Origin of the sequence: Phaeovulum sp. (assembly GCF_047638075.1) — a bacterium.
Taxonomy (GTDB): Bacteria; Pseudomonadota; Alphaproteobacteria; order Rhodobacterales; family Rhodobacteraceae; genus UBA6197.
In genome coordinates this window covers 1-95,295 of record NZ_JBLJBV010000042.1, presented here as the reverse complement: position 1 = coordinate 95,295, position 95,295 = coordinate 1, and the positions used below count along the sequence as shown (strand labels likewise).

General features: G+C 61.1%; 90 protein-coding genes and 1 riboswitch. Of the genes, 52 read left to right on the top strand and 38 right to left on the bottom strand.

The genetic code is table 11. The features are described from left to right. The first annotated feature begins 265 nt into the window (after positions 1–265). Positions 266–511 carry a hypothetical protein gene (locus ACM62R_RS06840; protein WP_415183307.1) on the top strand — a complete coding sequence of 82 codons (246 nt, stop codon included), beginning with the start codon at positions 266–268 and terminating at the stop codon, positions 509–511. Here ACM62R_RS06840 and ACM62R_RS06835 read toward each other — a convergent pair. Next, positions 508–1,266, bottom strand: a complete 759-nt coding sequence (locus ACM62R_RS06835; protein WP_415183306.1) for an endonuclease/exonuclease/phosphatase family protein — start codon at positions 1,264–1,266, stop codon at positions 508–510. The two genes, ACM62R_RS06840 and ACM62R_RS06835, sit on opposite strands and share 4 nt — an antisense overlap. A 64-nt stretch (positions 1,267–1,330) precedes the next feature. Between ACM62R_RS06835 and ACM62R_RS06830 the strand changes: the two genes are divergently transcribed. After that, positions 1,331–1,987 carry a hypothetical protein gene (locus ACM62R_RS06830; protein ID WP_415183305.1) on the top strand — a complete coding sequence of 219 codons (657 nt, stop codon included), beginning with the start codon at positions 1,331–1,333 and terminating at the stop codon, positions 1,985–1,987. Here the strand turns inward: ACM62R_RS06830 and ACM62R_RS06825 are convergent. The 5 genes from ACM62R_RS06825 to ACM62R_RS06805 all read right to left on the bottom strand — a co-directional run bounded on the left by ACM62R_RS06825 (position 1,984) and on the right by ACM62R_RS06805 (position 8,162). Continuing rightward, a complete protein-coding gene (locus ACM62R_RS06825; RefSeq protein WP_415183304.1) occupies positions 1,984–3,405 on the bottom strand; it encodes a protein adenylyltransferase SelO in 1,422 nt (473 codons plus the stop codon). The genes ACM62R_RS06830 and ACM62R_RS06825 overlap by 4 nt on opposite strands. Before the next feature lie 270 nt (positions 3,406–3,675). Beyond that, positions 3,676–4,614: a nucleoside hydrolase gene (locus ACM62R_RS06820; protein WP_415183303.1), complete on the bottom strand. Its 939-nt coding sequence runs from the start codon at positions 4,612–4,614 to the stop codon at positions 3,676–3,678. A 178-nt stretch (positions 4,615–4,792) separates the two neighbouring features. Continuing rightward, complete coding sequence (locus tag ACM62R_RS06815) at positions 4,793–5,815, bottom strand: Fe(3+) ABC transporter substrate-binding protein (protein ID WP_415183302.1); 1,023 nt, start codon at positions 5,813–5,815, stop codon at positions 4,793–4,795. Between the two features lie 153 nt (positions 5,816–5,968). Next, positions 5,969–7,816, bottom strand: coding sequence for an ABC-F family ATP-binding cassette domain-containing protein (locus tag ACM62R_RS06810; protein WP_415183301.1), 1,848 nt, complete (start codon positions 7,814–7,816; stop codon positions 5,969–5,971). A 52-nt stretch (positions 7,817–7,868) separates the two neighbouring features. Further along, positions 7,869–8,162, bottom strand: a complete 294-nt coding sequence (locus ACM62R_RS06805) for a hypothetical protein (protein WP_415183300.1) — start codon at positions 8,160–8,162, stop codon at positions 7,869–7,871. 143 nt (positions 8,163–8,305) lie between these two features. Here ACM62R_RS06805 and ndk point away from each other — a divergent pair, with 143 nt between their 5' ends. The 5 genes from ndk (at position 8,306) to ACM62R_RS06780 (ending at position 13,178) form a co-directional block, all read left to right on the top strand. Further along, on the top strand, positions 8,306–8,728 hold the full coding sequence (gene ndk / locus ACM62R_RS06800; protein WP_415183299.1) for a nucleoside-diphosphate kinase: 423 nt from the start codon (positions 8,306–8,308) through the stop codon (positions 8,726–8,728). A gap of 236 nt (positions 8,729–8,964) precedes the next feature. Further along, positions 8,965–9,927 (top strand): agmatinase, encoded by a 963-nt coding sequence (gene speB / locus ACM62R_RS06795; RefSeq protein ID WP_415183298.1) that lies wholly within the window; start codon positions 8,965–8,967, stop codon positions 9,925–9,927. Between the two features lie 215 nt (positions 9,928–10,142). Continuing rightward, a complete protein-coding gene (prfA, locus tag ACM62R_RS06790; RefSeq protein WP_415183297.1) occupies positions 10,143–11,198 on the top strand; it encodes a peptide chain release factor 1 in 1,056 nt (351 codons plus the stop codon). 28 nt (positions 11,199–11,226) lie between these two features. Beyond that, the gene (gene prmC, locus ACM62R_RS06785; RefSeq protein WP_415183296.1) at positions 11,227–12,093 is read left to right on the top strand and encodes a peptide chain release factor N(5)-glutamine methyltransferase; all 867 of its coding nucleotides are present in this window, start codon (positions 11,227–11,229) and stop codon (positions 12,091–12,093) included. Between the two features lie 272 nt (positions 12,094–12,365). Continuing rightward, complete coding sequence (locus ACM62R_RS06780; RefSeq protein WP_415183295.1) at positions 12,366–13,178, top strand: DUF4167 domain-containing protein; 813 nt, start codon at positions 12,366–12,368, stop codon at positions 13,176–13,178. A 60-nt stretch (positions 13,179–13,238) separates the two neighbouring features. Here ACM62R_RS06780 and rsmA read toward each other — a convergent pair whose 3' ends face one another. The 6 genes from rsmA to lptF form a co-directional block, all read right to left on the bottom strand. Further along, positions 13,239–14,084 (bottom strand): 16S rRNA (adenine(1518)-N(6)/adenine(1519)-N(6))-dimethyltransferase RsmA, encoded by an 846-nt coding sequence (rsmA, locus tag ACM62R_RS06775; RefSeq protein WP_415183294.1) that lies wholly within the window; start codon positions 14,082–14,084, stop codon positions 13,239–13,241. Between the two features lie 102 nt (positions 14,085–14,186). After that, the gene (pdxA, locus tag ACM62R_RS06770) at positions 14,187–15,170 is read right to left on the bottom strand and encodes a 4-hydroxythreonine-4-phosphate dehydrogenase PdxA (protein WP_415183293.1); all 984 of its coding nucleotides are present in this window, start codon (positions 15,168–15,170) and stop codon (positions 14,187–14,189) included. Next, entirely contained in the window at positions 15,167–16,411 is a 1,245-nt protein-coding gene (locus tag ACM62R_RS06765) for a peptidylprolyl isomerase (protein WP_415183292.1), read from the bottom strand. The genes pdxA and ACM62R_RS06765 overlap by 4 nt, the downstream gene beginning before the upstream one ends. A gap of 64 nt (positions 16,412–16,475) precedes the next feature. Beyond that, complete coding sequence (locus ACM62R_RS06760; RefSeq protein ID WP_415183291.1) at positions 16,476–18,632, bottom strand: LPS-assembly protein LptD; 2,157 nt, start codon at positions 18,630–18,632, stop codon at positions 16,476–16,478. A gap of 20 nt (positions 18,633–18,652) precedes the next feature. Next, a complete protein-coding gene (gene lptG / locus ACM62R_RS06755; protein WP_415183290.1) occupies positions 18,653–19,783 on the bottom strand; it encodes an LPS export ABC transporter permease LptG in 1,131 nt (376 codons plus the stop codon). Beyond that, entirely contained in the window at positions 19,780–20,940 is a 1,161-nt protein-coding gene (gene lptF / locus ACM62R_RS06750; protein WP_415183289.1) for an LPS export ABC transporter permease LptF, read from the bottom strand. The genes lptG and lptF overlap by 4 nt, the downstream gene beginning before the upstream one ends. Positions 20,941–21,123: 183 nt before the next feature. Between lptF and ACM62R_RS06745 the strand changes: the two genes are divergently transcribed. From ACM62R_RS06745 to ACM62R_RS06665, 17 genes are all read left to right on the top strand, one after another. Next, the gene (locus tag ACM62R_RS06745; protein ID WP_415183288.1) at positions 21,124–22,596 is read left to right on the top strand and encodes a leucyl aminopeptidase; all 1,473 of its coding nucleotides are present in this window, start codon (positions 21,124–21,126) and stop codon (positions 22,594–22,596) included. A 12-nt stretch (positions 22,597–22,608) separates the two neighbouring features. Further along, complete coding sequence (locus ACM62R_RS06740; protein ID WP_415183287.1) at positions 22,609–23,079, top strand: DNA polymerase III subunit chi; 471 nt, start codon at positions 22,609–22,611, stop codon at positions 23,077–23,079. A 142-nt stretch (positions 23,080–23,221) separates the two neighbouring features. After that, positions 23,222–24,256 carry a DUF475 domain-containing protein gene (locus ACM62R_RS06735; protein ID WP_415183286.1) on the top strand — a complete coding sequence of 345 codons (1,035 nt, stop codon included), beginning with the start codon at positions 23,222–23,224 and terminating at the stop codon, positions 24,254–24,256. Positions 24,257–24,309: 53 nt separating this feature from the next. Further along, positions 24,310–24,516, top strand: a riboswitch (cobalamin riboswitch). 131 nt (positions 24,517–24,647) lie between these two features. Beyond that, positions 24,648–26,462: a TonB-dependent receptor plug domain-containing protein gene (locus ACM62R_RS06730; RefSeq protein WP_415183285.1), complete on the top strand. Its 1,815-nt coding sequence runs from the start codon at positions 24,648–24,650 to the stop codon at positions 26,460–26,462. Then, positions 26,449–27,330: an ABC transporter substrate-binding protein gene (locus ACM62R_RS06725; RefSeq protein ID WP_415183284.1), complete on the top strand. Its 882-nt coding sequence runs from the start codon at positions 26,449–26,451 to the stop codon at positions 27,328–27,330. The genes ACM62R_RS06730 and ACM62R_RS06725 overlap by 14 nt, the downstream gene beginning before the upstream one ends. Positions 27,331–27,385: 55 nt before the next feature. Continuing rightward, complete coding sequence (locus tag ACM62R_RS06720; RefSeq protein ID WP_415183283.1) at positions 27,386–28,372, top strand: FecCD family ABC transporter permease; 987 nt, start codon at positions 27,386–27,388, stop codon at positions 28,370–28,372. After that, a complete protein-coding gene (locus ACM62R_RS06715; protein ID WP_415183282.1) occupies positions 28,369–29,112 on the top strand; it encodes an ABC transporter ATP-binding protein in 744 nt (247 codons plus the stop codon). Before ACM62R_RS06720 ends, ACM62R_RS06715 begins: the two co-directional genes overlap by 4 nt. After that, a complete protein-coding gene (locus tag ACM62R_RS06710; RefSeq protein ID WP_415183281.1) occupies positions 29,112–29,885 on the top strand; it encodes a cobalamin-binding protein in 774 nt (257 codons plus the stop codon). The genes ACM62R_RS06715 and ACM62R_RS06710 overlap by 1 nt, the downstream gene beginning before the upstream one ends. Positions 29,886–30,046: 161 nt before the next feature. Beyond that, positions 30,047–30,562, top strand: coding sequence for a hypothetical protein (locus ACM62R_RS06705; RefSeq protein ID WP_415183280.1), 516 nt, complete (start codon positions 30,047–30,049; stop codon positions 30,560–30,562). A 292-nt stretch (positions 30,563–30,854) separates the two neighbouring features. Beyond that, a complete protein-coding gene (locus tag ACM62R_RS06700; protein WP_415183279.1) occupies positions 30,855–32,453 on the top strand; it encodes an ABC transporter substrate-binding protein in 1,599 nt (532 codons plus the stop codon). Positions 32,454–32,521: 68 nt separating this feature from the next. Further along, entirely contained in the window at positions 32,522–33,529 is a 1,008-nt protein-coding gene (locus ACM62R_RS06695; protein ID WP_415183278.1) for an ABC transporter permease subunit, read from the top strand. Positions 33,530–33,536: 7 nt separating this feature from the next. After that, positions 33,537–34,436 (top strand): ABC transporter permease subunit, encoded by a 900-nt coding sequence (locus tag ACM62R_RS06690; RefSeq protein ID WP_415183277.1) that lies wholly within the window; start codon positions 33,537–33,539, stop codon positions 34,434–34,436. A gap of 3 nt (positions 34,437–34,439) precedes the next feature. Continuing rightward, a complete protein-coding gene (locus ACM62R_RS06685; RefSeq protein ID WP_415183276.1) occupies positions 34,440–35,312 on the top strand; it encodes an ABC transporter ATP-binding protein in 873 nt (290 codons plus the stop codon). Further along, entirely contained in the window at positions 35,309–36,163 is an 855-nt protein-coding gene (locus ACM62R_RS06680) for a dipeptide ABC transporter ATP-binding protein (RefSeq protein WP_415183275.1), read from the top strand. Before ACM62R_RS06685 ends, ACM62R_RS06680 begins: the two co-directional genes overlap by 4 nt. A 27-nt stretch (positions 36,164–36,190) precedes the next feature. After that, positions 36,191–37,294 (top strand): M24 family metallopeptidase, encoded by a 1,104-nt coding sequence (locus tag ACM62R_RS06675; protein WP_415183274.1) that lies wholly within the window; start codon positions 36,191–36,193, stop codon positions 37,292–37,294. A 213-nt stretch (positions 37,295–37,507) separates the two neighbouring features. Next, positions 37,508–38,560, top strand: coding sequence for a YeiH family protein (locus ACM62R_RS06670; RefSeq protein WP_415183273.1), 1,053 nt, complete (start codon positions 37,508–37,510; stop codon positions 38,558–38,560). After that, complete coding sequence (locus tag ACM62R_RS06665) at positions 38,557–39,456, top strand: LysR family transcriptional regulator (protein WP_415183272.1); 900 nt, start codon at positions 38,557–38,559, stop codon at positions 39,454–39,456. Before ACM62R_RS06670 ends, ACM62R_RS06665 begins: the two co-directional genes overlap by 4 nt. A 13-nt stretch (positions 39,457–39,469) precedes the next feature. Here ACM62R_RS06665 and ACM62R_RS06660 read toward each other — a convergent pair whose 3' ends face one another. Further along, positions 39,470–40,420 carry a mechanosensitive ion channel family protein gene (locus ACM62R_RS06660; RefSeq protein ID WP_415183271.1) on the bottom strand — a complete coding sequence of 317 codons (951 nt, stop codon included), beginning with the start codon at positions 40,418–40,420 and terminating at the stop codon, positions 39,470–39,472. 374 nt (positions 40,421–40,794) lie between these two features. After that, complete coding sequence (rnk, locus tag ACM62R_RS06655; RefSeq protein ID WP_415183270.1) at positions 40,795–41,232, bottom strand: nucleoside diphosphate kinase regulator; 438 nt, start codon at positions 41,230–41,232, stop codon at positions 40,795–40,797. Positions 41,233–42,167: 935 nt separating this feature from the next. Here rnk and ACM62R_RS06650 point away from each other — a divergent pair. The 3 genes from ACM62R_RS06650 to aroQ all read left to right on the top strand — a co-directional run bounded on the left by ACM62R_RS06650 (position 42,168) and on the right by aroQ (position 44,011). Then, positions 42,168–42,467 (top strand): hypothetical protein, encoded by a 300-nt coding sequence (locus ACM62R_RS06650; protein ID WP_415183269.1) that lies wholly within the window; start codon positions 42,168–42,170, stop codon positions 42,465–42,467. 6 nt (positions 42,468–42,473) lie between these two features. Then, positions 42,474–43,382 (top strand): universal stress protein, encoded by a 909-nt coding sequence (locus ACM62R_RS06645; RefSeq protein WP_415183268.1) that lies wholly within the window; start codon positions 42,474–42,476, stop codon positions 43,380–43,382. Positions 43,383–43,564: 182 nt separating this feature from the next. Further along, on the top strand, positions 43,565–44,011 hold the full coding sequence (gene aroQ, locus ACM62R_RS06640; RefSeq protein WP_415183267.1) for a type II 3-dehydroquinate dehydratase: 447 nt from the start codon (positions 43,565–43,567) through the stop codon (positions 44,009–44,011). On the opposite strand, the gene ACM62R_RS06635 is transcribed toward aroQ, so the two are convergent. From ACM62R_RS06635 to ACM62R_RS06625, 3 genes are read right to left on the bottom strand one after another with little or no spacing between them, the layout of a single operon-like run. Further along, entirely contained in the window at positions 44,003–44,956 is a 954-nt protein-coding gene (locus ACM62R_RS06635) for a biotin-dependent carboxyltransferase family protein (RefSeq protein WP_415183266.1), read from the bottom strand. The two genes, aroQ and ACM62R_RS06635, sit on opposite strands and share 9 nt — an antisense overlap. Continuing rightward, positions 44,953–45,642: a 5-oxoprolinase subunit B family protein gene (locus tag ACM62R_RS06630; protein ID WP_415183265.1), complete on the bottom strand. Its 690-nt coding sequence runs from the start codon at positions 45,640–45,642 to the stop codon at positions 44,953–44,955. The genes ACM62R_RS06635 and ACM62R_RS06630 overlap by 4 nt, the downstream gene beginning before the upstream one ends. Positions 45,643–45,644: 2 nt before the next feature. Next, positions 45,645–46,412 (bottom strand): LamB/YcsF family protein, encoded by a 768-nt coding sequence (locus tag ACM62R_RS06625; RefSeq protein ID WP_415183264.1) that lies wholly within the window; start codon positions 46,410–46,412, stop codon positions 45,645–45,647. Between the two features lie 200 nt (positions 46,413–46,612). Between ACM62R_RS06625 and ACM62R_RS06620 the strand changes: the two genes are divergently transcribed. Continuing rightward, positions 46,613–47,041 (top strand): HIT family protein, encoded by a 429-nt coding sequence (locus tag ACM62R_RS06620; protein WP_415183263.1) that lies wholly within the window; start codon positions 46,613–46,615, stop codon positions 47,039–47,041. 62 nt (positions 47,042–47,103) lie between these two features. On the opposite strand, the gene ACM62R_RS06615 is transcribed toward ACM62R_RS06620, so the two are convergent. After that, positions 47,104–47,766 carry an acyl-homoserine-lactone synthase gene (locus tag ACM62R_RS06615; protein ID WP_415183262.1) on the bottom strand — a complete coding sequence of 221 codons (663 nt, stop codon included), beginning with the start codon at positions 47,764–47,766 and terminating at the stop codon, positions 47,104–47,106. A gap of 110 nt (positions 47,767–47,876) precedes the next feature. Between ACM62R_RS06615 and ACM62R_RS06610 the strand changes: the two genes are divergently transcribed. Continuing rightward, positions 47,877–49,274, top strand: a complete 1,398-nt coding sequence (locus ACM62R_RS06610) for a tyrosine-type recombinase/integrase (RefSeq protein WP_415183261.1) — start codon at positions 47,877–47,879, stop codon at positions 49,272–49,274. 495 nt (positions 49,275–49,769) lie between these two features. Here ACM62R_RS06610 and ACM62R_RS06605 read toward each other — a convergent pair whose 3' ends face one another. The 3 genes from ACM62R_RS06605 to ACM62R_RS06595 form a co-directional block, all read right to left on the bottom strand. Then, positions 49,770–49,985, bottom strand: coding sequence for a hypothetical protein (locus ACM62R_RS06605; RefSeq protein WP_415183260.1), 216 nt, complete (start codon positions 49,983–49,985; stop codon positions 49,770–49,772). Positions 49,986–50,573: 588 nt separating this feature from the next. Further along, entirely contained in the window at positions 50,574–50,849 is a 276-nt protein-coding gene (locus ACM62R_RS06600) for a DUF4236 domain-containing protein (RefSeq protein WP_415183310.1), read from the bottom strand. Between the two features lie 355 nt (positions 50,850–51,204). Next, positions 51,205–51,813, bottom strand: a complete 609-nt coding sequence (locus ACM62R_RS06595; protein ID WP_415183259.1) for a LuxR C-terminal-related transcriptional regulator — start codon at positions 51,811–51,813, stop codon at positions 51,205–51,207. A 112-nt stretch (positions 51,814–51,925) separates the two neighbouring features. On the opposite strand from ACM62R_RS06595, the gene ACM62R_RS06590 reads away from it, so the two are divergent. Continuing rightward, entirely contained in the window at positions 51,926–52,369 is a 444-nt protein-coding gene (locus ACM62R_RS06590; RefSeq protein WP_415183258.1) for an autoinducer binding domain-containing protein, read from the top strand. 110 nt (positions 52,370–52,479) lie between these two features. After that, on the top strand, positions 52,480–54,342 hold the full coding sequence (locus tag ACM62R_RS06585; RefSeq protein ID WP_415183257.1) for an SLC13 family permease: 1,863 nt from the start codon (positions 52,480–52,482) through the stop codon (positions 54,340–54,342). 127 nt (positions 54,343–54,469) lie between these two features. Here the strand turns inward: ACM62R_RS06585 and ACM62R_RS06580 are convergent, their stop codons facing one another. From ACM62R_RS06580 to ACM62R_RS06555, 6 genes are all read right to left on the bottom strand, one after another. Continuing rightward, entirely contained in the window at positions 54,470–55,567 is a 1,098-nt protein-coding gene (locus ACM62R_RS06580) for a branched-chain amino acid ABC transporter substrate-binding protein (RefSeq protein ID WP_415183256.1), read from the bottom strand. Between the two features lie 76 nt (positions 55,568–55,643). Continuing rightward, the gene (locus ACM62R_RS06575) at positions 55,644–55,985 is read right to left on the bottom strand and encodes a DUF6867 family protein (protein WP_415183255.1); all 342 of its coding nucleotides are present in this window, start codon (positions 55,983–55,985) and stop codon (positions 55,644–55,646) included. Beyond that, on the bottom strand, positions 55,985–56,698 hold the full coding sequence (locus tag ACM62R_RS06570; protein WP_415183309.1) for an ABC transporter ATP-binding protein: 714 nt from the start codon (positions 56,696–56,698) through the stop codon (positions 55,985–55,987). The genes ACM62R_RS06575 and ACM62R_RS06570 overlap by 1 nt, the downstream gene beginning before the upstream one ends. 11 nt (positions 56,699–56,709) lie before the next feature. Beyond that, positions 56,710–57,603 carry an ABC transporter ATP-binding protein gene (locus ACM62R_RS06565; RefSeq protein ID WP_415183254.1) on the bottom strand — a complete coding sequence of 298 codons (894 nt, stop codon included), beginning with the start codon at positions 57,601–57,603 and terminating at the stop codon, positions 56,710–56,712. A 1-nt stretch (position 57,604) separates the two neighbouring features. After that, positions 57,605–58,942, bottom strand: a complete 1,338-nt coding sequence (livM, locus tag ACM62R_RS06560; RefSeq protein WP_415183253.1) for a high-affinity branched-chain amino acid ABC transporter permease LivM — start codon at positions 58,940–58,942, stop codon at positions 57,605–57,607. Further along, positions 58,942–59,877: an ABC transporter permease subunit gene (locus tag ACM62R_RS06555; protein ID WP_415183252.1), complete on the bottom strand. Its 936-nt coding sequence runs from the start codon at positions 59,875–59,877 to the stop codon at positions 58,942–58,944. Before ACM62R_RS06555 ends, livM begins: the two co-directional genes overlap by 1 nt. 302 nt (positions 59,878–60,179) lie before the next feature. Between ACM62R_RS06555 and ACM62R_RS06550 the strand changes: the two genes are divergently transcribed. Further along, positions 60,180–60,932, top strand: a complete 753-nt coding sequence (locus ACM62R_RS06550) for a sulfite exporter TauE/SafE family protein (protein WP_415183251.1) — start codon at positions 60,180–60,182, stop codon at positions 60,930–60,932. A 19-nt stretch (positions 60,933–60,951) separates the two neighbouring features. On the opposite strand, the gene ACM62R_RS06545 is transcribed toward ACM62R_RS06550, so the two are convergent. Further along, positions 60,952–61,917 carry an arsenic resistance protein gene (locus tag ACM62R_RS06545; protein WP_415183250.1) on the bottom strand — a complete coding sequence of 322 codons (966 nt, stop codon included), beginning with the start codon at positions 61,915–61,917 and terminating at the stop codon, positions 60,952–60,954. A 630-nt stretch (positions 61,918–62,547) separates the two neighbouring features. On the opposite strand from ACM62R_RS06545, the gene ACM62R_RS06540 reads away from it, so the two are divergent. Then, entirely contained in the window at positions 62,548–63,471 is a 924-nt protein-coding gene (locus tag ACM62R_RS06540; RefSeq protein ID WP_415183249.1) for a glycosyltransferase family 2 protein, read from the top strand. A 25-nt stretch (positions 63,472–63,496) separates the two neighbouring features. Next, positions 63,497–64,435 (top strand): glycosyltransferase family 2 protein, encoded by a 939-nt coding sequence (locus tag ACM62R_RS06535; protein WP_415183248.1) that lies wholly within the window; start codon positions 63,497–63,499, stop codon positions 64,433–64,435. Between the two features lie 74 nt (positions 64,436–64,509). On the opposite strand, the gene ACM62R_RS06530 is transcribed toward ACM62R_RS06535, so the two are convergent. Next, positions 64,510–65,460, bottom strand: coding sequence for a helix-turn-helix domain-containing protein (locus tag ACM62R_RS06530; RefSeq protein WP_415183247.1), 951 nt, complete (start codon positions 65,458–65,460; stop codon positions 64,510–64,512). Positions 65,461–65,804: 344 nt separating this feature from the next. On the opposite strand from ACM62R_RS06530, the gene ACM62R_RS06525 reads away from it, so the two are divergent. The 7 genes from ACM62R_RS06525 (at position 65,805) to ACM62R_RS06495 (ending at position 74,406) form a co-directional block, all read left to right on the top strand. Beyond that, the gene (locus ACM62R_RS06525) at positions 65,805–67,553 is read left to right on the top strand and encodes a hydantoinase B/oxoprolinase family protein (protein WP_415183246.1); all 1,749 of its coding nucleotides are present in this window, start codon (positions 65,805–65,807) and stop codon (positions 67,551–67,553) included. Positions 67,554–67,668: 115 nt separating this feature from the next. Next, on the top strand, positions 67,669–69,804 hold the full coding sequence (locus tag ACM62R_RS06520; RefSeq protein ID WP_415183245.1) for a hydantoinase/oxoprolinase family protein: 2,136 nt from the start codon (positions 67,669–67,671) through the stop codon (positions 69,802–69,804). A 1-nt stretch (position 69,805) separates the two neighbouring features. Continuing rightward, complete coding sequence (locus tag ACM62R_RS06515; protein WP_415183244.1) at positions 69,806–70,531, top strand: ABC transporter ATP-binding protein; 726 nt, start codon at positions 69,806–69,808, stop codon at positions 70,529–70,531. Next, the gene (locus tag ACM62R_RS06510; RefSeq protein WP_415183243.1) at positions 70,531–71,250 is read left to right on the top strand and encodes an ABC transporter ATP-binding protein; all 720 of its coding nucleotides are present in this window, start codon (positions 70,531–70,533) and stop codon (positions 71,248–71,250) included. The genes ACM62R_RS06515 and ACM62R_RS06510 overlap by 1 nt, the downstream gene beginning before the upstream one ends. Further along, positions 71,247–72,155, top strand: a complete 909-nt coding sequence (locus ACM62R_RS06505; RefSeq protein ID WP_415183242.1) for a branched-chain amino acid ABC transporter permease — start codon at positions 71,247–71,249, stop codon at positions 72,153–72,155. The genes ACM62R_RS06510 and ACM62R_RS06505 overlap by 4 nt, the downstream gene beginning before the upstream one ends. Before the next feature lie 2 nt (positions 72,156–72,157). Next, positions 72,158–73,237 (top strand): branched-chain amino acid ABC transporter permease, encoded by a 1,080-nt coding sequence (locus tag ACM62R_RS06500; RefSeq protein WP_415183241.1) that lies wholly within the window; start codon positions 72,158–72,160, stop codon positions 73,235–73,237. Continuing rightward, positions 73,234–74,406 carry an ABC transporter substrate-binding protein gene (locus ACM62R_RS06495; RefSeq protein ID WP_415183240.1) on the top strand — a complete coding sequence of 391 codons (1,173 nt, stop codon included), beginning with the start codon at positions 73,234–73,236 and terminating at the stop codon, positions 74,404–74,406. The genes ACM62R_RS06500 and ACM62R_RS06495 overlap by 4 nt, the downstream gene beginning before the upstream one ends. Before the next feature lie 30 nt (positions 74,407–74,436). Here the strand turns inward: ACM62R_RS06495 and ACM62R_RS06490 are convergent, their stop codons facing one another. Continuing rightward, positions 74,437–74,979, bottom strand: a complete 543-nt coding sequence (locus tag ACM62R_RS06490) for a cupin domain-containing protein (protein WP_415183239.1) — start codon at positions 74,977–74,979, stop codon at positions 74,437–74,439. A 181-nt stretch (positions 74,980–75,160) separates the two neighbouring features. On the opposite strand from ACM62R_RS06490, the gene gabT reads away from it, so the two are divergent. The 3 genes from gabT to ACM62R_RS06475 all read left to right on the top strand — a co-directional run bounded on the left by gabT (position 75,161) and on the right by ACM62R_RS06475 (position 78,805). Further along, entirely contained in the window at positions 75,161–76,456 is a 1,296-nt protein-coding gene (gene gabT / locus ACM62R_RS06485) for a 4-aminobutyrate--2-oxoglutarate transaminase (protein WP_415183238.1), read from the top strand. A gap of 325 nt (positions 76,457–76,781) precedes the next feature. Continuing rightward, the gene (gene buk / locus ACM62R_RS06480; protein ID WP_415183237.1) at positions 76,782–77,891 is read left to right on the top strand and encodes a butyrate kinase; all 1,110 of its coding nucleotides are present in this window, start codon (positions 76,782–76,784) and stop codon (positions 77,889–77,891) included. Further along, positions 77,885–78,805: a phosphate acyltransferase gene (locus ACM62R_RS06475; protein WP_415183236.1), complete on the top strand. Its 921-nt coding sequence runs from the start codon at positions 77,885–77,887 to the stop codon at positions 78,803–78,805. The genes buk and ACM62R_RS06475 overlap by 7 nt, the downstream gene beginning before the upstream one ends. Positions 78,806–78,914: 109 nt before the next feature. Here the strand turns inward: ACM62R_RS06475 and ACM62R_RS06470 are convergent, their stop codons facing one another. The 6 genes from ACM62R_RS06470 to ACM62R_RS06445 are packed head-to-tail and all read right to left on the bottom strand — an operon-like array spanning position 78,915 to position 84,057. Next, on the bottom strand, positions 78,915–80,096 hold the full coding sequence (locus tag ACM62R_RS06470; protein ID WP_415183235.1) for a vWA domain-containing protein: 1,182 nt from the start codon (positions 80,094–80,096) through the stop codon (positions 78,915–78,917). A 12-nt stretch (positions 80,097–80,108) separates the two neighbouring features. Next, entirely contained in the window at positions 80,109–80,273 is a 165-nt protein-coding gene (locus tag ACM62R_RS06465; protein ID WP_415183234.1) for a hypothetical protein, read from the bottom strand. A 25-nt stretch (positions 80,274–80,298) separates the two neighbouring features. Continuing rightward, on the bottom strand, positions 80,299–81,888 hold the full coding sequence (locus ACM62R_RS06460; RefSeq protein WP_415183233.1) for a DUF2927 domain-containing protein: 1,590 nt from the start codon (positions 81,886–81,888) through the stop codon (positions 80,299–80,301). Further along, positions 81,875–82,840, bottom strand: coding sequence for a methyltetrahydrofolate cobalamin methyltransferase (locus ACM62R_RS06455; protein ID WP_415183232.1), 966 nt, complete (start codon positions 82,838–82,840; stop codon positions 81,875–81,877). Before ACM62R_RS06455 ends, ACM62R_RS06460 begins: the two co-directional genes overlap by 14 nt. A 3-nt stretch (positions 82,841–82,843) precedes the next feature. Next, positions 82,844–83,740 carry a methylenetetrahydrofolate reductase gene (locus tag ACM62R_RS06450; protein ID WP_415183231.1) on the bottom strand — a complete coding sequence of 299 codons (897 nt, stop codon included), beginning with the start codon at positions 83,738–83,740 and terminating at the stop codon, positions 82,844–82,846. 11 nt (positions 83,741–83,751) lie between these two features. Continuing rightward, complete coding sequence (locus tag ACM62R_RS06445) at positions 83,752–84,057, bottom strand: virulence factor (RefSeq protein WP_415183230.1); 306 nt, start codon at positions 84,055–84,057, stop codon at positions 83,752–83,754. Between the two features lie 272 nt (positions 84,058–84,329). Here ACM62R_RS06445 and ACM62R_RS06440 point away from each other — a divergent pair, with 272 nt between their 5' ends. Both ACM62R_RS06440 and ACM62R_RS06435 read left to right on the top strand, forming a co-directional pair. After that, entirely contained in the window at positions 84,330–85,445 is a 1,116-nt protein-coding gene (locus ACM62R_RS06440) for a Ppx/GppA phosphatase family protein (RefSeq protein ID WP_415183229.1), read from the top strand. Then, positions 85,446–86,189, top strand: a complete 744-nt coding sequence (locus tag ACM62R_RS06435) for an RlmE family RNA methyltransferase (protein WP_415183228.1) — start codon at positions 85,446–85,448, stop codon at positions 86,187–86,189. 137 nt (positions 86,190–86,326) lie between these two features. On the opposite strand, the gene ACM62R_RS06430 is transcribed toward ACM62R_RS06435, so the two are convergent. Then, positions 86,327–87,208, bottom strand: a complete 882-nt coding sequence (locus ACM62R_RS06430) for an AraC family transcriptional regulator (protein WP_415183227.1) — start codon at positions 87,206–87,208, stop codon at positions 86,327–86,329. 105 nt (positions 87,209–87,313) lie between these two features. Then, positions 87,314–88,192: a tRNA (adenosine(37)-N6)-dimethylallyltransferase MiaA gene (miaA, locus tag ACM62R_RS06425; protein WP_415183226.1), complete on the bottom strand. Its 879-nt coding sequence runs from the start codon at positions 88,190–88,192 to the stop codon at positions 87,314–87,316. A 132-nt stretch (positions 88,193–88,324) separates the two neighbouring features. Between miaA and pyrH the strand changes: the two genes are divergently transcribed. The 6 genes from pyrH to rseP all read left to right on the top strand — a co-directional run bounded on the left by pyrH (position 88,325) and on the right by rseP (position 93,780). After that, positions 88,325–89,056, top strand: coding sequence for a UMP kinase (gene pyrH, locus ACM62R_RS06420; RefSeq protein WP_415183308.1), 732 nt, complete (start codon positions 88,325–88,327; stop codon positions 89,054–89,056). A gap of 64 nt (positions 89,057–89,120) precedes the next feature. Continuing rightward, positions 89,121–89,684 carry a ribosome recycling factor gene (frr, locus tag ACM62R_RS06415; RefSeq protein ID WP_415183225.1) on the top strand — a complete coding sequence of 188 codons (564 nt, stop codon included), beginning with the start codon at positions 89,121–89,123 and terminating at the stop codon, positions 89,682–89,684. A gap of 32 nt (positions 89,685–89,716) precedes the next feature. Continuing rightward, positions 89,717–90,460: a polyprenyl diphosphate synthase gene (gene uppS, locus ACM62R_RS06410; RefSeq protein ID WP_415183224.1), complete on the top strand. Its 744-nt coding sequence runs from the start codon at positions 89,717–89,719 to the stop codon at positions 90,458–90,460. Next, positions 90,457–91,242, top strand: coding sequence for a phosphatidate cytidylyltransferase (locus ACM62R_RS06405; protein WP_415183223.1), 786 nt, complete (start codon positions 90,457–90,459; stop codon positions 91,240–91,242). Before uppS ends, ACM62R_RS06405 begins: the two co-directional genes overlap by 4 nt. A 3-nt stretch (positions 91,243–91,245) precedes the next feature. Beyond that, entirely contained in the window at positions 91,246–92,424 is a 1,179-nt protein-coding gene (dxr, locus tag ACM62R_RS06400; protein ID WP_415183222.1) for a 1-deoxy-D-xylulose-5-phosphate reductoisomerase, read from the top strand. 3 nt (positions 92,425–92,427) lie between these two features. Then, a complete protein-coding gene (rseP, locus tag ACM62R_RS06395) occupies positions 92,428–93,780 on the top strand; it encodes an RIP metalloprotease RseP (protein WP_415183221.1) in 1,353 nt (450 codons plus the stop codon). Positions 93,781–95,295 lie beyond the last annotated feature (1,515 nt).

Below are 95,295 nucleotides of genomic sequence, written 5' to 3'. Positions count from 1 at the left end.
TTTCGGCCAGTGATTTCACGAACATGTCCTCGAATCCGAAACCGGCCATCGAGGCGACCATCAGCAAACTGCCGCGCAGGTTTTCCGAGCCAATATTTTGGGAAGGGGTCATCGGGGCATCCTGCTGCGGCCAGACAAAGAACAAAGCCGAGCCTTAGCCCTCGCCTTCTTCCGCGGCAAGTCCCTCCTGCGGCGAACTGACCTGCCCCTTGCGGCGGTGCGCGTTTCGCGGCAGTTTGGCACGCGCCGCGCAAAGCGGCGCTTCATGAGGGGCGAATTTATGCGGCAGGCAATCGGGATGGTGGTAGGGCTTGGCGGGGTAGTGCTGCTTGTCTATGGGCCATGGTTCTGGGTCTGGCTGAACGCCAAGGCTTGCGCGTCGGCGCAGACTGTGCCCTGCCCACCGGTGCGTTGGTCAGGTGCCGAAACGATACAGGTGGTCTGGCTTCCGGTGTTTGCCGGGCTGCTTTTGATCTGGTTGGGCTGGTCAGTATTTCGCGCCCGCCGCTAGGCCGAAGTAGGGGCCGCTACCTTGTCTGGGGTCTGATTATTTGGGGTCTGATCGGATATCGGCACAAACCCCGTAATATCGCCCCAGATCGGTAGATGGTCCGAGGCCGTCCGTGCAAGTGCCGTATCAAGAACCCCCGCCCGCGTCAGTGCCAGCCCCGGCCCCAGCACGATGCGGTCCAGCATCGCCATCGGCGCGCGCGCCGGAAAGCTGCGGCCGGGCGCATGAACGGCCAGCCCTTGCAAGGGCTCGAACCCGCGGCTGGCGGACCATTCGTTGAAATCCCCGATGATCGCGCCGCTGCCTTCGGCGGTTTCCAGTGCGTCACGCAGCCGCGCCCATTGCGCGCGCCGGTCGCTGCGCCGCAGGCCCAGATGCGCGGCAATCAGCCGGAATGAGACCCCGGCCGCACCCATCAGATCAACCGCCAGCGCGCCGCGCGGCTCCCATCCGGGCAGGGGCAACGGCGTGACCCCCTGCACCGAAAGGCCGCGCCGTACCAGCACCGTCTGCCCATGCCAGCCCAGACTGTCCGGCCCGGTTCCGGCCAGCGATACCGGCAGAAAATCCGTTTCGGCGGTGATCAGTGTGGCGGGCAGGGCGGCGGGGCGTGCGCCCATACGCAGGTCCACCTCTTGCAAGGCTATGACGTCTGCGGCCAGCGCATTGATGACCGAGACCACGCGATCAGGGTCGCGGCGGCCATCACTGCCTTTGCATTTACGCAGGTTATAACTGGCGATCCGTAGGTTCATGTTCCTAATATGGTGCATTTTTTCGCAGATTGAACCCCCGTGATGCAAGTCATATGATCGCGCCATGTGGATCAATACCCAATGGCACCGTCTTCGCCGCCAACCCCTTGTTGTGCAACTGATTTGGGCAGTGCTCGCGGTTGAGTTCGTGACCGCACTTTGGGAGGGGCAATGGCCGCTGGCCGGGGTTGCGGTGCTGACCGTGGCGCTGACGCTGGCGCCTATGATGGTTGTCGGGCGGATCGGCATCCACCTGCCCACCGGCTTTTTGGTCGGTATCACCGCGTTCATTTTTGCCACGATTTTTCTGGGTGAGGCGTTCGATTTTTACAACCGCTACTGGTGGTGGGATGTAATCATGCATGGCGGCTCCGCGATGGGCTTTGGCCTCTTGGGGTTCTTGTTCGTCTTCACCCTGTTTGAGGGGGACCGTTTTGCCGCCCCCGCCTGGGCGATGGCGCTGATTGCGTTTTCCGTGGCGGTCACCATCGGCGCACTGTGGGAGATTTTCGAATTTGCGATGGATCAGACCTTTGGCCTCAACATGCAAAAATCCGGCCTCTTGGATACGATGTATGACTTGATCGTTGACGTTGTGGGGGCGGGTATTGGCGCGTTGGCGGGGTATTTTTATTTGCGTGGCAAGGGCGGCGGTTTTTCCGGTCTGTTTGAGGATTTCATCCGCCGCAACCGCCGCTTTTTTCGTAAGTTCCGCCGCTAGGTGCCGCAAAAGGTGCGCGCGACCCGCTCATCCGGGGCGGGTGCTGTGGCCAGATCATCCCATTCGGGGCGTGTCTCGAACGGTTTGGCCAGCGCCGCGTTCAGCCGGGCAAAGGGCGCATGATCCCCGGCGACTGCCGCCGCGATCATCTGCTCGATCCGGTGGTTGCGCGGAATGCGCGCGGGGTTGGTACGGGTCATGACCGCCAGCGGGTCCGCCTCAGATTTCAGCCGCGCGCGCCAGTCTGCGGCCCATAGATCAAACGCCTCGGGGTCGGAAAATTCATCCCGGGCCGCGCCGGTTGCAAGCCCGTGAAAGGCACGGGTGAAATCGACCCCCAACACCGCCATCCGTGACAACAGCGTTTCAATCAGCGCGCTGTCGCCGGGTTTTGGCAGTGCAATGCCGATTTTCGCGCCAAAACGGGCCAGCCATTCGGCCTCGAACGTCTGGGCAAAGCCTTGGACGGCCTCGGTTGCGGCCTCGATTGCGGCCTCGCGTTCGCCCATCAGCGGCAACAGGCAGGTTGCGAACTGCGCCAGATTCCAGGCCGCAATCTGCGGCTGTGCACCGTAGGCGTAGCGGCCATTCTGGTCGATTGAGGAAAACACCTTTTGCGGATGATAGGCGTCCAGAAAGGCGCAGGGGCCATAGTCGATCGTCTCGCCGGATATGGCCATATTGTCGGTGTTCATCACCCCATGAATGAATCCCACGCTCATCCACCGGGCGATCAGCCGCGCCTGCGCCGCGACCACTTCGCGCAGCAGATCCAGCGGGCCTTTCGCCTGCGGGTAGTGGCGCGCGATCACATGGTCGGTCAGGATCTGCAACGCCTCGACGTCGCCGCGCGCGACGAAATACTGGAATGTGCCCACCCGGATATGGCTGGAGGCGATCCGCACCAGCACCGCGCCGGGCAGGGCGCGCGCCTCACGGATGACCGGATCGCCGGTGGTCACGGCGGCCAGCGCGCGGGTTGTCGGAATGCCAAGCGCGGCCATCGCCTCGCTGACCACATATTCGCGCAACACCGGCCCCAGCCAGGCGCGACCATCGCCCCGGCGCGACCATTGCGTGGGCCCCGCGCCCTTCAGTTGCAGATCGAACCGCGCACCATCGGGGGCCACAACTTCGCCCAGCAGCACCGCGCGCCCATCGCCCAAGGCGGGCACCCAGCCGCCGAACTGGTGTCCGGCGTAGGCCTGCGCAATCGGGGTGGCATCTTTTGGCAGGGTGTTTCCGGCCCAGACCGCCACCGCCTCGGGCGTGGTCAGGGCAGTTGCATCCAGCCCCAGCCGTGCGGCAAGCGCGTTGTTCACAGCGATCAGCGCGGGCGCGGGCACCGGGGTCGGGGCCTGACGGGCAAAGAACCGTTCGGGCAGGCGGGCGTAAGAATTATCAAAAGCCAGGGTCATCGGGGCACCTCTTTGGTCATGACATAGGGTGTTTTGGCGCCTAGCAAAACGCCCCGCACGATCAAAGCCGCGTCAATTCAGCGGATAATTGCCCGTGAACCGGCCCGGGATTCTTGATCGCGGGGTATCTTTTCAAGGTATCCAACCCGCGTTTGGGTGGATATTCATCTGCGCGCACGCGCCCGTCAGGGGGGAATTTCAACTGCCCGTCCGCACCAGGATGCGGGGTGTCTAGCAGCAGGTTGCCCGCGTCGGGCCTTGCGGCAACACTCAAAGCCGGGCGATGCGTTCGCTCAACAGCGCATAAAAGCCTGCCGCATCGACATCACCGATGAACATGGCATTGGCCGCGCGGTCCGTGACGCCCCACCAGTCCGCGACGGTCATGCCGCGGGTGAACCTGCCCTCGGTTTCGATTTCAACGTTGATATGGCGGCCCTTGAACAGATCGGGCCGCAACAGATAGGCGATAACGCAAGGGTCATGCAGCGGCGCGCCTTCGGTGCCGTATTTCGCCATGTCGTAACGCTCAAAAAAGTCGGTCCAGCTGGCTACCGCATGGCCGGGGCGGGTGCCAAGGGCGCGGAACGCCTCGATCCGGGCGCGGTTGGTCAGCACCTTATGCGTGGCGTCAAGCGGCAGCACGACGATGGGGGCGCCTGATTTGAACACGATATCAGCGGCTTCCGGGTCGACGTAAATGTTGAATTCAGCGGCGGGGGTGACGTTTCCAACCTCAAAATAGGCGCCGCCCATCAGCACGATCTCGGCCACGCGGGGGATGATGTCGGGGGCGCGTTGAAAGGCGGTGGCTATATTGGTCAGCGGCCCCAGGGGGCATAGCGTCACCGCGCCTTCGGGATGCTCGCGCAGGGTTTCGATGATGAAATCGACGCCGTGTTGCGGATCGAGCGACATCTGCGGATCAGGCAGTGCGATCCCGTCGAGCCCGGATTTGCCGTGCACGTTTTCCGCCGTGACCAGATCGCGCGCCAAGGGCCGATCACAGCCGGCAAACACGCGCAGATCGGTGCGGCCCACCAATTCGCAGATCATCCGCGCATTTTTGGCCGTTAGCGGTAGCGGCACATTGCCGGCAACGGCGGTGATGCCCAGCACCTCCAGTTCGGGGCTGGCCAGCGCCAGAAGTATTGCCACGGCATCATCCTGGCCGGGGTCTGTGTCGATGATGATCTTGCGCGCGGTCATTATTTACCCTCCGGTCTGCGCGCAGCGTGGGGCGGTGGGCGGAGAAAGTCCAGAATCTTGCTGGGCGGAGGCGGTAATTTTTCGGCATAGACGGCGGGCGGTGATGCGCCACACTATTGCCCGAGAAATCCGGATCTCCGGGCGGGGTCGCCCGGATATTTTATTAAATTACGGATGTTTACCCGTCGAAGTTCACCTCTTCTACCAACTTCAACGCGGCAGGACGAAGGTCTGCGACTTCTTTCAGCGTCAGCGTATCGGGGGTGAAATCGCCCCAGCTTGCGACCAGTTCCGAGCGTGCCACACCGGGCTTGATCGGGAATTCATGGTTGGTCTGGGCGTAGATTTCCTGCGCCTCATCGGAGGCCAGAAACTCCATCAGTTTCAGCGCGGCATCATGGTTCGGGGCGGCCTTTGTCATCGCCACGCCCGAGATGTTCATATGCGTGCCACCGCCCTCAAATACCGGGAACACGATGTTCACGCTTTCTGCCCAGGCCTTTTGTTCGGGGTCTGAAAGCATCTTGCCCATGTAATAGGTGTTGCCCAGCGAAATGTCGCATTGCCCGGCCCAGATTGCCTTGACCTGATCGCGGTCCCCGCCTTCGGGTTTTCTGGCAAGGTTCGCCTTGAGACCCTCAAGCCAGGTCTTGGTGGCCTCTTCGCCGTGGTGGGCAAGGTAGGCGGCGGTCAGCGCCACGTTATAGTCCGAGGTGCCCGAACGGGTGCAGATGCGGCCCTTCCACTTCGGGTCTGCAAGGTCTTCGTAGGTGGTAACGTCCGCCGGTGCGACGCGGTCCTTGGCGGCGTAGACGATGCGCGCGCGGGCGGTCAGGCTGAACCAGTGGCCATCGGGGTCACGAAAGGCGGGGGGGATTGCGGCGTTCAGCGCCGGGTCATCCACCGCTTGCGTCACGCCTGCATCCACCACCTGCGTCAGCCGGGCGATATCGACCGTCATCACCAGATCAGCGGGCGAGCGGTCGCCCTCGGCCACGAGACGTTCCACCATGCCCTTGTCGACGAAGGCCACGTTGACGGCGATGCCGGTTTCCTTGGTGAAGGCGTCAAACAGCGGCTGGACCAATTCGGGCTGGCGGTGGGAATAGACGTTGACCTCTTCGGCCAGGGCGGGGGCGGCCAGGGCGGGAATGGTCAGCGAAAGGCAGGTGCCGGTCAAAAGGGCAAGACGCAGGTTCATGGCAATTCCTTGAGGGTTGTTTCAACTGTGCCTTGTAAACCCGAGTAAATTACTTTGGTCAATGGTTGAGTGAAATAATGCGGTATTATCTCACACGATCAGCGCGCCGGTGGCGCGGTTGGATTTGAGTATTTTTGCCAAAAAAAAGCCGGGTCAGGCTGCGTTTGCCGCATCAAGAGCGTTTTGGGCTGTCAGCCAGAGTTCCTCGGCGCGGCTCATCGCGGTTTCGGCCTCAAGGCGTTTGGCGGTCCATTTTTTCAGCTCGCCGGCCATATGCGGGGCATAAAGGGAAGGGTCGGCCAGTTTTGCATCCAGCTTTTCGAGCATCTCGGTCAGCTTGCTGATCCGGTCTTCGCATTTGCGCAGATCCGAGCGCAGGCCTGCCATTACATCCTTGCCGGGGCGGGAGGGTTTTTTCGTCTTGGCGTCGGGTTCTGAGGGATCGCCGGCCAGAAGTTCGCGCCGGTAGCTTTCCAGATCGCCCTCATAGGGGGCGACGCCGCCGTCCTTGACCAGCCATAGCCGGTCTGCGACCAGCCCCAAAAGGTGCATATCGTGGCTGACGAGAACCACCGCGCCGGGATAATCGGTCAGGGCTTCGACCAGCGCTTCGCGCGATTCGATGTCGAGGTGGTTGGTGGGCTCGTCCAGAATCAGCAGATGCGGCGCGTCGATCGTGGCCAGCAGAAGCGAAAGGCGCGCCTTTTGGCCGCCCGACAGTTTGCCGACCAGCGTTTCAGCCTGATCTGCGCCAAGGCCGAAGCCTGCCAGACGCGCGCGCAGGCGGGGTTGACCCTCGGCCGGGCGCATCCGCTGGATGTGTTGCAGGGGCGTTTCGTCCAGATGCAGTTCATCAACCTGGTGCTGGGCGAAGTAGCCGATACGGAGTTTTGATGAGCGGGTGATTTTGCCGCCTGACGTGTCAAGTTTGCCTGCGAGCAGTTTTGAGAGCGTCGATTTGCCTTCGCCGTTGCGGCCCAGCAGCGCGATCCGGTCGTCCTGGTCGATCCGCAGGCTGAGGCGCCGCAGGATCGCCGGGCCGCCGTAGCCGACCGAGGCCTCTTCGAGGTTGATGATCGGCGGCGAGAGTTCTTCGGGGGCGGGGAAGGTGAAAACGTGTTTGGCGGCTTCTTCGGGGGCGGTGATCGGGGTCATCTTTTCCAGCATCTTGACCCGGCTTTGCGCCTGTTTCGCCTTTGATGCCTTGGCCTTGAAGCGGTCCACGAAGCTTTGCAGATGGGCGCGGCGGGCGTCTTGCTTGCGGGCTTCGGCGGCCTGAACGGCCAATGACGCGGCGCGGTTGCGGGCAAATTGGTCATAGCCGCCTGCCCATAGTGTCAGCTTGCGGTTTTCCAGATGCAGGATCGCGCCGACGGCCCGGTTCAAAAGCCCGCGGTCATGGCTGATGATAATGACGGTGTGGGGGTATTTCGCCAGATATTGTTCCAGCCAAAGCGCGCCTTCAAGGTCGAGGTAGTTGGTCGGCTCGTCCAGCAGCAAAACGTCAGGCTGCGCGAAGAGCACACCTGCCAGCGCGACGCGCATCCGCCAACCGCCCGAAAAATCCGAACAGGGGCGCAGTTGCGCTGCCGCGTCAAAGCCAAGACCTTTGAGAATGGCACTGGCCCGGCCTTCGGCGGACCAGGCGTCGATATCGGCCAGACGGTGCTGAATATCCGCGATGCGCATCGGGTCGTGCGCGGTTTCCGCCTCGGCCATCAGCGCGGCGCGTTCGGTGTCAGCGGCCAGGACCGTGTCGATCAGGCTGGTGGCGGATGAGGGAACCTCTTGCGCGACGCCGCCGATGCGGGCGCGTGAGGGCAGGCTGATTGCGCCACCTTCGAGCGCCAGCTCCCCCCGGATCAATCGAAACAGCGTGGTTTTACCCGCGCCGTTACGGCCGACAAGGCCAACCTTGTGGCCATCGGGGATGGAGGCCGAGGCGCCCTCGAACAGTGGGCGGCCCGCAACGGAATAGGTGATGTCAGCGATTTTCAACATGGGGCGGGGGATGGCCCAGCCGCGCCCGCATGTCAATATGAAGCGGGCAGCCTTAGTCGAGAAGCCCCGCGAAGAGATCGGCTGACCAGCTTTGGAATGCGACCATCGGGCTATCCCCTTCGGTCGTGAACACAAAGACATTGATCTGATCGTTGGCCACGGTCAGCCGGCAAAAGCGGTCTGGCCCGTCCAGTGGCTCGGGGCACAGTGCCATATCAATGTGCGGAACGCCGGCCTCAAACATCGCGTAGGTCATCGGCAGGGGGCTGTCGCCTTCGGCTGTGGCGGTGCTGGCAAGGGCAAGAAGCGGCAGGGCGAGGGCCAGCGGGCGAAGGGGCAGGGGCATGATTGATCTTTCCTGAGTTATTGTTGAGTGAAACTATCAACATGAAACACTCACGTCAAACGCGATGCGATAGGCCCTTTTGCCGCATTCCACTGCGTGCTAAGGCCCCCGCCAGAACCATAGCTAATTCAGGAGTAGGCCCCATGGCGACCGAACGCACCCTTTCAATCATCAAACCCGATGCGACAAAGCGTAATCTGACCGGCAAGATCAATGCCAAGTTTGAAGATGCCGATCTGCGCATTGTTGCGCAAAAGCGGATCAAGTTGACCATGGACCAGGCTGGCCAGTTCTATGCCGAGCATAAAGAGCGCGGTTTTTACGGCGAGCTGTGTGAATTCATGGCCTCCGAGCCGGTCGTGGTGCAGGTGCTGGAAGGCGAGGGCGCCATTCTGAAGAACCGCGATGTGATGGGGGCCACCAACCCCGCCAATGCCGCAGAGGGCACCATCCGCAAGGAATTTGCGCTTTCGATGGGTGAAAACTCGGTCCACGGGTCCGATTCCGAAACCTCGGCCGCGCGTGAAATCGCCTTCTTCTTTTCAGGTCTTGAACTGGTCGGCTGATTTGGCTGTGCCGGATACGGATCAGGCCGCCCCACCGGGGCGGTCTTTTCATTGATACGCGTTTCATGATCTTGATTTTATTTGCGCCATTTGTGATGGGATGATTTTGCCTCCACAAAAACCCGGTCGGTCTGTGCCGGCAAATTATGTGGGCCTTGCGGTGCTGCGGCTTGACCATCGGCGCCAATAACGTCAGCACTGGGTCTTGACCCGATCCAAGTTGAGGAGCCCTGACAATGGCGCTGGAAGATGCAAAAACCCAGGTGGACATGGCGTTTACGCGGCCTGACCCGCGTGGCCTCGCGTTTGAGAATGCCTTTGGCGGTGCCACCAGCTTTTTGCGCCGCCGCTATACCAAGGATCTGGCTGGGGTCGATCTGGCAATTACCGGCGTGCCCTTTGATCAGGCCGTCACCCATCGCCCCGGCACCCGTTTTGGCCCGCGCGCGATCCGCGAAGCCAGCACCCTTCAGGCGTTTGATGCGCCTTATGGCTGGGGCTATGATCCGCTATCGGAAATGAACGTGATTGATTATGGCGATGTGGCGTTCGATTATGCCCATACGCCCAGCTTTCCCGGTAAGGTGCAGGCGCATATCGCGGGTATTCTGGCTGCTGGGGCCGGGACGGTGACATTGGGCGGTGATCACTTTGTCACGCTGCCGATCTTGCGCGCTTATGCAGAGCGTTTCGGCCCGGTCGCGGTGATCCAGTTTGACGCCCATTCCGACACCTGGGTTGATGATGACATGGACCGGATCGACCATGGCACCTTTCTTTACAAGGCGATCAAGACCGGCGTGGTTGATGCTGCCACCTCGGTGGCGGTGGGGATCCGCACCGATAACCCCGATACCATGGGGGTCACGATACTGGACGCGCCTTTCGTGCATCAGCAGGGCGTGGCCGAAACGGTGGCGCGGATCAAACAGGTGGTTGGCGATCGGCCTTGCTATATCACCTTCGATATCGACTGCCTTGATCCGGCGTTTGCGCCCGGCACCGGCACCCCGGTGTGGGGCGGTCTGGCAAGCTGGCAAGCCGCCGCCATCTTGCGCGGTTTGGCGGGGGTCAACCTGCTGGGGGGCGACGTGGTCGAGGTTTCGCCGCCCTATGACACCACCGGCGCCACCGCCATCGCCGGGGCGCATGTCGCGATGGAGTTGGTCGCCCTTTATGGCTGGACCCGACGCCGGTAAAATCCGGGTGCCAAGCGTCGTATCTGCATCGGGCAAAGCCGATTGCCGCGCCGCCGCCAAACGGCCTGACCGCTGGTCAGGCGATTTGCGGTGCCGATCCGTTTGATCTGCCGACCCTTCCGAATTGCAATGGCGGGCCCGCGACCTTGCCACAGCCGCGCGCCAAACCCCGCAATCCCCTTGACCGCTGCGTTTTCTTTGGTCAAACCCGCGCCATGTTGCCGCAAGACACCCTTGATCAGATCACCCGCCGTTTCGAGTATCTCGAAGCGAAGCTCGCTTCGGGCGCGGTCCCGGCGGAAATTGCCGCCCTCAGCCGCGAATATTCCGACCTCAAACCCGTGGTCACCGAAATTGCGGCCTACCGCCGCGCCACCACCGATCTGGCCGAGGCCGAGGCGATGCTGGATGACCCCGAAATGCGCGCCCTGGCCGAGGAAGAGCTGCCCCAGCTGAAAGCGCGGATCCCGGAAATGGAACAGGCGCTGCGCCTTGCGCTACTGCCAAAAGACGCCGCCGACGCCCGTCCCGCAATTCTGGAAATTCGCCCCGGCACCGGTGGCGAGGAAGCCGCCCTTTTTGCCGCCGATCTGTTGCGCATGTATCAGCGCCACGCCGAACAGCAGGGCTGGCGCTTTCAGATGCTGGAACTGGCCGAGACGGAATTGGGCGGCGTCAAGGAAGCCATGGCGCGGATTGAGGGCGAGGGCGTCTTTGCCCGGCTGAAATACGAATCCGGCGTTCACCGCGTTCAGCGCGTGCCCGAAACCGAGGCGGGCGGCCGCATCCACACCTCGGCCGCAACCGTGGCCGTTCTGCCCGAGGCCGAAGAGGTCGACATCGACATCCCCGCGACCGATATCCGCATTGATACGATGCGCGCCTCGGGGGCAGGGGGGCAGCACGTCAACACCACCGATTCTGCGGTGCGGATCACCCATATCCCCACCGGAATCATCGTCACCAGTTCCGAAAAATCCCAGCACCAGAACCGCGCCAATGCCATGGCGGTGCTGCGCGCGCGGCTTTTTGATCTGGAGCGGAGCCGTGTCGATGCCACCCGGGCGGCGGACCGCAAGGCGCAAGTAGGTTCGGGCGACCGGTCGGAACGGATCCGCACCTACAATTTCCCGCAAGGCCGGATGACCGATCACCGCATCAACCTGACGCTATATGCGTTGGCGCAGATCATGGCGGGCGATCTGTCAGAGATTATCGACGCGCTGGTTGCCCATGATCAAGCCGCCAAACTGGCCGAGATGGAGGCGTGAATCGCCGCTCGTCCCACGCGGCGCGGCGATGAGCGGGCCGACCCCGACGGGCGCAGGGCAGCAGACCGCCGCCGAGGCGCTACGCACCGCCATCCCTCGGCTGCAAGCCGCCGCCATTGCGGACGCCCCGCGTGATGCGCGCCGCCTTTTGGCCCATGCGATGGGTATTGCCGCCGACCGCCTGACGCTGCACCTGGCCGATGCGCTGACCCCCGATCAGTCCTTCCGCTTTCAGTCTGCAATCGCCGCCCGTATCCGGCGCCAACCGGTCAGCCAGATCATCGGCAGCCGTAGTTTCTGGGGCCGCGATTTTCGCGTCACCCCCGATACGCTTGATCCTCGCCCCGAAACCGAAACCTTGATCGAGGCGGCCCTGGCGGTGCCCTTTGCGCGGGTGCTGGACCTTGGCACCGGCACCGGTTGTATCTTGCTGACCCTTCTGGCGGAACGCCCGGCCACAACCGGCGTTGGAACCGATGTTTCACCGGCGGCGCTTATGGTGGCAAAAGACAATGCCCATACCCTTGGCTTGACCGCACGCACGGGGTTCGTGGTTTCAGACTGGTGGTCGGCGGTGGGCGGCAATTTTGATTTGATCGTGTCAAACCCGCCCTATATCGCGGAGTCGGAAATGGCGGCGCTGTCGCCCGAGGTCCGCGATTGGGAACCCCATCTGGCCCTGACGCCCGGCGGGGATGGTCTGTTGCCCTACCGGTTGATTGCCGAAGGGGCGATGGCGCATCTGGCGCCGGGGGGCTGGCTGATGGTTGAAATCGGCCCGACGCAGGCCGAATCCGTGTTGGATTTTTTCAGCAGAGCCGGTTTTTTGCCCGGCCGCGTGCTGCAAGACCTGGATGGGCGCGACCGTGTCGTTTTGGCGCAGCGCAAATTGTGATACAGTCAAAGAAATGGGCAGAATCGTCACAAGATCGGTTTTCAGGCGGGTTATTGCCGCAAAACGTGCCTGATTATCGCTTTTTACGCAATTTGGGCTTGTCAGACGATGTTGCACATGATTAGTCAAAAGCGTGTAGGGCGGAAGTCATTCCACCGCACGCCTCAGCTTCATACTGCGGATCCGGGGTTCTGACAGGCTATTAGCCTGAACCCTATCAGAACAACGCTCGCAATGGCCAAGCCCCAAGGGGCGCAAACACACGAAAGCTCATGAGATCATCTAAATCCCGTTCGCGTTCCAAGTCGAGCCGTCAACGCACGGTCGGTAATATCATCAACCGGGTGTTCGATAGCTCGGGGCCAGAAGGTAAGGTGCGCGGTACTCCGCAGCAAATTATCGACAAATATCTGCAACTCGCGCGTGACGCGCAGTTGAGTAATGATCGCGTGGCCGAGCAGAACTTTTTGCAGCACGCTGAGCATTACACCCGGCTTTTGGGCGAGGCAGTGCGCGAACAGGCGCGCGAACAAGAGCAACGCCAACAGGCGCAGCAAAGCCAGAATGGCAACGGCAATCAAAACGGTAACGGCAATCAAAACGGTAACGGTAACCCGAACGGCAACGGCAATCAAAGCGCTGGCGCCTATCAAAACCGTGACCGTGGCGAGACGCGCAACACCAGCGGTGATCAACCCGATTTTGCCCCTCTGATGGCGATGGGTGACGAAAACGCCAGTAGCCTTGTCGAGACGCCCGAAGCCCAGACGCGACCTGCGGAACCGGCGTCCGATCAACGCCGCGAACCACGCCCCCCCCGTGCGCCCCGCGCCCCCCGCCCCCCGCGCGAAGCCGTCGCGCCGCAGACGGATGAAAAGCACAGCAAGCCCGAGCAAAGTGCAGCGCCTGCTACCGATGACAAAGCGGAAGATACGGCTGAAACCGTCGTCGCTGAAACGCCCGCACGCGAAAAAGCACCCCGTGTGCCCCGTGCCCGCACCCCACGCAAACCGCGCCCCACCGCAGAAAGCGCCCCTTCGGAGGCGCCTGTTGATCCGGTGTCGACTGTGGATAATGATAGCTGATCCGGGGGTCAGCGTGCAGGCGGTGTCAAGCTGATTATAAAGCCGCGCATCAGCGCGGCTTTATGCATTCTGCGCCAGTTCTCGGGCCAGGGCGCAAAACTGCTCAAGGCCGATTTCCTCGGCGCGTGCCGTTGGAGCGATCCCCGCTGCCTCCAGCCGGGCCTCGATATGGGGGGCTACACCCCTAAGCGAGGCGCGCAGCATCTTGCGCCGCTGGTTGAACCCCGCAGCCACAACCCGGTTCAAAATCACCGGATCGGCGGGAAAACGTGGCACCGGCAGGGCGGTCAGCCGGACCACCGCGGAATGCACCTTGGGCGCGGGGGTGAACGCCTCGGGGGGCAAGGTCATCACGATCTTTGCATCACAACGCCATTGCGCCAGCAAGGCCAGACGGCCATAGGCCTTGGATCCCGGCGTCGCCACGATCCGTTCGGCCACCTCTTTTTGAAACATCAGCACAAGGCTTTCCCATACCGGTGGCCAGGTCTTGGGGGTCAGCCAGCGAACCAAAAGCTCTGTCCCGACATTATAGGGCAGGTTGGCCACGATACGGATAGGCGGGGTCAGATAGGCCAGGGGGTCAATCACCAGCGCATCGTCATTAAGCACCTCAAGCCGGCCGGGCCAATGCGCCGCGACCTCGGCCAGCGCCGCCATACAGCGCGCATCCTTTTCAACCGCCAGCACATGGCGCGCGCCTTCGGCCAGCAGGCCGCGAGTCAGCCCGCCGGGGCCAGGGCCGACCTCCAGCACATCCACGCCGCGCAGGTCGCCCGCCGCGCGTGCAATCTTGGCCGTCAGATTTAGGTCCAGCAAAAAGTTCTGCCCCAACTGCTTTTTTGCAGCAATCCCGTGCGTTGCAATCACGTCGCGCAGAGGGGGCAGACCATCAATCGCGTTCATTAGTGCCCTCTTGTGCTGTGGTGACGGCTGAATTTCCCCGCCCGGGATCTTGCCCTGCGCGCGGCAGCCAAGCGGCGTTTGGACTGATACGAAAGCGTAAACCTATTGGTCGGCCCGGGCGGCCCCCATCCGTGCCGCCATGCGCAGGGCCGCAATCAGGCTGGCGGGATCGGCGCGGTCGTGCCCGGCTATGTCATAGGCGGTGCCGTGATCGGGCGAGGTTCGCACGAACGGCAGGCCAAGGGTCACGTTGACACCCCCGGCAAAATCCAGGGTCTTGATCGGGATCAGCGCCTGATCGTGATACATGCAGATCGCGGCATCATAGCGCGCGCGCGCGGCCGGATGGAACATGGTGTCAGCGGGCAGGGGGCCCGACAGGGCGTAGCCCTCGGCGCGCAGCTGTGCCAAAAGGGGGGCGATCCACTCCAGCTCTTCGGTGCCCATGGCCCCGCCTTCACCGGCATGGGGGTTAAGCCCGGCCACGGCAAGGCGTGGGTTGGTCAGGCCAAAATCGCGCTGAAGCCCGTCGTGGGTCAGGCGGATCACTTCGCTAAGGCCGGCCGGTGTCAGCGCGGTTGGCACGGCGCTTAGCGCGATGTGGATGGTGGCGGGCACCACCCGCAGATCGGGGCAGGCAAGCATCATCACTACCGGCACATTTCCCGCCAGATGCGCGAGGTATTCGGTGTGGCCGGGAAAGGCAAATCCGGCGCCGTCTTTCAACGCCTTCTTGTTGATTGGCGCCGTGCAAAGCGCGCTGCCGTGACCCTCCATCACCAGCTTTACGCCGCGGGCGATAACGTCGATCACAGCGCGGGCATTGGCGGGTTCCGGCGTGCCGGGGGTGGCGGCCGCCGGGAAAAGGTGGGGCAGGACCGGAAAGGCGCTGCCGGTCAGCGAGGCAGCCTCTGAGGCGTGGTTTATTTCACGATAGTGCGTGCCGCGTGGTAAATGTGCAGGGTCGCCCAGCCAAACGAAGGGCAGGCTTGCCCCAAGGGTTTTCCAGGCCTTCACTGCGACTTCCGGGCCAATGCCTGACGGGTCGCCACAGGTCAGGATTACGGGTTTGGCGCTGTCTCTCATCGCCGCAAGATCACTGCATCAGCAACCAGGTCGGCCATATAGCTTTCCGAGTAGCTGTTGAAACGGGCGTTTTGCAACTGCTTGAAAACTTCGTCCCGGTTGGGCGCGGGTTCGTCCTCGCCGTGCACACGGTCGCGCGAACATAGCATCACGAACACCAGGGCATTGCCCCGCACCAGCGCGGTTGAGCTTTCCCCCGGGTCAAGATGTGCAAGTTCCAGTGCGATATCCTGCGGGATCTGGGCCAGGGGCAGGGTTTCGCGCACCAGCTGTTCGGGCGGATAGTCCTTGGCCGCCGCAAAAAGATCAACGCAGCTATCCACCTTGCCGCGCAGTGCCGCAGCCTCGGCCAAGGCCTCCTCTGAACGGCCGCCAGAAATAAGAAGTGTCATGTAGTCAACGGTTTGCGGGATCTCCGAGACGGGTCCGGCCTCATCAATCGCGCGCAGCATGAACACAGCGACCGCGTTCGGAATGGTAACAGGGGCCGTCGCCTGCCCCGGCGCCAGACCCATTACCGTTGTGCGCAGCGCGGGCGGCAGGTTTTCAACCGGCATCCATGGCAACCGCCCTCCTTCGCCGCGCGACCCCGCAGCAGAGTTGTTCCGCGCCGCTTCGGCAAAGGCCGCCTCGCCGCGCAGGGTAGAGATTTTCTGCGCCGTGGCCATGGCGCTGGCTTCCTGCCCCGGCGGGGTGGGAATGATCACTTCTGACAACAGCACCCGCGTGCCGCGCCCACGCTGCGAGGTAAGCGACAGCGCACGGTCAACCTCGGCCGGGGTAATATTCACCCGCGAGGCGAATTTCGTGCGCACGATTTCGCGCCAGGCCGTTCCCGCCTCGACGAAATCGCGAAAGGTCTGCGGCTCTATCCCCGCTTCGGACAGCGCTTTCAACAGCTCTTCCGTGGTCAGGTTCGCGCGGCTGGCGAATTCTTCCATCCCCGCCGTGATGGCCTCTTTGGTGACTTTGATCCCGGCGCGTTTGGCCGCGTCCATCCGCAGCCGGTCTTCGATCAGTGCTTTTTCGGCCTCGGCATCCAGATCGCCCGGCGCACGCAAAATCGCCAGAAAGCGTTTTCGCTGTTCCAGCTCAAAGCCGGTGATCCCCAGGTCGTTGACCTGAATGACCGGCGCAAATAGGTTGCCGCCGCCTGCACCGCGCGTCGCGCCTTGCGCCATGCTGGCATCAGGAAGGGCGATCAGCGCCAGAAGGGCTGAGAGAATGAGGATTGCGCGCATCGTTACCGTCCGTCTGCTCTTGTTCCAATCACGGTGGTCCAGCCACCTTTTCGCGGGCCCATTGTTAGCGGGCACAAACGCGCCGGGTTCCACCCCCGCTCGCCCCAAATCCCGCAAGCTGCACCGAAAACCCGAAATCGGTTTCCGGGTCCACACTAGTCGAGGACGTGAAACGACGCGAGAGGGAAAGATCGACTGTGACACATTCATTCACATAGCTTATCCCCACCGCCGCCGTGGCCGCGCGGTCTGCGTTAAAGTCATAACGCGTCTCGAACGTACCTGACCAGCCGTTGTCCCAATTCCACCCGGTATCGAGCCGCAATTCCGAGGTATCGTCGGGGCGCGCCTCGGCGGGGGCGGCATCCATCCACAGATAACCCGCCCCGACCCGGTAGCGCCCGGTAGCGTACCCCAGCCGCAGCTCGTCGCGGCTGAACGTGAAGTCATCATCGAAAAGGGCGCGGTTAGAGAGCGTCAGCCCATCCGCGGTGCTTAGATGGGAGGCCAACAGCCAATCTGAGCGTTTTCCTGACAGGCCGGACCCCTCAGAAAACTGGCCCAGATCATCAGCCCGAAACACCCGCCCCGCCATCACCCCCAATGACCAGCCTGCCACGTCATGACGGGTCCAGCCGATACCCAGATTGGCGCGCAGGCCCCGTTCGCGGGCATCCGCACCGGGGTAGCGCGACATTGAAAACAGGTTCCCCTCGTCAAATTCCAGCAAGGTGCTGTCTTCGTTGGGAACATCTTTCAGACTGTCACGGCTCCAGATTACTTGTGCGATGGGTTCAATCACATGCGCAGCCTGGCCCGAGGTTTTGACCCAGGGCCAGCGCAGTTCAACCGCAGCCGAGGGCAGAACGCGAAAAACCGTGGGGGGATAATTGCTGTCCTGCCAGATCGAATAGAAATCAACCGCGGCTTCGGCCTGACCGGTGGCCAGTACCCCGCCCGGCAACAGCCAGTTGCGCCGCCAATCGGCCAACAATGTGGCACGCGCCATGTCACGCCCCGTCACATCATCTGATGACGATCGGCGGTGTGCGTGAAGCTGCCAGTCAAGCACCAGCTCTCCGCCTGTCGGTGCGGGGTGAAACACCTGCACCAGGTTCACATCGCCGGCCAGCGCCGGCTGGGTCGAATTTGTTTCGCCGTCGCGCAAGGTGTCGGTATTGCCGATCCGTGCCCAGACCAGTTTGTTGGTCTTGACCCGCTCCAGTGTGACCCCGCTCCATAGGCGGTCATCTTCGGACACGTCGTAATTCAGCAGGTACGAGCGGTCCGATACCAGCCGCAGATCGACCGCAAGCCGATAGTCATGGGGCAGTGTCAGGTCTACATCGGCAAACAGATAACCACGGGTATCACCGGGAATGATGTCATCACGGCTGATCGCCCCGTTCCATTCCATCGTGCCCGTGCTGAAGGCCTGCCGGTAGCGCAGTTCCAGTGTGCGGGTGCGCGAGGCGGAAAAATAGGGTGTCAACGTCAGATCGCGGCTGTCACCCAAGGGAAGGAAATAGGGCAGCTTCAACCCGGTGCCCAGGCTGGATGTGGTGCGCATCGTCGGACGTAAGAAACCGCGCATTCGTTCCACCGTCGGATCGGGCATCCGCAAATTCGGAATATAGGCCAGCGGCACCCCCATCGCCCGAAACTGCGCCCCCTCAAACAAGAGCTGCCGGGTCAGGTTGTCATGCGTGACGCGGCGGGCGCGTATTTCCCATAGCGGGGTAGGGCTTTCGGCACAGATCTGGCAAGATGAGGCCACGACCCGGTTCATGTAGGTATAGCGCCCCGCTTCGCGGCGCACGGTCGTGGCGGCCAGTTGCAATTCGCGTGCCAGCACCAGCCGTGCCCCGGTCAGGATACCATCTTGCAGATCGCGGCTAAGTTCGGCCTGATCGGCAATCAGGATCGACCCAAGTTGCCCCGGTTCTGTCAGCCGGATCGGGCCTTCGATCGCCAGCATTTCGGCTTTGGCGTCATAACGGATACGCGACGCGGTCAGCCGATTGCCTTTGTAAAGCACTTCGACCGCGCCACTGGCGATCAAGGCGTCATCGGGCGCAATCTCGACCCGGTCAGCCATAAGTGTGGCCGCTGTGCTGTCTTTGGCTGTGGTGTCAGTGGGCGCGGTCATCGTTTGGGCCTCAAGCCCCGCAGCCCCCCAAAAAACCGGGGCCAGCAGCGCCGAAGCCGAAAGCGCCATCATAGCTAACAGGCACACCCGCATCAGCCATCCTCCAGATGCAATAACAACGCAATTGACAGCATCAGCGCAATCCCCGGCGGGGCCCAGGCGGCCAGCATCACCGGAATTTGGCCATTATCGCCCAATACCTGCGCCACATTGCGTAAAAAGAACACCCCCAGCCCTGCCGCCAGCGCCAAAAGCACCATCTGCCCGGTGCGCCCGAACCGCGCATGGCGCATCGTGAACCCCGCCGCGATCAGCACCATGGCCGCCAGAACGAAGGGCAATGCCAACTCCATCTGCAACCAGACCATGTGCCTGCGCGTTGAAAAGCCTGCCCGCTGCAACCCGGCGATAAAGTCGGGCAGCGCCCAGATCGACACTGCTGAGGGCGCGCCGAAACCATCGCGAATTCGATCTGCCGTCAAATCCGATGGCAGCGTCAGGCTGGCGCTGTGCGTCGCCTCGCGCTCTGGGTTGCCCGCTGTTGCAAGCGGCCAGTCCTTGACGTCGGTCAGCACCCATTTGCCCGCACCCAGCCGTGCCTCTTTGGCAAAAATGCGCCGGATCGGCCCCTTGCCGGGGGCAAAGATCAGGAATGTCACGTCATAAAGCACGGTTGCGTCCTGATTGCCGCGTGCCGCGCGGATCACGGCTTGGGTTGCGTCATGCCCGTTGGGGGTGTCGCTCGCAGCCAGCCCGCCGCCTTGCCGCAGCCAGACCCCCTCGCGGCCGATCGAGACCGCTTGCGCCTCGCCGGCACGAAACCGGGCAGACAGCTCTTCGGCCCGTTTGTCTGTGGCGGCGACCAGCGGGTTGCCCACCGCAACCGCCAATGCTCCCAGAACCAGCGCCGTTGTCACAGGCGCAATCAGCATCGCCAGCGCCGAGCGCCCCGAGGCCCGGATCACCACCAGCTCTGAACTGCGCGCAAGGCCCAAAAACAGCGTCACCGCCGCCAAGACCATGATCAGCGGCAAAATCGTATAAAGCGCCCCGGGCATCCCCAGCGCGGCCAGCAATGCAGCGCCGCCAAGGCCCAGTTGGTCAGCGTCAAAACGGCGAATCTGCTCGACCATGTCGATCAGAAAGAGAATGCAGAAGAATATGGCCATCACCATCAGAAATGACCGCAAAAACCGCCGCGCGATATAGAACCACAGGGTCATGCGGCGCCCCCTTCGGGTGTGGGACCCCGGCCAAGGTGGGCGGTCGCGCGCGCCTTTGGCAGCCGGCGCGGCCTGGCCGCCCACCAAAGCATCGTGCCTGCGCCGATGGCCCCCAGGATCGCGGGCAGATAAATCAGCGACCACAGGTCTGGCTTGCCTTGGGTCACATCGGCCGCCGCGTTTGACATGAACTGCACGGCGATCAGCGCCACGATGGCAAACAGGATCTGCCGCCAGATGCCAAAACGGCTGAACCCCCCCAGCATCAGCGCGGCAAAGCCCAAAAGCGCCGCTACCGGCGCCATCAGGGGTTGCGCGATGCGCTCGTTTACCTCTAGCCACGCTTGGGTTGCGGTGCCACCGGTCAGGGCCAGAACCTCTGGGGTGGCGGCGATCAGCGCGGCTGTTGACAGCTCGTTCCAGTTGCGGCGCGCCCGGCCCTCGGGGCTGATCAAGCCACCGATGTCATAGGTGAAATTGGCAAACCGCGTCTGTGCCAGCCGCCCGTCAGAGTTGCGCAGGGTTTGCGCCTGGCCTTCGAACATGATCAGCTTGGGCCCGGAATCGGCCTTTACGATCAATGCCTTTTCCGCAGTATAAGTGGTTTGCGCGGCAGCCCCCCGGCTATCGGAAAGGTAGATGTCCAGCAGCTCGCCCCGGGCGGAGATTTCGCGGATGTAGACCGTCACCCCCGGTGCGGGATGCATGAAGGCGCCCTCGGTCAAAAAGCGTGCGGTGACGTTCTTGGCAACCTGCGCCTGCCGATCGGCCAGTTGCGCGCGCGAGGCGGGCACCAGAACATGCACAAGAACAGTCATCAGCAGTGCCACGATTACCCCGAACACCGCCACCGGTCGCGCCAGACGCCAGGGTGAAAACCCTGTTGCCTGCATCACCACCATTTCAGATTCCGTGGTCAGCCGGTTGACCGCATAGACCGTAGCCGCAAATGCCGCGACCGGCAGCACCACCCGGATCACATAGGGCAGCGTCAGCGCCGTGAACTCCAGCACCACAAGCGCGGTCTGGCCGTCAGAGATGAGGCGGTCAAACAGCAGCACGGCCCGGTTGACCCAATAGACCGAGACCAGCACAAGCGCGAAAAAGCCGAACAGCCCCATCAGTTGTGACAGCATATATCGGTCCAGTCTGGACAAGGCTGGGCATCCTTCCGAAGGGTTGTTCCCCTTCCTTAACGCGGCAAGGGCCGGGGGGAAAGGCTTTCGGGCGGGGTGGCTTTTCATTTTCGCATCTGCGCGCTAGGGTTCGGCGCAAAGCTGCCCGCCGCACCCGGTGCCGGGCTGGCCACGCCCGTTCAATGCCCTTTGCCGGAGACCGCCATGAGCCATCCTGTTGCTATCCAATTTCGCGAAACCGACCTTGACGCGCTGGCCAGCGCGACGGGCCGCATTGCTGTGTTCGTCGAGCCGGGGGCAAAGCTGTCGGCTGGGGCGCGGCGGCTTGACCGGTTGATGCGCGGCGCGCTGGTCCGGGCGCTCGGCTCGGACGGGGCGGCCAAGTTGAAACCGGGTGAGGCGTTAGAGCTTGGCTGGCCCACCGGATTGGCCTGCGAGGCGGTGCAACTGATCCGCCTGCCGCGCCGCGCCGATGTTGAGGCGGCGCGCAAGGCCGGCGCTGCGGTGGGGCGCAGCCTTGGGGCGGCGGGCGCGCTGGTGCTGGCCGAGGGCCATTCCCGCGCGGCTGATATTTCGCTGGGGCTGGCGCTGCGGGCCTATGATTTCGTGCCGCATAAAACCGATGCCGGGCCGCAGCCGGGTGCGGTCAACTTCATGGTGACAGACCCCGAAGCGGTGGCCGCCTCGGCCCGCCCGATGGCCGCATTGGCCGAAGGCGTGTTTTTCACCCGCGATCTGGTCAATGAGCCGGCCAATATCCTGACCACCGACGATTTCGCCGCGCGCCTTGGCGCGATGCACGAACTGGGTCTGGATGTCGAGATTCTGGAAGAGCCGGACCTGATCAAGCTGGGCATGGGCGCGCTTTTGGGGGTGGGGCAGGGGTCTGAAAGCCCCTCGAAGGTGGTGGTGATGCGCTGGCAGGGGGGCGAAGCTGACGCCGCCCCCTTTGCGCTCGTCGGCAAGGGTGTGGTGTTTGACACCGGCGGCATTTCCATCAAACCCGCGGCGGGGATGGAAGACATGACCATGGACATGGGCGGTGCGGCCGTTGTGGCCGGGGTGATGCGCACGCTGGCGCTGCGCAAGGCGCGGGCCAATGTGGTGGGCGTTGTCGGGCTGGTGGAAAACATGCCCGACGGCAAGGCACAACGCCCCGGCGACGTGGTGCGATCAATGAAGGGTGACACGATCGAGGTGATCAACACCGACGCCGAGGGGCGGCTCGTGCTGGCCGATGTGCTTTGGTATACGCAAGAGCGTTTCAAACCCGCCGCGATGATCAACCTTGCCACCCTGACCGGGGCGATCATCGTGGCCCTGGGGCATGAAAACGCCGGTGTCTTTTCCAACAACGACGCGCTGGCCAACAATTTCCTGCGCGCCGCCGAGGCCGAGGGTGAGGGCGCCTGGCGGATGCCGATGGGTGAGGCCTATGACAAGATGCTCAAATCGCGGGTGGCCGATATGCGCAACTCGGTCGGGCGCGAGGCGGGCTCGGTCACGGCGGCGCAGTTTCTGGGCCGGTTTGTCAAACCCGAAACGCCCTGGGCGCATCTGGATATCGCCGGCGTCGCCTTGTTGACCGCTGATAGCCCCTTTGCCCCGAAAGGCGCGACCGGCTGGGGCGTGCGGGCGCTGGACCGGCTGATCCGCGATCAGTTCGAAGCGGGCTGAAGGGCGGGCTGAATGGGCACCGCGCTGTTTTACCACCTGACCCGGTCGCCCGCCGACGCCGTGGTGCCGGTGCTGCTGACCCGCGCATTGGCGGCCGGTTGGCGGGTAGAGCTGCGCGGCACCTCGGCCGAGCGGATGGATTGGTTCGATCAGCGTCTGTGGCTGGGGGCCGAGGAAAGCTTTTTGCCGCATGGCCGTGCAGGCGGCCCGCAGGATGCGCGCCAGCCGGTTTTGCTGACCGTCGCAACCCCGGACGCGGCCCCCTTGAATCCGCCGGCGCAGGCGATCATGTCACTGGACGGGGCCGGGGTCAGCGCCGCTGAGGTGGCCAGTCATGAGCGTGTGTGGCTGCTGTTTGACGGCAACAACCCCGCCGCGCTTGACCACGCGCGCGGCCAATGGCGCAGCCTGACCGCCGCCGGTGCGCCCGCCGAATACTGGAGCGAGGAAAGCGGCCGCTGGGAAAAGAAGGCAGCGCGCTAGGCCACCGCACAAAACCGTGCGGGCGCGCTGAATGACGTGTTGCACCGGAACCACGACACGGGGCGGTTGCCCGTGCCTTGGCCTTGCGCCATGCATCCGGGCTACCTATCTGCCAACAGACGGCACAGACCGGAGATATCGAATGACCGCAGCATTGCACTACTTTCGCTGGGCCTTTTTCGTCACCGTGCTGGCGTTGATTTTGGCCTTCTGGCTGGGTTGGTATTTTACGGGCAACCTTGGTGGTGCGATCAGCTTTTTTCTGATTGCTTTTGTTTTGGCAATTCTGGAAATCTCGCTTTCTTTCGACAATGCCATTGTGAATGCCAACAAGCTAAAGACGATGACGCCGGTTTGGCAGCACCGCTTTCTGACCTGGGGCATTCTTATTGCGGTGTTCGGGATGCGCGTGCTGTTTCCCCTGTTGATCGTGGTTATCGCGGCTGGCATCGGCCCGCTGACAGCGATCCATCTGGCCGCTACCCAGCCCGCGGAATATGCCCAGATCATCGGTGAGGCGCATCTTTCCATCGCGGCCTTTGGCGGGGCGTTCTTGATGATGGTCGCGCTGCGTTACTTTATCGACGAGGCCAAAGAGGTGGATTGGATCGCCGCACTGGAATGCCAGCTGCGCCGCTGTGCCAGTGTTCGGGGCCTTGAAATTGCGCTGGTTCTGGCGGTGATGCTTGGCTTTACGGTCGCGCTGCCTGTGCATGAAGAGGCCGCCTTCCTTTTCGCTGCCCTTTCGGGACTGTTGACCTTTCTGGCGGTCGAGGTGCTGGGCCATATCGTTGACCGGCGCGCCGCAACGCTGGATCTGGCGGCAAAAGCCGGTCTTGGCGGCTTTCTTTACCTTGAGGTGTTGGATGCCTCATTCAGCTTTGACGGGGTGATCGGGGCCTTTGCCTTGACGCAAAACCTGTTCTTGATCGCCATCGGGCTTGGGATCGGGGCGATGTATGTGCGGTCGATGACGATCATGTTGGTGGAACGCAATACGCTGGCGCAGTTTCGCTATCTTGAACACGGGGCTTTCTGGTCGATCCTGATCTTGTCGGGGATCATGTTTGCGCAAACCCTTTGGCCGATTCCTGAAATGGTTACCGGGCTTTTGGGGGCGGGGTTCATTGGTCTTTCAATGCTGTCATCGTTACGCTTCAACCGCAGGGCACAATAGCTGCATTTATCGTGCGCGGCCCCATAGGGGCTTGACGGGCGGTCGCCCGAGTGCGATGCCGGTCGCACTTCGGTTCTTCCCCGTAAGGGGGGGATGAAAAGGGAATCCGGTGCCGCGTTGCAAGACGCCTACGCCGGGGCTGCCCCCGCAACTGTAAGCGGCGAGCAATGGCTGTGAATACCACTGGACCCAGGTCCGGGAAGGTCAGCCAAAGCGACGACCCGCAAGCCAGGAGACCTGCCGAGGTGATCACTCTTTTCCGCTGCGCGGGGTGCGCAGGGGGGCGGATTTCCGCTTGAGGTGATATGCACCGTCGGCGGAAAGGCAATCTTTCCAAAGGCATAATCATATGCGTTTCCGCACTGTGTGGAAACATCGAAGGATTGATTGAATGACCAGAGGTGTTCAGACCCTCACCCTAATGCTGCTGGCCAGCACTGCCCTCGCAACCCCGGCGCAGGCGCAAGATGTCGTGCAGTTGGATGATATTGTGGTGACCGGCGCACAAGAGCCGCGCAGCGTTGAGCGCACGGCGGCTGCCGTTTCGGTCCTGACCGCAGACGACATTGCCCGCACCGGCGAGGTCCGGATGACCGAGGTTCTGGCCCGTCTGCCGGGTGTCGGCGTGCTGTCGCGCGGCCCGATCGGTACCCAGACCGGGCTGACCATTCGCGGGGTAAGCCAGAACTATATCAAGGTTCTGGTCGATGGGATTGATGTCAGCGACCCCTCTGCCCCGCAGCTTGCCTATGATTTCGGTCGCCTCTCATCGCTTGATTTTGGCCGTGTAGAGGTGCTGCGCGGTTCGCAATCTGCGGTGCATGGCGGGCAGGCAATCGGTGGCGTCATCAGCCTTGATGCGCCGCGCCTGACCGATGAGGGAAACCATCATCAGCTGACCCTGGAGGCGGGCAGCATGAATAGCGCCGCCGGTGCCTGGACCTTTGGGCACAAGACTGCCGACACGGATATCGGCTTTACCTTGAGCCACATCCGCACTGACGGCTTTTCCGCCGCAGATGAAAACGCCGGCAACACCGAGGCTGATGGCTATGAGGCCACGCGCCTTGCCGTTCACGCTGAACGCCGGTTCGGCGCTGGCCTCGTTCTGGGCTTTTCGGGGTTTGCGCAAAACGACACGTCCGATATCGACAACGGCTTTGGTGTGCCCAGCGACAACTTTGACACCACCGACCACCGCGAACGTGGCGCGCGTATTTTTGCGCAGTTCGACACCGGGCGGATCGCCCATGAAATCGGCGTCACATATTTTACCACTTATCGCTATTATACCTCGGCCTTCGGTCCCGCTGACTATGACGGGTCGCGCCGGTCGCTGGAATGGAAGGCGAGCACCGATCTGGGGGCCGGGCGGTTGAGTTTCGGATTGGACCGCAAGATTGAGACCTATGAGGGCACCTATGTGGCCGGTCGCGTGACAAATGGCATTACGGGTGCCTTCGGGGAATACGCATTTACGCCCATGGCGGGGGTGGATCTGATCGCATCCTTGCGCCACGACGACAATTCGCGCTTTGGCGGGCAGACGACGGGCCGGGTGGCCGCAACCTGGGCGTTGCGCGACGATTTGATCCTGCGTGGCGCTTTTGGAACGGGTTTCCGCGCGCCCTCGGGGTATGAGCTTTATGATGGCTTTGCAGGCAATCCTGATCTGACCCCCGAGGAATCGCGCAACATTGATCTGGGAATCGAAAAGAAGCTGACGAATGGCGCCCTTCGGGCCACATTGTTCCGCGTCGATACGGATGATCTGATTGACTATGTGGGTGGCGGCTATACCCAGATCCCCGGCAAGACCCGTCGCCAAGGGGTGGAGCTGGAGGCCGAGGGCCGGATTACAGGCCGGATCGGATACACCGCAGCCTATACCTATACGGATGCCTCGAACCCGATCCTGAGCGCAGGCAGCAGCTGGAACGCAGGCTTTGGCCGCCATCAGCTCGCGCTGGGGCTGGATGCCGACATTACGGAAAAGCTGGTGGGAAGTGTCACGCTGCGCCATGTGGCGGACCGTCAGACGTTGCCCGACTATACGGTGCTGAACGCATCCTTTGGGTATACGATCAATGACCGGACCGAGGCCTACTTGCGGGTCGAGAACCTGACCGATGAGCAGTATCAGCTATGGCCGGGGTATGGCACGTCTGACCGGGCAGTCTATGTCGGGCTTCGTGCGGCGTTCTAAGCGCCCGCAGGGGGGGCGCCGAAATCTGCTGTGCGCCACCCTTTGCGCGGCGGCATTCTTTGCTGCCGCCCCCAGCCACGCGCGCGACATACCTGCGCGCGTGGTGTCGATGAATGTCTGCACGGATCAGTTGGCACTGCTGATCGCGGCGCCGGGGCAGGTGGTGTCGCTGTCGCATTTTGCGACCGATCCGCAGATGTCGGCGCTAGCCAGTCAGGCGCGGGGCTATGCGCTCAACCATGGCCGCGCGGAAGAGATTTATATGCTGCGGCCGGATCTGGTGCTGGCCGATGTCTGGTCCTCGCCTGCCACGGTGGGGATGTTGCGCCGCCTTGGGGTGCCGGTTGAACAGTTCCCGCCCGGCGTCTCGGTTGAGGAAATCCGGCGCCGGATCAGCCGCATGGGCGAGGTGCTGGGCCGCGAGGCGCGGGCCGCCGAGGTGCTGGCCGGGTTCGATGCCGCCTTGGCGGCAATCAAACGCCCGGCAACGGCGCCGCGGGCTGCGGTTTACGGCGCGGGCGGTTATGGCTATGGGCCGGCCACGCTGGAAGGGCAGATCCTGTCGCTGGCGGGGTTTGCGAATGTCGTCTCGGGGCCGGGGCTGGAACGGGGCGGGCGGATGTCGCTGGAGCGGTTGGTGATGGAGGCCCCCGATCTGGTAATCGCCGGGGCCGAAGTAAACGTGCCAAAAGGGGAAAGCCGCGCGCAAGAGATCTTGCACCACCCCGCGCTTGCCGCGCTGCCGCGTGTGCAGGGTTTGCGCGATGCGCGTTGGGTATGTGGCGCGCCGGCGATGCTGGAGGCGGTTGCCGATCTGGCCGCCGTGGGGCGACAGATTGAATCTGAAAAAATAAAGGGCAAACAATGAATTGCCGCGTATATTTCATGTCGCACATCAACAAGACCGCGCAAGGATGCCCGGCATGAGTTACCGCATGCTTTTGTGGGCTTTGGTCGTGTTGGTGGTGGCGCTGACGTTTGCGTCGCTGCTGATTGGCCCGGCGGGGATTGGCTGGGCCGAGGGGCTGCGCGCGCTGATCAGTGGCGAGGGTGCCGCCGGATTGGTCATGCGTGAGCTTCGGCTGCCGCGCGCGGTGCTGGGGCTGATGATCGGGGCGGCGCTGGGGCTTTCGGGGGCGGCGATGCAGGGGTTCTTGCGCAACCCTTTGGCCGAACCGGGGTTGATCGGCACTTCGGCAAGTGCGGCACTTGGGGCGGTGATCGCCATTCAAACCGGCGCTTATGCTGCCTTTGCACTGGCGCTGCCGCTGGCCGCTTTGGCGGGGGCAGGTGTGGCGGTGGCGCTGATCCTGGTGTTGGCGGGGCCGGGGGGCCGGGCGCTGACGCTTATTCTGGCGGGGATTGCGGTTTCTGCGCTGGCGGGGGCGTTGACGGCCTTGGTGCTGAACCTTGCGCCCAGCCCCTATGCGGCCGCGGAAATCGTGTTCTGGATGATGGGGTCGCTTTCTGACCGGTCGCTGACGCATGTGGCGCTGGCGGCGCCGTTTCTGGCGTTGGGGGCGGTGATCGTGCTGCGGCTGGGCCGGGGGCTCGATGCGCTGACGCTGGGTGAGGATGCGGCGGCGTCCTTGGGGATTTCGCTGCGGCGGCTGCGGCTGGGGGTCATCATCGGCAGCGCGTTTCTGGTGGGGGCTGCGACGGCGGTTGCGGGGGCGGTGGGCTTTGTCGGGCTGGTGGTGCCGCATCTGTTGCGCCGCGCGGTTGGGTCGCGGCCATCGCGGTTGCTGCCGGCCTCGGCGCTGGGGGGGGCGGCGATGCTGCTCTGCGCCGATATCGCCACGCGGCTGATCGCGCCGGAGCGTGACCTGAAGCTGGGTGTTCTGACGGCGCTGGTTGGGGCGCCGTTCTTTTTGCACCTGATCCGGCGCTTGGGAAGGAACGGCGAATGAGCCTGCTTACACTGCAAGATTTGACCGTGCGGCGGGGCCAATGCCCGGTCGTCGAGGGGGTCAGCCTGTCGATCCGCGCCGGTGAATTCATCGGGCTTTTGGGGCCGAACGGGGCGGGCAAAACCTCGCTATTGCGCGGTGCTTTGGGGCTTTTGCCGCGTGAAGGGCATTCGTCGCTGGCGGTTCTGGGGGCTGATGCGCGCGCCCGTGCCGCCGCCTGGCTGCCGCAATCGCGCGAGATTGCCTGGGGGATGCGCGTCGAGGAGGTGGTGGCGTTGGGGCGGTTGCCGCATGGCGGGCAGGGGGGCTGCGCGGTTGAGGATGCGCTGACACAGATGGGCCTGCAAAGCTACCGCAGCCGCAGCGCCACGCAGCTTTCGGGGGGGGAACAGGCGCGCGTGCTGATTGCCCGCACGCTCGCCCAAGAGGCGCCTTTGCTGCTGGCTGACGAGCCGACGGCGGGGTTGGACCCAGCCGCGCAGATTGCCACGATGCGGGTCTTTGCCGCCCATGCCGCCGCGGGGGGCGCGGTGGTGGCCAGCCTGCATGATCTGGGCCTTGCCGCGCGTCACTGCACGCGGCTTTGGGTGATGCACCGGGGGCGCCTTGTGGCGGACGGTGCGCCCGATGGGGTGCTGACGCCGGACCTGCTGGCCGAGGTGTTCCATATCCGCGCGCATTTCGCCCAGACCCCGGATGGCCCGGTATTTCAACCCCTGACGACATTGGGAGATTTCTGATGGCTTACCCGCCCGAACGTATCATCTGCCTGACCGAAGAAACCGTTGAAACGCTTTATCTTTTGGGCGAGGAAGACCGGATTGTGGGGGTTTCGGGTTATGCCGTGCGCCCGGCGCGGGTGCGGCGCGAAAAGCCGCGCGTTTCGGCCTTTACCAGTGCCGATCTGCCCAAGATCCTTGCGTTGAAGCCGGACCTTGTGTTGACGTTTTCCGATCTTCAGGCGCAGATTGTGGCCGACCTGGTGCGCGAGGGCGTGGCCGTTCACGCCTTTAATCAACGCGATATTGCCGGGATCATGGCGATGATCCGCACCCTGGGCGCGCTGGTCGGGCAGGTTGCCAAGGCCGAGGCACTGGCCGCCGGGTTTGAGGCGCGTCTGGCACAGGTGGCCGCGGTGCCGCGCCCCAATCGCCCGCGGGTCTGGTTTGAGGAATGGGACGAGCCGCTGATTTCCGGCATCCGCTGGGTGTCGGAGCTGATCAGTATCGCGGGCGGGCAGGACGTGTTTGACGGGCTAAGCCGTGAGGGCAAGGCGCAAGGCCGGATCGTGCCGCAAAGCGCGGTGATCAGCGCCGCGCCCGACATCATTCTGGGCTCATGGTGTGGCAAGAAACTGCGCCCCGAACGGATAGCCGCGCGCCCCGGTTGGGGGGCGATCCCGGCGGTCGCCAACGGGCGTATCCATGAGATAAAATCGCCGCTGATCTTGCAACCCGGCCCCGCCGCGCTGACCGATGGGCTGGACGCCATTCTTGCCGCTCTTTGGGGCTGACCCCGGTTTTTACCTGATTTTACGAAAATGCCCGCTATTAGACCGTATTGGATATGGCACCCGGTAACGCGCCTTTAAGGCTGTCCCGCCTTAAATGACAGGCGGCGCGCAGGGCGCCGATCCGCCGCCAGAAGGCAGCCACGATCCTTTCGGGTGGACTCATGATAATCTGGTGTATGCGGCTTGTGCCTTTGGCATGGGGGCTTTTTTCCGTGGTGATTACGCTGCTTGCCCCGGCGGTGGTGCAGGCGCAAGGTGGGAATTTTGGGGCGCGGGCTGCGGGTGAGAGGTCGGTTTCCTTGGCTTTGGTGGTGCGCAATGACCGCGGTGGCCTGGTTTCAGCGCGCGTGGCCGAGGTGGCTGCGCTGCGGGCATCGGGGCGCGCGGTCGAGATTAGGGGGCAGGTCTGTCTGTCATCGTGCACGCTTTATCTGGCGCTGCCAAAGACCTGCGTTGATGCGCGCACCACATTCGGCTTTCACGGGCCGACCCATTACGGGCAAAAGCTGTCGGCGCGCGATTTCGAATACTGGTCGCAGGTGATTGCGGCGCATTACCCCGCGCCGTTGGCCAAGTGGTATCTGAAAAAGGGGCGCAGCAAGGTTGGCGGCTATTACCGCATCAAAGGGGCAGAGCTGATCCGCCTGGGGCTGCGTGACTGCGCCACTGTTGGTTAGCCTGCCCGGGTTCATGTAACAAATATCAATAGCTTCGCAACTGTCTGAAAAAAAATGATAATGTCAGGGTTGAAGGCCGTTTGGCCGTTTGCTTTGACAGAACGTCGGCAAACATCATTTCGCCGGATGACACCGGCAGATTGCGCGGTTCTGGTGTCAGTTTGTGCGACGTCAGGGCAACTTGGTTGATCGGGGGCTTGCAATTATCTGGTTCAGGCTTTTTGATCTAGGGCAGTGCGTAAGCAATGACTATGCCGTGCAAACAGTCGCGGTCCCAACCGGAGGTAATTTCATGAAACTCACCCGTCTTCTGGCGGTATCGTCGCTGGCGTTGATCGCCGCAGGTGCTGCCCAATCCAAAACCCTGGTCTATTGTTCGGAAGGGTCGCCCGAAGGGTTTGATGCCGCCCCTTACACGGCTGGCACCACGCTCGATGCCTCGGGCAAGGCGCTTTACAACCGGCTGGTGGAATTCGATCTGGGGACCACCAATGTGATCCCCGCACTTGCCGAAAGCTATGAGATCTCGGCAGATGGGTTGGAATATACATTCAAGCTGCGTCCGGGGGTAAAGTTCCACACCACCGATTATTTCACCCCGACGCGTGACTTCAACGCCGATGACGTGATCTTTTCGTTCCTGCGTCAGGGTGACGAAAGCGACCCGTGGAACCAGTATATCCCAGGAATTTCCTACGAGTATTACAATGGCATGGAAATGCCCGAAGTGATCAAGGAAATCCAGAAGATCGACGATCTGACGGTGAAATTTGTCCTGACCCGCGCGGAAGCGCCGTTCCTGGCCAACGTCGCGATGAGCTTTGCCTCGATCGTTTCCAAGGAATATGCCGACCAGTTGCAAGCGGCGGGCAGGATGGAAGACCTGAACAACGCGCCTGTGGGCACCGGGCCTTTCAAATTCGTCGCCTATCAGAAAGACGCGGTGATCCGCTATCAGGCGCATGATGAATATTGGAAAGGCCGCGAAAAGATTGATGATCTGGTCTTTGCGATCACGACCGATCCGGCCGTAAGGATGCAAAAACTGCAAGCTGGCGAATGCCAGATCATGCCGTACCCGTCGCCTGCGGATCTTGACGCGCTGAAAGCCGATTCGAACCTGACCGTGATGGAACAGGCCGGGCTGAATGTGGCCTATCTGGCCTATAACACCACCGTCGCGCCGTTTGACAAGCCCGAGGTGCGCACCGCGCTGAACATGGCGATGAACAAGCAGGCGATCGTGGATGCCGTGTTCCAAGGCACCGGCCAAGTGGCCAAAAACCCGATTCCGCCAACTATGTGGGGCTATAACGACGCTGTCGTCGACACCCCCTATGACCCGGAAGCGGCCAAGAAGATGCTGGAAGATGCCGGCGTCAAGGATCTGAGCATGGAAATCTGGGCAATGCCGGTGCAGCGCCCCTATATGCCCAACGCACGCCGGACGGCCGAAATGCTGCAAGAAGATTTGGGCAAGATCGGCGTCAAGGTTGAGATCGTGTCCTATGAATGGGGCGAGTATCTGGCAAAATCAACCGATCCGGCGCGTAAAGGTGCGGTGATTCTGGGGTGGACGGGTGATAACGGCGACCCGGACAACTTCCTTGCGGTTCTTTTGGGTTGCGCGGCAACCGGTGATGGCGGGGCAAACCGTGCGCAGTGGTGCAACAAGGACTTTGACGATCTGATCCAGAAAGCCAAGATCACCGCCGACCATGAAGAGCGTGTAAAGCTTTATGAACAGGCGCAAGTCGTGTTCAAAGAGCAGAACCCTTGGGCGACGCTTGCGCACTCGACCGTGTTCATGCCAATGTCGAACAAGGTATCGGGCTATATCATGGACCCGCTGGGCACCCATAACTTTACGGGGGTTGACCTCGCTGACTAAGTGACAGAAATGACACGCGGGCGCGCCGGGGCTGGCCCACGGCGCGCCCATAATCATTCGAGGGGCAGATGTTAAAATTCCTGTTTGGCAAGATTGCCTATCTGGTGCCCACTTTTATCGGCATCACCATCGTGGCCTTTGGCTTTGTGCGCCTATTGCCCGGCGATCCGGTGCTGCTGATGGCAGGCGAGCGCGGTATTTCCGTTGAACGCCATGCTGAACTGACAGCGCAACTAGGCTATGATCGGCCGATCTGGGTGCAGTATTTCGATTTTCTGAACAATCTGTTTCACGGGGATTTCGGCCTGTCGCTGACCACCAAGAAACCGGTTCTGGCCGAGTTTCTGACCCTGTTCCCCGCGACAATCGAGCTTGGCGTTTGCGCCGTGATCCTGGCAACGATGATCGGGATTCCGCTAGGGGTTTTTGCCGCGATCAAGCGTGGCAGCGCCTTTGATCAGGTGTCGATGGGGGCTGCGCTGATCGGGTATTCAATGCCTATTTTCTGGTGGGGGCTTTTGCTGATCATCCTGTTTTCCGGCATTTTGAAATGGACCCCGGTTTCGGGCCGGATCGACCTTTTGTATTTCTTCCCCAAGGGCACCGGGTTCATGATTTATGATGCGATTGCCTCGGGGCAGAAGGGGGCGCTAAGCTCGGCGTTGCGCCATCTGATACTGCCCTCGATCGTGCTGGCGACGATCCCGATGGCGGTGATAGCGCGTCAGTCGCGATCGGCCATGTTGGAGGTGCTGAGCGAAGATTACGTTCGTACCGCCCGCGCCAAGGGCATGTCGCCGTTTCGGGTGGTGGGCATTCACGCGCTGCGCAATGCGCTGATCCCGGTGATTACCACGATCGGGCTTCAGGTCGGGGTGCTGATGGCGGGCGCGATTCTGACCGAGACAATCTTTTCCTGGCCCGGCATCGGAAAATGGATGATCGATTCCATTTCGCGGCGCGATTACCCCTCGGTGCAGGGGGGGCTTTTGTTGATGGCAGCGGTGGTGATGACCGTCAATCTGGTGGTAGATCTGCTTTATGGGTTGATCAATCCGCGCATCCGGCATTCGTGAGGGGCTCATGACCGAAACAACAAACACCTCAGCCTTGTCTGCGCGCCGCCGTGCGTTTGCCGAATTCTGGTTCTATTTCAGCGAAAACCGTGGTGCGGTCATCGGGCTTTGGGTCTTCGTCGGGCTGGTGCTGCTGGCGCTGCTGGCGCCTTATATCGCACCGCATAGCCCGACTGCGCAAAACCGGGGCGCATTTCTGGTGCCCCCGATGTGGCAAGAGGGCGGCACCAGCCAGTTCATTCTGGGAACCGATGCGGTCGGCCGCGATATGCTGTCGCGGTTGATGTATGGCGCGCAGCAATCGCTGTTCATCGGGGTGGTCGTGGTCAGCATCGCGCTGTTTGGCGGTATCATTCTGGGGCTGGTCGCAGGGTTTTTCGGCGGTTGGGTCGATGCGGTGATCATGCGGGTGATGGACGTGGTTCTGGCGTTTCCGTCGCTGCTTTTGGCGTTGGTGATGGTGGCGATACTTGGGCCGGGACTGATGAACGCGATGATCGCTATCGCCATTGTCTTGCAGCCGCATTTTGCCCGGCTGACCCGCGCCGCTGTGATGGCAGAACGGAACAAGGAATATGTCATGGCCGCGCGCGTGGCCGGGGCCGGGCGGGTGCGGCTGATGTTTCGCACGATCCTGCCCAATTGCCTTGCGCCGCTGATCGTGCAGGGCACGCTGTCATTTTCAAATGCGGTGCTGGATGCGGCGGCGCTTGGCTTTCTGGGGATGGGTGCGCAGCCGCCCACGCCCGAGTGGGGCACGATGCTGGCCGAGGCGCGCGAATTCATCTTGCGCGCGTGGTGGGTAGTCACCTTCCCCGGCCTGGCCATTCTGATCACGGTTCTGGCGATCAATCTGGTGGGCGACGGGCTGCGTGATGCGCTGGACCCGAAACTGAAGCGGAGCTAACCGATGACCCCACTCTTGGAAATCCGCAATCTTACTGTTGGGTTCGAAACCAATGCGGGCCTTTTTCAGGCGGTCAAGGGCCTCGATCTGACGGTACATGAACGCGAGGTTCTGGCGATCGTCGGAGAAAGTGGCTCTGGCAAATCGGTGTCAATGCTGGCGACGATGGGGCTGTTGCCGAAATCGGCGCATATCACCGCCGATGTGATGCGTTTTGCCGGCCACGATCTGCAAAAGATGGGCGCGAAAGAGCGTCGCAGTGTGATCGGCCGCGAAATCTCGATGATCTTTCAAGAGCCGATTGCCAGCCTGAACCCCTGTTTCACCGTCGGCTATCAGATCGAAGAGGTTTTGCGCACGCATCTGGGGCTTGGCCGCAGTGCTGCGCGCGACCGTGCGGTTGAACTTTTCGGGGCGGTCGGCATCCCCAACCCGCAAGATCGGCTAGGGTCCTATCCGCATCAGATGTCGGGCGGCCAGTGCCAGCGGGTGATGATCGCCATTGCGATTGCCTGCAAGCCAAAGCTGCTGATCGCGGACGAACCCACGACCGCGCTGGATGTGACGATCCAAAAGCAGATTCTGGACCTGCTGATGGCCCTGCAAGAGGAAACCGGCATGGGAATGATCATGATCACCCATGACATGGGCGTGGTGGCGGAAACCGCTGATCGGGTGATTGTCAAATACAAGGGCCGAAAGATGGAAGAGGCGGATGTGCTGACGCTGTTTGAAAGCCCCTCAAACCCCTATACCCGTGCGCTTTTGTCGGCACTGCCGGAAAATGCCACGGGCGATCGGCTGCCTACGGTATCGGATTTTGTCGATTTTGACGCGATGGCGGCCGAAAACAACCAGATCGGGGGGGCAAAATGACCACTCCGGTTCTGGAAGCGCGCGGCATCATTCGCGATTATGCGGTGCAGGGCGGCATGTTTCGCAAGGCGGGGGCGGTGCGCGCGTTGTCGGGCATCAGCTTTACCGTTGAAAAGGGCAAGACGCTGGCGATTGTGGGTGAAAGCGGTTGCGGCAAATCCACGCTTGCGCGGATCATCACGCTGATCGACCCGGCCACCGATGGCGAGCTGCTGTTGGACGGGGAGGCGATCAACATCGCCCATCAAAAACTGACGCCCGAATTGCGCCGCAAGGTTCAGATCGTGTTTCAAAACCCCTACGGCTCGCTTAACCCGCGTCAGAAGGTTGGCGATATGCTGATGGAGCCGTTGATCCTCAACACGGCTGACACTGCGGCAGAGCGGCGCGAAAAGGCTATGGCGATGCTGGTCAAGGTCGGGCTGATGCCCGAGCACTTCAACCGCTATCCGCATATGTTCTCGGGGGGGCAGCGCCAACGTCTGGCAATTGCGCGCGCGCTGATGGTCAACCCGCGCCTTTTGGTGCTGGATGAGCCGGTTTCAGCGCTGGATCTATCGGTTCAGGCGCAGGTGTTGAACCTTTTGGCCGATCTTCAGACCGAGTTTGACCTGACCTATGTGTTCATCAGCCATGATCTGTCGGTGGTGCGCTATATCGCAGATGAGGTGATGGTGATGTATAAGGGCGAGGTCGTCGAATACGGGTCGCGCGACGATGTATTCGGCGCGCCCCAGCACAGCTATACGCGCACGCTTTTTGCCGCTACCCCGGTGACCGATCTTGAAAGTATCCGCGCGCGCACTGCGCGCCGCCGCGCCGCTGGTATTGGCGCCCCCCTGCAACCCTGACCGCTTTGCGGTAAATTTGGTGATAACATGGCAGACTATTCCCACCGCCTGGCCGCCCTGCGCGCCCGGATGAAAACGACCGGCACCGACCTTGTGGCGCTTGGCCCGACCTCGAACATGACCTGGGCTTCGGGGTTGTCGCCGCATGGTGATGAACGCCCGGTGATGCAGATCGTGACCCAGACCTATGCGGGGTTTTTGATGCCCGCGCTGAACGCTGACAGCCAGCGCCCCAAAACCGATCTGCCCTTTGTTACCTGGGCGGATGATGTGGGTCCGAAGGCGGCGCTGAAAGGTCTTTTGACCGAGGCCGGTGCCGGGGGTGCGGTCGCTGTTGCCCTGGATGAAACGATGCGCGCCGATTTTGCGTTGCTGCTGCTGGATCATCTGAACGTCACCCGCCGCAGCTTTCTTTCTGACACGCTGGGGTATCTGCGGTCGCGCAAGGACGCCGAGGAATATGAAATCCTCAAGGAAAACGCGGTTATCAATGACGGCGCGATGAGGGCCGGCTTTGCCGCCCTGCGCGAAGGCATCACCGAGGCCGAGGTCGCCGCCGTTGTTGCGCAACACTACCGCGACAATGGTGCCGAGACCCAGTTTTTAAGCGTGTGTTTTGGCCCCAACGGGGCGTTTCCGCACCACCACACCGGCCAGACCCGGCTGACGCGTGATAGCGCCGTGTTGATTGATATTGGCGGGCGCAAGGATGGCTATCCGAGCGACATGACCCGCGTTGGTGCCTTTGGCACGCCGCCCGCCCGCTACGCTGAAATCCACACCATCGTGAACCGCGCCGTCGAGGCGGCCCTTGCCGCCGCCAAGCCCGGCGTCAAGGCCAGCGCCATTGATGCGGCCGCGCGCGGGGTCATCACCGAGGCTGGCTTTGGCCCGCGTTTCCTGCACCGCACTGGCCACGGGCTGGGCATCGACATCCACGAAGAACCCTATATCACCGCCACCGCCGATACTGTGCTTGAGGAAGGCATGGTCTTTTCGATCGAGCCGGGGATCTATCTGGAAGGCGAGTTTGGTCTGCGGCTGGAAGAGATTGTGATCATGCGCGCAGAGGGCGCAGAGGTCCTGTCAGATTTGCCGCGCGATGTGATTATGGTGCCGGTAAAGGGCTGAAAACGGTATCTTATTCTGACCGCAGGGGGCCCGCTGATGCAGCCGGGCCCCTCTTGCGTTGCCTGTCACATTGCGCAGGCACAACGCGGTGAGAATAGGGCGCCAGTTGCCTGATCATTCGATATTTACGATTGATTGGATTAAAACTATTCGTTGGATTGATGTATTTCAGACGCGTATCTTCCTGTTATCGGATAGCGAAGGAACGCGCAGATGGAACTGGCTGAAACCAATATGGCAGTAGATAGCGGTGGCAGAGGGGTGCATTTCTGGACGCGAGCTGGCGGGGTTCTGCCTGGGCTTGCGCTTGCGGCGCTGATCGCCGTGGCGGCGTTTGGGTTGCGGCTGGTGCCGGGGCTTGGTGCGATCAGCCCGCTGATCCTGGCGATTTTGCTGGGGATGGTGTTTCACAATCTTATCGGCACGCCGAAACGCGCCAAAGCGGGCGTTTCCTTTAGCCTGAAGCGTGTGCTGCGGGCGGGGATCGTGCTGTTGGGGCTGCAGTTGACGGTGCAGCAGGTTGTTGCGGTTGGTGGCACCGGGGTGGCGCTGATTGTGGCCACGCTACTGGCCACGTTCACCTTTACCACCTGGTTGGGCCGTTTGTTGCGGGTTGATCCGGGGCTGAGCCAGCTGATCGCTGCGGGCAGTTCGATCTGTGGTGCCTCTGCGGTGATCGCAACCAACACCGTGACCCGTGCGCATGATGAGGATGTGGCCTACGCGGTGGCTTGCGTTACGATCTTTGGGTCGCTTTCCATGATGCTGATGCCGCTGGCCGGGGGCTTTCTGGCGATGGGGCCGCATGCCTTTGGCCTGTGGACCGGTTCCTCGATCCACGAGGTGGCGCAAGTTGTGGCCGCAGCCTATGCGCGCGGGCAAGAAGCGGGCGAATTCGGCACGATTGCCAAGCTGACCCGTGTGATGATGCTGGCGCCGATGGTGCTGATGCTGGGTTGGACGGCTGCACGCCGACTGCGCCGCGAGGGATCGGCGGCCGCACATGCTGCCCCCCCGGTGCCATGGTTCGTGTTGGGCTTTGTCGCTATGGTCGGGTTGGCCAGCACCGGTTGGATGCCACTCGAAACCCATGCCCCCACAACTGCGCTGACCCAGTTCCTGTTGGCGACCGCACTGGCTGCGATGGGGTTGGAAACGGACGTCCGCAAACTGGCGGCCAAGGGGCTTCGTCCTGCGCTTTTGGGGGCCAGTGCGTGGGTTTTCATTTCCCTTTTCAGCCTGGGTCTGGTTTTGTTGTTGGTATGACGCTAGAACAGCTTCGCATCTTTATCGCCGTCGCTGAGCGTGAACATGTCACGCAGGCGGCGGCGGTGCTTAATCTGACGCAAAGTGCCACGAGCGCCGCGATTGCCGCGCTGGAAGATCGCCACGCCGTCCGCCTGTTTGACCGGGTCGGGCGGCGTATCGTTTTAACCGAGGCGGGGCGGCTGTTTGTGGATGAAGCGCGGGCGGTTTTGGCGCGTGCCGATCAGGCCGAACGCCTGTTGGGCGATCTGGCGGGGCTAAAGCGTGGCTCATTGCGGTTGGCGGCCAGTCAGACTGTGGCCAATTACTGGCTTCCGGCGCTGATGCAGCAGTTTCGTGCCTCATACCCCGGTTTTGCGCTGAGCCTTGATGTTGCCAATACCGAGGCGGTGGCCCGGATGGTGCATGCCGCCACTGTCGATCTGGGCTTTGTCGAAGGGCAGATTACGGATCCCACGCTATGGACGCGCGCGCTGCCGGGGGATGATCTGGTTCTGGTGGTGGCGCCGGGGCATCCTTGGGAACAGCACCCGCCACGCGGCGCAGCGGCGCTTGGCGGCAGTGTCTGGGTGACGCGCGAACCGGGGTCAGGAACACGCGCAGTGTTTGAGGAGGCGCTGGCACAGCAGGGAATTACCATTGATGCGGTTGAAATCGCGCTGGAGTTGCCCACGAATGAGGCGGTCCGCGCCGCTGTCGAGGCGGGTGCGGGGGCAACCATTCTGTCGTCGCTGGTGGTACAAGCATCGCTTGATGCGGGAAGTTTGCGCAAGATAAGCTACGATCTGCCGCCCCGGTCATTTCAGATTTTGCACCATAAGGCGCGGCATCTGTCGCTGGCTGAAAAACGCTTTTTGGACCTTGCGGTGCCGTTCGATGAAAGGCGGCCGGCGTGATGGCTGCAACCTTTCAATCGGGATGAAATGGGTGCAGCCGGGTGTCTGTGCCCGCCGTGTCTTCGGTGTGGCCATGATCGGCGGTTGGGACCGCGGCGACCAGCTCTATCCGGCGGCGCGGCGCGATCATGCCTTCGCGGCGCAGGGCGTCGTCGATCAGGCTGTAAACCTCATCGCGGCAATCCGCGTCCCTCTCAAACCGTGATAACCAGTAGCGCACGGCATAGGTGATCCCTTGCTCTTCATAGGCCAGAACGCGGACATCCGGGGCCGGGTCCTGCAAGATCAGCTTGGCCTCTTGGAGGGCGGTCAACATCACCTTGCGCGCGGCACTGATCGGCATGGCGTGGTCCAGCGTGATCGAGATTTGCGCCCGGTACTGTGGTTTGGGGGCGGAGTAGTTGGTGATACGCTGGCGCGCAATCTGGCTGTTGGGCAAGATCGCATAGGTCGCATCGCGCGTCAGTACGCGGGTGGTGCGCCAACCGATCTCAATCACGCGGCCCCGCGCGATCCCGTCAATTTCAATCCAGTCGCCAATGCGAAATGGCCCCTCGATCCCCAGCGCCACACCCGAAAGCGTGTCGGCCACCACGTTGCGGATCGCAAAGCCCAGCATCGCCAGGATAAGGCCGGAACCGGCCAAGGCCCCAACCGCGCCTTGCCCCATGAACAACGCGACCGACGCCGCAAACGCGGTCAGAAACAACACCGCTGAAATCAGGTCCTTCAGCAGCCGCGGATAGGGTCGCCGCCGCACCGCCGCCTGATCCAACACCATGGCCAGAATTCGGCTGACCAACCAGGCGGCCGCAAAATAGGCCAGCGCGGTGACGATGGGCGACAGGTCGTCCTGTTTGCCCATCAACTGGGCCAACTCATTGTGAAACAACACCAACCCAAGGCTGAGGATCATCAGTGCGGTCGGCCAGATAAGGCGCCGTGCGTTTTGTCTGGTTGTCATAGCGTCCGCCTTTCGCCTACGGGCAAGGGCGGCCGCCGGCGGGGCCGCGAACAGTCGGGGCAGGGACCGCTATGATGGGGTGGCAACGGGCGAAAACAGGTGCGGCAAAAGGCCCCCGGTACGGTGTGCGCAGCCCTGATCGGGTGGTGGCAATGCGGACAGCGGATTGCAGCGGCGCGGGGCAGGGGGGCGTGGCACCCGAGGCAGATCGCGCGCATGGGTAGACGTGACATGGGAACTGGCTCCGGATTGGTCATTTGAAACGACAGCTGAGTGTTTCCCGGAGACGGCCCCCATTTCGTTCAGATCATGGGGTTTTCATCCCCGGGCGGGGCATGTGCGGCGCAAGGGGCCGTAGTTGAGGTAACCACCTTTCAGCCTTCGTCGCCATCAGTGCGGGCTGGCGATACGCGCATGACGGTCAGGGTGCGGCGCTGGTCATCGCGGGTGTCCCAGTAGAACGCCGCACCTTCGGTAAGGCCCAGCAGCGCGACACCCATGGGCGTCATCACCGAAATGCGCTGCGCGGCGATATCGGCGTCTTCGGGGAAAACCAGCCGGACGGTCTTTTCAATGCCGGTGGCTTCGTCGCGGTAGGTCACATCATTGCCGATGGCCACAACATTGGCTGGCATCTTGCCGGGGGCAACGATCTGGGCGCGGCCCAATTCTTCCAGCAGGCGATCAGCCATGGCAGGGTTGCGCTGAAACGCGCCTTCGGCCATCGATTCCAGCCGGTCCAACGTGTCCTGACACAAGACGATCTTCGGGCGGCGCGACGTTTTGCTGGCGGGTTTGGTCTTGGTGGTCATGGCGGGCTCCATCTTGTTTTTCGTTAGGGGCGGCAGCGAATAAGCCAGGGCTAAAAGGGGCAGGTACCTGGAAAACATAAGGTAAGAATGCGGGTCGTGGAAACCTGAAGCAGAAGACGTAGGGTGGCAAAGGAAGGCAGTGCAGGCTGTGTCATCCCATGGGCAATAGTAACGCTGCTTTATGGAATGTCAGTGATCCCCGGGGGTTTGGCAGGCGCGAACGCGCCTATTCCGCCCGGGGAACAGGGCGGGTCAGCAATCGGAAACGAAAATGATCCATATGCGCCTTCATATGACAAGAGGTAGGCGCGGTTGTGACGTTCGTCAATCTCTGACGGTGATGTTGGGCGCAATGGGGGGCGTGTTGTGGCGTCAACGGCCCATCATTCGGCACTTATGCGCCAAATGGCCGCGCCCTGACGCATGACAGTTGCAACTGTAAGGTGTTTGCCCCATGATGCTGCCATGTTGATGTTTGGCAGTTGTGAAAAGTGTCTGTCATATGCGGGCTGATCTATAGCCCGCCGTTAGCCCCGACTGACGGAATGGGGGTATGCAGCAAGTGTTTTCCGGTCAATGATCGGAGGGGGCGCCTTGAACTCTTTCAAATAGGCTGCCCGTTTCCTTGTAGACGATCCTGGCCCCAGACAAGTTGGGTGCCATCGCGGTGACGTCGGCTTTTGATGCTTGGGGGATGACATGCCATATTCTTTGAAGCACCAAGACAGTGCCCATGCAGGTTTCAAGACCTGCGCAGAGGGGCGCGGTGGGGCGTTTCGTGCGTCTTTCAATGCAACTTTTTCCTGGTGTTTGTGGGCGTGATCCACAGTCGTCTGCCCGGCCACATCGTGGGCGGGGGGTGTTGCCTTAGGCCCTGGGGGGGCCAGCCCCGGTGGGGGGAAACCCACCAATCCGCGTTTGAAGGAGCTGGATCCATGATGATTTGTTCCGCAGATTTTGCTGAACTCTTGCCCGCACGGGGGAAAGTGGTCGCCCGCAAGGGCGATGTAGCCAAGCGGTTGGAGGAAACACTATCGCGGCCATGCGCCACGCGGCGCGCCCCGACAATGACACCGATGGGGGCATGGGAAACGGGGATGTTATCCTCGGGGCTTGCTATGTCCATGATGCCGGCGGTGGCTGCCTACCATGCCGCATTGGCGATGATGGAAACTTCTGCCATATTGGCAAAAGCACCCGACGTCGGGGAAAGCGAGCTTGAAGAAAAGGCATAGCAACGAATGCAAGATGAAAAAATGAGTGCAGCAACGCCGTTGAAAGGTGGCGTTCTTGCCGCCGTTGGTCAGCTTCCGCAAGATGAGGCGGTTTTGGCCCGCGCGATCGAGGTCGCCGCCGACAGTGGCGTTTCGCTTACTGTAGTGCATGTGCTGGACGTGGCTATGACAGACTGGATGGCACCCGATGTCACCACGCTGCGCCATCAGGCCGAGCTTTCCGTGCGTGATGATATTGTGGCGGCGCTGGCCCGTTTGGGCGCGGATGAAAGCGCCACGGTTCTGATCGAGGTTGGCACGCCCTCGGCGCGCCTGCTGGAGGTGTGCGAAGAACGCCGCCCCGGCCTGATCGTGATGCGCGCGCATGAAAACCCCCGCATCGTTGAAAAGCTTCTGGGCTCAACGACTGACCGGGTGATCCATCTGGCCCGCGCACCGGTTTTGGTGATCAAGCGCCCGGTTGAGCGGCCCTATCGGCGCGCGCTGGTTGCAACGGACGGGACTGATGAAGCGGCGCTGGCGATGTCGTTTGTGGCCAATGCCTTGCCCAAGGCGGTTTTGTATCTGGTGCAGGCGGTGCATATTCCGCAGCAGCTCAAAAGCGCGATGTTGCGCGCAGGGGAAGGTCAGGGTGCCATAACCGCCCATCGCGAGGCGATGGAGCAAAGGGCAGCCGATTATCTGCACGGGCTTGCCCGTGGCCTTGACCGGGCGCAGCCGGCCGTCACGACACGGGTTTTATCGGGTGATCCGGCGTTTTGCCTGGTGCGCGCTACGCGCAGCCCGAAGGTCGATGTGATGGTCGTGGGCCCCGGCCGCACCAATATAATTCGGCGCGCGTTGATTGGCAGCGTTACCCGAAAACTGATCCGCGATGCGGCCTGCGATGTGCTGGTCTACCGCGTGGACGAGTAAGACCACCGCGCCATGTCATGGCGGTCACGGCAGCGTCCGGGTTGTTTCAAAGCGCCCGGACGTGATGCGGCGGCCATGACGGGGAAAATTACCCGTAGCTGAAAGGCAACGGGCCCGATTGATGTGGATTTCTGCTTTCCTTGGCCGGTTTTGTCGTGATGATGTGCCAAACGGAGAGAGTCATGACGCCCAGCAAAACGATCTACATCCTCAACGGCCCGAACCTGAACCTTCTGGGTCAGCGCCAGCCCGAAATTTATGGCACGAACACGCTGGCTGACGTTGAACGCAACTGCGCCGCCGTGGCTACCGAAAAGGGCTTTGACGTGCGGCTGTTTCAATCCAACCACGAAGGTGTGTTGATCGACACGATCCATGAGGCCCGCCAAAAAGCCTGTGGCATCGTCATCAATGCCGGGGCGTTCACCCATACGTCGGTAGCCATTCTGGATGCGCTGAACACCTTTGAGGGGCCGGTGATGGAATGCCACATTTCCAATGTTCATAAACGCGAGGTATTTCGCCATCACTCTTACATCAGCCTGCGTGCTGACGGGGTTTTGGTCGGTCTTGGGGTCGAGGGATACGCGCTTGCCACCCGGCGGATCTGTTCGATCTTGTCAGCCTAGCGGTGCGGCTGCGAGCGTGGCAAGGTATTGGCGCAGCTTGGCGGCGTGATGACGGGCGCGATGCACGGCCTCGGGGGGGGGGATCGCAATGAAGCGCAACTGATCGCGTGCGCGCAGTTGCACCAACCCGTCCAGTTCAGAAGAGACGATGGTAGCGATTTTCGGGTAACCGCCGGTGGTCTGATGATCGGCCAGAAGAATTGTTGCCACACCATCCCCGGTAACCTGGATCGAACCCCGCAAAATCGGCTCGGACGGGATTGAAAGGGCACCAACCGGGCTTAGGGGGGGGCCACTCAGCCGCACACCCATACGGTCGTAGGCGGGCGTCATGCTGAAGGGTTCATAAAGAAGGCTTGTTTGCGCCGCTGCGTCAAAGAAGTGATCTTGCGGCCCCATGACGATCCTTATCCGGTGCAGGGGGCGGGCAAAAACGGGGCAGGGTATAGTGACCGCCTCGTGGGTGACGACCCGTGTGTTGGTCACGACCAACTCTTGACCCGGCAACAGCCTGCCCCCGCCCAGGCCCGACATGGAGTGTGTTGCGGCGTGGCCCAACCAGTTGTGCGCAACCAGCACCCCCGCAAAGGCAAGGTAGGCCCAACTGCCCCACGGTCCGCGCCGAACCGCCAGCCGTTGCCCCGCACGGACCGTATGGACTGTCCACGCCCCGGATCGGGTTTCGCCCACGTCAACGATGAAACCACCCCCGGCAACCGCTACGCTAAGCGCGCCTGAAAGGCATTCAAGCACCAAGCCGCCCAAAGAAATTTCGATCGCCGCTGCCTCGGGCGGGCAGGCCAGCGCGGTGTTGGCAATCGCGTGGGCGGTGCGGTCCATCGGCCCAGAGGCGGGCACCCCGAACCGCATATGCCCGAACCGGCCCGCATCCTGCACCGACACATGCGGCCCGGCGGAAATGACCCTGAAACGCGCCTCGGTCATGGCTGCCCCACCTTTTGCGCGCGCTCGAACGTGGCGCGGTCGATACGTTTGAAACTGACCCGGTCGCCCACGTCAAACAGGAACGGGCGGGCCGGATCATCGCAGAGTATCTGCGTGGGCGAGCGGCCGATGATCGACCAGCCGGTGGGCATCGTCAGCGTGGTTACAAGGCATTGCGGCCCCGCAATCAGCACGCTGCCCGCCGTGATCCCGCGCAGCGGTGCGGGTTTGCGCGGCACCCGGATCGCGGGCGGAACCCCGGCCAGATAGGCGTAGCCCGGCGCAAAGCCATACATGAACACGCGGTAATCCCCGGCCAGATGCGCCTTAATTACCGCCTCGTCCTCCAGCCCGGTGGCGGCGGCAACGGCGGCCAGATCGCGCGCCAGATCAGGATCATAGCACACCTCGACCACGCGTGTCGTGGCGGCGGGGGCCTTGGTCGCGGGGATGGACAAACGGCCGCGCACGGCAGCCTCGACCGTGCTGTGATCAGTCAGATCCGGGTCGAAATCGACCAGAAGGTTGACGAAGGCGGGCACCACCTCGCGCAGGCCCTTGGGCGGATCGGCTGCCAGCGCACGGTCCAGCGCGCGCACGGCGGCGTTGGCGGCATCAGATATTTCCGTGGCAAATTCGACCAAAAGCGCATGGTCGGCAACCGGGATGAAGCGCGGATCAGCCATCATCAGGGCGCGATGAACGGGGCAAGCGTCACCCCCGCTGCGGCCAGCCGGGTGCGGATCTGGCGCGCCATTTCGACGGCGCTGGCGCCATCGCCATGCACGCAGATCGACTGTGCCGCAAGGGCGATGGGCGGGCCTTCGGTCACCGGCATCCGGCCGGTTTCCAAAAACGCCAGCAACCGGGCTGCCGCCTCATCGGGGTCGTGGATCACCGCACCGGGTTGGCTGCGCGGCACCAACTGCCCGTTTGGCTGATAAGCGCGGTCGGCAAAAATCTCGGAAAAAACCTCGGCCCCGGCGGCGCGCGCGGCGGCCTCCAACTGGGTGCCGGAAATCGCCAGTATCGCCAGATCGGGGTCCAGCGCGCGCACTGCCGACACAATTGCGCCCGCGACCGAGGCATCGGCGGCGGCCAGGTTTGCCAGTGCGCCATGCGCCTTGACGTAGCGCACCTTGACCGGCACCAGTGCCGCCACGCCAATCAGCGCGCCGATTTGTGCCGCGACCATGCGGCTGATTTCGGCGGGGGTCATCGGGATCACGCGGCGGCCAAAGCCTTCGCGGTCGGCGTAACCGGGATGCGCGCCGACGCTCACCCCCCGCTCGGCGGCGAGGGACAGCGTGCGAAACATTGTTTCAGGGTCACTCGCATGGCCGCCGCAGGCGATATTGGCGCTGTTGACCAACGCCAGCATTGCCGCATCATTACCCATCGGCCAAGGGCCAAACCCTTCGCCAAGGTCGGAATTCAGATCAATGCTTCGGGTCACGGCCTGTCCTTTGCTTCGGCGTCGGCGGATCACTGCAAGGATGTGACGACAAAGACGATAAGGCAATGCCAGCTTTTGAAAAACCATGAAAATCTGCCGGAGTTTGAAGCAATCCAAAGGAAAGGCGTCTCAGATCAGCGTTGCGGTTCCCGGTGGCGGCTTTATCGTGGCTGCCAGTGCGTTTGATATTGGGGGCGAAAATGAGCGACGATTGCATATTCTGCCGGATTGTCGCGGGCAAACTGCCTGCGCATCGTCTGTACGAGGATGATCTGTGCCTTGCCTTTCTGGACCTGCATCCGATCCGGGCCGGCCACACGCTGATTATTCCCAAAAAGCACCACGTCTGGTTTGAGGACATTCCCCCCGCAACCAGCGCCCGGATCATGGCGTTGGGCCAGCAGTTCGCGCGCGCGATGAAGGGGGAATGGGGGGTAGAGCGGGTTTCATTCTTTTACACGGGCATTCATGTGCCGCATGCCCATGCGCATATCGTGCCGATGCACCACCCACATGATGTAAGTTCGGCCGCCTACCTCAAGGACGGCATTGACGGCTTTTCGCTGCCGCCAAGCCCTGACGACAGCGAATTGACAAAGGTGGCCACGCGCCTGCGCCAGCGGCTATGAACGGCGCGCGGTTTTAGGGCTGCCGTGCGCCTATGGCGCGGGCAGGGGCGTTCTGGCTACCCTCAGGCGGCGCCCTGAAGCAAAGGAAGGTTTGCCACAGACTGGATGCCCATCCTTCGCGCCGCAACCGCGGCTGGATCGGCAAGCTCGGCAGGCATGCGCAATGCGGCATAGATCCGGCCATCTTCATCGTTGCGGTAGGTGGGCCCGTAGCGGTGGACGTCGTAACCGGTCTGTCGCAGCGCCCGCATCAGCGCCAGGGATGACAGGCAGATCATTTCGCGCGCACCATTGCCACGCGCCCTTGTCACCAACCCATCCACGATAAGCCGCAAGCAGGTGGCGCGGGTTTTTTGTGCCTTGAGACTGTCCGAGATCACCAGCCGCGTACATTCCCAAACCTCGGGTGTGGCGATGTCGCGGGGCAAAATCTCTGGCGGGATATGGTCAAGTTTGCCCAGATGCGCGTCACGCAGCATATAGCTATGCGGTCCCCAAAGCGCAGTCGTCGGCATTGCCCGCGCACCGCCCACAACGCGGCCGTTGTGGATAACCACCGAATAATGCGCGACGGGGGTATCGTATTGGTCCATTTCGACCGTGCCGTTATGGGGAACATCCCAGCCAAGCTGATCGACAAAGATTTGTTTGCGCAGTGCCAGAAAATCGTAAAACGCGGCGCCGTGGAGGTGAAGATCTGAAAAGTCGAAGGTAATGTTGTGCATGATTGTCTCCTTTTGACGGAAGTGATTTCCCCACGGAAAAGGAAATATATCAATAATTTAAGTGACTTTGCGCCCCGTCTGGTACACAAACAGACACACACGAGGTACACATGGGGCTTGTTTTGAAGTATGTTCGACGGACCAAAGCGGGGCGCTGGCAGTATCGCCGTAGAGTCCCCAAAGCGGTCGCTGAGATTATCTCCAAGTTGGAGTTTAAGGGGTCGCTGGGGGACAGTGAGCGGGAGGCGCTTGCCGCATACCCGAGGTTCCATGCACAGGTTGAAAAGGAGATAGCAGACGCTATTCAGGGTGGGGCGCAGAGCGTGGCCGCTGACAGGGGCGATCTTACAGAGCGTCAAGCGTTTGAAGTGGCGCTTGCCCGTGCCGCATCATTGGCCCCTGAGGGGACCCGGTGGATAATACGGGACGCAGCGGCAGAGGCCATCGCCGTACAATATCCCCGTGATCCTGAGACGCTGGACCCCATCGGCGCAACTGCGGTGGACAGACATACAATCAATCTTCTGCGGGGTGGGCCTGCGGCACCTAGAGGGCAACCCGAATACACCCTTGAGGATGCCCGGACGCTGTACCTGAAGGAGCGGAGGGGCGTTGAACCCTCTGAGGACATGCGCCGCTTTGAGGGGCAGGTTAATCTTGTGGTCGGGATGGTACGGGCGGCGCTAGGCGGGCGGGACCCCGTGTTGATCGAGTTAACCCGCGAAGATGCCCGTAAGGTTCGGGACCACATGCTTGATCGGATCAAATCCGACGGTAAGAGGATTAGCCCCTCCTCTGTGCGGCGATACCTCAACGACCTCAGGGCGATCATCAACCACGCAGCAACCGAAAGCCTATTGCCCGGAACCTTTCAAAACCCGTTCAACAATCTTCCTGTGGGGTCTACGCGGGGCCAATCCTCGGAGAGGGAGAAACGCGACCCTCTGCCGCCGCATATCCTACAGGGCGCAAGGAAGCGTATTCTTGGGGCTGCGGGGTATCCCCTACCGTTGATCTGGCGTCTCCTAGAGGGAACAGGGTGCCGCTTGGCAGAGATTACGGGGCTGAGAGTCGAGGACGTGGACATTACAGGCGAATTGCCCAGCCTTCGGGTGACGTGGCATGAGGCTAGGAGGATCAAGACCAATGCCTCACGTCGCTATGTGCCGCTTGTCGGGGATGCCCTAGAAGCCGCCAAGGAGGCGGTGAAGCTGGCGGAGGGTCATGTGCTTCTGTTCCCCACTTATGGCCGCGCTAGGGGGTCCTCTGCGGTCTCTGTGGCGCTGATGAAGCACCTGAGGGCAGTGACAAGAGACCCCAAGCACGTTGTCCACTCCCTGCGGCATAACATGAAAGATAAGCTGGTGCTGGCGGAGGTCTCACAACTGGATCAGAACCTTATCCTTGGTCACGCGCTGGAAGGTGTCGGTGATCGGGTTTATGGCGGGGATGCAGCTAAGTTGAGGTCAACGACAAGGGCAATGAAAAGGGCGCTGGGCGTTACCTAAAGCGCCCCTTCAGCCCCTCTAAAGCTGCACCTAACCGCCCTGACCCCAATATCAGGGCACCTTACAGGGCGAGGAAAAGGAACGAAAAACCATCCCGGCAAGGTGTTGGCTAGGTGCAGCTTTAGAGGGGCTGTAGGGGCGCGTCTAAGGGGCGTAGAGGGCTATGTCGGGGTGTCGTGGGGGTAAGGGGCGAGGTGGGGAAGTTGGGCGTCCTCTGTCGAGTTCTCCCCCCTCCCTTTCTGTGCCTCCATCTGGTCGCGCTGGGCGGGCGTAACGTATCCCTTAGGGGCAACTTCCCCCCTCCCTTGCACATTGATGGGGGCCAAAGCGAATAAGCTGTAGTCGGCGCTCATGTTGCCAAGGCTCCTTTCTTGGCTTCCCTATAGGCTTTCACCCTCTGGTTTTTCTCTCTGCGGCGAACACCGGGGCGGGCCGCATCAACAAGACGCATCGGGACGAAGCTGTCATAGTTCCGGTCATGGTGCCTCATGGTCACTAGAGTATCCCCGTCACCGCCATGGACAGGGCAAAGGCCACTTCTGGGGCGTCTATCGGTTCCCCTTGGCTGATGCGTTCTGCGGCATCGTAGAGGCTGTCTGCGGCGATCCTGAGGGTCCGCATGTTGTCTCGCGTGGTGTGGGGAAGCCCGTGGGCGTGGGCGTTGCTGTCGAGTGTATCAGCGGCCCCACAGAGGTGGTCTAAAATGGTCATTGGCATGGTGAATTGCTCCTTGGGTTCGGGGTATGCGGACGCGGAATTGCGCTGCATAGCGTCACTATGTAAGAGCGGTTAACTACTTGTAAATATTCAATTTAATCCCCTTATGGGGACCTGTTCGGCGGCGTGTCGGTGTAATCCCGATGCCGGGACGAAAGGGGCGATTGGGGGTTGGGTGTTTGGTTTGAATTGGGGCCTGAATAGTGTCCTTACCTACGAAGTAGGTCCAACAGTGAACCAGTCCCCATAAGGTGCTACAGAGGGGGCCTTCAGGTGCTACAGAGTCATAGAGGGGCCTTCAGGTGCATCTGGGCACATTGTATGCCGGAAGCCCTACTTGGGCCTGTGGGAGGCTGTGCGGTGCCTCTCAGCGTCTCCTAGAGGTTCCCCCGAGCCTACCACCTACCTACGAAGTAGGTCCAACAGTGAACCAGTCCCCATAAGGTGCTACAGAGTCGTAGAGGGGCCTTAAGGCGCATCTGGGCACATTGTATGCCGGAAGCCCTAGTTGGGCCTGTGGGAGGCTGTGCCGTGCCCCCTAGAGGCTCCTACGGGTGATTGAGGGCCTCTCAGGGTGTTGGATCAAAGGAAAAGGAGCCAGACTAAAAAACCGAGTGCGGCTAGTCCCCCGGTAATCCCCCCCGCAATGGTAAAGAAGTTTCCTCCCTCCTTCTTGACCTCTGGCGGGGCAACCTTCGGAGGAGAGTTCTCACCTGCCTTGCCATCCGCTATCTTGGTGCGGGCGGATAATCCTGTTCCGGGGATGCCTGTGTTAAGGTGGGTGCCTTTCTTCCCGATGTTCACAGAAGTGCCACGCGGGCCGATTGTTGTACTGATCCCGCCCTTGCCTAAGTTGATCCGAACGCCGGGGCGACCTTAATCCGCTTGCTGAATTTCATTGCCATTGTGTGGGTTCCTCCGAAATACAATTTGAGACTATCAACCCCCGCGCGGAAATAGCTACTGCTTTGTTGACGCAGACCCTTCCTGTGTTCTACTCATGTGGTACACATAATCACCACGTCAGGTACACACGCCAGATTTAGCGACGGGACGCATTGTTGGTTAAAGTGTTGATATATAAGGGACTTCCGAGGGTCTTAGCAGGTGTGGTTTGTCCCGCACAGCCCTTTTGACGGAGGCAATCTGAACATCTTTAAGGTTGTATTAATCAAATAATATTAGCGCTTTGAGTGTGATGTAGTGCCGGGGATCAGATCAGGCGATGCGTTGTGGCGATGCTGAGCAATTGCGCGGGGTTGCGCGCACCCAGTTTGCGCCGCGCGCCGGCCAGGCGGGCCTTGACCGCGCTTTCTGAAATGCCGATCTCGGCGGCGATCTGTTTGGTACGCAGGCCGCGTGCCTGCATTCTAAGGGCGGTTATCTCGGCGGGGGTAAGGTCTGGCAGGTGGGTTGTGCGGGTGTGAAGCTGGGTCAGCATATCCAGAAATGCGGTCAGCTCACTATCGCTGAAGTCGCGATCCGCCCTGAAAAACGTGCCATAGCTGCGCGAACCGGCATCCTCGGGGCGTGAAATGGTTCCGGTTGCCCCAAAACGCAGACCCAACGATCGCGCCAAAGCAAAAACGCCGGCTGGGTCGGGTAAACGGATGGCGTCCCAGCGGGTTATACCCGTTTGGCTGTAGACCCATTTCATCACCGGATCATGCACCACCAGACCGCGCGCGGTATAGGCCTCGACCCAAGGATCGGGTAACCAGTTCAGATCTTGTTCGGGAAATGAATATCCGACCCGCAAGGCGACATAAAAGCCGGCAGGCGCTAGTTTTTTGAAGGTTTGGTTGTACTTTTGCAGGTCCATCAGGGGTCAAATTGGTTGCGATTGGCGTTGATGAAAAATACTCTGACAATTGTTGGGTTAAAGCATCAGCCGCCGGGTTGCCGCACTTTAGAGTTGAAAGACGCAAATGGAAATGAAAAATCATCCCGAGAAGGACGTGATCCTGCAACGCCTCGCGCAGATGTGTGACAGTGGCTATGCGCTGGCGCTGCACATTCGCTACACACGCCCGACGTTCATGTATAGCACCTATGCGAATGGCTGGATGGAACATTACAGCGCCCGCGGAATGATGCTTTCGGATCCTGTGGTGCGTTGGGGGTTGACCAATACTGGCTATATCCGCTGGGACAATATCGAGTTGCCCGACCCTGATCATGTGATTGCCGAGGCAGCGCGTTTCGGTATCCATAACGGGTTGACCTGTGCGGTAGGGCCGGCGCGGTCACGCTCCATCTCGGGGTTTTCGCGCAGCACATCCTCGTTTGACGCGGCCGAGGCGCAAGAGCTGTTGGCGTTGACGGAAAAGCTGCATATCCTGACCGACACAACCGAGCAGGCCACCGCCTTGCAATAACCGTGGTATGGTGGTTGGGCGGATAGCCCGGTGTCGGCCGCGTTGCCAACCCCCGCAACCGGGCTGATGGTGTGTATCAGGCGCTGACTAGGGGTTTCCGGGGGGCTTGCATGACTGTTCCGCAGCTGTCGATTTTCGTTATTCTGATTGCAACCGTCGGGCTTTTCCTGTGGGGCCGGTTTCGGCACGATGTTGTCGCGCTTGCAGCGCTTATGGCCTGCGTGCTGGCCGGTCTGGTGCCTGCCGCAGATGCCTTTTCCGGTTTCGGTCATCCGGCAGTAATTACGGTCGCCTGCGTTTTGGTGCTTAGCGCGGGGCTGCAAACCACGGGCGCGGTGGATGCCATGGCGCGCAAGGTGCTGCCGCGCAAAGCGGGCCGGCTGGCCAGTCTTTCCGCGTTGATGGGGCTGGGGGCACTGCTATCAGGCTTTATGAACAATGTGGGTGCGATGGCGCTTTTGATGCCTATCGGGGTGCAACTCTCGGGGCGATTGGGGCTGACTCAGGGGCAGGTGCTGATGCCGCTGGCGTTTGGCACCATCCTGGGGGGGATGACCACGCTGGTTGGGACCCCCCCCAACCTGATTGTGGCCAGCTTTCGCACCGGGGCGGGGATGCGCCCGTTCGGGATGTTTGATTTTGCCTGGGTGGGGCTGCCGGTAGCCGCGATCGGTGTTGCGTTCGTGGTGGTGCTGGGATGGCGGCTGGTGCCTGCGCGCAAGGCCGGCGGTGGTGTGGGCTTTGATACCGCAGCCTATATGACCGAGGCGCGTGTCCCTGAAAAAAGCAAATCCATAGGCGTCACGTTGCGCCAGTTTGAAGACTCGATCAGCGGCGCCGATGTGCAGATTCTGGCCTTGGTGCGGGATGGTCAACGCCTGAACGCGCCGCATGGCGGCTACCGGATTCGGGCAGGTGACCTTTTGGTGCTTATGACCGATGTCGAAGGATTGGCCGAGGCGCTTTCGGTTTTTGGTATCAAACTGGAAGAGCAAGTCTCGGTTACTGAAAAGAACGCGGTTGTGGCTGCGAACAACAGCGCGGCGTCAGAGGCAAAGACTGCAACCGCCCAGGCCACGGATGAGGCGGGCGGCTCTGAGGAAAGCTCTGCCGATCAGGAAATCGAGCTGCGTGAATTTGCCGTTTTGCCAATGTCGACCATCGTCGGGCGGTCGGCGCGCGATCTGCGTTTGCGCACGAGATATGGGCTGAACCTGCTGGCGGTTTCACGCGAAGGAACACGGTCGCAGGCACGGTTGCGTGCGTTACGCTTGAAGCCGGGCGATCTGTTGCTGATGCAGGGATCGGGCGAGGCGCTGGTGGATTTCGCCGCAGAAAGCGGCTGCGTGCCGCTGGGCGAGCGCAGGTTGCGAATTCCCGACAGGCGATTGGCGTTTTTGGCAACGACAATCCTGCTGGTGTCGGTCGCCAGTGTGACGCTGGGGCTATTGCCTGCGGCGGTTGCGTTCACGATGGGGGTTTTGGCCTCGATGGTGTTGGGGACGGTGCCACTGCGCAAGGTTTATAGCGTGATCGACTGGCCGGTCGTTGTTCTGTTGGCGGCGCTGATCCCGGTTGCGGGTGCAATGCAGCAGACTGGCGCTGCCGGCGTGCTCGCGCAGTTTTTGGTGGCTACGGTCGCACGAGGCAGCCCGATTGCGGCGTTGGTGGTGATTTTGCTGACAACGATGTTTCTGTCTGACGTGATGAATAACGCAGCTACCGCCGCCGTCATGAGCCCGATAGCCTTGGGCATTGCTGCGGCATTGAACGTCAACGCTGATGGGTTCTTGATGGCGGTGGCAATCGGGGCGTCTTGTGCCTTTCTGACGCCTATCGGGCATCAGAACAACACGCTGATCCTTGGCCCGGGGGGCTTTCGGTTTGGCGATTACTGGCGGCTTGGCCTGCCGCTTGAGGCGTTGGTGGTGGTGGTTAGCGTGCCGCTGATATTGATTTTCTGGTCGATATAAGGGGCTACTGGCGCGGCTGGCGCCCATCAACCGGGGACGGTGCTACAGCCTACATCTTCTTGCGACGATCATCAGCCATAGGAAATGGCTGCGCGCGATATCCGCGCGCAGCCCGGTTCAGGTGTGCTTAGCGATAGTCGTAAGTGCCGTTTTTCCAGACATACCAGACATAGCCGGGCAGGGTGACGTCGCCCTTTTCGTCAAACGAAAGATCGCCCAGAACCGTGTCGTAGTTGCCTGAATGCAGCGCTTCGCTGACTGCCTCTGTGTCGCTGGCCGTGCCCGCAGCCTTGGCGGCCTCGGCCCAGGCCTGAACGGCGGCATAGGTGTAAAGCACATAGCCTTCCGGGTCGATGCCCTGATCGGTGAACTCTTTCACGACATCTGCCGCGCCAGGGTTTTTGCGCGGATCAGGCGAAAAGCTCATGATCGTGCCTTCGCCTGCATCGCCCGTGATCGACCAGTATTCATTGGTTACCAACGCGTCACCAGAAACCAACTGCGTGTCCATTCCCTGATCACGCATCTGGCGCACGATCAGCCCGGCCTCGGTGTGGTAGCCGCCCAGATAGACAACGTCGATGTCTTCCTGTTTTAGCTTGGATACCAGCGCGGTATAGTCTTTTTCGCCGGCTGTGATGGCTTCATACATGGCAGGCTTGCCACCCAGTGCCTCATAGGCGGCCATGGTTTCGTCGGCCAGACCTTTGCCGTAGGCGGTCTTGTCATGCAGGATTGCCACCTTTTTACCCGCATATTCCGTTGCGAGGAAATCGCCCGCAAACAGGCCCTGCCGGTCGTCACGCCCGCAAACGCGGAAGATCATCGGGCCACCTTCATCGGTAAGCTTGGGGTTGGTGGACCCCGGCGAGATTTGAATGATCCCCTCTTCCTTATAGACCGAAGACGCCGGAATGGAGGAACCCGAGCAGAAGTGCCCAGCCACAAACACCACCCCTTTGGAGACGAACTGGTTGGCCACAGCCACGGCCTGTTTGGGGTCGCAGGCATCATCGCCCACGGTCAACGCCAGCATTTCACCGTTCACGCCGCCTGCTGCGTTGATGTCTTTGACAGCCTGTTCGGCACCCACTCTCATCTGCGCGCCAAAGCTGGCGTATTGACCGGTCATCGGCCCGGCGACAGCAACCTGGATATCGGCCATGGCGGCCGAAGCCCCCATCATCAGGCCCAGTGCACTGCTTGCAAGTAGTAGTTTCTTCATTGATTTTAGCTCCCGTTGTTGAACTTGTTGACCTTGGCGGATCTTTTGCCCGCCAAAGGGTGGTTAGGATCTGGCCTCACGCGCGGTTTCGCCACGATAGCGGCCCCGCCCGCTCATAAAGCCAGGAATATTGCGTTACCATCTGCGACACCCGGCGCAGCCGGTAGCCCAGCAGCGCCAGCGCGCACAATGCTACCGTATCAACCAGATAATAGTGCAGCGACAATAGTGTGCCCTCAAACAGCGCGAAGTGAAAAAACCGCATCGCCAGGCCCAGAAGGACACAATAGAACATCAAAAGCCAGAGCGGTTTCCATGTTCCTGCCAGTGCCCGCCCCGCCATGAAGGCCGCGCCACCGCCGATTACCAGGGTAACGAAGAAAAAGGTCGCGAAATTGACTTCCCACAGAATGCCCATCAATGCGCCCCCCCTTCCAGATAGGCTGCGCGAATTTCTTCGCGCGCCAAAAGCTCGGCTCCGGTGCCGCTCATGGTGATCTTGCCATTGACCATCACATATCCCCGGTGGGCCAGCTTCAACGCGTGATAGGCGTTCTGTTCGACCAGAAAAACGGTCAACCCCTGCGATTTGTTCAAATCCTTGATCGCGCCAAAGATCTGTTTGACGACCAGCGGCGCCAACCCCAAAGAGGGCTCGTCCAGCAGCAACAATTTGGGGCGCGCCATCAAGGCGCGGGCAATCGCCAGCATTTGCTGTTCGCCCCCGGACATGGTTCCGGCGCGCTGTTCGATCCGGTCTTTCAGGCGCGGAAACAGGGTAAAGGACTGTTCCATATCGGATGCAAAATGCTTTGGGTCCGTAACCGAAGCGCCGATCTGCAGGTTTTCAAGCACCGTCATGCGGCCAAAGATCCGCCGCCCCTCGGGCGATTGCGCGATGCCCATATGCATGATTTCGTGCGTCGGGGTGCGGGTGATGTCGTGGCCGCCATAGATGATGGATCCGTGACGCGCCTGCGGCGAGCCGCAGATTGTCATCATCAAGGTGGACTTGCCCGCGCCATTGGCGCCGATCAGCGTGACGATTTCGCCTTCATGAACATCAAGAGAAACGCCGCGCAGGGCCTGAATTTTACCATAGAAGGTTTCAACGTCATTCACGGCCAGGATGGTAGGAGTGCTCATGCCGGGGTTCCCCCGTGGTTGTTTTCGTTGGTGTTGGCCTTTTGCGAAATACCGATCGACTGTTCGACAGTTTCAACCTCTTCGTCTTCGACACCCAGATAGGCGGCGATAACCTTGGGGTCGCTTCGGATACCTTCGGGCGTGCTGTCCGCAATCTTCTTGCCATAGTCCAGCACGACGATGTGGTCGGAAATGCCCATCACCACGCTCATGTCGTGTTCGATCAGCAAGATGCCGACGCTGCGTTCCTGCCGGATATACAATAGCAGTTGGTTCAGTTCTTCGGATTCGCGCGGGTTAAGCCCGGCGGCGGGCTCATCCAGGCACAACAGTTTCGGGCCGGTGCACATGGCGCGCGCAATTTCCAACCGGCGCTGATCGCCGTAGGGCAGGTCGCCAGCCGCATCGTCGGCACGGGCGGTCAGCCCTGCCTTGTCCAGCCAGTATTTTGCCAGCTCTACGGCGTTGCGTTCGGCGCGCTTGAAACCGGCCAGCCCCAGGATCCCCCCAAAGGTAAAGCCAGAGGCGCGCATCAACGGATTGTGCTGCGCGACCATCAGGTTTTCCAGTGCTGTCATACCCCCGAAAAGCCGGATGTTTTGGAATGTGCGCGCAACCTTGGCCTCTCTCGGGATCTCAAAGTCGGCCAACCGTTCCAGCAGGAAGGTGTCTCCGTTTTCGTGATGCATTGTCACCCGGCCCACGGTCGGTTTGTAAAACCCGGTGATGCAGTTGAAAACCGTGGTTTTGCCCGCGCCATTGGGCCCGATCAGTGCAGTGATATCGCCGCGGTTTGCGCTGAACGACAGATTGTCTACGGCGGTCAACCCGCCAAATTGCATTGTCAGTCGTTCAACGCTTAGCAATACATCGGCATTTGTCTTGTTCATCTCAATGCCCCTCGCCCTGCGATACCAGATCGGAGGAAACCGATTTCTTTTTCTTCAGGAAGATTGATGGATCACGCCCTGAAACAAGCCCGCGTGGGCGCCAAATCATGATCAAGACCATTGCCAAGCCGAAAATAAGCATTCGGTACTGCTCCGCCTCGCGGAATACCTCGAACCCGCCGATCAATGCGATCGAGGCAATGACCACCCCCATTTGCGACCCCATCCCGCCCAGCACGACGATCGCGAGGATCAGGGCGGATTCGACGAAGGTAAAGCTTTCGGGCGAAATGAACCCCTGCCGGGTGGCAAAGAACGCCCCGGCAAAGCCCGCAAACATTGCGCCGGTGGCGAAGGCTGTCAATTTGACTGAGGTGGTGTTCAGGCCCAGCGATCGGCAGGCGATCTCGTCTTCACGCAACGCTTCCCAGGCGCGTCCGATGGGCAGGCGGCGCAAGCGCAGCGTGACGAAGTTGGTCAACAACGCCAGTGCGAGGATCAGGAAATACAGAAATATCATCCGGTGACCAGAAGAATAGGCCAGCCCGAAGGTATCGGCAAAGCCGCCTTCGCCGCGGCTGAAGGGAATCCCGAAAAAGCTGGGGCGCGGAATACCCGAAAGCCCGTCTGGCCCGCCGGTAAACCAGTACCAGTTCAGCAACACAATGCGGATGATTTCACCAAACGCCAGCGTCACGATTGCCAGATAATCACCGCGTAACCGCAGCACGGGAAAGCCCAGGATGATACCCCAGAATGCCGCCAGAATGCCCGCAAGCGGCAGGCAAATCCAGAAAGACAGCCCGAAATGCGCCGCCAGCAGCGCGTAGGAATAGGCCCCCACGGCGTAGAACGCGACATAACCCAGATCAAGCAACCCCGCGAGGCCGACCACGATGTTCAGCCCCCAACCCAGCATGATGTAGGTCAGCACCAGGATCGACAGATCCAGCAGGTAGCGGTCTGTGATCGGCAAGAATGGAAGCACCAACGCAAAGCCCAGCAACAGCGGCTTTGCAACTTTTTGAAGCTTTGGCAGCGTTGCAGACCAGCCTTTTGCCACACCTGCCGGCACAAAGCTGCGCGGCGCGGCACCGGGGGCCCGGCGCCACACCGTCAGATGCAGTACCAAACGCCCGATCACCGTTACCGCGACAATCATCAGCGCGTTGCCCCATTCGGGCACCAGCACAAGGCCACCTGGGGCGGTTTTGGTCTTCAAGCCGACCATTACCCCGAAAATGATCAGGCTTAGAACCGTCGTGATCAACAGATCCTGGGCCAGCCGCTGCACGGCCGATTTCGGGGCCGTGGGGGCGTTTACGGTAAAGGTGCTCATTAGACTTTCTCGACTTCTGGTTTGCCCAAGAGGCCCTGCGGCAGGAAGATCAGCACCAATGCCAGCATGGCAAACGCCGCGACATCCTTGTACTCGATCGAGAAATAGGCAGACCAGAAGGTCTCGATCAGCCCAATCACCATGCCGCCCAACATCGCACCGGGAAGCGATCCGATCCCGCCCAGAACGGCGGCGGTAAAGGCCTTGACCCCTGCGACGAAGCCGATGAAAAAGTCGATCACCCCGTAATAAAGAAGGAACATCAACCCCGCGACCGCCGCCAGTGCCGCCCCCATCACGAAGGTCAGCGAAATGGTCCGGTCAACGTTGATGCCTGACAGTGCGGCCATCTTGCGGTCCTGTTCACAGGCGCGTTGCGCCCGGCCCAAAGAGGTCTTGTCGATCAGCAGTTTGAACACCACCATCAGACCGAACGTCACGAGGATGATAAAGATCTGCATGTTCGAAATCTGCACCGCAAATTCGCCCTGCTCACTGGTGCGGCTCATGATGGTGTGGCTGCCGCTGATGATGGGTTGCAGTGGTTTTACCCTGGCACCCTGTGCGATCTGAACAAAGTTCTGCAGCACGATCGACATGCCGATGGCCGTGATCAGGGGGGCCAGCCGGAAAGACCCTCGAAGCGGGCGATAGGCGACCCTTTCAACCGTCCAGCCATAGACCGAAGACACGATCATCGAGATCACCAACACCAATATAAGGGCCAGAATTGTCAGCCCCAACCCGGTTGACGCGGTCAACCCCAGTGCGGTGATGATGATCAAGGCGACAAAGGCGCCAACCATGAAAATGTCACCATGGGCGAAGTTGATCATCCCCACGATACCGTAAACCAGTGTGTATCCGATGGCGATCAGGCCATAGATAGATCCCAGCGTGACGCCGTTGATCAATTGCTGAAGAAAGTATTCCATTATGTCCCCATGTTACTAGGCGGCGTGTCCTTGACGGATTCTTGCGCACCTGCCCTCCCCGGCATATGGATGCCATAAAAGCGGCAAAAGGGACTGCAACGCAACCCAATTTTAGAACTACGTCCCAAATTAGGGGGGATTGGCATGACGCTGGCCTGCGGGGCTAACAGGTTGCCCCTACGGCAATCTTCCGGGCACCAAGGGGGGTATGATGGTGTCTTGCACGGGGTGGTCATTCAGCGGCGGCTCGGCTAGGTCTGCGGCAAAACACCACGCTACCTTGCCAGTCAGGACCAGCGCAGATGACCGATTATATCTTGTTGTTCAGTGCGGCTTTTGGGGCCGGTATTTTGAACACGATTGCGGGGGGCGGCACTTTTTTGACGTTCCCGGCTTTGGTTGCGACCGGTATTCCGCCGGTGCTGGCCAATGCAACCAGTGCGGTTGCGGTATTCCCGGGCTATCTGGGCGGCGCCGTGGGCTTTCGCCGTGAATTGGCGGTGTTTGAGCGCAAACGACTGGTTCGGTTGGTTGTTTTGACGCTGCTTGGCGGTGCTATCGGGTCGGGCCTGTTGCTGGTGTCCTCGAACAAGGCCTTTTCGGTGGTGGTGCCGTTCCTGCTGTTGATTGCGACATTGGCCTTCATGTTCGGTGACAGGGTCCGGGCCTGGGCCGCCGCGCGCGCCGCCTCGGCTGCGCCGGAAGGGGCGGTGGGGCTGATCGCGGTCAGTATTTATGGCGGCTATTTCAATGGCGGCCTGGGGATCGTGTTGCTGGCGTTGTTCGCGATTTGGGGGATGACTGATCTTCACCGGATGAATGCGCTTAAAAACGCACTCAGCTTTGTATTGTCAGCAATTTCGGTGGCGATTTTTGCCGCAGCGGGGTTGGTGGCGTGGCCGCAGGCGTTGATAATGGCGCTGGCGGCGATGGCGGGGGGCTATGCGGGTGCGCCTCTGGCACGGGCGCTGCCAAGGCCCGTCGTGCGCGCGATCATTGCAATCATCGGCTTTGGGATGAGTGCGGTATTCTTTTGGCGCCTGATCGCTGGCTGATACTGCAAAGCGCGCGCCCTCAGCCCGGTTTTGGGCCAAAGAGACGATCGCCAAGTTTTACATACCATGCTGCTGACTGGACCTGGATGATATAGGCAATGGCGATCAACAGCGCAGCATCGGCGCTTGCCTCGCCAAAGACGTTCATCGCCAGCGCCAGCGCAATTGACAGGTTTCGCATGACTGTGCCGTAAACCAGGGCGATAGCATCGTCACGCGGTAGCAGCACCTTGGCAACAATGGTGCTGAAGGCGTAGTTGAAAACATAAAGCACCAATAACGGAACGATGATCGACAGCAGCATCTGGGGACGCGCCACCAGATCCGGACCTTTCAGCGCAATCGCCACAAAAACTATGCCCAAAACCCCCAGGGTGGACAGCGGCGGGAACCGTGGTGCCCAATTTTCCTGAAACCGCTTTTGCCCGTAAAGGGATAACAAAAGATAGCGGGTCGCCTGACCTGCCAGCATCGGCAAGAAAACAACCAGCACGATTTGCAGGAAAACAGCCCCGAGGTTCGCCGGAATTGTAGCCCCCATCAGCCATTGCACATAAAAAGGCGTGGCCAGCGACCCCAGGATCAACCCGATGACGGTCATCTTTATCGCGGCAGCAAGGTTGCCTCTGGCAAATCCGGTCCAGGCAATTGTCATGCCGCTGGTCGGCAATAGCGCGGCAAGCAACAGCCCCAGCGCAAAGGCCGGTTGGTCAGAAAACCACAGCCGCCCCAACGCATAGGCAACAAAAGGGACGACGGCAAAGTTGATGGTTTGAGCCAGCACCTGGGCCTTGGTATCGCCCCCCCTGAGCATTTGGCGCAGGTTGAGGTTGACCAGCATCGGATAAACCATCAGCAACGTCAGCGGCACAACCAGGGATTTCAACCAGCCAACCGGGGCGATCAGGCCATAGATCAGCCCGATCAACATGGTGACTGGAATTGCAAGGATCAGATTTCGGGTCAGCCCGGCCAGAATGCGCATGAAAAGCCCTCGGTTTCGGCACTCATATTTGAATAAACGAATGCGTGGTATTTGAAAACACCTGCTAGGGGGCCTTTTGTCGGCACCGAAAGGGGGGGGCGTGTGGTTGGAAATGCTGGCGGCATACCGTTTCCTGGGGTGTCCGCGCCTTTGACGAACTCCCGATAAGAGGTGACGATCCAGCACCGATCGCCTATCATTCAGGAAGGAAGGCGAATTTTCGGTACGGGAAACCTTGAATGAGACCTGAGGTGTCGGCGGATTTTCATAAAGCCCACAAGGCGCAAAACCCGCGTGCAGCAAGGGGGTGCGCGTATGTTCAAGGCAGGCTGACATCGCGAATTATCGGGCAGGGCGCGGCCAGAATGATGCGCAAACGCCTTGACCGTGCCGGACAGCCAAAGAAACCATCCCCTTGCCTGAAAATCGTCAAAAAGATGCCACAGGGCTTAAACCAACATCGGCAGGGATATGGCCTTTGCCCGCGGATGCTTAGGGCGATTTGTCGCAACAAACGGGCCATGATGCGGCCGACAGATTTCTTGAAAGATTATAAAAGCGCTTCCCGCTTTTCCCGACCACGGACCGGGACGCGCGATCATTTACCAAAACGGAGCTATTGACGTGAAAATGACAATTTCGCCCCCGCCTGTCAGCATCGGTGTGCCCGTTTACAACGGAGAAAACTATCTGTCCGAATGTCTTGAGTCCATTCTTGCCCAGAGCTTTGGGGATTTCAAAGTGGTGATCTCGGATAATGCGTCAACTGATGGCACCGCAGATATATGTGAAGCCTATCGACAGCGCGATAGCCGCATTCAGGTTATCCGCCACCCAATGAATATAGGTGCCGCAAAAAACTTTAATTTTCTATTCCAAACCACGACGGAAGAGTATTTCAAGTGGTGTGCGCATGACGATATCTTGGCACCTGACTATATGCAAAAAACCATGGCCCTGATGAAAGACAGGCCAGAGGCATCGCTTTGTCATAGTCAAACCGTGATATTCAACGACGCCAAAGAGGAGCTGGGGGTCTTTGCGCCCAATTTTCACATGCCCGCGAATGATCCGGTAGCCAGGTTGCGCGAAATCATCCTGCGCGGGCAGAGATGTTATGAGGTTTTTGGCATTTTTCGCCGCCGAATGCTTGAGAACACAGATCTGATTGGAAATTATCGCGGCGGAGATAATGTTTTGCTTTTCCGTCTTGCGTTGCTGGGCCCCTTCGCGATTGTCGATGAGCCGCTGTTTTATCTGCGTCGGCATGAGAAACAATCTACCATGTTGGTTCAGGACAGTCAGGCCTATCACCAGTGGTTCACCGGAGAGCGTGCGAAACTGACTTTTCCTGACTGGCGTTTCCTGCGTGAAACCTGGCGCGCGCCGGCTGGCCTGTCGCTTGGTTTTTCTGATCGGATGCGGTGCGCGTCCGTCTTGCTCGCGGAAACGTATCGCAGGCGTAGCCGCCTGAGGCAAAATTTGCGCGTCGCGGCTGAAACGCTGGTTTTCGGCAGCTCTGATCCGCAGCGCCGGCGCAGACTATTTGGATGATTTCTTAGGCTGAGGAGAAATTCGCATGGCTGACGCGCCTATTTTACCAATCAGTGTCGTTATTCCGACATATAATCGTGCCAGTTTGACCTGTGCCGCAATTGACAGCGTTCTTGGCCAGACCGCCCTGCCTGATGAAATTCTGATCGTGGACGACGGGTCGCAAGATGATACGCGCGACGTGCTGAAAGAACGCTACGGCGACCGGATCAATTACCTCTATCAGGAAAACCAGGGTGTCGCTGCTGCGCGAAATACAGGCATTCAGGCGGCCCGCTGCGAATTTGTGGCGTTTTTGGATAGCGATGACCGATGGCTGCCTAAAAAGCTCGAACTGCAATTCAACACGGCACAGGACCCGCGCATCGTTCTTAGCGCGACGAATTGGCAATGGGATGAGGGTGGTGTTGATTGTTTTACGCGTAACAAGATCCGGTCAGAGGTGCCATTCAAGATTTTAGAAGATCCTCTCCGCTATCTGATACGACCACAGGGGCACGGTATGCTGGTTCAAACCTGTTTGATCAGGCGTGATGCTTTGCTGGCCTTGGGCGGGTTTGATACACGACTGCGGATCACGGAGGATAATGATCTCATCTTTCGCCTTGCGGATCTGGGCAGGTTCGCGCTGTTGCCCGAAGTTTTGATGTCGCGTTGTTCTGATGGCGGTATTGCGCATCTGACCGACACACATGCGCCAAGCTGGAAGGCTGAAAACCTGGATAACATGATCGCGATACTTGATCGCTGCCTTGCATCGGCCTCTCGTGGCGGTGCGCGCTATCGCGCGCTGCGTCGGCGTCATGGCCAATTATTAGTTGCCCGGGCAAGGCTTTATGGGCGGCAGGGCGAAACCGCATCTGCCCGGGCGCTTTATCGTCAACGGTTGCGTCGACCGGATCTGTCAAAATCGACGGTTACCGCATTGGTTGGGTTGTTGGCGCCGGCTCTTTTGCCGCCTTAGGCGCGATCACCGGTTTGGCTCCGTAGTGCCTGCGCCCGACAGTCACGCAAGTATCAGATACCGCCGCGTCCCCCTTAATGGACTAAGCGGCGTTTTTGCCAATCTGTTGGCTTTTGCCCAAAAAGAGCCCTGAACAGACGCGAGAACTGGGCTTGATCTGAAAAACCGAAACGATAGGCAATTTCTGCCATCGACAGGGATTTATTGGTGCTGATCGTGTCTCGGGCGGCGATCAGGCGTTCTTCGCGGATGAATTGGGAAACGGTCTTGTTCGTGTCGCTGAACAGCTCATGCAGATACCGTTTGGAGATGCCGCAGGCGTTTGAAATGAGATCGGGCGATAGATCGGCGTTGGAGAGGTTTTGCCGAATGACCTGTTCCGCCCGGCGCAGATGGCCCGCGCGCACTGCTGTTTTGACACTGTCCTGTTCGCCAATGGTATCATCAAGGGCCAGCGCCAGCACCTCGATGATCTGCCGCCCCAGAACCGTTGCCGCATGGCCCTCGGTATCGGACAGCGCCTGAAGCTGTTGCATCATTACGGTGAACAGGCCGGGCAACCCGGATCTTGCATCAATGATCCGCGCGCAAAAGCGGTCAGGGTCGCGAATTTTTTCGGACAACGCTTTTTTGGGAATTTTCAGGACCGCCAGTTCATTGGATGCCGCGTAGGAAAAACGGTAGGGTTCGTCCCCTCGCTCCAGAATGAAGCCGCCGGGATCACAGCGCACCTCACGGCCGAGTTGCTTGAAATCAACCGGGCTGAGCCGTGGAACCGTGATCAGGTATTCTTCTTCGCAGGTCTGTGAAATGTGATTGGGCCTGCGTTCGTATTGCATCGGCTCGGTGACCAGCCGTGACAAGGAAACCTGGCCCATCTGGCGGCGCTCCAGCAGCCCCGAAAAGGTGGACTGGTTGCGAAACGTCAGTTGCAAAGGAAAATACGTCTCTGCGATTACCTGGCCCCAATGCTCAGACCGCTGAGCCGGTGTGATCTGGGCGGTGCTATGTGTGATGATCTGCATAAACTACGCCCCCTCCCCAAGAGCGGTCAGCATAGGTCTCCTCCCCAAGAGACGTTGAGGAATCGGTAGCAATGATCGTGGCGCGGTTCAAGAAAATTCATCCTTCAGGACGCGGTGTGCGCGGACTGACAAGGCTTTATGCGCGGATTTGCAAAACCACTGTGCCCTGTGCACGGATATGCAAATGATCCCGCCCTCGGGTTCAAGATTGGCCGCGCGTTTCGCGTCACTCTGATCTTATGAGGAGAAGCCGGAAAACGGCTCGGCGCTGCAGACAGGGTGGGGAGTTTTTGGCAGTCCTGTTTTGGGCCGAGGTCCGCTTTCCCTAAGGGAAAGACGAAATGATGACTAAACGCAATATTGACCCTATTACGCTTTCAGTGGTGCGGGGGGTGCTGGAAACCACGCAGCGCGAGATGACCTTGACGCTTGAGCAGACGGCGCGTTCGTCGGTGTTCAACCTCGCGCATGACTATTCAACCGCGCTGTTCAACCACACGCCGGAAATGATCTTGCAAGGGCAGGATATTCCGATCCACCTTGGAAGCCTGATCCCCGCGATGAAGGCGGTTGCCAATTTCTTTGAGGGCGAGATCCACGAAGGCGATCTGATCTTGCACAATGACCCGGCCTATGGCGGCAGCCATATCATTGACACCTGCATGTATATGCCGGTGTTTTATGAAGGAGAGCTGGTGTTCTGGACCGTCTGCAAGGGGCACCTGACCGATATCGGCGGCCCGGTTCCTGCCGGGTATAACCCGAATGCGACGGAAATCTTTGCCGAAGGCCTGCGCATCCCCCCGGTCAAGCTGTGGGACAAGGGTAAACCGCGTAACGATGTGCTGAACCTGTTGCTGACAAACATGCGTGCCCGCCGCGACCAGGAGGGGGATTTCAACGCGCTGATCGGGGCCTGCCAGGTGGGGGCGCGCAACCTGAAAAGGTTGATGGACAAATACGGCAAGGATGTCGTGCAAGACTGCATCGCTGAATTGCTGGACATGGCCGAGGCGCATATGCGCAAGTTGATCTCTGAGGTGCCCGATGGCACCTTTACCGGCACCGCGATCCTTGAGGATGCCGGCCACGGCTTTGGTGATTTTGAGATTACCGCCACCGTCACCATCAAAGGCGACGGCTGCCATATCGAAATCGCCAGCCCGCCGCAGATCCCTTATTTCATCAACAGTTACGAAGGCAACAGCCATTCAGGCGTTTATCTGGGCCTGATGATGTTCGCGCAATTGCCCCCCCCCTATAATGAGGGGTTGTATCGTTGCGTCTCTACCGACATGGGGCCCAAGGGCACGCTGTGCAATGCGAAATCGCCTGCACCGCACATGAACTGCACGACAACCCCGATGGAAACCTTGACCGATGCGGTTCGACTGGCCTTTGAACAGGCGGCACCGGCAAAGGTATGTGCCAGCTGGGGGCACGCCAACGGCTGCAACATCGCAGGTTGGGACAATCGCCATGACGAGGAATATGTGACGATGGTTCTGGCCTCGATCATCTCGGGCGCGGGGGCTACGTCAAGCCAGGATGGTTGGCATGCCTGTGGGCCGGAATGCTGCTTTGGCGCGCTGACCTCGGGCGATATCGAGATGTTGGAACATAGCTATCCAATCATCATCCATCGCTATTCGTTGATGGAAGATTCAGGCGGGGCAGGCAAAAACCGCGGTGGCTCGGGCACCTGCTGGGAGGTTGAACCTCTCGACACGCCGATGACCCTGATCACCTTTGGCGAAGGCCGCCGGATCCCCGCGATGGGGGCGGCAGGCGCAAAATCGACGATGATCGCGCCCAAGGTGGGGCGGCTGGAACTGACACGCGGCGGTGAAACCCAAATCATCACCGAGAACGTGATCGAAACGATCCAGCCCGGTGAACGTGCCGCCAACAAGAACCCCGGCGGTGGCGGCCATGGCAACCCGTTTGAACGCAACATCCAAAAAGTCGTTGATGATGTGCGCAACGGTCTTGTCAGTCTTGAGGGCGCAAAGCTCGATTATGGCGTCGTCATCACCGACCGCGACAGCCTGACAGTTGATCAAGGCGCGACAGCCCGGCTTCGCACAGCCTGACCGCCTTATCTTTTTCAAACATCCGCGGGGGGACAGCCTGTGGACGTGGGGGGCAGACAGCCCCCTGCCAGACCGCGCCTGCCCCGAACCCCGATCACCCGAAAGGACGTATCCCATGCAAAACCAGTATCGTCTTGGCATTGACGCCGGCGGCACCTTCACCGACTTTATCCTGGCAGATCGCAAGGGCGAAGTGCGCATCTTCAAGGCGCTTTCCACCCCCAACGATCCTACTGCGGCCATTCGCAACGGCTTGGCCCTGATCGAGGAAGAAACCGGTCTTTCCCCCGAACAGATCGTCTCCAATGCTGATCTTTGCATCAACGGCACCACCGTAGGGCTGAATGCGCTGATCACCCACAACGGTGCCAAGACCGGCCTGATTGCAACCAAAGGTCATGAAGACAGCATCGAAATTCGGCTTGGCCACAAGGAAGACGGCTATCGCTATGACCCGGAATATCCGCCGGCAACCATGCTTGCACCGCGGTATCTGCGGCGTGGCGTGTCTGAGCGTGTGCTGTCCACCGGCAAGGTTCACACCCCCCTGAATGAGGAAGACGTGCGTGACGCCTGCCGCCACTTTTTGCGCGAAGGGGTCGAGTCGGTCGCGATTTCGTTTGTCTGGTCCGTCCTGCATCCCGAACATGAACTGCGTGCAGGTGAGATCGTGCGAGAGATGATGCCAGATGTGCGCCTGACGGTCGGCAGTCAGCTTTACCCGCAGGTGCGCGAATATACCCGCACCTCTACCGCTATCGTAAACGCCTACCTCGCCCCGATCCTGCAACGCTATGTCGAAGCGGTTGATGCCTTTTTCCAATCTCTGGGTGCACGTCACCCGGTGCGGTATTTCCAGTCGAACGGTGGTTTGGCGCTGGGCAAGGTGGTGACGGATCAATCGGTTTACGCCATCAACTCTGGTCCTGCCTCGGCGCCGCAGGCCGCGTTGTGGCTGGGTGAACCGTGGGGGCTGAAGGACATCATCACCGTTGATATGGGGGGCACCTCATTTGATATCACGTTGACCCGCGACGGGCGCGCCAATGTATCAAAGAACATTGACTTCTTGCGCTACCGCATTGGTATTCCAATGATTCAGGTGGAAACGCTTGGCGCGGGCGGGGGCTCTATTGGCTGGATTGACAGCATGGGGCTGATGCAGATGGGCCCCCAATCCGCAGGCTCTGAGCCGGGGCCAGCCTCTTATAACCAGGGAGGTGAAAAGCCGACCACGACCGACGCGAACCTTGTTCTTGGGTATTTGAACGCGGATGGCCTTGTCGGTGGGCGCTTGCCGCTGAGCCTGGAAAAGGCCCACCAGGCAATCAAGACCCATTTGGCAGATCCTTTGGGGATCAGCGTGGAAACGGCCGCTTACGGCATGTTCACCATTGTGAACAACAACATGGTCAACGCCATTCGCCGCGTATCGGTTGAGCGTGGCTATGACCCGCGGGACTTTGTGTTGAACTGTGCCGGTGGCGCAACGGCGACGCATATCACAGCACTTGCGCGCGAAATGGGCATTCGCAAGGTGCTGATCTCAAAGCTGGCTTCGGGGCTCTGCGCCTTTGGTCAGATCATCTCGGATGTGAAATACAACTACATGGCCCCCGCACCCGTGCGTCTGGAAGGCGCCGCGTCTGCTGCGCATCTGAATGGGCTTTTCCATCAGCTTGAGGAACGCGGTACCGGCGATCTGACATCGGACGGCTTTACCGAGGACAAGATCAGCATCCGTCGCAGCCTTGATATGCGTTATGTCGGCCAGGTGCATGAGTGCACGGTAGACGTTGAACCGTTCGAAGTGACCGAGGCCGCGCTTGAGCAGTTGAAAGCTGCTTTCCATGCCCGCCACGAAGAGCTTTATACCTATTCCGAACCGAAAAGCGCGGTTGAGGTGGTCAATGTCGAAAGCGCTGTCACTGGTTTTGTCGATAAACCGGCACGCATGACGGTGGCGGCTGGAAGTGGCTCTCAGGCCGCGCTCAAGGGCACGCGCGAGCTGATCTTTTCCGCCTCGGGTATCGGGCAAGAAACGCCGATTTATGATGGCGCGCTTTTGGGGGCGGGGGATGTGATCTCTGGGCCTGCGGTCATCCAGGAGGTCACCACGACGATTGTGATCGAACCGGGTTGGGTGGCCGAACTTGATGCTTCTGGCGTCTACGTCGTGACCCTGGGCACAACAGCCAAGGCCGACGCGTCGGACAGCGGGCAAGCTGCCCGCCCCGTCGAGGTTGCCTGATATGGCGCTTGCGCTGGAAAGAGTGGGGGTCGCCTTTGGCGGCTTCCAGGCCCTGAGGGATGTGTCACTTGCGGTTGCGCCGGGGCAGGTGGTCGGGCTGATCGGCCCCAACGGGGCGGGCAAGACCACCTGCGTCAACACGTTGACCGGGTTTCAGCATCCAACCAGCGGGCGTGTGCTGCTGGAGGGGCGCTGCGTGTCGTCCCTTTCGGCGCATGGCATCCGCCGGGCGGGTGTTGCGCGTACCTTTCAGGCCGGGCGTCTTTTCAATGGTCTGGATGTGTTGGACAACCTGGCCTGCACCGGGGTTGGGCTGGGCCAGCGCCGCGCTGCAGCTGAACACGCGGCCAGCGATCTTCTGGGCTGGATGGGCATTGCCGATCTGGAAAGCCGGTCGGCGGCCGGCCTGCCCTATACCGACGAGCGGCGCGTGGCGATTGCCCGCGCGCTGATGGGGGCGCCGCACTATCTGCTGTTGGATGAACCGGCGGCAGGCATGTCAGAGCCCGAGGCCGCAGATCTTGCCCGCCTGATCCGGCGCATAGCCGAAGAGATGGGGATCGGCTGTTTGCTGATCGAACATAATGTCGGCCTGGTGCTTTCCGTTTGCGCCGATGTTGTCGTGCTGGATGGGGGGCAGGTGATCGAGCAGGGCGACCGTAGCGTCATTCTTGGCTCTCGCGCCGTGCGCGAAGCCTATCTTGGCGCCAATGTGGAGGAGGCATGATGTCCAAGATCGGTGTCTTTGATCTTGCGGTGCGCTACGGCAAATTGACCGCAATCGCCAACCTGTCCTTTCAGGTCGCAGAGGGCGAACGCGTGTTCATCTCGGGGCCGAACGGGGCGGGTAAATCGTCGCTTTTGCTGGCTATTGCGGGGGCGGTGCGTGCCGCCCATGGGCGGATCGAGATGGATGGCGAAATCCTGTCCGGGCTGGGGTCGGAAAGCGTTGCCCGACGTGGTCTGTCGATGGTGCCCGAGGGGCGGCGCATCTTTGCGGGTCTGACGGTCATGGAAAACCTGCTGGTCGGCACCGGCCTGCGCCGGGACCGCTCAGCGGTTGGAGAGGATCTGGAGATCGTTTTTGACGCCTTCCCGATCCTGCGTGAACGGGCCCGGGCCAATGCGGGTGCGCTATCGGGCGGTCAGCAACAGATGCTGGCAATTGCGCGTGCGCTGATGACCAACCCAAAGGTCATGCTGGTGGATGAGCCGTCGCTGGGCCTGGCGCCAAAGGTGGTGGATGATGTCTATGACCGCCTGTGCCATTTGCAACAGCTTCGCGGTCTTACGCTGATCATCGTCGAACAATCCTCGACGCGTGCGGCACGCGTGGGGGGGCGGATGCTGCTGATGCGCGCCGGGCGCATCGTTGCGGATGGCGATGCTGCAATGTTTGCCGCCGACAATCTTCTGACCGACGCCTATTTCGGAGATTCAGCATGAGCCTGCAACTACTGTTCGACTCCCTGTCTTTGGGGGGCATCTATGCAATTGCCGCGCTGGGGATTGCCTTGATCTTTGGCGTGATGAAACTGGTGAACTTTGCCCACGGGCAGTTCATCGCCTGCGCGGTTTTTGCGCTGATCGTGCCATCAACCGATGCAATGGCGATACTTGGCATTGGCCGATTGCCGGCGTTGATTCTTATCCCGGTCATTCTGGCCTTTGGGGCAGCACTTGCCGTGATTGCCGAGGCGCTCGTCTTTCGTCCGATGCGCAATGCCTCGCCGGTTGCGCTGATGGTTAGCAGCTTTGCCCTTGGCGTGGCGCTGCAAAACATTCTGCTGGTGCTATATGGGGGGCGGCCAAAGGCGGTCAGCCTGTGGGCCGAGCTTGGGCATCCAGTGCAGATCGGCCCGGCAGAGGTGCCTTTCTTGCAATTGATCGTCATTGCCGCCGTTGTCCTGATCTTTATCGGAATGGCGGCAATGCTGCGCTACACCCGGATCGGGCTGGAAATGCGCACCGCAGCCGAAGATTTCGAGATGGCGCGGATGCTGGGGGTGCGGGCCAACCGGGTGATTGCAGGTGCCTTTGCGCTTTCAGGGGGGCTTGCCGCAGTGGTGGCGCTGGTGCTGGTGGCGCAGACCGGGGTCGCGGATGTGCGCATGGGCGGGCAGATCATGCTGGTGGCGTTTATCGCCACGGTGGTCGGTGGCATGGGCAGCCTTTCGGGCGCAGTTGCGGCGGGGCTGGGGATCGGCGCTGTGTCGGCGTTTTTGCAAGCGTGGCTGCCTGATGATGCCCGACCCTTTCGCGATGCCTTCCTTTATGGCGGGGTCATCCTTGTTCTTCTTCTTCGTCCGCAGGGCCTGTTTGCCACTGCCGGCTCCAAGCCGAGGGTTTGATCATGGCTTCCCAACACGCGCTTCGCCGCCGGATGGCTGCTACGACGCCGGTTCTGTTGACACTGCTTCTTTTGGTTTTTGTGTTTGCCGCCACCCAACTGGGGGACCGGGCCGCCGCCCGGATGGCGTCAGAGACATTGATCCGTGTCACCATGGTCGTCGGCTTTTGGATATTTGTTGGAAACTCTGGCGTGGTCAGCTTTGGCCATGCCGCCTTTGCCTGTGTCGGGGCCTATGTCTCGGCCTGGCTCACCTTGAAACCCGCGATGAAAGCAACTCTTTTGCCGGGACTGCCGGATATGGTCGCGGCGGCCAATTGGCATGTTTTGCCGGCCGCGGTCGTGGCGGGCATCGTGGCCGCTATCCTTGCCCTGATTACCGGCGCGGCAATCTTGCGGCTTTCGGGCATTGCCGCCTCGATCGCCACCTTTGCCTTTCTGGCAATGATCAACACCATCTGGTCAAACTGGACGCCGGTCACCGGGGGCACATCTTCGGTGGTCGGCCTGGCGCGATATGTTACGCCGTGGGTTGCGATGGGGTGGGCCGTGGTGGCTATTTTGGTTGCCGCCGCCTACTCTGCCTCGGCCTCGGGGCTTGCACTGCGGGCCACGCGCGAGGATGAGGTTGCCGCCAGCGCCTCTGGCATTGGCCGTTATCGGCACCGGCTGCTGGCCTATACCATTTCCGCGTTTTTCACCGGTGTCGGCGGCGCGCTGATGGGGCATTACATCGGTGTCATCAATCCTGACGGATTTTACCTCAACCTGACCTTTTTGATGCTGGCGATGCTGGTTGTGGGGGGGGTCGGCTCTTTGTCCGGTGCCGTTGTCGGGGTCTTGGCCGTGTCGGTGGCTGTCGAGGCGCTGGTAAGAATGGAAAAGGGCATGGTCATCGGCACCACGTCCTTTGCGCTGCCCCCCGGTAGCCAGGAAATCATCATCGCCATTGCCATGATCCTTGTCTTGATCTTTCGCCCCACGGGCTTTTTGGCCGGGCGCGAATTCATGCTGCCCGCCCGATGGGTCTTTGGGCGGACCAGTCCAATGACTGACCCGATACCAACAGGAGAACCGAAATGAGATTTGCCTGCAAAGTTCTGGCATTGGTGCTATTGGCCGCACCAGCCTGCGCCGAAGATCTGACCGTGGGGTTCGCGATTGCGAAATCCGGCTGGATGGAGGCCTATGATACCCCCGCTGCCACCGCGGCCAAGATCCGCATTGATGAAATCAACGCCGCCGGTGGCCTGCTGGGGCGTCAGATCAAGGTGGTCGAGGCCGATACACGCACCGACCGCGCCGAAAGCGCCAAGGCGGGTCTTGATGTCCTGGATCAGGGCGCCGAGATGATGGTGGTTTCGTGCGATTATGATTTTGGCGCCCCGGCGGCCCTGGTGGCCGAAGGAGAGGGGATGATCAGTTTTTTCCTCTGTGCCGAGGACGTCAAGGCGGGCATCCAGGGGGTTGGTCCCAACAGCTTTTCTTCGTCGGTTCTGGCCCCGGTTCAAGGGGCCACGATGGCAGAATGGGCCCATGCCAAGCGCGACGCCCGCACCGCCTTTGTGCTGGAAGATACCTATATTGAATACAACAAGGGTATCTGCACCGGGTTTGAGTGGCTGTTTCCGCAGCTTGACGGCGCCAAGATCGTTGGCTCTGACACGTTCAAAAATGATGATGCTTCGATTGCCAGCCAGATCACCCGGATCAAATCGCTGGATGCGGAACCTGACGTGATCATGCTGTGTTCGGTTATGCCGGGTGCTGCTGGGGCTGTGCGCCAAATCCGTGCGGCAGGGATCAACTCTTTGATCCTGAATGGTTCGGCGGTGGATGGGTCCTATTGGCTGGATGCGACGCCGGGGCTTTCGGGTTTTGTTGTTCCTGTGCAGGGGTCGATCTATGGCGATGACCCGCGCCCCGAAGTGGAGGCCTTCAACGCCGCCTACGAGGCCAAGACCGGCGCCCGCCCGGCCAACCAATACGCCTATCCGGGCTATATCTTGATTGATCTGTGGGCCAAGGCCGTCGAGCGGGCCGGAACTGTTGACGGGGCTGCGGTTACTGCGGAACTGGAAGCGATGCGGGATGAACCAACGGCATTCGGGCCGCGCAGCTTTACCCCCATCCTGCACCACCAGGACACCGCACTGATGCAGATCATCGAAATCACCGATGGCAAACCCGCGCGGGTAGACGAATGGCGCATCTCGCAGCCGGTGCCGCTGGATGTGTTGATGGGTAAATAAGATCGGGCGCGGGCAAAGCCCCGCGTCTTGTCACAGATACGGCGGCGTGCAGGCGGAAACCACAATCGCCTCGCGGTCGCCAATATTACGAAAGCGGTGCGGCGACTGGGAATCGAAAAGATAGCTGTCGCCCGCTTTCAATACGCAAATCTCATCCCCTACCGTCACCTCAATTTCGCCCGCAATCACCACGCCCCCTTCATGCGAGACGTGTTCAAGCATCTGTTCGCCCGTGTCGGCGCCGGGTTCGTAGCGTTCATAAAGGATCTGTAGATTATGCGCCTTGGCGTCGCCTATCTGTTGCAAGGTGATCTTGCCGCGTGGATCATCGAGCGTAGAGTATAGCCGGGTGGTCAGATCGCGCAGTTCATGGGGTTTGAAAAACACTGATTGCGTGACCGGATCGTCGGGTTCAAAAAACTCGGACATGCTGACATTCAGCCCGCCCAGGATCTTGCGCAATGAGGCGACCGAGGGGCTTGAACGGTTCGTCTCGATCATCGAGATCTGACCGTGCGGCACGCCCGAGGCTTCGGCCAGCTGCCGTTGGGAAAAGCTTGCGGCTTGTCGCATCTGCCGAAGACGGTGACCTACGTCGAAATCCTGCATGGGGCCTTCCTGCCGTTTGCCCGTGTTTACGGCATGGCGCGCGAGCGCACAATACTTTGTCATAACGTGCGTCTTATTTGAATAGTTGTTGCTCAAGATATTGCGCGATGATACTTTGATCTCAGTTAAACCTCATGAGGCCGCCATGACCGAATCTGATCGTCTTTCTGCCCGTAAATCCGACGCCGTAGCCCGCGGTGTCGGAACCCGTGGTATCTATGCCGTCCGCGCTGAAAACGCCGAACTCTGGGATGCCGAAGGCCGGCGTTTCATTGATTTTGCGGCCGGTATTGCGGTGAACAATACAGGGCACCGTCACCCAAAGGTCATGAAAGCCGTCGCTGAGCAGGCACAGGCATTTACGCACACCTGTTTTCACGTCGCCCCTTACGAGGGCTATATTGCCCTGGCCGAACGGCTGAATGCCGCGACTCCGGGGGATTTTGCAAAGAAAACCATGCTTGTAACGACCGGCGCCGAGGCGGTTGAAAATGCGATCAAGATGGCGCGTGCCTTTACCGGGCGGTCTGGCGTGATTTCGTTTTCCGGGGCATTTCACGGGCGCACCCTTTTGGGGATGGCCCTGACCGGAAAAGTCGCACCCTACAAGAAGGGCTTTGGCGCCATGCCGCCCGAAGTTGTCCATGCCCCGTTTCCAAACGCCCTGCACGGTGTAACCGAGGCAGAGGCGCTGGCGCAGTTGGAACGGCTTTTTGCCTCGTCAGTAGACCCCGAACGCATCGCCGCGATGATCATTGAACCGGTTCAGGGCGAGGGCGGGTTCACCATTGCACCGTTCAACTTCTTGCGCGCGCTGCGTGAAATTTGTGATCGCTACGGTATCGTCTTGATCGCGGATGAGGTGCAGGCGGGTATGGCACGGACGGGCCGGATGTTTGGCTTTGAACATTCGGGCGTAGCGCCTGATCTGGTAACGATGGCCAAGGGGTTGGCCGGTGGTTTTCCGCTGTCGGCTGTGACCGGTCGCGCAGATATCGTCGATGCGCCGAACCCCGGCGGATTGGGGGGCACCTACGCGGGCAACCCGCTGGCGGTAGCGGCCGCCCATGCCGTTCTGGATGTGATCAAGGATGAGGCGCTGTGCGCGCGAGCCGACGAAATCGGAGAGGTGATCCGCGCACGCCTGACCCAGATCGCCGCACGTCAGGGGATGGAGTGCATCGGTGAGGTTCGCGGGCTTGGCGCCATGAACGCGCTGGAACTGGTCACGGACCGCGAAAGCAACGGACCCGATGCCGCGCTGACCGCCGCCATCGTGGCCGAAGCCGAGGCGCGCGGGCTGATCCTTTTGTCTTGCGGCACGCGCTACAACGTCATCCGTCTTTTGCCCCCGCTGACCATTCCCATGGAGCAGCTGCAAGAGGCGCTTGATATCATTGAGGTTTCGATTGAGGCGGCGGTAACGAAACAGGCCGCCTGACGATCTTTATCTCTACCTTGCAAGGACACCGGACCCTCTGCCCGCGCGGGCAGGGGGACAGGTCGACCACGGGGCGCCGTCGCCTATGGCAATAAGAAAGCCGCCCCTTGCGGGTCAATCGGCGTCGACACCGGGCGGTTATCTTGCCCAAAATCGCAACCCTCCGGGTCTGTGCCGGCTGACCCCCCCCCTCGTGAGCGGGGCGGATTTGCCTGTGCCTTTCACAGGTGCCAAGGCCAGATCACCGGGCGCGCGCGAACAGGGGTGCTACGCCGTCCGGGTTCTGCCTGAGCCTCAAGACGGCTATAGATTCAGAGGATAGGGTATGGGCAAGAAATTGATATTCACCATCAACCCCGGCACCACCACAACGCGCATCGGGCTTTTTGCGCCAGAAGGGGCTGATGTTCTGCCGGTGTTGGAGCAAACCATCGACCATGATGAGACCGTCATGGCCGGGTTCAAGACCATTGCCGAGCAACTCCCATTCCGGGCCAAGGCCCTACAGGCCTTTTTGAACGCGGTCCCCGGCGGTGTCAGCCTGGCCGCGGTTGCCGGGCGTGGGGGGATGTTGTCGCCAGTGCCGTCAGGGGTGATCGCGGTAAACGATGCGTTGGTGGATTTTGCACTGCACCGGCCTGTGCATCACCATGCCTCAAACCTCGGCGCGCCGCTGGCCCAGAGTATTGCACAAACCGCCGGCTGTCCGGCCTTCATCGTTGATCCGGTCTCTGTCGATGAGTTGCCGCCGGTTGCGCGCATTTCGGGCTGCCCCGAGATTTCGCGGTTCTCGTTTGTCCATGCGCTGAACATTCGCGCTTGCGGTCGGCGTCTGGCTGCGGATCTGGGCCGACCGTTCACGGCGCTGAATGCGGTGATTGCCCATATGGGGGCTGGTATTTCGGTTGCGGCCCTGAAAGGTGGCCGGATCGTTGAAAGCACCAACCGGATGGAAAACTCGCCATTTTCGCCAGAGCGGGCAGGGGGGCTGCCGCCAATGGCTCTTATCGACCTTTGCTATAGCGGTGCCTATGATCAGGCAACGCTAAAGCGCAAGCTTTACGGGCAGGGCGGTGTCTTTGCCTATCTTGGCACCAAAGACATGCGCCGCGTCGATGCGATGATTGCAGCCGGCGATGAAAAGGCCCGGCTGATCCGAGAGGCGATGATCTACCAGATCGGCAAGGCAATCGGGGCGATGGCCTCGGTGCTGGATTTTCGACCCGATGGGGTGATTTTGACCGGCGGCATGGCCCATTCCAAGCCGATAATCACCGCTTTGTCAAAGCAGGCGGCCGCTTTGGCGCCCGTGACCGTCTATCCGGGCAGTCATGAAAATGAGGCATTGGCGGCCGGCGCGGCAGCCGTGCTGGCCGGGTCTGAAACCGCCCGCGATTGGCCCGTTACCCCCAAAGTGGAGGCCCTGCCATGGTGATCCGTTCTTTTCACGATCTTGAGGCGGCGATGACAGATCGCCCGGGCCTGCGCCTGGCCGTAGCCGGCGCCGAGGACCCCTCTGTGCTGGAGGCAATCATCATCGCGGCCGGACAGGGGCTCGTGACCGAGGCGGTGCTGGTTGGGAACGCGCGATTGATCCGGGAATTGTTGCCACAGGAATGGCTTGAACGGTTTCGGATTGAGCATGCCGCAGACAATGCCGAGGCTGCAAAGCTGGCGGTATCGGTGGTGCGCGCGGGCGTGGCCGATGTTTTGGTCAAGGGGCAGGTCGATAGTGGCGCCTATTTGCGCGCGGTCGTGTCGCGCGATACCGGATTGCGCGCGTCGGATGTGCTTTCAAATGTCACACTTGCCGAGATGCCTTCGGTCCCGCGCCTGATCGGGGCCACGGATAACGGCATCATCCCCCTGCCCACGCAGGCGCAAAAACGCGCTATCATCAAGAATGCCGTGCCGCTTTTTCGAGGGCTTGGCATCACACCCCTGAAGGTTGCGGCAATCGCGGCCTCTGAAAAAATTTCGGCGTCGCAACCCGCTACGCTTGATGCCGCAGCCCTGTCCGATGACGCGCGGCAAGGCCGTTTGGAGGGGGTTCTTGTCGACGGCCCCTTTGGTTATGATGTGGCCCTGTCGGCGTCAGCCGCCGCCAGAAAGGGCCTTGGCGATTCACCCGTTGCGGGGCAGGCCGATTTAATTCTCTTTCCCTCAATCGAAGCCGGAAATGCGACGGTCAAGGCCTGGAAACTGCATGGCCAGGCGCGCACAGCCAGTATCGTTCTGGGGGCCAAGGTCCCGGTTCTTCTGAATTCACGCGCGGATGGGGTGGATCAGAGGTGGCTGGGGCTTTTGCTGGCGGCGGCGGTGTTGGCGGGGCAGGATACGCAGATCTGACCGTGTTCACCGGCCCAGTTGCCAGATGCCTTTTGCCATTGGGATCAGCCAAAAGAGCCGTCGCCCTATATAGCCCCGATCAGCAATTGGGATGACTGACAGGGGGTTTTCACCCCAGCACCTTCATCGCACGGGTAATACCCTCAAGCGTAAGCGGATACATCCGATCCTCAAAAACCTCTCGGATCATCTGCGTTGACTGGGTATAGCGCCAGTCACCTTCGGGGGTGGGGTTCAGCCAGACATGCGCAGGCCATTGCGCGCGCGCACGGTTCAGCCAGACGGCGCCTGCTTCGGCGTTCCAATGTTCGTTTGCGCCGCCGGGGTGTGACACCTCATAGGGGCTCATGGCGGCGTCGCCTACGAAGATGCATTTATAATCAGCGCCGTAGCGGTTCAGCACCTGCCATGTGGGGGTCGTCTCATCCCAGCGGCGGTGGTTGTTGCGCCAGACGGCCTCATAAAGGCAGTTGTGAAAGTAATAATGTTCAAGATGCTTGAATTCGGATTTCGCGGCTGAAAAGAGTTCCTCCACCAGCCGCACATGCGCGTCCATCGACCCGCCCACATCCAAAAACAGCACAACTTTGACCGCGTTGTGGCGTTCGGGGCGGGTGCGTATGTCGATATAGCCGGCCTCGGCGCTGGCGCGGATCGTGCCGGGCAGGTCCAGTTCTTCGTCGGCCCCGTGGCGGGCCCATTGCCGCAACCGTTTCAACGCGATCTTTATGTTGCGGGTGCCCAGTTCGATCGTATCGTCAAAGTCGCGGAATTCGCGCTTGTCCCAGACCTTGACGGCGCGTTGATGGCGGCTGCCATCTTGGCCGATGCGCACCCCTTCGGGGTTGTAGCCGAAGGCGCCAAAGGGGCTTGTCCCGGCGGTGCCGATCCATTTGTTGCCCCCCTGATGGCGACCCTTTTGTTCTGCCAAACGGTCGCGTAGCGCCTGCATCAGCGCATCAAACCCGCCCAATGCCTTGATTTCGGCGCGCTCAGCAGGCGTCAGCAGTTTTTCGGCCAGTTTCTCAAGCCAGCCCGACGGCAGGTCGACCGCATCCAGAACCGCCTCGGGGGGGATCGCTTCCAGACCCGCAAACGCAGCGGCAAAGGCGCGATCAAACCGGTCAAGGTGGCGTTCATCCTTTACCATCGCAGTGCGGGCAAAATAGTAGAAACCATCAATGTCGTAAGTGGTCAACCCGGCTGACAGCCCCTCAAGAAACGCCAGATATTCGCGCAGGGATACCGGTATGCCCCCCCGTCGCAAGGCTTCGAAAAAGGGCAAAAACATCCTGGCCCCCTGTTACATCATCCGGCCAATGATCAGCGTAGCGAAGAGCCCCATCAGGCCAAAGGCGATTGCATGCACCGCCGTATATTGCGCCAGATCAAAGCCATTGCCGCCGCGCATCCGGGCACGGCGAAAGCCGACAAGACCGCCAATCACTACGGCAAGAATAACGATCATCTACCTCTCCCGGCGTTTGGCGGCGTCAGTTTTGCCGCGCATCAATATTGGCAAGCGCGGCTACCTCGGCAGAGCGTTTGCGCACCGCCGCGTCAGAGCCAAACCCATAGCGCGCCCACGCCCCCGAGTCGAGCCGTGCCCGGCGTGCTTCGGCGGCATGGCCCAAGGATTGCAGCGCCTCGGCGCGGATCATGTAAAGGGTTGCCATCATGGCAGGGTTTTCAGCCGTGACCGCCACATCCAGGGAACGGTTGACCAGCGCCATCGCATCCTCGGCCCGGCCATTTGCCAGCGCAAAGGCGGCAAGCTGCATGTCTACATGCGCGGCGTGAATGCGCGCCCCCGGCGTGGCGCGGTAAATCGCTGCCGCCTGCACAAAGGCGTTCAGGGCCGCTTCGGGTGCGTCCCGCACACTCAGCCGCCCCAGCACGAACCAGGCGAACCCGGCGCGGGTATCACGCCATCCGTGATCGGTTGCAATCTGCACCGCCCTGAACGCTGCGGTGCGGCGTCTGGCGGGGGTGGCATTGGGGCCAAGTGCCTGTTCGATCGCGGTGACAAAGGCGCGGGGGGTCGCACCGGCAGGCGGTAGCACGCCGCCCGAATTTCCTGCCGGATTGATCCGCGCGAATATCGCCGGTAGCCGCGAAAACACCTCGTCGGGGCTAAGACCGCTATGCAGTTCTGGCGCGTAATAGGCACGCAGCATGGTCATGTCATAGCCCGTCAGAACGGTATGAAAGTTATCGTCGTTCCAGATCGAGTCGGGCAGGCGGTAAAGATCATTCAGGGGGCCAAGGGCTTGGCTGATTTCTTCGTGCAGGCAATCGCGCACCTCTTGCGGGGCCGCATCCGAGGGGATGAACACCGCCGCGTGACTGCGCGTTGCAAGCTGCGTCCAATCCGAGTTGGCGCGGCGTCCCGCGCGCCGGTAATCTTTCCAACCGGTGACATTGGGCACGACGAAACAGGCAGCGTTCGGCACCTGCGCCTTGATCTGCCGTTTGGGGACGAACTCGATGGTGATCGCGCTCTTTGCGGTCGTGACCACGCTTATATCTATCCCTGCTTCGCTTCGCAGGCGCGATACCAGGCGCGCCAGATCCGGCCCCGCATTTGCCGGCGCGGCCCCCGCTATGCGGACCGTGACAGGCCCCTCAAACCGGGTGAACCGAGGCAGGGCGCGGCCACTTTCCAAAAAGAACGTCAGCTCCATAAAGTCGCGGGCAAGCGCGGCATTTGACATAGTGATCCCGCCTGACAGGGGAAGCTGCGCGGTAAGGTCGGCAACCGATAGCGCGGATGTGGCAGATTGCGCCCGTGCCGTTGGCACATCAATCTGCGGGGTAGAACAGGCCGCCAGCGAACAGGCCAGCAACAGGGCCACGAGCCGCCTTCGGCCCCGCCGCGCAGACCAGACAGCTTTTGCCCGGCAGGCCGCCGCGACAGCGATAGGCAGGACGATGTGATACATGGCAGCGCGCTGTTCCCGGGTTGAAGGCACAGGGTAGGCTGCAACATCAATCGCGCCTAGTAAATATTTGCGATCCAACCGGTATTTCGCGTCGGCGGGGCTGATATGGTCGCGCCGCAGCGCCTTTTCAGGCGCGGGCACGCCCCCCGCGGCGCCCACCGCGCCCCGTGTTCGCCGCCGCCGCCGCCTGGCTTGCCTCGGCAAAGGTTGCGCCCTCTTTGACGGCCTCCAGCACCCGCGCGAAACGGATCCAGTCACTGCCGTTCGGGTCATGGTCCATCAGCATGTTGGCGGCGCGAATGGCCTCCATTTCCACACTGCGCACCGGGTTCATGATGGCCGAGGTCATGCCCGCGCCAATCGCCATCGGCAGGAACGCGGCGTTGACGCCATGCCGGTTCGGCAGCCCGAATGAGATGTTCGAGGCGCCGCAGGTGGTATTCACCCCCAACTCATCGCGCAACCGCCGCACCAGTTCAAACACCTGCCGCCCCGCCGTGGCCAGCGCGCCAACCGGCATCACCAACGGGTCCACCACGATGTCATGCGCCGGTATGCCGAAATCGGCCGCCCGCTGGACGATCTTTCTGGCCACCGCAAAGCGCACATCCGGATCCATGGATATGCCGGTATCGTCGTTGGAGATTGCCACAACCGGCACGTTGAACTTCTTGACCAGAGGCAGCACCAGATCCAGCCGCTCTTCCTCGCCGGTGACCGAGTTCAGTAGGGGCCGCCCGTTCGCCGCGGCCAACCCCGCCTCAAGCGCCGCCGGAACCGAGCTGTCGATGCACAGCGGCACATCAACCAACCCCTGGATCAATTCGATCATCGCGGTCATCAATGGCGGCTCGGTCAGGTTCGGGTTCGGGTTCGAGTTGTAGACAACGCCCGCGTTCACATCCAAAACCGTGGCGCCACAGGCGACCTGCTCCAACGCGTCACGCGCGACGGTAGAATAATCGCCCGCTTCCAACTCTGCCGCCAGCTTCTTGCGCCCCGTCGGGTTGATCCGTTCACCGATCACGCAGAAGGGTTCGTCAAAGCCGATGACAACAGTTTTGGTTTTACCCTCAAGAACGGTGCGCGTCATGAATTACCCTTTGTTATGATCGGCCACCCAGGTGGCGCTGGTCTTGATGCCCCCAAGTGGAAAGAAATGCACCGATTCGATACCGAAATCGGGGTTGGTCGCCTTGTGCAACGCCAGTTGGGTCAGAAATTCGGTCGGCTCAAAGGGCATCAGCAGCTTGGTTACATCGCGCGCGCGCTTTTGCAACACGCGCAGGCTGGGTCCAACGCCGCAGGCAATGGCAAATTTCAGCAGCGTTTGCAGCTTTGCCGGGCCCGCCACGCCAATATGGATCGGCAGGCGGATACCCTCGTCGGCCAGCCGGTCAGCCCATGAAATCACCGGCGCGGCCTCAAAGCAGAATTGCGTGGCAATCGCCATCTGCGCGTCGGAACGGTCGGCAAACGCCTGTTTCCAGCGCAGCGCCTGCAAGATCACCGCCTCGCCGCCGTCCTTGTCGATGTCGCGGTTGCCCTCGGGGTGGCCCGCGACATGCAGCCGCTCAAACCCGTCAAAGCAGCCACTGTCCAGCATCTGCATCGAGCTGTCGAATTCGCCCGCAGGCGTGCTGACGCCACCGCCCAGCAGCAGCGCCTGACGCACATCCGCCTCACCGCGATAGCGCGCCACCCAATCCGCCAATGTCGCCGCATCGGGGATGATCCGCGCCGGAAAATGCGGCATCGGTTCAAACCCTTCGGCCCGCAGCCGCGCCGCGGTCGCTACCATGTCCTCGATGGGTGTGCCGTCGATATGGGCGATATAGACCCGTGTGCCCGGTGCCAGTAGGGGCCGGAAATCGTCGATGGTGGCGGCGGTGCGCGGCATCACCTCAACCGAGCAACCTTTCAAAAACGCGGCCAGAGCGCCCGTCTTAATGGCGTCCGGGGTCGCCTCACGGCGGAAGTTCAAAAGCGCCATCAATATCTCCGTCAGGAGGGCTGTTCCCAGCCGTTGTTTGCGATCAATGCCGCGATTTTCGCGGCATCGTAGTCCGTCTCGATCCGGGCACATTCCGCCGCTACGGCCTCGGCATCATCGCCGGGGTGCTCAGCGGGCGGCGCTTTGCGCCATTCGGCCAGATAGGCATCGCTGTCACGCGCGCCAATCTTCATCGCGCAACGGTCTATCGCCTGTTCGAAGCGCTCGGGCAGGGGGCGCTTCACGCCCCGCCGTCCCTTGCCGGCGATGACCTGGGCGGGAATGTCGCGCCAGAAAACGATGGTGATATCGGCCATGAGTGATTCCCTCCCTCGGCCCAGTGATACGCGTAAAAGCGACGCCCCCGATGGTCGATTTCGACATATTGCAGGGGCAGAGCGACCTGCCGTCTGGCGACGCTTTTTTTTGGCCAAAATACTCCGGGGGGGGGCGCCCGAATGGGCGTCGGGGGGCAGCGCCCCCCCACGCTTCAATCCAGGCGTGCGTTTTCGTCAGCGCACATCACGGGGTTGCGCCCATCCCCGCGCCGCCGTAGTTTGGGGGTAACTTGAAATCGGAGGGCGTTCATATGACGCCCAGGCGTCCCGTGGGTGCGGGCGCGTTCCCGAAGGCGGTAGAGCCACCCGGCACCCGACCCGCCGACCCGGCCGAGCTTTATGCCGCGCTGGACCTCGGCACCAACAGTTGCCGCATGCTGATTGCCCGGCCAACCGGCAACCAGTTTCATGTGGTCGACAGCTTTTCAAAAGCTGTCCAGCTGGGCCATGGGCTAGAGGCCTCTGGTCGGCTTTCGCGTGCCTCCATGTCGCGCACCGTGCAGGCGCTGCAAATCTGCCGGCGCAAACTCGAAGCGCATGGTGTGACCCACATGCGGCTTGTCGCCACCGAGGCGTGCCGTCGCGCCAGAAACGGGCGTGACTTCATGCGGTTTGTAAAACGTGAAACCGGGTTGCCGCTAGAGGTGATCCTGCCCGAGGAAGAGGCCCGTCTGGCGGTCATTTCCTGCGCGCCGCTGGTCAATACCCGTACCGAACAGCTTTTGGTTGTCGACATCGGCGGCGGTTCGACGGAACTGATCTGGATCGACCTGACCGCTGTGCCCGGCCCTCACCGTGCCCGCGCGATCATGCGACTTTCGGCCGGGTTCAACGCCGATCAGGGCCATGAGCCCGCCGCAAAGGTGGTTGACTGGATCTCGGTCCCGCTCGGGGTTGCCACGCTGAAAGACCAGTTTGCCGATGTCGAGGACGACTCGGCGCGGTTTGCGCTGATGAGTTGGTTTTTCGAAGAAAAGCTGGCTGATTTCAGCCCCTATACCGCGGGCAGCCCGCGCGAGGGGTTTCAGATCATCGGAACCAGCGGCACCGTCACCACGGTCGCGGCGTGCCATTTGGGCCTGCGCCGCTATGACCGTAACAAGGTCGACGGTATGACCATGTCGACCAGTCAGATTGACGCGGTGATCCGCACCTATTTGCACCTCGGCCCCGAGGGGCGGCGCGCGGACCCGCGGATCGGTCGTGACCGGCACACGTTGATCATGTCGGGTGCAGCGATCTTGCAGGCGTTGATGCGGGTCTGGCCGACGAACCGGCTTTCGGTTGCCGATCGGGGCCTGCGCGAAGGTTTGCTTTATGCCCAGATGGCGGCGGATGGCGTATTGGATGAGGACGGGATACTTTAGATGACCAAAGCACCGACAGGCAGGAATACTTCCGGGCGCGGCCAGCGCGATCTTCGAGTGCGGGTGAAAACCGCTAAGGGGCGCAGGCTCAGCTCGACCCTGTGGCTGGAACGGCAGTTGAATGACCCCTATGTCCAGCGCGCCAGGAAAGAAGGCTACCGCGGCCGCGCGGCCTTCAAGATCCTGGAACTGGATGATAAATACCGTTTCCTTGTGCCCGGCGCACGCGTGGTGGATCTGGGCTGCGCCCCCGGTGGCTGGTGTCAGGTCGCGGTGGCGCGGGTCAACGCGCTGGGGGACAAGAAGGGCAAGAAGGTGGGCACCGTGCTGGGGGTGGACCTGCAGGAAATGGGCCATATCGCGGGCGCTGACTTCCATGTGCTCGACTTTCTCGAAGAGGGGGCGGACCAGCAGGTCAAGGATTGGCTGGGCGGGCCTGCCGATGTGGTGATGTCAGATATGGCGGCGGCCTCATCGGGGCATCAGGGCACAGACCATCTGCGCATCATCATGCTGTGCGAGGCGGCGGCGGAATTTGCTTTTGACGTGCTGGAAGAGGGCGGCACCTTTGTGGCCAAAGTGCTGGCAGGCGGGGCCGAGAATGAGTTACAGGCGATCTTGAAGAAGAACTTTACCAAAGTGGCAAACGTCAAGCCGCCGGCAAGCCGTCAGGACAGTTCGGAAAAGTTTGTGGTAGCGCAAGGGTTTCGCGGTCGCCGTCATGATGCCCCGACCGAGGATTAGGCGACCGATGATTAGGCGCGCGTGATCCCGCAGCATTGACATTGCCCCCGGCATTCATAGCCGCGATCAACGCGACCTGCCGCGAAAACCCCCGTATGGCTGCGGATCGGATGCCGCCGCCCCACGCGGCCTTGGGTTCAGGGGTTGCGCCGGAAGGCAGACGGGGTTTTGCCGGTCTGGGCGTGAAAGCTGCGGGTGAAATAGGCCGGGCTGGTAAAGCCCAATGATTGCGAGATGGTTTTCACCGGTTCGCGGGTTTCGCTCAACAGACGGCGCGCCTCGTAAAGGCGGCGATCTTGCAGAAGCCCGGATGCCGGGCGGGCGCAGCTTTCGCGGCAGACGCGGGTAAGGTGCGTGGGTGTCACACCCAGTTTCGCAGCGTATTCCGCCACCCCATCGCCAGAGCGGAAATCACGTTCCAAAAGCGCGGTATAGCGGGCAACCAGCCGTTTTGCGGCGGTGGGGCGTTTAACCTCGGCTTCGGCCAGCGCGACCTGCCGCTCCAGCCACACGCCAAGCAGCCCCAGGTGATGGCGGGCGGCGCGGTCGGCACCGGGGCGGGTGCTGTCCAATTCCCGCTGGATATTTTCAATGATACCGTAAAGTTCGGCCTGTGGCGCCGCCTCACGGATGCGCAGGTGTTGCGCGGTGTCGGGCAGGGTCACGTCACTGCCACGGCCAAAGAATATCGCCTGACCGTGGGTTTGCTGCCCGACCTCAAAGCCGTGCATTACCCCGGCGGGGATGAAGACCGCGTTATGGGCACCGTAACCGCGGGTTACGCCGCCCAATGTCAGCCGCCCCTGGCCCCGGGTGAACCAGAGCAAGACCGGTTCCGACAACGCCCGCATCGCCTCGACCCGCCAACGCCCACCGACGGCCAGCCGCTGGATCGGAACGATCCGCACTGACGACGGGGTTTCCGGCAGCATCGTGCGCACCGGTTCCAGCGTTGCCGGTCCGGCCGGGCGGGGGTCTTGCGCAAATTGCGACAGCGGTGGGGCAGTGAAAAGTTTCACGCTAAGGGTCCATTTTCAGACTGAAAACCAGCATCAACATTACGCTGGAACCCCTTTGAAACCAACAGCATTTTCGGGCATCGGCGGAAAGAGACCGGTTTCGAATCAGGGACGCGCTATCTTGTGCCAGCCACGCATACGACCACGAAACCATGTGCGTTGCCGTTTGGCGTATTGGCGAGAAGCCGCCTGCGCCGCCAGGGTTGCCGCTGCCAGTGTCAGATCGCCGCGCAGATACGCCACCAGTTCCGGCGCGCCGATTGCCTTTGCCCAAAGCGCGTTTGGCTGCCACCGGGAAAGGACGGCGCGCACCTCATCCAGCGCGCCTTCGGTCAGCATCCGCGCAAATCGCAGATCAATCCGTGCGGCCAACCAGTCGCGGTCAGCCTCGATCAGCAGGGGGGTGCACGAAGACAGGGGTAACAGCGGGGCGGGGGTGTTGTCTTGCCAGGCCGCAAGGCCGCGTCCGGTGGCCGCCTGCACCTCCCAGGCGCGCTGGATACGGGCGGGGTTGAGGCGGTCGATCCGCGCGGCGGTGGCGGGGTCAAGTTCAGCCAGCAGGGCGCCCGCACCTTCGGCAGCAAGGCGGGCATCGGCCAGGGCGCGGATCGGGGTAGGGGTTGCGGGGATATCGGCCAACCCTTCGGTCAGGGCCGACAGATAAAGCCCGGTGCCGCCAGTGATGATCAACCGCTGCCCGCTTGCCAAAAGCGCGGCCACCTCGCGCAGCCAGTGGCCGACGGAATAATCGACCCCCGGCGCGATATGCCCGTAGAGCGCGTGGCGCACCTCGGCCTCTTCGGCGGGGGTTGGGCGTGCTGACAGAACCCGCCAGCACGACCAGACCTGAAGCGCATCGGCATTGACGATGACCCCACCCTGGCGGCGCGCAAGATCCAGCGCCAGCGCCGATTTGCCGCTGGCGGTTGGCCCGGCGATCAGAACGTGCCGTGCGGGGTCAGTTTCAGCCAAATCCGTTAACATCGTGCCCCTATATTTGCGCCCGCCTCAGGGTATTTCCCGCGAGCCCCCGAAATCGCTTAAACGCGAGGTTGAACCTTTCCGCCATTTGCGACATTTTGCGCCCCAATGACAACCAAGCAGATAGGACCCGAAATGAACGCCCAGGCCGAGCCGAACGTCACCTACAAACGGGTGTTGCTGAAGATCTCGGGCGAGGCGTTGATGGGGGATCAGGGGTTTGGGCTGCACCCGCCCACTGTGGCGCGGATCGCGCGTGAGGTGCAATCGGTTCACGATCTGGGCGTTGAGATCTGCATGGTGATCGGGGGGGGCAACATCTTTCGGGGCCTTCAGGGCTCGGCGCAAGGGATGGAGCGCACCACTGCTGACTATATGGGCATGCTGGCGACGGTGATGAACGCGTTGGCGATGCAGGCCGCACTTGAGGCGCTGAATATCCATACCCGGGTGATCAGCGCGATTCCGATGGATCAGGTCTGCGAACCCTATATCCGCCGCCGCGCGGTGCGCCACCTGGAAAAGAAACGCGTCTGCATCTTTGCGGCAGGAACCGGCAACCCCTATTTCACGACGGATACCGCCGCCACACTGCGCGCCAATGAAATGGGCTGCGAGGCCATATTCAAAGGCACCAAGGTGGACGGGGTCTATGACAAGGATCCAAAAAAATTCCCTGATGCAAAACGTTATGAAAATGTTAGTTATGACGAAGTATTGCAGAAACATCTGGGGGTGATGGATGCCAGCGCCATCGCCCTTGCGCGCGACAACAACCTGCCGATCATCGTGTTCAGTCTGGATGAACCGGGGGGCTTTCGCGGTATTCTCAGCGGGCAGGGGACCTATACGCGGGTTCATGGCTGACCTATCTTTCAAGGGCTGGTGCCATTAGAAGGGCCTTGCCGCAGTAATAAAGACGGAAACGACCATGTCGGATGAAATTGAGATTGACGTAGACGACCTGAGCCGCCGGATGGACGGCGCAATCGTATCGCTAAGGCAGGAATTTGCGTCGCTTCGCACGGGGCGGGCCTCGGGCTCGATGCTGGAACCGGTGATGGTGGATGCCTACGGCACGCTGACGCCGATCAATCAGGTCGGCACGGTAAACGTTCCCGAACCCCGGATGGTGACGATCAACGTCTGGGACAAGGGTCTGGTCAACAAGGTGGAAAAGGCGATCCGTGATTCGGGGCTGGGGATCAATCCGCAGACCAATGGCACGATCATCATGTTGCCGATCCCCGAATTGAACGAAGAACGCCGCCGCGACCTGACCCGCGTTGCCGCGCAATATGCCGAACACGCCCGCGTTGCCATCCGCAACGTACGCCGCGACGGGATGGATCAAGTCAAGAAGGCCAAGTCTGACGGCATGTCCGAGGACGATCAGAAATTCTGGTCCGATGAGGTGCAAAGCCTGACCGATAAAGCCATTGGCAACGTCGACAAGGCGCTAGAGACGAAACAGGCAGAGATCATGCAGGTCTGACCTGCCCCCGCGACGCCGGAAAGGGCTGGTGCATGGCCGTAATCGAAGCTACCCCTGATGAAGGTGCCGTTGATTTCGGTGTGCCTCATGTTGCGATTATCATGGACGGTAATGGGCGATGGGCCAAAAACCGTGGCTGGCCCCGGCTCGTCGGCCACCGGCGCGGGGCTGAACGGGTCAAACAGATTGTGCGGGCCTGCCCCGATCTGGGGGTACGCTGGCTGACGGTCTATGCGTTCTCAACCGAAAACTGGAAACGCTCGACCGAGGAAGTATTGGGCCTGATGGGCATTTTCGCGCGCTACATCCAGAAAGAGGCCGATGCGCTGTCGGCCGAAGGGGTGCGGATGCGGTTCATCGGCGGGCGCGAACGTCTGGAGCCGAAATTGCAGGCGCTGATGGCGGGGATCGAGGCGCGGACCTCGGCCAATACCCGGCTTAACCTGACCGTTGCGATCAATTATGGCGGCCGTGATGAGTTGACCCGCGCCAGTGCGTGCCTGGCGCGCGATCTGGCGGCCGGCCTTATCTGCGAGGCGGATCTGACCCAAGGTGCGCTTGAGGCGCGTCTTGATACCGCGGGCATCCCCGACCCGGATCTGGTGATCCGCACTTCGGGTGAAACCCGCACCTCGAATTTCCTGCCCTGGCAGGCGGCCTATGCCGAGTATGAGTTTACCGAAACGCTCTGGCCCGATTTCAGCGCCGAGGCATTGGCCGAGGTGCTGGCACGGTTTGGCCAGCGCGACCGCCGTTTTGGCGGGGCCAAGGCATGAACGGCCGCTGGGCCGATCTGCAAGCGCGGTCGCTTTCTGCGGTGGGCATGATTGCCGCCGGGGGGGCCGCGATCTGGTGGGGCGGGGTGTGGTTTTCAGCCCTGTCCGTTCTGGTAACCGGCTTGATGGTCTGGGAACTGGCACGGATGACCGCGCCGGCGCGCGTGGCAGAGGCGCGCGTGTCGGGTCTTCTGGCTGCGGGGGCGCTGGTGTTTGTGCTCTATACGCATTCGCCCTACATGCTGGCCGCCTTGCTGCTGCCCTCGGTTCTGGGGTTGTTGACGCCCCGCCGTGACCGGATCATTTTTGCGCTTTATGCGCTGGCGGTGATGCTGACCGGTTACGGGTTGGTCGCATTTCGCGATGCGCGCGGGCTTGAGATGATCTTGTGGATCGTCGCGGTTGTGGTGGCCTCGGATATAGCCGGCTATTTTGTCGGACGGATTGTTGGCGGGCCAAAATTCTGGCCGCGTGTCAGCCCGAAAAAGACCTGGTCCGGCACGGTGGCAGGCTGGTTTTTGGCCGTTGTTGTGGGCTGGGCATTTGTCGCAATGGGGCAGGCGGGGGGCGCGCTGATTGCGCTTTCGCCGCTTGTGGCGTTTGCCGGGCAGATGGGTGATATTGCGGAAAGCGCGATCAAACGGCGCTGCGGCATCAAGGACAGCTCAAACCTGATCCCGGGCCATGGCGGTGTACTGGACCGTTTTGACGCGCTTTTGGGGGCAGTGGTAGTGCTTTTGGCCGTGGGGCTGTTTTTGCCGTTGCCGCAGGTCGGGGGCTAGGTCATGCGCAGCGTTTCGGTGTTTGGCGTGACCGGGTCGATCGGGGAAAGCACCTATGATTTACTGCTGCGCCAAGGCGGATCAGAGGCCTTTCGCATCGTTGCGTTAAGTGGTGGGCGGAACGTGGCGCGGCTGGCCGAAATGGCACGCACGCTTCGGGCTGAGGTCGCGGTCACCGCCTTTGATACCTGTTTGCCTGCGTTGCGCGAGGCGCTTGCGGGTAGCGGCGTCAAGGCGGCCGCTGGCCCTGCTGCCCTGCTTGAGGCGGCAGATCACCCCGCTGATTGGGTGATGAGCGCGATTGTGGGCGCGGCCGGGCTTGCCCCCGGGTTTCGGGCGCTACGGCATGGCGCGACGCTGGCGTTGGCCAACAAGGAAAGCCTTGTCACCGCCGGTCCCTTGCTGCTGGCCGAGGCGGCGCGACACGGCGCGCGCATCCTGCCGGTGGATTCTGAACATTCGGCGGTGTTTCAGGCGCTGGTGGGCGAGGAAATGTCGGCGGTGGAGCGGATCATCATCACCGCGTCGGGCGGGGCCCTTCGGGACTGGCCGTTGGAACGGTTGGCCCATGCCACCGTCTCTGACGCCTCGCAGCACCCCAATTGGGCGATGGGGCAACGGATCACTATCGATTCGGCCTCATTGTTTAACAAGGCCATGGAAGTCATTGAAACACGTGAATTTTTCGGCGTGGACCCGGTGCAGATCGAGGTGCTGGTGCATCCCGAAAGCATGGTTCACGCGCTGGTGGGTTACAAGGATGGCGCTCTCATGGCGCATCTGGGGGCGCCCGACATGCGCCATGCGATAGGTTATGCGCTGAACTGGCCGCGCCGCGCACCGCTGCCGGTGGCGCGGCTGGATCTGGCAAAGCTGGGGCAGTTGACCTTCCGCGCACCTGATGAGGCGCGTTTTCCCGCGTTGCGCCTGGCGCGTGAGGTGATGGAGGCGGGCGGCCTGGCCGGCGCCGTTTTCAACGCCGCAAAAGAGGCGGCGCTGGATGGGTTTATCGCCGGGCGGATCGGGTTTTTGCGGATGGCGGCGCTGGTTGAAGAGGTGCTCTCGCAGATGTCATCGCGCCAACGCCTTGGAAATGCCGCGCTAAGCCTTGATAACGTGCTGGGCATCGACGGTGAGACGCGCGTGGTGGCGCGCGGTCTTATCGACACAGGAAGGATCTGAGACGTGGATTTTGCGGGGCTTCTGCCGGATTTCGGCAATGTGCTTTATACCGTCGTGGCCTTTGTGGTGGCGCTGTCGATCATCGTGACGGTGCACGAATTCGGGCACTATATCGTGGGGCGTTGGTCCGGGATTCGGGCCGAGGTGTTCAGCATCGGCTTTGGGCCCAAGCTGTTCAGCCGGGTGGACCGTCGCGGCACCCGCTGGCAGGTGGCGGCGATTCCCTTGGGCGGCTATGTGAAATTTCTGGGGGATGCGAACGCGGCTTCGGCGGGGGCCGATGACGCGACGATGTCTGCGCTGACGGCCGATGAGCGGCGTCATACCATGCATGGGGCGCCGCTTTGGGCGCGCGCGGTGACGGTGGTTGCCGGGCCGGTCTTCAATTTCATCTTGTCGGTGCTGATCTTTGCCGGCATTTTTCTTTGGGTCGGGACTGCGACAGACCAGCCCGTGATCGGTTCCATGGTCGAGCTGCCTCAGGGGGCGGGCGATCTGCGGGCGGGCGACCGGATCTTGGCGGTTGAAGGGCACGATACGCCTGATTATCCTGCGCTTGTTGCGGCCGTTGACACGCTGCCCTCAGCCCCGGTCATGCACTATCTGGTAGAGCGTGAAGGGGCCGCGTTGGAGGTGGACGGACCCGCGCTTTACCCTGCGCGTCTTGCCGGAGTCGGCCCCGGAACGGCGGCGATGAGCGCGGGGTTGAAAAGTGGGGATGTGATTCTTGATATTGACGGCACCCCCCTGGCCGCATTCGCGGATCTGCAGGCGGCGGTAAAAGCGGCCGAAGGGCGCGCAATGGCGCTGACGGTTTGGCGCCCCGGTATGCCGGTAAATGACAGTTTCTCCGTAACGCTCGCGCCCAAAAGCACGGATATTCCCACCGCTGACGGTGGCTTTGAAACCCGTTGGTTGATTGGCGCGACGGGTAGTTTTTCGTTTGAGCCGTTGACCCGCCCCACCGGGATCATCGAGGCGGTCACTCGCGGCGGGCAGGAGGTATCGTTTATCGTGAAATCCTCGCTGTCGGGGCTTTGGCATATGGTGACGGGGGCAATTTCGTCGTGCAACCTGCGCGGTGCGATCGGGATTGCTGAAACATCGGCGGCAGCGGCCTCGTCGGGGGCGCAAAACTTCATCTGGTTTATCGCGGTGTTATCCACGGCGGTGGGGTTTTTGAACCTGTTTCCGATACCGGTTCTGGACGGCGGGCATCTGGTTTTTCATGCCTGGGAGGCGCTGACCGGCAAGCCGCCGTCGGACCGTGTGTTGAATGTGCTGATGGCGATCGGGGTGGCGCTGGTTCTGACGCTGATGCTGTTCGGGCTCAAGAATGATTTATTCTGTCCCTGATCGGGGTGGAGGCGCGGCAAGCTGATTTCGTCTATTGAGCTTCCCAAGAATAAATACGCCTTCACGCGGGTATAAAACCGCCCATCGCGAAGAACGCACAAGGCCAAGGCCTTATCGGGGTCTTACTGCCCTGCACTTGATCGCGCGCCCGAAGGCCGCATCATTGCCACCCCCGGATCGAAACCGGCGGGCCGTGGGATTGCGCCCCGATTCGAGGCGGTTTTGACAACGGCTATGTTGTCACGCCCTGCCTGGCCGAATGCCTGCGCCATGTTTTTCGATACCCCACAGCCATCACATTTCACCCAAAGATTTTCATCCTGCAAGGAGGCTCCACTTTCAAAGAACCTTAGAGTTACCCAATACGAACCAGGACCGCCGTGCACGAACCAGTCCCAAGCAAAATCATCCAAATGACCTGCGCGGCAGACCATAAGGAAACGAGCCGGAACGGCAACCGCATCGCGCGCTCTTTGATCGCTTTTTGAACCTCTGCACCCCTCGTGAACGAAGCGCATCAGCTCTGGCTGGTACCTATTTTCCCGCAGCTTGAACAAGCCAGCGTCACAAAGGGATAGCAATCCGCATCTCACACAGCGCAGCCACCTTGGAAAAGGCTTTACCGGAACACCGATGAGTGTGGCAGCAAAGAATGGGTCGACAGCGTCGCCATCCCCAACTGGCGGCATTCGCAGTGCCTCGACTTGTGGGCCAAGGACGCTTCTGACATTTGCTAAGAGGCGTGCCTCTTGGATGGGCTGACATCCGTCTTTTCCCAAGCGATCTATTCCCATTGTGACCACCGATAAGTCTGGCGCTCGATAAGCGCGCCAGGACCATAGGTCTAGAGAAGCTGGCTGGGGCGGATTTCTCCAACGGGTGTCCTGCTCATTCTGAATCCTCCCCGGCCATCGTAATTCGAGGTTGCCACGTTGGATCTTTGATGCCTCGGATTGGGATAGAGCGCAGGCTCATGCGCAGTTCGATACCCGTCGTGCGGCGTCGCAGTGAGAAAAGGCCTGTGCTGGAAATGAGGTGCCGCAGGGCGGACCAGTCGTGTTCGCACGCTTTCCACGGCATAACGGCCAACTGTGGGGGCAATGTTATGTGCTTCATCAGTGATCTGCAGATCGAATTTTCGAGGATGGCTCACCTGCGGAGGTAGGGCGTCTCTCAATAGCCGCAGACCTTCGCCTTGTTTTACCCAATCCATCGAAGTGATGAGGCGAGGAAGTGAAGCCCATGGATTGCCCAACAGCCGTTCAATCCGCTCCTTGTAGGCACGCGTCATCAAATGGAGGAAGTCGACCGAATAGCGTTCGATTTTGTCGGGATCGTCGATTTCTTGATGATAAGAGCCTTCCGGTGTTTGTCAAAGTAGTTGTCCGCCGATTTCATGCGGCGCCTCTGATTTCAGGGGCGCTGATTTCGTGTTCTGGGTTGAGTCCTGCGGGTTGTCCGTTGCGGGTCTTGCCTGACCAGCGTTCCGGATTATGAGCACGCGCATCGGCATAG

Coding starts and splice junctions, on each gene's coding strand:
- ACM62R_RS06530 (WP_415183247.1), bottom strand. CDS start 65,460: ATGCAGATCATCACACATAGCACCGCCCAGATCACACCGGCTCAGCGG.
- ACM62R_RS06840 (WP_415183307.1), top strand. CDS start 266: ATGAGGGGCGAATTTATGCGGCAGGCAATCGGGATGGTGGTAGGGCTT.
- ACM62R_RS06815 (WP_415183302.1), bottom strand. CDS start 5,815: ATGAACCTGCGTCTTGCCCTTTTGACCGGCACCTGCCTTTCGCTGACC.
- ACM62R_RS06545 (WP_415183250.1), bottom strand. CDS start 61,917: ATGCGCATTCTGGCCGGGCTGACCCGAAATCTGATCCTTGCAATTCCA.
- uppS (WP_415183224.1), top strand. CDS start 89,717: ATGGCCGTAATCGAAGCTACCCCTGATGAAGGTGCCGTTGATTTCGGT.
- ACM62R_RS06675 (WP_415183274.1), top strand. CDS start 36,191: ATGGCAGACTATTCCCACCGCCTGGCCGCCCTGCGCGCCCGGATGAAA.
- rnk (WP_415183270.1), bottom strand. CDS start 41,232: ATGACCACCAAGACCAAACCCGCCAGCAAAACGTCGCGCCGCCCGAAG.
- ACM62R_RS06820 (WP_415183303.1), bottom strand. CDS start 4,614: ATGACCGCGCGCAAGATCATCATCGACACAGACCCCGGCCAGGATGAT.
- ACM62R_RS06680 (WP_415183275.1), top strand. CDS start 35,309: ATGACCACTCCGGTTCTGGAAGCGCGCGGCATCATTCGCGATTATGCG.
- ACM62R_RS06650 (WP_415183269.1), top strand. CDS start 42,168: ATGATGATTTGTTCCGCAGATTTTGCTGAACTCTTGCCCGCACGGGGG.
- ACM62R_RS06405 (WP_415183223.1), top strand. CDS start 90,457: ATGAACGGCCGCTGGGCCGATCTGCAAGCGCGGTCGCTTTCTGCGGTG.
- ACM62R_RS06475 (WP_415183236.1), top strand. CDS start 77,885: ATGGTGATCCGTTCTTTTCACGATCTTGAGGCGGCGATGACAGATCGC.
- frr (WP_415183225.1), top strand. CDS start 89,121: ATGTCGGATGAAATTGAGATTGACGTAGACGACCTGAGCCGCCGGATG.
- ACM62R_RS06670 (WP_415183273.1), top strand. CDS start 37,508: ATGGAACTGGCTGAAACCAATATGGCAGTAGATAGCGGTGGCAGAGGG.
- ACM62R_RS06445 (WP_415183230.1), bottom strand. CDS start 84,057: ATGGCCGATATCACCATCGTTTTCTGGCGCGACATTCCCGCCCAGGTC.
- ACM62R_RS06745 (WP_415183288.1), top strand. CDS start 21,124: ATGAGCCATCCTGTTGCTATCCAATTTCGCGAAACCGACCTTGACGCG.
- ACM62R_RS06690 (WP_415183277.1), top strand. CDS start 33,537: ATGACCGAAACAACAAACACCTCAGCCTTGTCTGCGCGCCGCCGTGCG.
- aroQ (WP_415183267.1), top strand. CDS start 43,565: ATGACGCCCAGCAAAACGATCTACATCCTCAACGGCCCGAACCTGAAC.
- lptG (WP_415183290.1), bottom strand. CDS start 19,783: ATGACCCTGTGGTTCTATATCGCGCGGCGGTTTTTGCGGTCATTTCTG.
- ACM62R_RS06610 (WP_415183261.1), top strand. CDS start 47,877: ATGGGGCTTGTTTTGAAGTATGTTCGACGGACCAAAGCGGGGCGCTGG.
- ACM62R_RS06645 (WP_415183268.1), top strand. CDS start 42,474: ATGCAAGATGAAAAAATGAGTGCAGCAACGCCGTTGAAAGGTGGCGTT.
- ACM62R_RS06635 (WP_415183266.1), bottom strand. CDS start 44,956: ATGACCGAGGCGCGTTTCAGGGTCATTTCCGCCGGGCCGCATGTGTCG.
- ndk (WP_415183299.1), top strand. CDS start 8,306: ATGGCGACCGAACGCACCCTTTCAATCATCAAACCCGATGCGACAAAG.
- ACM62R_RS06500 (WP_415183241.1), top strand. CDS start 72,158: ATGGCTTCCCAACACGCGCTTCGCCGCCGGATGGCTGCTACGACGCCG.
- ACM62R_RS06730 (WP_415183285.1), top strand. CDS start 24,648: ATGACCAGAGGTGTTCAGACCCTCACCCTAATGCTGCTGGCCAGCACT.
- ACM62R_RS06495 (WP_415183240.1), top strand. CDS start 73,234: ATGAGATTTGCCTGCAAAGTTCTGGCATTGGTGCTATTGGCCGCACCA.
- ACM62R_RS06810 (WP_415183301.1), bottom strand. CDS start 7,816: ATGTTGAAAATCGCTGACATCACCTATTCCGTTGCGGGCCGCCCACTG.
- prfA (WP_415183297.1), top strand. CDS start 10,143: ATGTTGCCGCAAGACACCCTTGATCAGATCACCCGCCGTTTCGAGTAT.
- ACM62R_RS06515 (WP_415183244.1), top strand. CDS start 69,806: ATGGCGCTTGCGCTGGAAAGAGTGGGGGTCGCCTTTGGCGGCTTCCAG.
- ACM62R_RS06590 (WP_415183258.1), top strand. CDS start 51,926: ATGAAAAATCATCCCGAGAAGGACGTGATCCTGCAACGCCTCGCGCAG.
- ACM62R_RS06705 (WP_415183280.1), top strand. CDS start 30,047: ATGATAATCTGGTGTATGCGGCTTGTGCCTTTGGCATGGGGGCTTTTT.
- buk (WP_415183237.1), top strand. CDS start 76,782: ATGGGCAAGAAATTGATATTCACCATCAACCCCGGCACCACCACAACG.
- rsmA (WP_415183294.1), bottom strand. CDS start 14,084: ATGAACGCGATTGATGGTCTGCCCCCTCTGCGCGACGTGATTGCAACG.
- ACM62R_RS06825 (WP_415183304.1), bottom strand. CDS start 3,405: ATGACCCTGGCTTTTGATAATTCTTACGCCCGCCTGCCCGAACGGTTC.
- speB (WP_415183298.1), top strand. CDS start 8,965: ATGGCGCTGGAAGATGCAAAAACCCAGGTGGACATGGCGTTTACGCGG.
- ACM62R_RS06760 (WP_415183291.1), bottom strand. CDS start 18,632: ATGATGGCGCTTTCGGCTTCGGCGCTGCTGGCCCCGGTTTTTTGGGGG.
- ACM62R_RS06830 (WP_415183305.1), top strand. CDS start 1,331: ATGTGGATCAATACCCAATGGCACCGTCTTCGCCGCCAACCCCTTGTT.
- ACM62R_RS06735 (WP_415183286.1), top strand. CDS start 23,222: ATGACCGCAGCATTGCACTACTTTCGCTGGGCCTTTTTCGTCACCGTG.
- ACM62R_RS06765 (WP_415183292.1), bottom strand. CDS start 16,411: ATGCGCGCAATCCTCATTCTCTCAGCCCTTCTGGCGCTGATCGCCCTT.
- ACM62R_RS06440 (WP_415183229.1), top strand. CDS start 84,330: ATGACGCCCAGGCGTCCCGTGGGTGCGGGCGCGTTCCCGAAGGCGGTA.
- ACM62R_RS06710 (WP_415183281.1), top strand. CDS start 29,112: ATGGCTTACCCGCCCGAACGTATCATCTGCCTGACCGAAGAAACCGTT.
- ACM62R_RS06580 (WP_415183256.1), bottom strand. CDS start 55,567: ATGAAGAAACTACTACTTGCAAGCAGTGCACTGGGCCTGATGATGGGG.
- ACM62R_RS06780 (WP_415183295.1), top strand. CDS start 12,366: ATGAGATCATCTAAATCCCGTTCGCGTTCCAAGTCGAGCCGTCAACGC.
- ACM62R_RS06540 (WP_415183249.1), top strand. CDS start 62,548: ATGACAATTTCGCCCCCGCCTGTCAGCATCGGTGTGCCCGTTTACAAC.
- ACM62R_RS06620 (WP_415183263.1), top strand. CDS start 46,613: ATGAGCGACGATTGCATATTCTGCCGGATTGTCGCGGGCAAACTGCCT.
- miaA (WP_415183226.1), bottom strand. CDS start 88,192: ATGTTAACGGATTTGGCTGAAACTGACCCCGCACGGCACGTTCTGATC.
- ACM62R_RS06505 (WP_415183242.1), top strand. CDS start 71,247: ATGAGCCTGCAACTACTGTTCGACTCCCTGTCTTTGGGGGGCATCTAT.
- ACM62R_RS06525 (WP_415183246.1), top strand. CDS start 65,805: ATGACTAAACGCAATATTGACCCTATTACGCTTTCAGTGGTGCGGGGG.
- ACM62R_RS06715 (WP_415183282.1), top strand. CDS start 28,369: ATGAGCCTGCTTACACTGCAAGATTTGACCGTGCGGCGGGGCCAATGC.
- ACM62R_RS06435 (WP_415183228.1), top strand. CDS start 85,446: ATGACCAAAGCACCGACAGGCAGGAATACTTCCGGGCGCGGCCAGCGC.
- ACM62R_RS06450 (WP_415183231.1), bottom strand. CDS start 83,740: ATGGCGCTTTTGAACTTCCGCCGTGAGGCGACCCCGGACGCCATTAAG.
- ACM62R_RS06605 (WP_415183260.1), bottom strand. CDS start 49,985: ATGACCATTTTAGACCACCTCTGTGGGGCCGCTGATACACTCGACAGC.
- ACM62R_RS06455 (WP_415183232.1), bottom strand. CDS start 82,840: ATGACGCGCACCGTTCTTGAGGGTAAAACCAAAACTGTTGTCATCGGC.
- ACM62R_RS06700 (WP_415183279.1), top strand. CDS start 30,855: ATGAAACTCACCCGTCTTCTGGCGGTATCGTCGCTGGCGTTGATCGCC.
- ACM62R_RS06470 (WP_415183235.1), bottom strand. CDS start 80,096: ATGTTTTTGCCCTTTTTCGAAGCCTTGCGACGGGGGGGCATACCGGTA.
- ACM62R_RS06575 (WP_415183255.1), bottom strand. CDS start 55,985: ATGGGCATTCTGTGGGAAGTCAATTTCGCGACCTTTTTCTTCGTTACC.
- ACM62R_RS06740 (WP_415183287.1), top strand. CDS start 22,609: ATGGGCACCGCGCTGTTTTACCACCTGACCCGGTCGCCCGCCGACGCC.
- dxr (WP_415183222.1), top strand. CDS start 91,246: ATGCGCAGCGTTTCGGTGTTTGGCGTGACCGGGTCGATCGGGGAAAGC.
- livM (WP_415183253.1), bottom strand. CDS start 58,942: ATGAGCACCTTTACCGTAAACGCCCCCACGGCCCCGAAATCGGCCGTG.
- ACM62R_RS06665 (WP_415183272.1), top strand. CDS start 38,557: ATGACGCTAGAACAGCTTCGCATCTTTATCGCCGTCGCTGAGCGTGAA.
- ACM62R_RS06520 (WP_415183245.1), top strand. CDS start 67,669: ATGCAAAACCAGTATCGTCTTGGCATTGACGCCGGCGGCACCTTCACC.
- ACM62R_RS06535 (WP_415183248.1), top strand. CDS start 63,497: ATGGCTGACGCGCCTATTTTACCAATCAGTGTCGTTATTCCGACATAT.
- ACM62R_RS06720 (WP_415183283.1), top strand. CDS start 27,386: ATGAGTTACCGCATGCTTTTGTGGGCTTTGGTCGTGTTGGTGGTGGCG.
- ACM62R_RS06685 (WP_415183276.1), top strand. CDS start 34,440: ATGACCCCACTCTTGGAAATCCGCAATCTTACTGTTGGGTTCGAAACC.
- ACM62R_RS06565 (WP_415183254.1), bottom strand. CDS start 57,603: ATGAACAAGACAAATGCCGATGTATTGCTAAGCGTTGAACGACTGACA.
- ACM62R_RS06660 (WP_415183271.1), bottom strand. CDS start 40,420: ATGACAACCAGACAAAACGCACGGCGCCTTATCTGGCCGACCGCACTG.
- ACM62R_RS06630 (WP_415183265.1), bottom strand. CDS start 45,642: ATGGCTGATCCGCGCTTCATCCCGGTTGCCGACCATGCGCTTTTGGTC.
- ACM62R_RS06695 (WP_415183278.1), top strand. CDS start 32,522: ATGTTAAAATTCCTGTTTGGCAAGATTGCCTATCTGGTGCCCACTTTT.
- gabT (WP_415183238.1), top strand. CDS start 75,161: ATGACCGAATCTGATCGTCTTTCTGCCCGTAAATCCGACGCCGTAGCC.
- ACM62R_RS06510 (WP_415183243.1), top strand. CDS start 70,531: ATGTCCAAGATCGGTGTCTTTGATCTTGCGGTGCGCTACGGCAAATTG.
- pyrH (WP_415183308.1), top strand. CDS start 88,325: ATGAACGCCCAGGCCGAGCCGAACGTCACCTACAAACGGGTGTTGCTG.
- ACM62R_RS06595 (WP_415183259.1), bottom strand. CDS start 51,813: ATGGACCTGCAAAAGTACAACCAAACCTTCAAAAAACTAGCGCCTGCC.
- ACM62R_RS06585 (WP_415183257.1), top strand. CDS start 52,480: ATGACTGTTCCGCAGCTGTCGATTTTCGTTATTCTGATTGCAACCGTC.
- pdxA (WP_415183293.1), bottom strand. CDS start 15,170: ATGAGAGACAGCGCCAAACCCGTAATCCTGACCTGTGGCGACCCGTCA.
- ACM62R_RS06550 (WP_415183251.1), top strand. CDS start 60,180: ATGACCGATTATATCTTGTTGTTCAGTGCGGCTTTTGGGGCCGGTATT.
- ACM62R_RS06805 (WP_415183300.1), bottom strand. CDS start 8,162: ATGCCCCTGCCCCTTCGCCCGCTGGCCCTCGCCCTGCCGCTTCTTGCC.
- prmC (WP_415183296.1), top strand. CDS start 11,227: ATGAGCGGGCCGACCCCGACGGGCGCAGGGCAGCAGACCGCCGCCGAG.
- ACM62R_RS06615 (WP_415183262.1), bottom strand. CDS start 47,766: ATGCACAACATTACCTTCGACTTTTCAGATCTTCACCTCCACGGCGCC.
- ACM62R_RS06555 (WP_415183252.1), bottom strand. CDS start 59,877: ATGGAATACTTTCTTCAGCAATTGATCAACGGCGTCACGCTGGGATCT.
- ACM62R_RS06465 (WP_415183234.1), bottom strand. CDS start 80,273: ATGATCGTTATTCTTGCCGTAGTGATTGGCGGTCTTGTCGGCTTTCGC.
- ACM62R_RS06835 (WP_415183306.1), bottom strand. CDS start 1,266: ATGAACCTACGGATCGCCAGTTATAACCTGCGTAAATGCAAAGGCAGT.
- ACM62R_RS06490 (WP_415183239.1), bottom strand. CDS start 74,979: ATGCGACAAGCCGCAAGCTTTTCCCAACGGCAGCTGGCCGAAGCCTCG.